96 protein-coding genes and 2 pseudogenes (1 of these 98 running past the window's edge) are annotated in these 115,343 nt (G+C 61.2%); 38 read left to right on the forward strand and 60 right to left on the reverse strand.

The features are described from left to right. The 5 genes from EIY71_RS00005 to EIY71_RS00025 form a co-directional block, all read left to right on the forward strand. The coding region (locus EIY71_RS00005; protein WP_166673410.1) for an EamA family transporter at positions 1-394 on the forward strand (394 nt) is incomplete at its 5' end. A gap of 133 nt (positions 395-527) precedes the next feature. Then, the gene (locus tag EIY71_RS00010; RefSeq protein ID WP_134019747.1) at positions 528-2,201 is read left to right on the forward strand and encodes a nitrite/sulfite reductase; all 1,674 of its coding nucleotides are present in this window, start codon (positions 528-530) and stop codon (positions 2,199-2,201) included. Further along, entirely contained in the window at positions 2,198-2,677 is a 480-nt protein-coding gene (locus EIY71_RS00015) for a DUF934 domain-containing protein (RefSeq protein ID WP_085745841.1), read from the forward strand. Before EIY71_RS00010 ends, EIY71_RS00015 begins: the two co-directional genes overlap by 4 nt. 129 nt (positions 2,678-2,806) lie before the next feature. After that, positions 2,807-3,781 (forward strand): hypothetical protein, encoded by a 975-nt coding sequence (locus EIY71_RS00020; RefSeq protein WP_085745840.1) that lies wholly within the window; start codon positions 2,807-2,809, stop codon positions 3,779-3,781. A 156-nt stretch (positions 3,782-3,937) separates the two neighbouring features. After that, positions 3,938-4,609 carry a DUF3313 domain-containing protein gene (locus EIY71_RS00025; RefSeq protein WP_011333935.1) on the forward strand — a complete coding sequence of 224 codons (672 nt, stop codon included), beginning with the start codon at positions 3,938-3,940 and terminating at the stop codon, positions 4,607-4,609. Between the two features lie 49 nt (positions 4,610-4,658). Here the strand turns inward: EIY71_RS00025 and EIY71_RS00030 are convergent, their stop codons facing one another. The 3 genes from EIY71_RS00030 to EIY71_RS00040 all read right to left on the reverse strand — a co-directional run bounded on the left by EIY71_RS00030 (position 4,659) and on the right by EIY71_RS00040 (position 7,872). After that, positions 4,659-5,654, reverse strand: coding sequence for a DUF3829 domain-containing protein (locus EIY71_RS00030; RefSeq protein ID WP_134019750.1), 996 nt, complete (start codon positions 5,652-5,654; stop codon positions 4,659-4,661). Continuing rightward, positions 5,651-7,297 (reverse strand): J domain-containing protein, encoded by a 1,647-nt coding sequence (locus tag EIY71_RS00035; RefSeq protein ID WP_134019753.1) that lies wholly within the window; start codon positions 7,295-7,297, stop codon positions 5,651-5,653. Before EIY71_RS00035 ends, EIY71_RS00030 begins: the two co-directional genes overlap by 4 nt. Positions 7,298-7,446: 149 nt before the next feature. Next, positions 7,447-7,872: a YciI family protein gene (locus EIY71_RS00040; protein WP_129974200.1), complete on the reverse strand. Its 426-nt coding sequence runs from the start codon at positions 7,870-7,872 to the stop codon at positions 7,447-7,449. Between the two features lie 270 nt (positions 7,873-8,142). On the opposite strand from EIY71_RS00040, the gene tpx reads away from it, so the two are divergent. From tpx to EIY71_RS00075, 7 genes are all read left to right on the forward strand, one after another. Further along, on the forward strand, positions 8,143-8,643 hold the full coding sequence (gene tpx, locus EIY71_RS00045) for a thiol peroxidase (RefSeq protein ID WP_011333939.1): 501 nt from the start codon (positions 8,143-8,145) through the stop codon (positions 8,641-8,643). 175 nt (positions 8,644-8,818) lie between these two features. Beyond that, entirely contained in the window at positions 8,819-10,126 is a 1,308-nt protein-coding gene (locus tag EIY71_RS00050) for an MdtA/MuxA family multidrug efflux RND transporter periplasmic adaptor subunit (protein WP_085745836.1), read from the forward strand. Continuing rightward, positions 10,123-13,215 carry an MdtB/MuxB family multidrug efflux RND transporter permease subunit gene (locus tag EIY71_RS00055; protein WP_134019757.1) on the forward strand — a complete coding sequence of 1,031 codons (3,093 nt, stop codon included), beginning with the start codon at positions 10,123-10,125 and terminating at the stop codon, positions 13,213-13,215. The genes EIY71_RS00050 and EIY71_RS00055 overlap by 4 nt, the downstream gene beginning before the upstream one ends. Before the next feature lie 112 nt (positions 13,216-13,327). Next, entirely contained in the window at positions 13,328-16,435 is a 3,108-nt protein-coding gene (locus EIY71_RS00060) for an efflux RND transporter permease subunit (RefSeq protein ID WP_129974201.1), read from the forward strand. Continuing rightward, the gene (locus EIY71_RS00065) at positions 16,432-17,901 is read left to right on the forward strand and encodes an efflux transporter outer membrane subunit (protein WP_134019760.1); all 1,470 of its coding nucleotides are present in this window, start codon (positions 16,432-16,434) and stop codon (positions 17,899-17,901) included. Before EIY71_RS00060 ends, EIY71_RS00065 begins: the two co-directional genes overlap by 4 nt. Before the next feature lie 189 nt (positions 17,902-18,090). Next, entirely contained in the window at positions 18,091-20,172 is a 2,082-nt protein-coding gene (locus tag EIY71_RS00070) for a bifunctional diguanylate cyclase/phosphodiesterase (protein ID WP_102718045.1), read from the forward strand. 85 nt (positions 20,173-20,257) lie between these two features. Then, entirely contained in the window at positions 20,258-21,004 is a 747-nt protein-coding gene (locus EIY71_RS00075; protein ID WP_007955033.1) for an SDR family oxidoreductase, read from the forward strand. Between the two features lie 174 nt (positions 21,005-21,178). Here EIY71_RS00075 and mapR read toward each other — a convergent pair whose 3' ends face one another. From mapR to EIY71_RS00095, 3 genes are all read right to left on the reverse strand, one after another. Further along, positions 21,179-22,588: a GntR family transcriptional regulator MpaR gene (gene mapR / locus EIY71_RS00085; RefSeq protein ID WP_039772397.1), complete on the reverse strand. Its 1,410-nt coding sequence runs from the start codon at positions 22,586-22,588 to the stop codon at positions 21,179-21,181. A 281-nt stretch (positions 22,589-22,869) separates the two neighbouring features. Then, complete coding sequence (ccoG, locus tag EIY71_RS00090) at positions 22,870-24,300, reverse strand: cytochrome c oxidase accessory protein CcoG (protein ID WP_134019766.1); 1,431 nt, start codon at positions 24,298-24,300, stop codon at positions 22,870-22,872. Between the two features lie 195 nt (positions 24,301-24,495). After that, positions 24,496-24,744: a DUF3203 family protein gene (locus tag EIY71_RS00095; RefSeq protein WP_007952135.1), complete on the reverse strand. Its 249-nt coding sequence runs from the start codon at positions 24,742-24,744 to the stop codon at positions 24,496-24,498. A 123-nt stretch (positions 24,745-24,867) separates the two neighbouring features. On the opposite strand from EIY71_RS00095, the gene EIY71_RS00100 reads away from it, so the two are divergent. Continuing rightward, positions 24,868-25,404: an MgtC/SapB family protein gene (locus tag EIY71_RS00100; protein WP_085745831.1), complete on the forward strand. Its 537-nt coding sequence runs from the start codon at positions 24,868-24,870 to the stop codon at positions 25,402-25,404. Here EIY71_RS00100 and EIY71_RS28495 read toward each other — a convergent pair whose 3' ends face one another. Then, complete coding sequence (locus EIY71_RS28495) at positions 25,405-25,563, reverse strand: hypothetical protein (protein WP_165369575.1); 159 nt, start codon at positions 25,561-25,563, stop codon at positions 25,405-25,407. A 218-nt stretch (positions 25,564-25,781) separates the two neighbouring features. Between EIY71_RS28495 and EIY71_RS00105 the strand changes: the two genes are divergently transcribed. From EIY71_RS00105 to glgB, 3 genes are all read left to right on the forward strand, one after another. Then, the gene (locus tag EIY71_RS00105) at positions 25,782-27,776 is read left to right on the forward strand and encodes an alpha-1,4-glucan--maltose-1-phosphate maltosyltransferase (protein ID WP_134019768.1); all 1,995 of its coding nucleotides are present in this window, start codon (positions 25,782-25,784) and stop codon (positions 27,774-27,776) included. 191 nt (positions 27,777-27,967) lie between these two features. Continuing rightward, positions 27,968-31,309 (forward strand): maltose alpha-D-glucosyltransferase, encoded by a 3,342-nt coding sequence (gene treS / locus EIY71_RS00110; RefSeq protein WP_134019770.1) that lies wholly within the window; start codon positions 27,968-27,970, stop codon positions 31,307-31,309. 2 nt (positions 31,310-31,311) lie between these two features. Then, on the forward strand, positions 31,312-33,543 hold the full coding sequence (gene glgB / locus EIY71_RS00115) for a 1,4-alpha-glucan branching protein GlgB (RefSeq protein WP_134019772.1): 2,232 nt from the start codon (positions 31,312-31,314) through the stop codon (positions 33,541-33,543). Positions 33,544-33,597: 54 nt separating this feature from the next. Here glgB and EIY71_RS00120 read toward each other — a convergent pair whose 3' ends face one another. From EIY71_RS00120 to EIY71_RS28875, 19 genes and pseudogenes are all read right to left on the reverse strand, one after another. Beyond that, positions 33,598-34,668 (reverse strand): autotransporter outer membrane beta-barrel domain-containing protein, encoded by a 1,071-nt coding sequence (locus tag EIY71_RS00120; RefSeq protein WP_134019774.1) that lies wholly within the window; start codon positions 34,666-34,668, stop codon positions 33,598-33,600. Between the two features lie 390 nt (positions 34,669-35,058). After that, on the reverse strand, positions 35,059-35,856 hold the full coding sequence (locus EIY71_RS00125; RefSeq protein ID WP_134019777.1) for an endonuclease/exonuclease/phosphatase family protein: 798 nt from the start codon (positions 35,854-35,856) through the stop codon (positions 35,059-35,061). Positions 35,857-35,947: 91 nt separating this feature from the next. Beyond that, a complete protein-coding gene (locus EIY71_RS00130; protein WP_085745826.1) occupies positions 35,948-36,709 on the reverse strand; it encodes a PIG-L deacetylase family protein in 762 nt (253 codons plus the stop codon). Between the two features lie 177 nt (positions 36,710-36,886). Then, the gene (locus tag EIY71_RS00135) at positions 36,887-37,546 is read right to left on the reverse strand and encodes a glycosyltransferase family 2 protein (protein ID WP_085745825.1); all 660 of its coding nucleotides are present in this window, start codon (positions 37,544-37,546) and stop codon (positions 36,887-36,889) included. Then, positions 37,543-38,142, reverse strand: a complete 600-nt coding sequence (locus tag EIY71_RS00140; protein ID WP_085745824.1) for an SAM-dependent methyltransferase — start codon at positions 38,140-38,142, stop codon at positions 37,543-37,545. The genes EIY71_RS00135 and EIY71_RS00140 overlap by 4 nt, the downstream gene beginning before the upstream one ends. Then, on the reverse strand, positions 38,139-38,897 hold the full coding sequence (locus EIY71_RS00145; protein ID WP_102686267.1) for a PIG-L deacetylase family protein: 759 nt from the start codon (positions 38,895-38,897) through the stop codon (positions 38,139-38,141). The genes EIY71_RS00140 and EIY71_RS00145 overlap by 4 nt, the downstream gene beginning before the upstream one ends. Beyond that, positions 38,894-39,892 (reverse strand): acyl-CoA dehydrogenase, encoded by a 999-nt coding sequence (locus EIY71_RS00150; RefSeq protein WP_085745822.1) that lies wholly within the window; start codon positions 39,890-39,892, stop codon positions 38,894-38,896. Before EIY71_RS00150 ends, EIY71_RS00145 begins: the two co-directional genes overlap by 4 nt. A 1-nt stretch (position 39,893) precedes the next feature. Then, complete coding sequence (gene glgX / locus EIY71_RS00155; protein ID WP_134019780.1) at positions 39,894-42,053, reverse strand: glycogen debranching protein GlgX; 2,160 nt, start codon at positions 42,051-42,053, stop codon at positions 39,894-39,896. A gap of 108 nt (positions 42,054-42,161) precedes the next feature. After that, the gene (locus EIY71_RS00160) at positions 42,162-42,494 is read right to left on the reverse strand and encodes a DUF2934 domain-containing protein (RefSeq protein WP_103386153.1); all 333 of its coding nucleotides are present in this window, start codon (positions 42,492-42,494) and stop codon (positions 42,162-42,164) included. 29 nt (positions 42,495-42,523) lie between these two features. Then, positions 42,524-45,301, reverse strand: a complete 2,778-nt coding sequence (locus tag EIY71_RS00165; protein WP_134019783.1) for a malto-oligosyltrehalose synthase — start codon at positions 45,299-45,301, stop codon at positions 42,524-42,526. Next, complete coding sequence (gene malQ / locus EIY71_RS00170) at positions 45,298-47,376, reverse strand: 4-alpha-glucanotransferase (protein WP_134019786.1); 2,079 nt, start codon at positions 47,374-47,376, stop codon at positions 45,298-45,300. The genes EIY71_RS00165 and malQ overlap by 4 nt, the downstream gene beginning before the upstream one ends. Beyond that, a complete protein-coding gene (gene treZ / locus EIY71_RS00175; protein WP_134019788.1) occupies positions 47,373-49,175 on the reverse strand; it encodes a malto-oligosyltrehalose trehalohydrolase in 1,803 nt (600 codons plus the stop codon). The genes malQ and treZ overlap by 4 nt, the downstream gene beginning before the upstream one ends. An 18-nt stretch (positions 49,176-49,193) precedes the next feature. Then, positions 49,194-50,780, reverse strand: a complete 1,587-nt coding sequence (glgA, locus tag EIY71_RS00180) for a glycogen synthase GlgA (protein WP_085745816.1) — start codon at positions 50,778-50,780, stop codon at positions 49,194-49,196. Positions 50,781-51,309: 529 nt separating this feature from the next. After that, entirely contained in the window at positions 51,310-52,263 is a 954-nt protein-coding gene (locus EIY71_RS00185) for a D-2-hydroxyacid dehydrogenase family protein (protein WP_085745815.1), read from the reverse strand. A gap of 13 nt (positions 52,264-52,276) precedes the next feature. Beyond that, positions 52,277-53,302, reverse strand: coding sequence for an alpha/beta fold hydrolase (locus EIY71_RS00190; protein ID WP_085745814.1), 1,026 nt, complete (start codon positions 53,300-53,302; stop codon positions 52,277-52,279). An 85-nt stretch (positions 53,303-53,387) separates the two neighbouring features. Then, entirely contained in the window at positions 53,388-53,822 is a 435-nt protein-coding gene (locus EIY71_RS00195; protein ID WP_011333971.1) for a YqaA family protein, read from the reverse strand. Then, positions 53,822-54,268 carry a DUF411 domain-containing protein gene (locus tag EIY71_RS00200; RefSeq protein ID WP_007957572.1) on the reverse strand — a complete coding sequence of 149 codons (447 nt, stop codon included), beginning with the start codon at positions 54,266-54,268 and terminating at the stop codon, positions 53,822-53,824. The genes EIY71_RS00195 and EIY71_RS00200 overlap by 1 nt, the downstream gene beginning before the upstream one ends. 164 nt (positions 54,269-54,432) lie before the next feature. Continuing rightward, positions 54,433-54,960, reverse strand: a pseudogene (locus tag EIY71_RS28870) (methyl-accepting chemotaxis protein); the annotation flags it as partial. A 333-nt stretch (positions 54,961-55,293) separates the two neighbouring features. After that, positions 55,294-56,424 (reverse strand): annotated as a pseudogene (locus EIY71_RS28875) (cache and HAMP domain-containing protein); the annotation flags it as partial. Between the two features lie 382 nt (positions 56,425-56,806). Between EIY71_RS28875 and EIY71_RS00210 the strand changes: the two are divergent. Then, on the forward strand, positions 56,807-57,340 hold the full coding sequence (locus EIY71_RS00210) for a hypothetical protein (protein WP_085745811.1): 534 nt from the start codon (positions 56,807-56,809) through the stop codon (positions 57,338-57,340). 40 nt (positions 57,341-57,380) lie between these two features. On the opposite strand, the gene EIY71_RS00215 is transcribed toward EIY71_RS00210, so the two are convergent. The 6 genes from EIY71_RS00215 to EIY71_RS28500 form a co-directional block, all read right to left on the reverse strand. Next, complete coding sequence (locus EIY71_RS00215) at positions 57,381-58,325, reverse strand: GNAT family N-acetyltransferase (protein ID WP_129972786.1); 945 nt, start codon at positions 58,323-58,325, stop codon at positions 57,381-57,383. After that, positions 58,325-59,614: a phenylacetate--CoA ligase family protein gene (locus EIY71_RS00220; protein WP_134019790.1), complete on the reverse strand. Its 1,290-nt coding sequence runs from the start codon at positions 59,612-59,614 to the stop codon at positions 58,325-58,327. The genes EIY71_RS00215 and EIY71_RS00220 overlap by 1 nt, the downstream gene beginning before the upstream one ends. After that, positions 59,598-62,048 carry an aldehyde dehydrogenase family protein gene (locus tag EIY71_RS00225; RefSeq protein ID WP_134019792.1) on the reverse strand — a complete coding sequence of 817 codons (2,451 nt, stop codon included), beginning with the start codon at positions 62,046-62,048 and terminating at the stop codon, positions 59,598-59,600. The genes EIY71_RS00220 and EIY71_RS00225 overlap by 17 nt, the downstream gene beginning before the upstream one ends. Position 62,049: 1 nt before the next feature. Beyond that, positions 62,050-63,180 (reverse strand): acyl-protein synthase, encoded by a 1,131-nt coding sequence (locus EIY71_RS00230; RefSeq protein ID WP_134019794.1) that lies wholly within the window; start codon positions 63,178-63,180, stop codon positions 62,050-62,052. Positions 63,181-63,195: 15 nt separating this feature from the next. Then, the gene (locus EIY71_RS00235) at positions 63,196-64,443 is read right to left on the reverse strand and encodes an MFS transporter (RefSeq protein ID WP_134019796.1); all 1,248 of its coding nucleotides are present in this window, start codon (positions 64,441-64,443) and stop codon (positions 63,196-63,198) included. 261 nt (positions 64,444-64,704) lie between these two features. Further along, positions 64,705-64,842, reverse strand: a complete 138-nt coding sequence (locus tag EIY71_RS28500) for a hypothetical protein (RefSeq protein ID WP_007957554.1) — start codon at positions 64,840-64,842, stop codon at positions 64,705-64,707. A gap of 157 nt (positions 64,843-64,999) precedes the next feature. Here EIY71_RS28500 and EIY71_RS00240 point away from each other — a divergent pair, with 157 nt between their 5' ends. Beyond that, positions 65,000-65,188: a hypothetical protein gene (locus EIY71_RS00240; RefSeq protein ID WP_007957552.1), complete on the forward strand. Its 189-nt coding sequence runs from the start codon at positions 65,000-65,002 to the stop codon at positions 65,186-65,188. A gap of 18 nt (positions 65,189-65,206) precedes the next feature. Here the strand turns inward: EIY71_RS00240 and EIY71_RS00245 are convergent, their stop codons facing one another. Next, positions 65,207-65,584, reverse strand: coding sequence for a fe2+ zn2+ uptake regulation protein (locus tag EIY71_RS00245; protein WP_085745805.1), 378 nt, complete (start codon positions 65,582-65,584; stop codon positions 65,207-65,209). 294 nt (positions 65,585-65,878) lie between these two features. On the opposite strand from EIY71_RS00245, the gene EIY71_RS00250 reads away from it, so the two are divergent. Beyond that, positions 65,879-68,215: an acylase gene (locus EIY71_RS00250; RefSeq protein WP_134019798.1), complete on the forward strand. Its 2,337-nt coding sequence runs from the start codon at positions 65,879-65,881 to the stop codon at positions 68,213-68,215. A 62-nt stretch (positions 68,216-68,277) separates the two neighbouring features. Here EIY71_RS00250 and EIY71_RS00255 read toward each other — a convergent pair whose 3' ends face one another. Continuing rightward, on the reverse strand, positions 68,278-69,279 hold the full coding sequence (locus EIY71_RS00255) for a FecR family protein (protein ID WP_134019800.1): 1,002 nt from the start codon (positions 69,277-69,279) through the stop codon (positions 68,278-68,280). 154 nt (positions 69,280-69,433) lie between these two features. Between EIY71_RS00255 and EIY71_RS00260 the strand changes: the two genes are divergently transcribed. Next, complete coding sequence (locus EIY71_RS00260; RefSeq protein ID WP_134019801.1) at positions 69,434-69,703, forward strand: PepSY domain-containing protein; 270 nt, start codon at positions 69,434-69,436, stop codon at positions 69,701-69,703. A gap of 55 nt (positions 69,704-69,758) precedes the next feature. Here the strand turns inward: EIY71_RS00260 and EIY71_RS00265 are convergent, their stop codons facing one another. Further along, positions 69,759-74,579 (reverse strand): dermonecrotic toxin domain-containing protein, encoded by a 4,821-nt coding sequence (locus EIY71_RS00265; RefSeq protein WP_134019804.1) that lies wholly within the window; start codon positions 74,577-74,579, stop codon positions 69,759-69,761. Positions 74,580-74,770: 191 nt separating this feature from the next. On the opposite strand from EIY71_RS00265, the gene EIY71_RS00270 reads away from it, so the two are divergent. Beyond that, positions 74,771-75,802, forward strand: coding sequence for an Ldh family oxidoreductase (locus tag EIY71_RS00270; protein WP_134019807.1), 1,032 nt, complete (start codon positions 74,771-74,773; stop codon positions 75,800-75,802). Between the two features lie 55 nt (positions 75,803-75,857). Here the strand turns inward: EIY71_RS00270 and EIY71_RS00275 are convergent, their stop codons facing one another. Next, positions 75,858-76,175 carry a YqjD family protein gene (locus EIY71_RS00275; RefSeq protein WP_016982860.1) on the reverse strand — a complete coding sequence of 106 codons (318 nt, stop codon included), beginning with the start codon at positions 76,173-76,175 and terminating at the stop codon, positions 75,858-75,860. Between the two features lie 153 nt (positions 76,176-76,328). On the opposite strand from EIY71_RS00275, the gene EIY71_RS00280 reads away from it, so the two are divergent. Then, positions 76,329-76,583: a hypothetical protein gene (locus EIY71_RS00280; RefSeq protein ID WP_007957535.1), complete on the forward strand. Its 255-nt coding sequence runs from the start codon at positions 76,329-76,331 to the stop codon at positions 76,581-76,583. Here the strand turns inward: EIY71_RS00280 and EIY71_RS00285 are convergent, their stop codons facing one another. Beyond that, the gene (locus tag EIY71_RS00285; RefSeq protein WP_134019810.1) at positions 76,584-77,498 is read right to left on the reverse strand and encodes a LysR family transcriptional regulator; all 915 of its coding nucleotides are present in this window, start codon (positions 77,496-77,498) and stop codon (positions 76,584-76,586) included. It lies immediately after the preceding gene. Between the two features lie 84 nt (positions 77,499-77,582). On the opposite strand from EIY71_RS00285, the gene EIY71_RS00290 reads away from it, so the two are divergent. Continuing rightward, a complete protein-coding gene (locus EIY71_RS00290; RefSeq protein WP_134019813.1) occupies positions 77,583-78,506 on the forward strand; it encodes a carbon-nitrogen hydrolase family protein in 924 nt (307 codons plus the stop codon). Here the strand turns inward: EIY71_RS00290 and EIY71_RS00295 are convergent. The 4 genes from EIY71_RS00295 to EIY71_RS00310 form a co-directional block, all read right to left on the reverse strand. Further along, positions 78,496-79,053, reverse strand: a complete 558-nt coding sequence (locus EIY71_RS00295; RefSeq protein ID WP_129972776.1) for a GNAT family N-acetyltransferase — start codon at positions 79,051-79,053, stop codon at positions 78,496-78,498. The genes EIY71_RS00290 and EIY71_RS00295 overlap by 11 nt on opposite strands. Before the next feature lie 52 nt (positions 79,054-79,105). Next, positions 79,106-79,579, reverse strand: coding sequence for an LEA type 2 family protein (locus tag EIY71_RS00300; protein ID WP_134019815.1), 474 nt, complete (start codon positions 79,577-79,579; stop codon positions 79,106-79,108). 70 nt (positions 79,580-79,649) lie between these two features. Then, positions 79,650-81,116 carry a nucleobase:cation symporter-2 family protein gene (locus EIY71_RS00305; protein WP_085745797.1) on the reverse strand — a complete coding sequence of 489 codons (1,467 nt, stop codon included), beginning with the start codon at positions 81,114-81,116 and terminating at the stop codon, positions 79,650-79,652. Between the two features lie 142 nt (positions 81,117-81,258). Next, positions 81,259-82,158, reverse strand: a complete 900-nt coding sequence (locus tag EIY71_RS00310) for a LysR family transcriptional regulator (RefSeq protein WP_134019818.1) — start codon at positions 82,156-82,158, stop codon at positions 81,259-81,261. A gap of 99 nt (positions 82,159-82,257) precedes the next feature. On the opposite strand from EIY71_RS00310, the gene EIY71_RS00315 reads away from it, so the two are divergent. The 7 genes from EIY71_RS00315 (at position 82,258) to EIY71_RS00345 (ending at position 87,869) form a co-directional block, all read left to right on the forward strand. Next, complete coding sequence (locus EIY71_RS00315) at positions 82,258-83,349, forward strand: polyamine ABC transporter substrate-binding protein (RefSeq protein WP_102686288.1); 1,092 nt, start codon at positions 82,258-82,260, stop codon at positions 83,347-83,349. Positions 83,350-83,375: 26 nt separating this feature from the next. After that, on the forward strand, positions 83,376-84,335 hold the full coding sequence (speB, locus tag EIY71_RS00320) for an agmatinase (RefSeq protein WP_064381781.1): 960 nt from the start codon (positions 83,376-83,378) through the stop codon (positions 84,333-84,335). A gap of 88 nt (positions 84,336-84,423) precedes the next feature. Next, on the forward strand, positions 84,424-85,140 hold the full coding sequence (locus tag EIY71_RS00325) for a YafY family protein (RefSeq protein WP_102718022.1): 717 nt from the start codon (positions 84,424-84,426) through the stop codon (positions 85,138-85,140). Between the two features lie 51 nt (positions 85,141-85,191). Continuing rightward, positions 85,192-85,533, forward strand: coding sequence for a nuclear transport factor 2 family protein (locus tag EIY71_RS00330; protein ID WP_134019821.1), 342 nt, complete (start codon positions 85,192-85,194; stop codon positions 85,531-85,533). Positions 85,534-85,555: 22 nt separating this feature from the next. Continuing rightward, positions 85,556-86,674 carry a cell division protein ZapE gene (gene zapE / locus EIY71_RS00335; RefSeq protein WP_102718021.1) on the forward strand — a complete coding sequence of 373 codons (1,119 nt, stop codon included), beginning with the start codon at positions 85,556-85,558 and terminating at the stop codon, positions 86,672-86,674. 17 nt (positions 86,675-86,691) lie between these two features. Continuing rightward, complete coding sequence (locus EIY71_RS00340; RefSeq protein ID WP_129972770.1) at positions 86,692-87,273, forward strand: DinB family protein; 582 nt, start codon at positions 86,692-86,694, stop codon at positions 87,271-87,273. Positions 87,274-87,371: 98 nt separating this feature from the next. Beyond that, complete coding sequence (locus tag EIY71_RS00345) at positions 87,372-87,869, forward strand: GNAT family N-acetyltransferase (RefSeq protein ID WP_085745791.1); 498 nt, start codon at positions 87,372-87,374, stop codon at positions 87,867-87,869. A gap of 83 nt (positions 87,870-87,952) precedes the next feature. On the opposite strand, the gene EIY71_RS00350 is transcribed toward EIY71_RS00345, so the two are convergent. The 3 genes from EIY71_RS00350 to EIY71_RS00360 all read right to left on the reverse strand — a co-directional run bounded on the left by EIY71_RS00350 (position 87,953) and on the right by EIY71_RS00360 (position 90,538). After that, positions 87,953-88,159: a hypothetical protein gene (locus EIY71_RS00350; RefSeq protein WP_085603949.1), complete on the reverse strand. Its 207-nt coding sequence runs from the start codon at positions 88,157-88,159 to the stop codon at positions 87,953-87,955. A gap of 233 nt (positions 88,160-88,392) precedes the next feature. After that, on the reverse strand, positions 88,393-90,144 hold the full coding sequence (locus tag EIY71_RS00355) for a phosphoethanolamine transferase CptA (RefSeq protein WP_102686240.1): 1,752 nt from the start codon (positions 90,142-90,144) through the stop codon (positions 88,393-88,395). 211 nt (positions 90,145-90,355) lie between these two features. Next, the gene (locus EIY71_RS00360) at positions 90,356-90,538 is read right to left on the reverse strand and encodes a DUF6026 family protein (RefSeq protein WP_007957508.1); all 183 of its coding nucleotides are present in this window, start codon (positions 90,536-90,538) and stop codon (positions 90,356-90,358) included. A gap of 272 nt (positions 90,539-90,810) precedes the next feature. Here EIY71_RS00360 and gnd point away from each other — a divergent pair, with 272 nt between their 5' ends. The 3 genes from gnd to EIY71_RS00375 are packed head-to-tail and all read left to right on the forward strand — an operon-like array spanning position 90,811 to position 94,117. Then, positions 90,811-91,791 (forward strand): phosphogluconate dehydrogenase (NAD(+)-dependent, decarboxylating), encoded by a 981-nt coding sequence (gene gnd / locus EIY71_RS00365; protein WP_085745788.1) that lies wholly within the window; start codon positions 90,811-90,813, stop codon positions 91,789-91,791. Beyond that, on the forward strand, positions 91,788-93,311 hold the full coding sequence (zwf, locus tag EIY71_RS00370; RefSeq protein WP_102686239.1) for a glucose-6-phosphate dehydrogenase: 1,524 nt from the start codon (positions 91,788-91,790) through the stop codon (positions 93,309-93,311). Before gnd ends, zwf begins: the two co-directional genes overlap by 4 nt. Beyond that, positions 93,308-94,117: a Cof-type HAD-IIB family hydrolase gene (locus EIY71_RS00375; RefSeq protein ID WP_085745786.1), complete on the forward strand. Its 810-nt coding sequence runs from the start codon at positions 93,308-93,310 to the stop codon at positions 94,115-94,117. The genes zwf and EIY71_RS00375 overlap by 4 nt, the downstream gene beginning before the upstream one ends. A 45-nt stretch (positions 94,118-94,162) precedes the next feature. On the opposite strand, the gene nhaB is transcribed toward EIY71_RS00375, so the two are convergent. From nhaB to EIY71_RS00390, 3 genes are all read right to left on the reverse strand, one after another. Next, positions 94,163-95,665: a sodium/proton antiporter NhaB gene (gene nhaB / locus EIY71_RS00380; protein ID WP_102686237.1), complete on the reverse strand. Its 1,503-nt coding sequence runs from the start codon at positions 95,663-95,665 to the stop codon at positions 94,163-94,165. Between the two features lie 74 nt (positions 95,666-95,739). Next, complete coding sequence (locus EIY71_RS00385) at positions 95,740-97,029, reverse strand: hypothetical protein (RefSeq protein WP_129972768.1); 1,290 nt, start codon at positions 97,027-97,029, stop codon at positions 95,740-95,742. A 285-nt stretch (positions 97,030-97,314) separates the two neighbouring features. Then, the gene (locus tag EIY71_RS00390) at positions 97,315-97,581 is read right to left on the reverse strand and encodes a hypothetical protein (protein ID WP_085683766.1); all 267 of its coding nucleotides are present in this window, start codon (positions 97,579-97,581) and stop codon (positions 97,315-97,317) included. A 345-nt stretch (positions 97,582-97,926) separates the two neighbouring features. Here EIY71_RS00390 and EIY71_RS00395 point away from each other — a divergent pair, with 345 nt between their 5' ends. Beyond that, on the forward strand, positions 97,927-99,252 hold the full coding sequence (locus EIY71_RS00395; protein WP_007957480.1) for a sigma-54 dependent transcriptional regulator: 1,326 nt from the start codon (positions 97,927-97,929) through the stop codon (positions 99,250-99,252). 82 nt (positions 99,253-99,334) lie between these two features. Here EIY71_RS00395 and EIY71_RS00400 read toward each other — a convergent pair whose 3' ends face one another. The 9 genes from EIY71_RS00400 to EIY71_RS00440 form a co-directional block, all read right to left on the reverse strand. Further along, positions 99,335-100,639 (reverse strand): transporter, encoded by a 1,305-nt coding sequence (locus EIY71_RS00400; RefSeq protein WP_085745782.1) that lies wholly within the window; start codon positions 100,637-100,639, stop codon positions 99,335-99,337. A gap of 45 nt (positions 100,640-100,684) precedes the next feature. Beyond that, on the reverse strand, positions 100,685-101,431 hold the full coding sequence (locus EIY71_RS00405) for a hypothetical protein (RefSeq protein WP_085745781.1): 747 nt from the start codon (positions 101,429-101,431) through the stop codon (positions 100,685-100,687). 43 nt (positions 101,432-101,474) lie between these two features. Then, positions 101,475-102,155 carry a C39 family peptidase gene (locus EIY71_RS00410; protein ID WP_007957477.1) on the reverse strand — a complete coding sequence of 227 codons (681 nt, stop codon included), beginning with the start codon at positions 102,153-102,155 and terminating at the stop codon, positions 101,475-101,477. A gap of 62 nt (positions 102,156-102,217) precedes the next feature. Then, positions 102,218-103,207, reverse strand: coding sequence for a heme utilization protein (locus tag EIY71_RS00415; RefSeq protein WP_102718818.1), 990 nt, complete (start codon positions 103,205-103,207; stop codon positions 102,218-102,220). Between the two features lie 73 nt (positions 103,208-103,280). Continuing rightward, positions 103,281-103,853 (reverse strand): adhesin, encoded by a 573-nt coding sequence (locus tag EIY71_RS00420; protein WP_134019824.1) that lies wholly within the window; start codon positions 103,851-103,853, stop codon positions 103,281-103,283. Next, a complete protein-coding gene (locus EIY71_RS00425; RefSeq protein WP_085745779.1) occupies positions 103,854-104,303 on the reverse strand; it encodes a hypothetical protein in 450 nt (149 codons plus the stop codon). Between the two features lie 356 nt (positions 104,304-104,659). Continuing rightward, positions 104,660-105,184, reverse strand: coding sequence for an AAA family ATPase (locus tag EIY71_RS00430; RefSeq protein WP_085745778.1), 525 nt, complete (start codon positions 105,182-105,184; stop codon positions 104,660-104,662). Next, positions 105,181-105,744 carry a nicotinamide riboside transporter PnuC gene (pnuC, locus tag EIY71_RS00435; RefSeq protein ID WP_085745777.1) on the reverse strand — a complete coding sequence of 188 codons (564 nt, stop codon included), beginning with the start codon at positions 105,742-105,744 and terminating at the stop codon, positions 105,181-105,183. Before pnuC ends, EIY71_RS00430 begins: the two co-directional genes overlap by 4 nt. 83 nt (positions 105,745-105,827) lie before the next feature. Beyond that, the gene (locus tag EIY71_RS00440; protein ID WP_129972764.1) at positions 105,828-107,462 is read right to left on the reverse strand and encodes a methyl-accepting chemotaxis protein; all 1,635 of its coding nucleotides are present in this window, start codon (positions 107,460-107,462) and stop codon (positions 105,828-105,830) included. A gap of 303 nt (positions 107,463-107,765) precedes the next feature. On the opposite strand from EIY71_RS00440, the gene EIY71_RS00445 reads away from it, so the two are divergent. After that, positions 107,766-108,596 (forward strand): undecaprenyl-diphosphate phosphatase, encoded by an 831-nt coding sequence (locus EIY71_RS00445; protein ID WP_085745775.1) that lies wholly within the window; start codon positions 107,766-107,768, stop codon positions 108,594-108,596. Further along, positions 108,593-109,021, forward strand: coding sequence for a DUF1294 domain-containing protein (locus EIY71_RS00450; protein WP_085745774.1), 429 nt, complete (start codon positions 108,593-108,595; stop codon positions 109,019-109,021). Before EIY71_RS00445 ends, EIY71_RS00450 begins: the two co-directional genes overlap by 4 nt. Here the strand turns inward: EIY71_RS00450 and EIY71_RS00455 are convergent. Both EIY71_RS00455 and EIY71_RS00460 read right to left on the reverse strand, forming a co-directional pair. Continuing rightward, the gene (locus tag EIY71_RS00455) at positions 109,018-109,377 is read right to left on the reverse strand and encodes an MmcQ/YjbR family DNA-binding protein (RefSeq protein WP_064381756.1); all 360 of its coding nucleotides are present in this window, start codon (positions 109,375-109,377) and stop codon (positions 109,018-109,020) included. The two genes, EIY71_RS00450 and EIY71_RS00455, sit on opposite strands and share 4 nt — an antisense overlap. Then, positions 109,374-110,282, reverse strand: a complete 909-nt coding sequence (locus EIY71_RS00460; protein ID WP_102686231.1) for a LysR substrate-binding domain-containing protein — start codon at positions 110,280-110,282, stop codon at positions 109,374-109,376. Before EIY71_RS00460 ends, EIY71_RS00455 begins: the two co-directional genes overlap by 4 nt. 127 nt (positions 110,283-110,409) lie before the next feature. Here EIY71_RS00460 and EIY71_RS00465 point away from each other — a divergent pair, with 127 nt between their 5' ends. Both EIY71_RS00465 and EIY71_RS00470 read left to right on the forward strand, forming a co-directional pair. Beyond that, positions 110,410-111,021, forward strand: a complete 612-nt coding sequence (locus EIY71_RS00465) for an FMN-dependent NADH-azoreductase (RefSeq protein ID WP_085745771.1) — start codon at positions 110,410-110,412, stop codon at positions 111,019-111,021. A gap of 226 nt (positions 111,022-111,247) precedes the next feature. Further along, a complete protein-coding gene (locus EIY71_RS00470; protein ID WP_085745770.1) occupies positions 111,248-112,285 on the forward strand; it encodes a dienelactone hydrolase in 1,038 nt (345 codons plus the stop codon). A 4-nt stretch (positions 112,286-112,289) separates the two neighbouring features. Here the strand turns inward: EIY71_RS00470 and EIY71_RS00475 are convergent, their stop codons facing one another. Both EIY71_RS00475 and EIY71_RS00480 read right to left on the reverse strand, forming a co-directional pair. Beyond that, positions 112,290-113,477, reverse strand: coding sequence for an MFS transporter (locus EIY71_RS00475; protein WP_085745769.1), 1,188 nt, complete (start codon positions 113,475-113,477; stop codon positions 112,290-112,292). Positions 113,478-113,766: 289 nt separating this feature from the next. Further along, positions 113,767-115,343, reverse strand: the 3' portion of a protein-coding gene (locus EIY71_RS00480; RefSeq protein ID WP_045121838.1) for an ABC-F family ATPase. 10 nt of this gene lie beyond the right edge of the window; 1,577 of the gene's 1,587 nt are visible here — the last part of the coding sequence; its start codon lies beyond the right edge, outside the window; its stop codon occupies positions 113,767-113,769.

Genomic DNA, 115,343 nt, shown 5'->3' on the forward strand with positions numbered 1-115,343 from the left:
ACATCTGGTGGCAAAACACCCGAGTGATCTGCCGCACTACCGACGTTTCGGCTTCTTCTACCTCGGCGCACTGGCAGTGGTGTTGCCGGCGTTTCTGCTGTTCGGCAAAACCAACTTTCTGCCGGAAGCACCGCTGCAATGGGGCGTGTTGCTGTTCCTCGGATTGGTCTCGACGGCGTTGGGCATGTACTGGTGGAACAAGGGCGCGTGCATGGTCAACGGCGGCACGCTGGCGGTGATGAACAACCTGCATGTGCCGGTGGGGCTGCTGCTGAATCTGCTGATCTGGAATCAGCATGAGGAACTGGGACGGTTGTTGCTGGGCGGCAGCGTCATCCTCGCGGCCGTATGGATCAGCCGACTGGGCATCCGCAATTCCCAAGCCACCGCATAACCCCTGTGGGAGCGGGCTTGCTCGCGAAAGCGGTGTGTCATTCAACGATTATGTTGACTGACCTGACGCCTTCGCGAGCAAGCCCGCTCCCACAGTTTTGATCTGGGATCAAACCTGATGGGGTAGCCGCTGCATGTATCAGTACGATGATTACGACCGGGCGCTGGTGTTCGAGCGCGTTGCGCAGTTTCGCGATCAGGTCGAGCGCTTCATGGCCGGGGAGTTGAGCGAAGAGGAATTCCTGCCGCTGCGCCTGCAGAACGGCCTGTACATGCAAAAACACGCTTACATGCTGCGGGTGGCCATTCCTTACGGCACGCTGAGTGCCGAACAGATGCGCACCCTGGCGAGCATCGCCCGGGATTACGACCGTGGCTACGGCCACTTCACCACCCGGCAGAACATGCAGTTCAACTGGATCGAGCTGCACGAGGTGCCGGACATTCTCGAACGTCTGGCGCAGGTCAACATGCATGCGATCCAGACCTCGGGCAATTGCGTGCGCAACATCACCACCGAAGCCTTCGCCGGGGTCGCGGCCGACGAACTGATCGACCCGCGCCCGCTGGCCGAGATCCTGCGGCAATGGTCGACGATCAACCCGGAATTCCTGTTCCTTCCGCGCAAGTTCAAGATCGCCATCTGCTCGGCGAAGCAGGATCGCGCGGCGATCATGATGCATGACATCGGCCTCTATCTTTACCCCGGTCGTAACGGCCAGATGCTGCTGCGAGTGATCGTCGGCGGCGGTCTGGGACGCACGCCAATTCTCGGTCTGCAGATTCGCGACGATCTACCGTGGCAGCACTTGCTGTCCTACGTCGAGGCGGTGCTGCGGGTCTACAACCGCCACGGTCGGCGCGACAACAAGTACAAGGCGCGGATCAAGATTCTGGTCAAGGCGCTGGGCATCGAGGCGTTCGCCAAGGAAGTCGAAGAGGAATGGCAACACCTCAAGGACGGACCGGCGCAATTGACCGAGGATGAATTCCAGCGGGTCGCCAGTGCCTTTGTGCCGCCGAGCTACCGCACGCTGGCGGGCACCGATCTGGATTTCGGCACGCACCTGGCCGACAACCCGGCGTTCGCCCGTTGGGTCGCGCGCAACGTGCAACCGCACAAAGTGCCGGGGTATACCAGCGTGGTGCTGTCGACCAAACCGGGTCTGGCCTCGCCGCCGGGGGACGTCACCGATGCGCAGATGTTGGCCGTGGCTGACTGGTCCGAGCGTTTCGGTTTCGGCGAAATCCGCATCGCCCACGAGCAGAACATCGTCCTGCCGGATGTGCCCAAGTCGCAGCTGTATGCGCTGTGGGAGCAGGCGAAAGAGCAGGGGCTGGGCGCCGCCAACGTCGGCCTGCTGACCGATATCATTGCCTGCCCCGGGGGCGATTTCTGTGCGCTGGCCAACGCCAAATCGATTCCGATTGCCCAAGCGATTCAGGCGCGTTTCGACAACCTCGATTACCTGCATGATCTGGGCGACATCAGCCTCAACATCTCCGGCTGCATGAACGCCTGCGGCCATCACCACATCGGCAATATCGGGATTCTCGGCGTCGATAAAAACGGCAGCGAGTGGTATCAGATCACCCTTGGCGGCGCCCAAGGCAAGAACAGCGCACTGGGCAAGGTCATCGGCCCCTCGTTCAGCGCCGCCGAAGTGCCGCAGGTGATCGAGCGGATCATCGGCACCTTCGTCCGTTATCGCGAGGCTGAAGAACTGTTCGTCGATACCGTGGCGCGCATCGGACTGGAGCCGTTCAAGGAGCGGGTTTATCCGAAAGCGCAGGAGGTGTCGGCATGAACAATTTGTTGCGCATGGAGGAGAGCGGGGCGCGCATCGTGCTGGATGATCCGTGGACGCTGATCCGCTCGCCTGAAACGTCTGACAGCACTGAAATGCTGATTCTGCCGCTGGCCCACTGGCTCGAATCGCCCTCGACCCATGCGGTCTGGCTCGGCCCCGACGACGGCGTCGAAAGCCTGTTGCCATGGTTGACCTCGCTGCCGCTGATCGCCCTCGACTTCCCGAGCTTTCGCGACGGCCGCGCCTACAGTCAGGCCTATCTGCTGCGCAGACGTTTCGGCTGGAAAGGCGAGTTGCGCGCCATCGGCGATGTGCTGCGCGATCAACTGAGCCACATGCGCCAGTGCGGTTTCGACAGCTTCGCGGTGCGCGAGGACAAATCCGCCGAGGATGCGCTCAAGGGCCTGGCCGGGATGAGCGTGTTGTACGGGCGCTCGGTGATCGAGCCGCGACCGTTGTTCCGGCGCAGGTGATGCAGGGGAAACCCTTAGAACCCTGATGAATCGGGGATTTTTCCTTGGGTCGATGGTGGCCTTTTGGTAGAGTCCCCGTCGCCAGCGGGTTTTCGGCTGGACGACGGAACGAAGAAGGGAGTCTGATCAGTGAGTCCGGGCAAAAAAATTCTGGGCATCACCGCGTTGCTGCTGATGGTGACGCTGTGGGCCGGTTACATCTATGTGTTCAACGAAAACCGTGGCGGTCAGCTCGGCGGCGTCGGCGAAAGCACCGCCTGGTGCGGCACGCCGCCGAACACCGAAGCGGCGCTGCTGGGCAAGGATCAGCTGACCCTGCGCATCACCAACAACCTGCGCGGCGAGTTCATGCTCAGCGGCGCGCTGGTGGTCTCCGAACGCACCTTCAACCGCTATGACCTGGGCCGCAACGAACTGCGTCTGCGCCTGGAACCGTTGCAGTGGTCGTTTGGCGTCACGCCGATCTTCCTCGAACAGGTGAAGGTCCTGCCCCTGAGCCGCAACCTCGCCTCGACCGACAAGAGCGCTTTCGCCGAACTCGAATCGCGCCCGATCAGCGTTCAGGGCCGGGTCACCGAATTTCCCTTCGACACCTATCGCTACGGCTACAAACCGGTGCTGTATTACCTCAAGGGCAGCGAGCGCATCGACCTGCGCTTCAAGAACATCACCACGCTGATGGAGATGTCCAACACCTTCACGCCGATCCAGAAGTACAACCGCGCCGACTACATCAACGAGAAAAACTCGATGATCCGCGACGAGGACTACAAGGCCTACGGCCCCCACGAATGCGCGTTCAGCGTCGAGCGCAAAGGCTCGTTCAAGGTTGTGGTGCTGTTGATGCTGCTGGTGCTGTGCCTGCCGTTGCTGCTGGTGTTCTACCGCGATGAGCCGGGAATCGACTTCCTTGCCACGCTGGTGGGGATCGGCGTGGTGCGCACGGTGCTGGTGGGGCCGGTGCAGGATTTCCAGCTGTACAACATTGATTTTCTGTTCGGTGCGGCGATTTTGCTGGTGGGGACCGTGTCGCTGATCAAGGCGATGCGGGCCAACAGCCGGCGGGAGATGGCGTTGAGGAGTGGGGAGACTTCGAGCTGGTAGAAGAAAGCCTTGAGCACCTGTGATGGTCCGGACCTTTCAAAGGTCCGGACCCGACGTTGTGCAATGTTGGGGTTTCTGATCGCAAACGGCGCGAATTTAGCTATACCTGTAACTCCCCCGACGCAATAAATTCGGCCTTCCGACAGGAGTTACAGCATGAAGCTAGCCGTAATGATGAGCACCCTGTGCATTGCCACGCTGGGCGTGGTGGGCTGCTCCAGCAAAACCGTCGCACCCGACGAGTACTCAGGCTTCCTCAAGGACTACAGCCAGCTGAGGGAGGCCAAATCCCCGTCGGGGGCCGAAGTGATGCGCTGGATCGACCCGAAAGTCGACATCGGCAAATTCACCAGCTTCTACGTCGAACCGACCCAGCTCTATCCCAAACCGCAACCCACGGTGAAGATTCCGCAGCAGACCCTCAACGGCATCACCAGCTACTACGATCAGGCGCTCAAGCGTGAACTGGGCAAATCCCTGCCGCTGGCCTCGGGCCCCGGGCCGGGCGTGATTGTGGTGCGCGCGGCCATCACCGCCGTCAGCAGCAAGACCGAAGGCCTGCATGCCTATGAAGTGATTCCGGTGGCGTTGGTGGCGGCAGCGGTCAGCACCGCCAGCGGTATTCGCGATCAGGAAACCACGCTGGCGACCGAGGCGGTGTTCCTCGATGGCGGCACCAACAAGGTGGCGGCGCAGGTGGTGCGCAAGGGCACTGGCAAACCGCTGGAAAACGATTCGCAGGTGATGAAGGCCGATGACGTGAAAAGCGTGATCGATGGCTGGGCGTCGGACCTGCATCAGTCCTACCTCAAGCTCAAGGCCAAGTAAGACCGGCACGCCGGGTCGTCCCTGAGGGCGATCCGGCGTGCGCACGGCGTCAGAAACTGGCGCGCGCCAGTCGGTTGTAATGGCTGAGCAAACCGTCGTAACGGCGGGTCACGGCGTAGTAGTCCTCGCTCAAACGTTCGGGCTTAGCGTGGTTGTGCCAGTCTGCTTGCAGGGTGTTCAACGCCTCGAGATAGCTTTGCCCCGGCTCGCCGATGCGCAGCCACAGATCCCGTGCGGCATCGGTCTTGTTCTGGAATCCACCCGTGCGCGGTGCGAGCCAGGGTTCGCGACGGTTCCACGCCTGTTGCAACTTCGCGGTGGTGTCGGCCAGCAATTTTGGGGTCAGAGTGCGGTTTTTCATCGCTTCGTCGAGCACGTCGACAGTCTCCCGCGCCTGAATCATGTACGCCAGCAAGTCCCAGTGAATGTCCCTGCCCAGACGCGCCTCGATCAGCTTGAGCTGTTCAGGACGTTGCGCGGCGTCGAGCGGCAGCAGGCTTTGCCGCAGAGCCGTCGAGGCGCCGATGTATTCCTGTGAAACGCGCTCGATCGCCGCCAGTTCTCCAGGGGAGGGCTGTTGCGACCCCGAAGTGAAGCTCGCTTCTCGGTAAAACCGCGTGGGTGCAATGGTGGTCGTGACGTGACTCAGCGCCCGGACGTACTCGTTGGCCTGTCGCGCCAGTTCAGGCTGCCATTCCAGCAGTTCGAGTTTTTCCGTGAGGCCCTGACCGCAGACATCGCGCTGAATGTCGCGCACATTGAACGCGTCACTGTCGTCGAAATCATTGAGGCTCTTCAACCAGCGTTGGTCGCGGGGCAAGGGCGGTTGAGGGTTCTTGTAGCGGTCATAGGCCACTCGCCATTGCACGTCGATCCGGTTGACGCAGGCGATCACCGGGCTCAGGGCATTGGCCTGGGCGGTGATCGGTGCATCGCGCCCGTCCAGCCAGAGATCGAGCTGGAGGAAAGGGCGGGTCGCACTCGTCAGCGCCATCACCACCAGCGCGAAGAAGATACCGACGCAAAACATCACTCTCGTGGTCATGGGCGCGCCTCCTTGCCGTACCACTGTTCAACGGTGGCCGGTGCGCTGCATTCGGCGGTGGTGGCCGGCAAGCGGCTGCACAGGCGTTCGGTCCAGGGTTGCAGACCCTGATTGCGATTGACCGTGCCTTGGCTGGCGACCACTTTGAATACGCCGAGCACGAGGGACAGCACCACAATCCCGAGGATCGTCACGCCGACTTTCACGGCTGTTCGGCTCTCTTCCCAGGATACCTGTGGCCTGGACTGCCAGCGGCGAACCAGTCCGAAGGTCGTCAGGGTCGCGGCGTACACCCCGCCGGCAATCGGGCCGAAAAACCAGCCGAGCCCGGCCACCATCAACGCGCCGGGCACCAGGTCACGCAGCACGCCGAACGGCGGCGAGTCTTTGAAAACTCCGGGGCAAAGAGCAGCGCTGAGCCGGTCATCCAGCCGCCATACGCGATGGGCGAGGTTGTGCACCAGCCAATTGAGCCCGGCCACGATCACGCCGAACACCACAGTCGAAATCATGACGATGTTGATCAACCCGCTGAGCCGCACGCCCAGCGGAATGTAATGGGTGAACGCGCCGATCAGGCAGGCCAATACCACGCCCACGTAGGTCGGCCAGTCATTGAAGCTCAGCTCCCAGTCACGCCAGAAAAAAGCCGTACCGCCGGGCATCTGTGTGCAGACCTTGGGGTGATTGGCGTACAGCTCGGAACTCAACTTGCGGCACTGCGCCCAGTCGTCCTCGTGCAGGCGTCGGGCCAGTGCGCGGCGGGCGCTGAACGAGCCGGTGCCCAGCAGCAGGCGGGCGGCGCGGTGTTCGGGGGTGACGGCGGGCTCCGTGGCCAGTTGTTGCTGGTGAGCCAGGAAAAGCGGCGCATTCTGGCGAGCCAGCAGGCGTTGCCATTCGCCGTCAGGGCAGGGATTCCCAGTGCAGCCGTGCCAGCCCTGACCGGCGCGCACCCGTTCGAAAATCTCGGGAGACCAGACCGGCGCATCCAGCAGCAAATGGCTCAGGGCACGGTTGAACCATTCCTGATGTTGCTGAATCGCCAACCAGTTGAAATCCGCGCAGCGGGCATAGGCCTGGAGAAATCCGTCGACGTCTTCCCGTTCGAGCGCATCACGCATCGGTTGCGCAATGCGCGCGCGTTGTTGATCCAGCAACAGGTCAATCGATATTTCGTCCAGCTCCAGGCGTTGCCAGGCGCTGAACCAGAAGAAGGTCGGGATGGCCCAGTCCACCAACGTCTGCGAAGTCTCAGGGTGTTCAATGCAATGATGCAGCACCGTGTCTTCGAAGAAATGTGCGCAACCCTGTTCGAGGGTGACGGCATGGCGATGATTCAGCTCTTCAACGCTGAGCCCGTCCAGCGAGCGGGTCGCCAGTTGCAGGGCATCGACCTCGACCACGGTGAGGCCGGTCAGGTCCCAGGATTCTTCAATACCCTGTTCCTGCTCTTCGTCCTGATTCTGCTCGTGATACTGCTGCCATTCCTTGTAGGCCAGCGCCTGCTCATAGGCATCGCGCAGCCGCTGGAAGCCCTCGGGGTCGTCGTCGGGGCGGGTCTGTTTGAGCAGGACGGCATATTGGCGTTTGATAGTGCGCACATCGGCGTCGGCCGACAGGCCAAGGACGGTCCAGCAACTCATTGCGATGACAACTCCATGAAAACCGTGACGCGATCCAGTGGTGGCATTGTGATGTTGCGCACCCTACCTGTTTCGCGTCGAAAAGTCCTCGTGTCTCGCTCAGTCGTCATCGACCATGCAGAAAATGCTCACGCTCCCGATTCGGGGCCTCAGTGTTTTTTGGCTTGTTCGCGGATGCGTTCTTCCTGCTCGCGCAGTTCCGGGGTGAACTCGGCGCCGAAATCTTCCGGGCTGAAGACCTGGCGAATCTCGATCTCCGACTCAGTGCCCGGCATGGGATTCGGGCAACGCTTGACCCATTCGATGGCTTCCTCTTTGGATTTCACGTCCCAGATCCAGTAACCGGCGATCAGCTCTTTGGTCTCGGCAAACGGGCCGTCGATCACGCTGCGGGTTTCACCACTGAAACGTACGCGGGCGCCTTTGCTGCTAGGATGCAGGCCGTCGGCAGAAACCAGGATACCGGCCTTGGCCAGTTGTTCGTTGTAGTTGCCCATGTCGGTCAGCAATTGCTCGCTGGGCATCACGCCGGCTTCGGAGTCGTGGCTGGCTTTGACAATGATCATGAAGCGCATGGTGTTTCTCCGCAGATAGGTGAGGGATTCATGGCTTAGTCGAACGGCCGGGGTCTGAATCGACAGGTCGTTAAAGAAAAGACGCAGACTTGCGTTTTAACAAGCATCACCCTCTTTGAGGACGGGGATGTGGGGCTACTGGAGAATGTGTATCCAGTTTTGCGTGCCAGCACATGACAATTTCAGTCCAGGCATAGGTCGTCGGACAATTTCGTGGTTAACTTCTGCCTCTTGCATGCTTTCCCAACAACGTTAAGAAGGACTCCGTTCATGGCTCAAGTCACGCTCAAAGGCAACCCGGTTCAAGTCAACGGCCAACTGCCACAAGCCGGTTCCAAGGCGCCAGCCTTTTCCCTGGTAGCCGGCAATCTGTCCGACGTCACCCTGAAAGACTTCGCCGGCAAGCGCAAAGTGCTGAACATCTTCCCAAGCGTCGACACCCCGACCTGCGCCACCTCCGTGCGCAAGTTCAACGCTCAGGCCAACGACATCAGCAACACCGTAGTGCTGTGCATCTCGGCTGACCTGCCGTTCGCCCAGGCTCGCTTCTGCGGCGCCGAAGGCCTGGAAAACGTACAAAACCTGTCGACCCTGCGCGGCACCGAGTTCCTCGAGAACTACGGCGTGGCCATCGCTGACGGCCCGCTGAAAGGCCTGACCGCCCGTGCGGTGGTTGTTCTGGACGAAAACGACAACGTCCTGCACAGCGAACTGGTCAAGGAAATTGCAGAAGAGCCTAACTACGAAGCGGCGCTGTCCGTTCTCAAGTAAGCGCTTTTACAATTGTTAACGGCCTGGCCCTGTCCAGGCCGTTTTCATTTGTGTATCAGTGTTTTGCCTCACACCTTGAAACGTAAGTGGAAGGTAAATTGCCGGTAAAGCTGCTTTGCTAAATCCCGGCCAGTGCTTATCGTTCAGCCTCCCGTAAAAGAAGCCCACGCGCCCAATGGTTAATCACTCCATGCAATCGTCTTCCCGAAACTCCCGTCGCTGGCTGTTGAGCCTGCTTGTCCTGCTGGTCATTGCCGGTCTGTGCTGGAAATTCTGGCCCGCCGGTTCGACCCACAAGGAGGGCGGCGAGAAGGCGCAGGCCGGCCATACCGGTCGTTCGGGGATGATGCGTCCGGGCTTCGGCGGGGCGGCCGGGCCGATTCCGGTGCGCGTGGCGCCGGCAGTCACCGGGGACTTTCCGCTGTACTACAAGGCCCTCGGTACGGTGACGGCGCTCAACACCATCAATGTGCGCAGCCGGGTCGGCGGCGAGCTGGTGAAGATCTATTTCGAGGAAGGGCAAATGGTCAAGGCCGGCGACCTGCTGGCGGAGATCGACCCGCGCCCGTACCAGAACGCCTTGCTCCAGGCTGAAGGCACCTTGCTGCAGAATCAGGCGCAGTTGAAGAACGCCCAGGTCGATGTCGAACGCTATCGCGGTCTTTACAAGGAAGACAGCATCGCCAAGCAGACACTGGACACCGCTGAAGCGCTGGTCGGCCAGTATCTCGGCACCGTAAAAACCAATCAGGCGGCGGTCAACGACGCCAAGCTCAATCTCGAATTCACCAAGATCCGCGCACCGATTGCCGGTCGCGTCGGCCTGCGTCAGCTCGACGTCGGCAACCTCGTGGCGGCCAACGACACCACGTTCCTGGCGGTCATCACCCAGACCCAACCAATCAGCGTGGCCTTCACCCTGCCGGAAAACAGCCTGGAAACCGTACTCGCCCGCTACCGCAGCGGCGCCAAACTGCCGGCCGAGGCCTGGGATCGTGGCGACACGAAACTGCAAGCCACCGGTGTACTGCAAAGTCTCGACAACCAGATCGACGTGACCACCGGCACCCTGAAATTCAAGGCGCGCTACGAGAACCGCGATCAGTCGCTGTTCCCCAACCAGTTCGTCAACGTTCACCTGCTGGCTGACACCTTGAAAGGTGTGGTGCTGGCTCCATCGGCTGCCATCCAGTTCGGTACCAACGGCACCTTCGTCTACGCGCTGGACGGCGACAAGAAAGTCACCATCCGCCAATTGAAGATCGGCGCCAGCGATGGTGAAAACACCGTGATCACCGAAGGCCTGGCCGCCGGCGACCGGGTGGTGCTGGAAGGCACCGACCGCCTGAAGGAAGGCAGTGAAGTGGAAGTGGTCAACGACAGCAAGGATGTGCCGACCACTCCGACCGAACACCTGCAAGGCAAGTCCGCCGCCACCGCGCCTGACGCCGCCGTCACCGACAAGGCCAAGAAGGGCGCATGAACATTTCGCGTCTGTTCATCCTCCGCCCGGTCGCCACCACGCTGAGCATGCTGGCCATCGTGCTGGCCGGTCTGATCGCCTATCGCCTGCTGCCGGTTTCGGCCTTGCCGCAGGTCGATTACCCGACCATCCGGGTCATGACCCTGTATCCGGGCGCCAGTCCGGACGTGATGACCAGCGCCGTCACCGCGCCGCTTGAGCGCCAGTTCGGGCAAATGCCGGGCCTGACGCAAATGGCCTCGACCAGTTCCGGCGGCGCGTCGGTGCTGACCCTGCGTTTCAGCCTCGACATCAACATGGACGTCGCCGAACAGCAAGTGCAGGCCGCGATCAACGCCGCGACCAACCTGTTGCCGACCGACTTGCCGGCGCCGCCGGTGTACAACAAGGTCAACCCGGCGGACACCCCGGTACTGACCCTGGCCATCACCTCGAAAACCATGTTGCTGCCCAAACTCAATGATCTGGTCGATACGCGCATGGCGCAGAAGATCGCCCAGATCAGCGGCGTCGGCATGGTCAGCATTGCCGGCGGCCAGCGTCAGGCGGTGCGGATCAAGGTCAACCCGGAAGCTCTCGCGGCCAACGGCCTGAACCTGTCTGACGTGCGCACGCTGATCAGCGCGTCCAACGTCAACCAGCCCAAGGGCAACTTCGACGGCCCGACCCGGGTGTCGATGCTCGACGCCAACGACCAGCTGACGTCGCCCAAGGATTACGCCAACCTGATCCTGGCCTACGCCAACGGCGCGCCGCTGCGGCTCAAGGACGTCGCGCAGATCGTCGACGGCGCCGAGAACGAGCGTCTGGCAGCGTGGGCCAACCAGAATCAGGCTGTTCTGCTGAACATCCAGCGTCAGCCGGGCGCCAACGTGATCGAAGTGGTCGACCGGATCAAGGCGCTGCTGCCAAGCATCACCGACAACCTGCCGGCCGGTCTCGACGTGGTCGTACTGACCGACCGCACCCAGACCATCCGCGCTTCCGTCACCGATGTGCAACATGAACTGCTGATCGCCATCGCGCTGGTGGTGATGGTGACGTTCCTGTTCCTGCGCCGCGCCAGTGCGACGATCATTCCGTCGGTGGCCGTGCCGCTGTCGCTGATCGGTACGTTCGGCGTGATGTACCTCGCTGGCTTCTCGGTCAACAACCTGACCTTGATGGCGCTGACCATCGCCACCGGTTTTGTGGTCGATGACGCGATCGTGATGCTGGAAAACATCGCGCGTTTCATCGAAGAGGGCGACAGTCCGATGCAGGCTGCGCTCAAGGGCGCGAAGCAGATCGGTTTCACCCTGATTTCCCTGACTCTGTCGCTGATCGCGGTACTGATTCCGCTGCTGTTCATGGCCGACGTCGTGGGGCGGTTGTTCCGCGAATTCGCCATCACCCTGGCGGTGGCGATCCTGATTTCCCTGGTGGTCTCGCTGACCCTGACGCCGATGATGTGCGCGCGTCTGCTCAAGCGTGAGCCTGAGCCACATGAACAGGGCCGTTTCTACCGCGCCAGTGGCGCGTTCATCGACTGGATGATCGCCGCTTACGGCCGCAAGTTGCAGTGGGTGCTCAAGCACCAGCCGCTGACCCTGCTGGTAGCCATCGGCACGCTGGCCCTGACCGTGTTCCTTTATATGGTGGTGCCCAAGGGCTTCTTCCCGGTGCAGGACACCGGGGTGATCCAGGGCATTTCCGAAGCGCCGCAGTCGATTTCCTTTGCCGCCATGGGCGAGCGTCAGCAGGCGCTGGCCAAGGTGATTCTCGAAGATCCGGCGGTGGAAAGCCTGTCGTCCTACATCGGTGTCGACGGTGACAACGCCACGCTCAACAGCGGCCGGCTGCTGATCAACCTCAAACCCCATGGCCAGCGTGATCTGACGGCGACCGAAGTGATTGCCCGCCTGCAACCGCAGTTGGACAAGCTTGTCGGCATCCGTCTGTTCATGCAGCCGGTGCAGGACCTGACCATCGAAGACCGTGTCAGCCGTACCCAATACCAGTTCAGCATGTCGTCGCCGGATTCCGAATTGCTCAGCCTGTGGAGCGGCCGTCTGGTCGAGGCCCTGGCCCAGCGCCCGGAATTGACCGACGTTGCCAGTGACTTGCAAGACAAGGGCCTTCAGGTGTTCCTGGTGATCGACCGCGATGCCGCTTCACGGCTGGGTGTGTCGGTGTCGAACATCACCGATGCGCTGTACGACGCGTTCGGCCAACGGCAGATTTCGACCATTTACACCCAGGCCAGCCAGTACCGCGTGGTGCTGCAGGCGCAGGCCGGGGAGAAGATCGGCCCTCAGGCGCTGGATCAGATTCACGTCAAGACCACCGATGGTGGGCAGGTGCGGTTGTCGAGTCTGGCCCACGTCGAGGAACGGCAGGCACAACTGGCGATCACCCACATCGGCCAGTTCCCGGCGGTGATGATGTCGTTCAACCTCGCGCCCGGCGTGGCGCTGGGGCATGCGGTGGACATCATCGAGCAGGTGCAGAAGGACATCGGCATGCCGATCGGCGTGCAGACCCAGTTCCAGGGCGCGGCCGAAGCGTTCCAGGCGTCGCTGTCGAGCACCTTGCTGCTGATTCTGGCGGCGGTGGTGACCATGTACATCGTGCTCGGCGTGCTTTACGAGAGCTACATTCACCCGATCACCATTCTGTCGACCTTGCCGTCGGCGGCGGTGGGGGCCTTGTTGGCGTTGCTGCTCAGTGGCAATGACCTGGGGATGATCGCGATCATCGGCATCATCCTGCTGATCGGTATCGTGAAGAAGAACGCGATCATGATGATCGACTTCGCCCTCGACGCCGAACGCACTCAGGGCATGGCGCCGGAGCAGGCGATTTATCAGGCGGCGCTGTTGCGTTTCCGGCCGATTCTGATGACCACGCTGGCTGCGCTGTTCGGTGCGGTGCCGCTGATGCTGGCCACCGGTTCCGGCGCTGAATTGCGTCAACCGCTGGGTCTGGTGATGGTCGGCGGGTTGCTGGTGAGTCAGGTGCTGACCTTATTCACGACGCCCGTGATTTACCTGGCTTTTGATCGGTTGGGACGGCGTTGGGCGAAGTCCGGCACAGGAGAGGTTGCGTGAAGGGCGACGTGAATACAGCTGCAAGCGTCAAGCTTCGAGCTGCAAGAGAAAAGCGGACTCGGAACAGGTTTTTAGCTTGCGGCTTGCAGCTTGTCGCTAGTGGTTGCCACCTATGAATCTTTCGGGTCCTTTCATCAAACGCCCCGTGGCAACCATGCTGCTTTCATTGGCGATCATGCTACTGGGCGGTGTGAGCTTCGGTCTGCTGCCGGTGTCGCCGCTGCCGCAAATGGACTTCCCGGTGATCGTGGTGCAGGCCAGCCTGCCCGGCGCCAGCCCGGAAGTCATGGCGTCCACTGTGGCCACGCCGCTGGAGCGTTCGTTCGGCGCCATTGCCGGCGTCAATACCATGAGCAGCCGCTCCAGCCAGGGCTCGACCCGGGTGATTCTGCAATTCGACCTCGACCGCGACATCAACGGCGCGGCGCGGGAAGTGCAGGCGGCGATCAACGCCTCGCGCAACCTGCTGCCGAGCGGGATGCGCAGCATGCCGACCTACAAGAAGGTCAACCCGTCGCAGGCACCGATCATGGTGTTGTCGTTGACCTCGGACGTGCTGGAAAAAGGCCAGCTCTATGACCTGGCCTCGACCATCCTGTCCCAGAGCCTGTCCCAGGTGCAGGGCGTCGGCGAAGTGCAGATCGGCGGCAGTTCCCTGCCGGCGGTGCGCATCGAACTCGAACCCCAGGCGCTGAACCAGTACGGCGTGGCGCTGGACGATGTGCGCAAGACCATCGCCGAAGCCAACGTGCGCCGGCCCAAGGGTTCGGTCGAGGACGAGCAGCGCCTGTGGCAGATCCAGGCCAACGACCAGTTGGAGAAAGCCAAGGACTACGAATCGCTGATCATCCACTACAACGGTGGCGCGGCCCTGCGTCTGAAAGACGTGGCCAAGGTCAGCGACGGCGTGGAAGACCGCTACAACAGCGGTTTCTTCAATGATGACGCGGCGGTGCTGTTGGTGATCAACCGCCAGGCCGGCGCCAACATCATCGAGACGGTGAACGAGATCAAGGCCCAGTTGCCGGCGTTGCAGGCGGTGCTGCCGGCCAGCGTCAAACTGAACCTGGCGATGGATCGTTCGCCGGTGATCAAGGCCACCCTGCACGAAGCGGAAATGACCCTGCTGATCGCCGTGGCACTGGTGATTCTGGTGGTGTTCCTGTTTCTCGGTAACTTCCGCGCGTCCCTGATTCCGACGTTGGCGGTGCCGGTGTCGCTGGTCGGCACCTTTGCGGTGATGTACCTCTACGGATTCTCGCTGAACAACCTGTCGCTGATGGCGCTGATTCTCGCCACCGGGCTGGTGGTGGACGACGCCATCGTGGTGCTGGAAAACATTTCCCGGCACATCGACGAAGGCGTCAAACCGATGAAGGCCGCGTACCTCGGGGCCAAGGAAGTCGGTTTTACTTTGCTGTCGATGAACGTCTCGCTGGTGGCGGTGTTCCTGTCGATCCTGTTCATGGGCGGGATCATCGAAAGCCTGTTCCGCGAATTCTCCATCACCCTGGCCGCCGCCATCGTGGTGTCGCTGGTGGTTTCCCTGACGCTGACCCCGATGCTCTGCGCCCGCTGGCTCAAACCCCATACGCCGGGTGAGGAAAACCGCCTGCAACGCTGGAGCCGCCGGACCAACGACTGGATGGTCGGCAAATACGCCACCAGCCTCGACTGGGTGTTGCGCCACCGTCGCCTGACTCTGCTGAGCCTGATCATCACGGTCGGGGTGAACGTCGCCCTCTATGTAGTTGTGCCGAAGACCTTCATGCCGCAACAGGACACCGGCCAGTTGATCGGTTTTGTGCGCGGTGACGACGGTCTGTCGTTCAGCGTGATGCAGCCGAAAATGGAAGTGTTCCGCCGCGCCGTGCTCAAGGACGCAGCGGTCGAGAGTGTGGCCGGGTTCATTGGTGGCACCAACGGCACCAACAACGCGTTCATGCTGGTGCGCCTGAAACCGATCAAGGAGCGCAATATCTCTGCGCAGAAGGTCATCGAGCGCCTGCGCAAGGAAATGCCCAAGGTGGCCGGTGCGCAGTTGATGCTGATGGCTGACCAGGACCTGCAATTCGGCGGCGGTCGCGAGCAGACCACTTCGCAGTACAGCTACATCCTGCAAAGTGGTGATCTGGGCGCCTTGCGCGAGTGGTACCCGAAAGTGGTCACCGCATTGCGCGCCTTGCCGGAACTGACTGCCATCGACGCCCGTGAAGGACGCGGTGCGCAGCAGGTGACGCTGATCGTCGACCGCGATCAGGCCAAGCGCCTGGGCGTGGATATGAACATGGTCACGGCCGTGCTCAACAACGCCTACAGTCAGCGGCAGATTTCCACGATCTACGACAGCCTCAACCAGTATCAGGTGGTGATGGAGGTCAATCCGAAATACGCCCAGGATCCGGTGACACTCAAGCAGGTTCAGGTAATCACCGCCGACGGTGCGCGGATTCCGCTGTCGACCTTCGCCCATTATGAAAACAGCCTGGAAGACGACCGGGTCAGCCACGAAGGCCAGTTCGCCTCCGAGAGCATTTCCTTCGACATGGCCGAAGGCGTGACAGTGGAGCAGGGCAGTGCGGCCATCGAGCGGGCGATTGCCAAGGTTGGCTTGCCCGAAGACGTGATCGCAAAAATGGCCGGTACAGCCGACGCTTTCGCCGCCACTCAGAAGAGCCAGCCGTTCATGATCCTCGGTGCGCTGCTGGCGGTGTATCTGGTGCTGGGTGTGCTGTATGAAAGCTACATTCATCCGTTGACGATTCTGTCGACATTGCCGTCGGCCGGGGTCGGTGCGTTGCTGTCGATCTATGTACTGGGCGGCGAATTCAGCCTGATCTCGCTGCTCGGGCTGTTCCTGCTGATCGGTGTGGTGAAGAAGAACGCGATCCTGATGATCGACCTGGCGCTGCAACTGGAGCGTCATCAAGGCATGGCGCCGCTGGAATCGATCCGCAGCGCCTGTCTGCAACGCTTGCGGCCGATCCTGATGACCACGCTGGCGGCGATCCTCGGCGCCTTGCCGTTGCTGCTGAGCCGGGCCGAAGGCGCGGAAATGCGCCAGCCGCTGGGCCTGACCATCATCGGCGGGCTGGTTTTCAGCCAGGTGCTGACCCTTTACACCACGCCTGTGGTTTACCTCTATCTCGACAAGCTGCGCCATCGTTTCAACAAATGGCGTGGCGTGCGCACCGATGCCGCTCTGGAAACTCCGCTATGACTGACCGTTCGCTTATCAATCTGGCTACCGTTCGCGGCTCGCGTCTGCTGAGCCTGTCGCTGTGCGTGGCGATGCTCAGTGCCTGCGCCGTCGGCCCGGACTACCGGCGCCCGCAGACCGCCGAAATCGCCCAGTACAAGGAAGCCGAAGGCTGGCGTCAGGCCAACCCGAGCGATTCCCTGGCACGCGGTGCCTGGTGGGAGCTGTATGGCGACCGTCAGCTCAACGAGCTGATCGAGAAACTCAACAGCTCGAACCAGACCGTCGCCCAGTCCGAAGCCCAGTACCGTCAGGCCCAGGCCTTGGTGCGCAGCGCGCGCGGAGCGTTTTACCCGAGTGTCGATCTGAGCGCCGGCAAGACCCGTTCCAGCCAGGGCACTGGCAGCAGCAGTTCGAGCCTGAGCAGTTCCTCCAGCGGTATCCGTGACACTTACAACGCGCAACTGGGCGTGAGTTGGGAAGCGGATGTCTGGGGCAAGTTGCGTCGTGGCCTTGAAGCCAATGAAGCCAGCGCCCAGGCGAGCTACGCCGATCTGGCGGCGATGCGCTTGAGCCAGCAATCGGAACTGGTGCAGAACTACCTGCAATTGCGGGTGATCGATCAGCAGAAACGTTTGCTCGAATCGACAGTGGCCGCTTACGAGCGCTCGCTGAAAATGACCATGAACCAGTACAACGCCGGAGTTTCCGGGAGGGACGCTGTGGCGCAGGCGCAGACCCAGCTGAAAACCACCCAGGGCGATCTGGTGGACCTGATCTGGCAACGGGCGCAGTTCGAAAACGCCATCGCGGTACTGACCGGCCAGCCGCCCGCCGAATTCAACATTGCCGAAACCCAGAACGTTCCCAAGCTGCCTCAGATTCCCCTGAGCCTGCCGTCGCAGTTGCTCGAGCGCCGCCCGGACATCGCTTCGGCCGAGCGCTCGGTGATTGCGGCCAACGCCAACATCGGCGTGGCCAAGGCCGCGTACTACCCGGACTTCAGCCTGAGCCTGAGCGGCGGCTACAGCAGCAGTACCTCGCAGAACCTGATCAGCCTGCCGAACCGCTTCTGGTCGGTGGGGCCGAAAATGACCCTGCCGCTGTTCGACGGCGGCATCCGCTCGGCCGAAGTCGACCGCACCGAAGCGGTGTACGACCAGACCGTGGCCAAATACCGCCAGACCGTGCTCGACGGTTTCCGCGAAGTGGAAAACTATCTGGTGCAATTGAAGGTGTACGAGGACGAAGCGGCGGTGCGCCAGGAAGCGCTCGATGCGGCACGGGATTCGTTGCGTCTGACCGAGAACCAGTACAAGGCCGGGGTGATTGCTTATCTCGACGTGGTGACGGTGCAGGCGACGGCGTTGAGCAATGAGCGCACTGTCCTGAATATCCTGCAGAGCCGTTTGATTGCCAGCGTGCAGTTGATTGCGGCGCTGGGCGGTGGTTGGGACGGGGAGCTGGAAACCACTGATAACCGCTGAAACCGAGCTGGTAACGATCTGCTCAAGACCCTGAATTAGAGCCCTGTCAGACGATCAAACAAGCGTTTCATCGGGTTGATGGCCATTTGATTACTTTGTCAGTGCGTTCTTCCGTGCAATCAGTACAATCGGCGCATTTGGCCCCGCTGAGAACGGACGCAGTACGGCGGGGTGGTCACGAGAATTCTCATGCTCATCGGTAGCTATTCCTTCACGCTGGTTTTCATTTCGCTGTGTGTGGCGATCCTCGCTTCCTACACCGCGCTCGATCTCACCGGGCGCATTGCCACTGCCAAGGGCCGCGCCGTGCATTTATGGACGGCCGGCGGGGCGTTTGCCATGGGCATCGGCGTCTGGTCGATGCACTTCATTGGCATGCTGGCGTTCAAGCTGCCGATCAGCCTCGGTTACGACATTTCGATCACGGCGCTCTCATTGTTGATCGCCGTGCTGTCCTGCGGTTTTGCGCTGTGGCTGGTCAGCCAGCCGAAACTGCCAGCCTGGCAACTGGCCTTTGGCGCGTTGATCATGGGCGCCGGCATCAGCGCCATGCACTACACCGGTATGGCCGCGATGCGCATGCAGCCAGGCATCGACTACGATCCGACACTGTTCGGCGCCTCGTTGTTGATCGCTGTCGGCGCGTCCGCGGCAGCGCTGTGGATCGCTTTCCGACTGCGTCAACACTCGCCTTACGTGCGGTTGTTCCGTGCCGGGGCGGCGATTGTCATGGGCGTGGCGATTGTCGGCATGCACTACACCGGCATGGCGGCAGCGCGGTTTCCCGACGGCAGTTTCTGCGGCGCGGCACTCAGCGGTCTGAACGGCAACGGCCTCGACAATCTGGTGCTGATCACCACGCTCGCGGTACTGGCCATCGCGCTGCTGACTTCGATTCTCGACGCGCGCCTCGAAGCCCGCACGGCTGATCTGGCCCATTCGTTGACCGTGGCCAACCGCGAACTCACCCAACTGGCCTTGCACGACACCCTGACCGGCCTGCCGAACCGCATGCTGCTGGACGACCGGATCAATCAGGCGATGAAAAAGGTCAACGAACAGGGCGGCTGTTTTGCGCTGATGTTCATCGATCTGGACGGCTTCAAACCGGTCAACGACGCTTTCGGTCACCACATGGGCGACCAGTTGCTGCGCGAAGTGGCGGTGCGACTGCGTGAGGACTTGCGCAGCCTCGACACGCTGGCGCGGATCGGCGGCGATGAATTTGTCTTGCTGGTGCGCCTGACCGAGCCCAACGATGCACTGGGCCTGGCGGCCCGTCAGGTCGGCTTGATCGCGCAGTCGTTCCGGGTCGCCGAACATGAGCTGCAGATTTCCGCCAGCGTCGGCATCGCCCTGTATCCGGGTAATGGCCAGAACGCCCAGGAACTGCTGATGAACGCCGACGCCGCGATGTATCACGCCAAGGGCGGCGGCAAGAACGGCTACAGCTTCTTCGACGCCTCGATGAACAGCAACGCCCGCAAGCAGCTGCAACTGCTGCAGGACTTGCGGGCGGCGCTTGAGCACGGCGAGTTCAGCCTGCATTACCAACCCAAATTCCATGCGGCCGATGGTCGTCCGGTCGGTGCCGAGGCGCTGGTGCGCTGGGAACATCCGACCCAAGGCATGCTGATGCCGGACAAGTTCATCGATCTGGCGGAGAAGACCGGACTGATCATTCCGATTGGCGAATGGGTGCTCAACGAAGCCTGCAGGCAGATGCGCGAATGGTACGTGCTGGGTTACACCGACTGGCGGATTGCGGTGAACCTGTCGGCATTGCAGTTCTGCCACTCAGGACTGGTGCGCAGCGTGGCCAAGGCCCTGGCCACCCACCATTTGCCGGCCAACAGCCTGACCCTGGAAATCACCGAAACCACCGCCATGAGCGACGCCGATGCGAGCATGACGGTGTTGCAGGAGCTGGCCGACATGGGCGTCGATCTGTCCATCGACGATTTTGGCACCGGCTATTCGAGCCTGATGTATCTCAAGCGTCTGCCGGCCAACGAGCTGAAAATCGACCGCGGTTTTGTCCGCGATCTGGAACACGACAGCGATGACGCGGCTATCGTCTCGGCGATCGTCGCCCTCGGTCAGGCACTGGGGCTGCGCATCGTGGCTGAAGGTGTGGAGACCGACTCGCAGCAGGATTTCCTGACGCAACTGGGTTGCGATTCACTGCAGGGTTATCTGCTCGGTCACCCGATGCCGGCGGATCGCTTTCTGCAGGACATCGCGCGCGGCAAACCATTGGCGGTGAGCTGAGCCGCTAATCGCAGGTCATGCAAAACCCTGCAATGACGGTTATTCTTGCCCCGACTGTCACGTGTGCATCGGGGGAAAGGCCAGCATGGATAAAGTCATTGTGATCACCGGCGGCGGTCGAGGAATCGGCGCCGCCACTGCATTGTTGGCTGCCGAGCAAGGCTACCGGATCTGCATCAATTACCAGACGGACGAACAGGCCGCTCACCACGTGCTCGATCAGGTGCGTGAGCGCGGCGCCACGGCCATCGCTGTGCGCGCCGATGTCAGTATCGAAGACGAAGTGATCGCGCTGTTCAACCGGGTCGACAGCGAACTGGGCCGCGTCACCGCCCTGGTGAACAACGCCGGCACCGTGGGGCAAAAATCCCGGGTCGACGAAATGTCCGAATTCCGCATCCTCAAAATCATGAAAACCAACGTCTTGGCGCCGATTCTCTGCGCCAAGCACGCGATCCTGCGCATGTCGCCCAAACACGGCGGGCAGGGTGGGAGCATCGTCAACGTTTCCTCGGTCGCCGCGCGGCTGGGATCGCCCAACGAATACGTCGATTACGCAGCGTCCAAAGGCGCGCTGGATACGTTCACCATCGGCCTGTCCAAGGAAGTGGCGGGCGAGGGGATTCGCGTGAATGCGGTGCGTCCGGGCTACATCTATACCGATTTCCACGCGTTGAGCGGCGACCCGGATCGGGTCAGCAAGCTGGAGTCGGCGATTCCGATGGCTCGGGGCGGGCGGCCGGATGAAGTTGCCGAGGCGATTGTGTGGTTGCTGTCGGACAAGGCTTCTTATGCCACCGGGACTTTTGTCGATCTCGGCGGCGGCCGTTAATGATCGTTCCCACGCTCCGCGTGGGAATGCAGCCCGGGACGCTCCGCGTCCCTTCCAGAGCTGGAACGCGGAGCGTCCCTTGAGGCATTCCCACGCGGACGGTTCGACGCCTCGACGTGGGAACGATCATCGTCTAGGCGTTGAACTGGTTGCGTGGGAACGATCAGCGGTCTTTCAGAACGACCGCACAATCCGCCCCAACGTCTCCATTGCCTTCTCCGCATCCTCGGTCCACGGGCTGCCGTAGTTCAATCGAATGCAATTCCTGAAGCGCTGGGTCGGCGAAAAAATCGGCCCCGGCGCAATGCTGATGCCTTGCGCCAACGCCATCTGAAACAACTTCAACGAATCCATCTGCGGTGGCAGTTCCAGCCACAGGAAGTAGCCGCCGGCCGGTTGGCTCACGCGCGTCTGCGCCGGGAAGTAGCGGGCGATGGCTGCGAGCATCGCGCTTTGCTGTTCTTCCAGGGCGTAGCGCAGTTTGCGCAGGTGACGGTCGTAGCCGCCGTGTTGCAGGTAGTCGGCGATGGCGGCTTGCGCGGGCATCGAGGCGCACAGCGAGGTCATCAGTTTCAGCCGTTCGATCTTTTGCGCATAGCGGCCGGCGGCGACCCAGCCGATGCGGTAGCCGGGGGCGAGGCTTTTGGCGAACGAGCCGCAGTGCATCACCAGACCTTCGGTGTCGAAGGCTTTGGCCGGTTTCGGTGCCTGCTGGCCGTAATAAAGTTCGGCGTAGACGTCGTCTTCGATCAACGGCACTTGATGCTGTTTCAGCAGTTCCACCAACTCCTGTTTCTTGGCCTCGGGCATGGTCGCGCCCATCGGGTTCTGGAAACTGGTCATGCACCAGCAGGCCTTGATCGGGTGCCGCTCAAGCGTCTGGGCGAGCACGCCGAGGTCGATGCCGTCGCGCGGGTGCACGGGGATTTCCACGGCTTTGAGCTTCAGGCGTTCCAGTACTTGCAGGCTGGCGTAAAACGCCGGGGCTTCTATGGCCACCAGATCGCCGGGTTCGGTCACCGCTTGCAGGCACAGGTTCAGCGCTTCGAGGGCGCCGTTGGTGATCAGCAATTCTTCCATCGGCAGCATCAGGCCGCCGACCATGTAGCGCAGGGCGATCTGCCGACGCAGTTGCGGGTTGCCCGGCGACATGTCGGTGACCACCATGCGCGGGTCCATCTCCCGGGCGGCACTGGCCAGCGAGCGGGACAGACGCTGCAGGGGGAACAGGGTCGGGCTGGGGAATGCCGAGCCGAATGGCACGGTGCTCGGATCCTTGATTGATTCGAGTACCGAGAACACCAGTTCGCTGACGTCGACCTTGGTGGACTCGTTGACCTGGCTGCTGATCACCGGCTCCGAGAACGGGCTCGGCGCGTGGGTGTTGACGAAATAGCCGGAGCGCGGGCGGGCACGGATCAGGCCGCGACGCTCCAGCAGGTAGTAGGCCTGGAACACCGTGGACGGGCTGACGCCGTAAGTCTGGCTTGCGTAGCGCACCGACGGCACCCGCTGACCGGGGCCGAGGACGCCGGAGCGGATCAGTTCAGCGATGTCGTCGGCGAATTTTTCGTAGCGTTTCATCGGGGGCCTTGGTACGTGGTGTTTGGTGTTTTTGTGGTGGGTCAGTGGCATCAGCCCTCACCCTAGCCCTCTCCCGGAGGGAGAGGGGACTGATCGTGGGATGCTGCAGAGTTACGCCGACCTGATCGTGCAGCAGTGAATCCATAATCGACTCGGTTTTTCAGGTCGATGTATAACGCCAGACATTGCGGTCGGTTCCCTCTCCCTCTGGGAGAGGGCTAGGGTGAGGGGCAGTTGTACTGACACACCACACCCCCCGAAACCGCCGCCATCTTAAAGCCTCACCGATTCATCGGCGCAACAAACCGGCTCTTCGCCACGCTATAAACCTCAGGCTCATCACTGTCGGCAATCTTGAAACTCAAGGTCTGCGAGCTGCTGGCCGCGCGTTCCGTGGTCATCGCCACGGACACCGGCACATCGACAATTTCGCCCGGCGCCAGGCTCAGCTCAGTCTTGCCTTGCAGCTGGAAGCCGTCGCCATCCACCAGGCTCAGGTTGTAGTCCTGACGCTGCTGGGTTTTGTTGATGACCTTGAGGGTGTAGATGTTCTCAATCTGGCCCAGACCGTTCTCACGGAACAGACCACGATCCTTGGTCACGTCCAACGACACCATCGGCCGTTCCACCAACGCCAGGGCGAGGGCGCCGATCATCACCACCAGCACCGCGACGTAGCCGATCAATCTCGGGCGCAACAAGTGCGTCTTGCCGCCCTGCAACTCACGCTCGGAGGTATAGCGAATCAGGCCACGGGGGTAATTCATCTTGTCCATGATCGAATCGCAGGCGTCGATGCACGCCGCGCAGCCGATGCATTCCATTTGCAGGCCGTCGCGGATGTCGATGCCGGTCGGGCAGACCTGCACGCACAACTGGCAGTCGATGCAATCGCCGAGTCCGGCTTCGGCCGGTTTCACCTCGCGTTTGCGCGGACCACGGTTTTCGCCACGGGCCACGTCGTAGGAAATCGCCAGCGTGTCCTTGTCGAACATCACGCTCTGGAACCGTGCATAGGGGCACATGTGCATGCACACCGCCTCACGCAGCCAGCCGGCATTGATGTAGGTGGCGGCGGTGAAGAACAGCACCCAGAACAGGCTGACACCGCCGATCTGCAAGGTCAGCAACTCTTCGGCCAATGGCCGGATCGGGGTGAAGTAGCCGACGAAAGTCAGGCCGGTCAGTACGCTGATCGCCAGCCACAGCGTGTGCTTGGCCGCACGCCGGGCCAGTTTGTTCAGGCTCCACGGTGCAGCCTGCAGCTTGATCCGCTGGTTGCGTTCACCTTCGGTGATCTTCTCGCACCACATGAAGATCCACGTCCACGAACTCTGCGGGCAGGTGTAGCCACACCACACCCGGCCGGCGAACACGGTAATCGCGAACAGGCCGAACGCGGCGATGATCAGCAGCGCCGAGAGCAGAATGAAATCCTGCGGCCAGAAGGTCGCGCCAAAGATGTGGAATTTGCTTTCGGAAAGGTCCCAGAGCACCGCCTGACGACCGCCCCAGTTCAGCCACACCGTGCCGAAAAACAACAGGAACAGAAACCCCGCGCCGCTCATGCGCAGGGTGCGGAAAAGGCCGGTGAAGCTGCGGGTGAAGATCTGGTTGTCGCTGGTGGCGTGTTTCGCCTTCATTGGGCGCGCCGGTACTTTTTTTATCTGGGGAGATGCTTCTACGGTTCGGACGGGGATTCGTTCGCTCATGGTCGTTCGCTCATCAGCCTCCATCAGGCCAGGGAACTATGAGCGCCGATCTGTTTGCATAACAGACTCAGGTATTTCAATAAAAAGCGTATCAGATGGGTTTCGCACAAACGCCTGCGACAACTTGAAGCAGCCCGTGGGCCGAGGCGCAGACGCCTATCCCAGACGCCTGCGCCGCTTGTTGATCGAGGTCAGTCAAATCACCGAATCACTGTCGTCGGCCTTCAGGTGTTTGCGTCCATCCCGGGCGCCGGCGACGGTCAATGCATCAGCTTCGGCCTCGGTGACGTAGATGCGCCGTCCTTCCACTTCGACGAACGACATGGCTTTTTCGCTATCTGTCCTGACTTCCAGCGTGTCGCAGATCCGGATTTCCTCACCGTTTTCAACGGTGAAAAAACAGACTTTCGATTCCGGATTGCTTTCATCGATACGAAGGGGCATGGGGTTGTCCTTTTTTCACGGGAGTCTGAATCATTTGGGTGCGCGGTTCTGCAGATCGTTCTACGCAACCGATTAATGGTCGGCGCTGTCCATCCTTTATCAACTCATAACAAGGACTGGCCGATGAACGCTTGGTGGCATGAAGTGTGGGAAACCCTGCAAGCGGAATTTGCCGACATCGGCGATGCGTCGCAACTGACCCGGATCACCGTGCGCCTGTTGATGGCGGCCATATTGGGCGGGATTCTCGGGTTTGAGCGCGAGCACAAGGGCAAGGCTGCCGGGGTGCGAACGCACATGCTGGTAGCCCTTGGCGCGGCGTTGTTCGTGCTGGTACCGCAATTGTCCGGTTCCCAGGCCGACGCGATGAGCCGGGTGGTGCAGGGGGTGATTGCCGGGATCGGCTTTCTCGGGGCCGGCACCATCCTGAAAAATCATGAAGGCGACGAAGGCCACGTCAAGGGCCTGACCACCGCCGCCGGTTTGTGGATGACTGCCGCCATCGGCGTCGCGGCCGGTCTGGGCCGCGAGGCGACGGCGGTGCTCAGTACGTTGCTCGCGTTGGGAATATTCAGTGTCATGCCGCGGATCGTCAGGGTCTTCGAAAAGGATCACATCGAGAAGGACCGCATCGAGAAAGACCACAGCGACCTACGCTGATCAGACGATTACCGGCGGCATGGTCGTGGGTGGTTCTTCCTTCGGTGGTGGCGTGGTGCCAGGCGGTTCCTGTTCGGGAATCGGCTGCGGCTCGGTCTCGGGCAGGGTCGGTTTATCGATGTTCGGATCGGGTGTTTCAGCGGGAATCGGAATAGTCATCGGGTGAACCTCCGTGTGGCACTTGGCGTGGGACGTGCTTAAGTGGATTGACCACTTCACTGCGAAATCGATCCGATTTTGTAGCGCGGCAAATCCCTGTGAACTTTTCCCGGCGACGGCCGCTCGGAACCTGAGAGAGTTCATCATCGGGCGAAGGCCCGGCCGTGACCGCCAAACAGGCAAACGAGCGTCCTTGGGGCGTTAAGGAGAGATGCTCAATGACTGCTGAAAAACCCTCGGAACAGAGCTACAACCCGCATATACCGCTGTCGCAGGCCTTGCTGTTGCCGCGCATCGTCATAGAAAACACCGCGCCGACCCTCGACGGCGGACAGTTTGCTGTCAAGGCGATCGCGGGCCGCGAGATCGTGGTCACCAGCAAGGTGTTCGCCGACGGTCACGACAAACTGGCGGTGCGCATCCGCTGGCGCGAAGAGGGCGATGAGTCGTGGCAGACCGAGGTCATGTCCGATCAGGGCAATAACGGCTGGAAAGGCGTTTTCCAGCCACAGCGCGTGGGCCGTTATCTGTTTCTGATCGAAGCCTGGATCGACCAGTTCGCCAGTTTTCAGTACGAACTGGAGAAAAAGCACACCGCCGCCGTCCCGGTCAGCCTCGAGCTGCAAGAGGGGCGCACCATGGTGCAACAGGCCGCCGAGCGCAGTGAAGGTCAGCTGAGCGAACAACTGGCCGGCCTGCACCACGAATTGTCCGGCCTGCTCGAAACCGAGCAGGTCGCGTTGTTTCTGCACTCGCGCAGTGCGCAACTGATGGCCGAGGCCGATCACCGCGCCTATCTGAGTCTCAGCCCGGAATTCCCGGTGGACGTGGAGCGCGAACTGGCGGAATTCGCCAGCTGGTACGAACTGTTTCCCCGCTCGATCACCGACGATCCCGCCCGCCACGGCACCTTCAATGACGTGCACGCGCGCCTGCCGATGATTCAGGACATGGGCTTCGACGTGTTGTACTTCACGCCGATCCACCCGATTGGCCGCAGCCATCGCAAGGGCCGCAACAATTCCCTGACCGCCGGCCCGGACGATCCTGGCAGCCCGTATGCGATCGGCAGCGAGGAGGGCGGCCACGAAGCGATTCACTCGCAGCTCGGCACCCGCGAGGACTTCCGCCGGCTGGTGGCCGCAGCCGCTGACCATGGTCTGGAAATCGCCCTCGATTTCGCCATTCAGTGTTCCCAGGATCACCCGTGGCTCAAGCAGCATCCGGGGTGGTTCAACTGGCGGCCGGACGGCACGATCAAATACGCCGAGAACCCGCCGAAAAAATACCAGGACATCGTCAACGTCGACTTCTATGCGCCGGAAGCGATTCCGAGCCTGTGGGTCGAATTGCGCGACATCGTGGTCGGCTGGGTGCAGGAGGGCGTGAAGATCTTTCGGGTCGACAACCCGCACACCAAGCCGCTGCCGTTCTGGCAATGGTTGATCGCCGATGTCCGTACGTTGTACCCGGAAGTGATCTTCCTCGCTGAAGCCTTCACTACGCCGGCGATGATGGCGCGGCTGGGCAAGGTCGGTTACACCCAGAGCTACACCTATTTCACCTGGCGCAACACCAAGGCCGAACTGGCGACCTATTTCAGCGAACTCAATGAATCGCCGTGGCGCGAGTGCTACCGGCCGAATTTCTTCGTCAACACCCCGGACATCAACCCGGCGTTCCTGCATGAATCGGGACGTCCCGGATTTCTCATCCGCGCGGCGCTGGCGACCATGGGCTCGGGCTTGTGGGGTATGTATTCCGGGTTCGAACTGTGCGAATCGGCGCCGGTGCCGGGCAAGGAGGAGTACCTCGATTCCGAGAAGTACGAGATCCGCGTCCGCGACTTCAACCAGCCCGGCAACATCATTGCCGAGATCGCCCAGCTCAACCGCATCCGCCGGCAGAATCCGGCGCTGCACAGCCATCTGGGCCTGAAGATCTACAACGCCTGGAATGACAACATTCTGTATTTCGGCAAGCGCAGCGCGGACGGCAGCAACTTCATTCTGGTGGCCGTCAGCCTCGATCCGCATCACGTGCAGGAGGCGAATTTCGAGCTCCCGCTGTGGGAAATGGGCCTGCCGGACGATGCCACCACCCACGGCGAAGACCTGATGAATGGCCATCGCTGGGACTGGCACGGCAAGTACCAGTTCATGCGGATCGACCCGGCTTACCAGCCGTTCGGAATCTGGCGGATCACTGCCTGAACACAGATCCCCTGCCTGATCGTTCCCACGCTCTGCGTGGGAATGCCGCCATGGACGCTCTGCGTCCGCTTGGGGACGCGGAGCGTCCCGGTATGCATTCCCACGCGGACGGTTCGACGCCTCGACGTGGGAACGATCAGCGATCCGCGATCTGCGCAGGGCGCCCTTATTGAATTCAACAGGAGTTTCACATGGCGAAGAAACCCAAGGCTGCCACCTTCATCAAAGACCCGCTCTGGTACAAGGACGCGGTCATCTATCAAGTTCACGTCAAATCCTTTTTCGATTCCAACAACGACGGGATCGGCGACTTTCCCGGCCTGATCGCCAAACTCGATTACATCGCCGAACTCGGCGTCAACACCATCTGGCTGTTGCCGTTCTACCCCTCGCCACGCCGCGACGACGGTTACGACATTGCCGAATACCGTGGCGTGCACAGCGATTACGGGACGATGGCCGACGCCAAGCGGTTCATTGCCGAAGCGCACAAGCGTGGGTTGCGGGTGATCACCGAGCTGGTCATCAACCACACCTCCGATCAGCACCCGTGGTTCCAGCGGGCGCGCAAGGCCAAGCCCGGTTCGGCGGCGCGGGATTTCTATGTGTGGTCGGATGACGACCAGAAATACGACGGCACCCGGATCATTTTCCTCGACACCGAAAAGTCCAACTGGACTTGGGATCCGGTAGCCGGCCAGTACTTCTGGCACCGCTTCTATTCGCACCAGCCGGACCTGAATTTCGACAACCCGCAAGTCATGAAAGCGGTGCTGTCGGTGATGCGCTACTGGCTGGACATGGGCATCGACGGCCTGCGCCTGGATGCGATTCCGTACCTGATCGAGCGCGACGGTACCAACAACGAAAACCTTCCGGAAACCCACGACGTCCTCAAGCAGATCCGCGCCGAGATCGACGCTAATTACCCGGATCGCATGCTGCTGGCCGAGGCCAACCAATGGCCGGAAGACACCCAGTTGTATTTCGGCGATACCGACGCCGAGGGCGTGAATGGCGACGAATGCCACATGGCGTTCCACTTCCCGCTGATGCCGCGCATGTACATGGCGTTGGCCCAGGAAGACCGCTTCCCGATCACCGACATCCTGCGTCAGACCCCGGAGATCCCGGCCAATTGCCAATGGGCGATCTTCCTGCGCAACCACGATGAGCTGACGCTGGAGATGGTCACCGACAAAGAACGCGACTACCTCTGGAACTACTACGCCGCCGACCGTCGCGCTCGGATCAATCTCGGGATTCGCCGGCGTTTGGCGCCGCTGATGGAGCGTGATCGCCGCCGCATCGAACTGCTCAACAGTCTGCTGCTGTCGATGCCCGGCACGCCGACCCTGTATTACGGCGATGAAATCGGCATGGGCGACAACATCTATCTGGGCGACCGCGACGGCGTGCGTACACCGATGCAGTGGTCGATCGACCGCAACGGCGGATTCTCTCGCGCCGATCCGGCCAGTCTGGTGCTGCCGCCGATCATGGATCCGCAATACGGCTACCAGTCGGTCAACGTCGAAACTCAGGCCGGCGACCCGCATTCGCTGCTCAACTGGACCCGACGCCTGCTGACCGTGCGCAAGCAGTCCAAGGCGTTCGGTCGCGGCACGCTGAAAATGCTCTCGCCGGCCAATCGTCGCGTGCTGGCCTACACCCGTGAATACACCGGGCCGGACGGCAAGCACGAAATCATTCTGTGCGTGGCCAACGTATCCCGCAGTGCGCAAGCCGTTGAGCTCGACCTGTCGGCCTACGTCGGCATGGTGCCGGTGGAGATGCTCGGCGGGAACGCGTTCCCGCCCATCGGCCAGTTGAGTTTCCTTCTGACCCTGCCGCCTTACGGTTTCTACTGGTTCGGCCTGGCGGCGGAAAACCAGATGCCGAGCTGGCACGTCGAGCCGGCGCAGAGCCTGCCGGACTTCACCACTCTGGTGCTGAAAAAGCGCATGGAAGAACTGCTCGAAGCGCCGTCCCGCGCCACCCTCGAACAGGCGATCCTGCCGAGCTGGCTGCAAAACCGCCGCTGGTTCGCCGGCAAGGACGCTGCGATTGACCAGGTGAAACTGGCCTACGGCGTGCGCTTCGGCGACGCGCAGCATCCGGTGCTGCTCAGTGAAATCGAAGTGCAGAGCGGCGGGCAGACCAGCCGTTATCAATTGCCGTTCGGCTTCATTGCCGAAGATCAGGTCGGGCCGGCGTTGCCGCAACAACTGGCTTTGGCCCGAGTGCGTCGGGTGCGTCAGGTCGGGTTGATCACCGATGCGTTCAGTCTCGAAGCGTTTATTCGCGCGGTGCTCGAAGGCATGCAGAGCGGAACGGTGCTGGAATCCAGTGAGGGCGAGATCCGTTTCGAGGCAACGTCGCAACTGGAAAAACTCGGCCTCGGTGCGGAATCCGAAGTGCGCTATCTGTCCGCCGAGCAGTCCAACAGTTCGGTGGTGATCGGCAACAGTCTGGTGCTCAAGCTGATCCGCAAAGTCGCTTCCGGCGTACACCCGGAACTGGAGATGAGCGCTTACCTGACGGCGGCCGGATTTGCCAATATCTCTCCGCTGCTCGGCTCGGTGATTCGCCGGGACGGGAAGGGCGAAGACAACCTGCTGATGATCGCCCAAGGCTACCTGAGCAATCAGGGCGATGCCTGGGAATGGACGCAGAACAACCTTGAACGGGCGCTGCGCGATGAATTGGCGGACGCCGTGTCCGAGCAGGCGCAACACTACAACGCCCTGGGTGAACTGAAGGATTTTGCCGGCATGCTCGGCCAGCGTCTTGGGGAAATGCATCAGGTGCTGGCAGCGCCAAGCGACAACCAGGACTTCGCGCCGCAAGTCAGTTCGGCCAAGGATGCGCAGGCGACCGGCAAGGATGTCGCGGCGCAGGTCGAGCATGCGTTGAAGTTGCTCAAGCAGCATCAGGGCGAACTCGACGCGGCGGATCAGAAGCTGGTCGGTCGGTTGCTCGACAACAAGAAAACCATCCTTGCCCACGTGCAGGAGTTGGCCAAACAGTCCGCTGGCGGCTTGCGGATCCGCGTGCACGGCGACCTGCATTTGGGGCAGGTGCTGGTGATCAAGGGCGACGCCTACCTGATCGACTTCGAGGGCGAACCGGCGCGGCCACTGGCCGAACGCCGGGGCAAGCACAGCCCGTACAAGGACGTCAGTGGTGTGCTGCGTTCCTTCGATTACGCCGCGGCCATGGCCCTGAATGTGCACAACGTCGACAACAGCCCCGAGGCCGAAGCCGCGCGTCGGCGGGTCACGGAGCGTTACCTGCGTGAAGCCCGGGAAGCATTTCTCCAGGCATATCGCCAAGCGGCAGCTAGTCTTGATCATGCTTGGCAAGATCCTGAAGGTGCCGACGCCGCACTGGCGTTGTTCGGTCTGGAGAAAGCGGCCTACGAAGTGGCCTATGAAGCCGAAAATCGCCCCACCTGGCTGCCCGTGCCGCTGCACGGTCTGTACGGGTTATTGACGGGGCTCAAACCCTTTTCCGATCTTGGTGGAGAGTAGTCATGAGTTTCTCGAACAGGGAACAGGGTCACGCTAAAGAAAGATTGCTGCCCACTGCAAAAGACATTGATGCTTTGGTGCGCGCAGAACATCACGACCCATTTTCCATTCTTGGCCCCCACGGCGATGGTGCCGGCGGGCAATTTATCCGGGCGTATCTGCCCGGCGCGTTGAGCGTTTCTGTCGTCGATAAAAACAGTGGCGAAGAGCTCGGTCCGCTGGAGGCCACCGAAACACCGGGGCTGTTTGTCGGCCATTTCGAGGGCGCACGGCCGTACCTGTTGCGCACTCGCTGGGCCGGTGGTGAACAGGTCGCGGAAGATCCTTACAGCTTTGGTCAGTTGCTCGGTGAAATGGATTTGTATCTGTTCGCCGAAGGCAATCACCGCGACCTCAGCAGTTGCCTCGGCGCGCAGCTGAAAACCGTCGATGGCGTCGACGGTGTGCGCTTTGCCGTGTGGGCACCGAATGCCCGGCGGGTGTCGGTGGTGGGAGACTTCAACGTCTGGGACGGGCGGCGGCATCCGATGCGTCTGCGGCACCCGTCCGGGGTCTGGGAGCTGTTCATTCCACGGTTGCAGGCGGGCGAGCTGTACAAGTACGAAATCCTCGGCGCCCACGGCATTCTGCCGCTGAAGGCCGACCCGATGGCGCTGGCCACCAGCCTGCCGCCGGACACCGCCTCGAAAGTCGCCTCGCCGTTGCAGATCGACTGGCAGGATCAGGACTGGATGAGCAGCCGTCGCGAGCGCCAGCAGCACAATGCGCCACTCTCGATCTACGAGTTGCATGCCGGTTCCTGGCAATGCGAACTCGACGATCTCGGTGAAGTGGCGCGCCAGTACACCTGGCCGGAGCTGGCCGAACGTTTGATCCCGTATGTGAAGGAGCTGGGTTTCACTCATATCGAACTGATGCCGATCATGGAGCACCCGTTCGGCGGTTCCTGGGGTTATCAGTTGCTGTCGCAATTCGCCCCGAGCGCGCGTTACGGCACGCCCGAGCAATTCGGCGATTTCGTCAATGCCTGTCACCAGGCCGGCATCGGTGTGATTCTCGACTGGGTGCCAGCGCATTTTCCCACCGACACCCATGGCCTCGCCCAATTCGACGGCACGGCACTGTACGAATACGGCAACCCGCTGGAAGGCTTCCATCAGGACTGGGACACGCTGATCTACAACCTGGGCCGCACTGAAGTGCATGGCTACATGCTGGCGTCGGCGCTGCACTGGTTGAAGCATTTCCACATTGACGGTCTGCGGGTCGATGCGGTGGCGTCGATGCTGTATCGCGACTATTCGCGCAAGGCCGGCGAGTGGGTGCCGAACCGTCATGGCGGTCGCGAGAACCTCGAAGCCATCGACTTCCTGCGGCATTTGAACGATGTGGTAGCGCTGGAGGCACCGGGTGCGCTGGTGATCGCCGAGGAATCCACGGCGTGGCCTGGCGTCAGCCAGAGCACCCAACAAGGCGGCCTCGGTTTTGCCTACAAATGGAACATGGGCTGGATGCACGATTCGCTGCATTACATCCAGCAGGATCCGGTGTACCGCGCCCACCACCACAACGAGTTGAGTTTCGGCCTGGTGTACGCCTGGTCCGAGCGTTTCATCCTGCCGATTTCCCACGACGAAGTGGTGCACGGCAAGCATTCGCTGATCGACAAGATGCCCGGCGACCGTTGGCAGAAATTCGCCAACCTGCGCGCCTATCTGAGTTTCATGTGGACCCATCCGGGCAAGAAGCTGCTGTTCATGGGCTGCGAGTTCGGCCAGTGGCGCGAGTGGAATCACGACCAGCAGCTCGACTGGTATCTGCTGCAGTACTCGGAACACAAAGGCGTGCAGAAACTGGTCGCTGATCTCAACCGGCTCTACCGCGAAGAACCGGCGCTGCACGAGCAGGATGATGCGCCGGAAGGCTTCCAGTGGTTGATCGGTGACGATGCGATCAACAGCGTTTACGCATGGCTGCGCTGGAGCAAGGACGGCACGCCGGTGCTGGTGGTGGCCAACTTCACCCCGGTGCCGCGTCAGTCGTATCGCGTCGGTGTGCCGTTTGCCGGGCGCTGGAAGGAGTTGCTCAACAGTGATGCCGACACTTATGCCGGTTCCAATTATGGCAATGGCGGCGGGGCGTTCACCGAAGAGGTGGCTAGTCATGGGCAGGCGTTGTCGCTGGAGCTGAACCTGCCGCCGCTGGCGGTGTTGATCCTCAAGCCTGAGGGCTGACCTCACGCGAGATCGTTCCCACGCAGAGCGTGGGGACGATCGTGCATATCGTCTTTACCAACGCATCCGGACCCCCAGGCTGCCAATCAACCCGTTCAGATCGTTGTCATCCACGTCGCTGCTGTAATCGGCGCTGACATACACACTCACCGTCGGCGTCATTCTCGCCACCAACCCCAGTCCGACCTCCACGGTCGAGGATTTGCGGCTGCTGCTGATCTTGTCCACCTGATCCAGCGTCACCGTGTCGCCGGTGTACACCGTGTGCCACAGGTTCGTGCGCACGTAGGGCTCAACGGGCAACCCGTTCAGATCGTAGCTGCCTTTCAAGCGCGCACCGACCCGGCCGCTCCACGATGTAATGTCACTGGAAGAGGCGTTGCCCGAGCCTGCGTACGGCGTATCCAGAGTGATGCGCTGGTTGATCAATTGCGCTTGCGGTTCAACCACCCAGTTTTCACCCAGACCGATCGGGAATCCGCCTTCTACCGACAGCGTCATCGCGCTGCCTTCGGTGGCCAGGCGTGCACCTTGCTCGTTACGACTGAAACCGCTGACCCGACCGCCACTGGCCGACAAGTCAACGTGCCAGCCCTGTGGGCCACTCAAGCTGTAGTAGGCGCCCAGGCTCTGACCTTGCAGGTTGAGGGTGTCGGTGTTCGGATCGGCGAGGGCGCGGCTGGTGATCAGTCCGCTGCCATTGGCCTTGATCTGATTGACCCCGCCGATCAGGCCGACCTGCTGGGTGTGGCCGCTGCTGCTTTTCAGGGTCAGCACGGCGGGACCTTTGAAGTCGCCAGTGCCGGGCGTGGCGAAGCCCGGGCTGAGGACGTCGGTTTGCGCCTGGCGGGACGTCTGTCCGTAGATTTGATCCCAGGCCGAGGGCGCGAGGTCTTCGGTGATCAGGTTTGTGCCGCGCAGATCCGGCTGTGAGCTCAGCCGTTGCGGCCCCGGGGTCACGACCGTGGCGGGGAGGGTCATGACGGGAATGTCCTGGCGATACCAGGGCGTCGCCTCGTCCGCCACAGGACCCGCCTGCGCCTCCATGGACGAGCACAGCAAGATAGAACTTGAAACGGTGCAGAACGTGACTTTGATCTCTTGTGAGGTGAGTGAGGTTTTCATGGAGTTCTACCTTGCTAGCGCATGTGATATCTCGCCTTGGCGTCTCTCCTACCCCGAACGAGGGGCGACCGAATGGAGCGTGGCGAGCCCGAGGCCGCCCGTTTTGACGAGTGGCCTGAGGTTCGCCCCGAGTAGTATTTCCGGGGGTAGTAAGGTAGAGCTAAGAAGACCGGAGCCCTTGCGTCAAGAAATTGGACGATGAGTGGTCGGGTCAAAACGGGTGATGCAAGCTTATGTTTTTGCGCATTTATCTAAGTGCTTGTTTGTAGAGCCAATGGCTGTGAAAGCCGCGAGGCAGAGGCGTTTTATAGCCGACAGCCGGTCTGCGAAACCGAATGCGGCAACCGGTTTCGCGTGGCTTTTTGGGTGAAGACAGCTGTCAGTATCGCGCTACAAATGCACTTCAACGGCCAGCGGCAAATGATCCGAGAGATGCGTCCACGGCTTGTTGCCGAGGATCCGCGGGTCGTGGCTGCTGGCATTGCGCAGGTAGACCCGGTCCAGTCGCAGCAACGGGAAACGCGCGGGGTAGGTCTTCGCCGGGCGGCCGTGATGGCGTTCGAAGGCTTCGTGCAGGTAGTCGCGGCGGGCGAGGGCGACGTTGCCTTGCAACTGCCAGTCATTGAAGTCACCGGCGATGATCACCGGCGCATCGTCGGGCAGCGATTCGAGCAACTGGCAGAGCAGCTGCAACTGCAATTGCCGATGGCTTTCGAGCAGGCTCAGGTGCACGCAGATGGCATGCACTTCGGCATGCCCCGGCACATCCAGGACGCAGTGCAAGAACCCGCGCCGTTCAGGGCCGGTAATGGAGACGTCGAGGTTGCGGTATTCGCGGATCGGGTATTTCGACAACAGGGCGTTGCCATGATGGCCGTCGGGATAGACCGCATTGCGGCCGTAGGCAAAATCGCTCCACATGCTGTCGGCGAGGAATTCGTACTGCGAAGTTTGCGGCCATTCGTTGTAGCGGCTGGAATGTCGCTCGTGCTCGCCCACTACTTCCTGCAGAAACACCAGATCGGCCGAGGTACTGCGCACCGCTTCGCGCAGTTCCGGAAGGATGAAACGTCGATTGAGCGCGGTGAAACCCTTGTGCGTATTGACCGTCAGCACCCGCAGGCGATGGATGGCGGACGGGGTCGAGGTCTGTGCGTCGACGGCATGACGCTTGGGATCGCTGGACACGTTCACTCCTCTGAATCATGACTGCCTGTTCATGCGACTGATCCGGGCGCGGGCAGTTCACTTTGAGTGGCTGCCCGCGCCCGACGGACCGTCAATCGACGAAGACGATCTCGTAGGGCAGGCGCATGCGCTCCAGAATCGACTTGGGCAGCAGCGGCGCGATCCCGATCGCCGGTTCGCCATTGAGCTGGCTGGCGTAGGCATGGGTGGCGTGGCTCTTGCGCGCAACGGTCCAGGTATCGAGGCGCAGCTTGCGTGCGCGGTGCCAAGGAATCTGCGCCTGATCCCGTTCCGGCCAGTGCCAGGCCCAGACCGGCACATCGTGGTAGGTGGCGCCGACCTGTTGTGCGGCTTTGGCGCTGGCCCGGCCCACCACTTCATGATCGGCGGTGCCGTCGTTGCACCAGGTGCTGAAAACCACATCACCAGGACGCAGGTAGCGGGCGATGAATTCGGTCAGTTGAGATTCCTGATCGTGCAGGGCGTTGTCGGTGAAACCGCCGCGCACCCATTTCAGGCTGTGCATTGGCAATCCCAGACGGCGCAGGGCTTCGACACTCTCCTGCGGGCGAAACACGCTCAGGCGTTTCTCCGACCACTGGCGCGAGCCCGGATGACTGGCGCTGCCATCGGTGATCGACAGCAGTTGCAAGGGATGGCCGAGGCTGGAAAGCAGTTGCAGCAGGCCGCCGCAGGTCACCACTTCATCGCCGGGGTGCGGGGCGATGACCACGGCGCGGGCACCGGGTGGAACCAATGTGTGGGTGTTGATGACGGGAATGTTGTCGAGCTGCGCGGCACTGTTCCAGATCTGCGCCGGCAGGCCGCTCTCGCTGAGGGATAACGGTTTCATGAGTGATACATCCTTGTTGTGTCTCGCCCTCAGTCGTGCGCGCCATGAGAGGCGTGTACGACCCGTGAAGGCTGGTGGATAGCCCTGCAGCGCTCCGAACCCTGGATTGCTGCGCTGCAGAGTATTGCTCAAGAAGGACAGTTCGTCGCGTCACAGATCAACCTGATCCGCTTTTTTTTATTCAGTCTGTGCCAACTGTCGCAGATAGTCGCCAAAACCGCCGCGTGCGCGACTGTCCAGACGGGCGCTGGTGATGACTTGCGGGCGATGGCTCCAGGCGATGCTGGCCCCGCAAAGCTCCAGTTGGCGCACCAGCTGCACATCTTCGTCACAGGACAACGGTTCGAAGCCGCCGGCGCGCACGTAGGCTTGCGCGCTGACACCCAGATTGGCGCCATGGATGTGCCGGTGACCTTCACAGGCCTGGTAATGACCGTGATAGCGAATCTGCGCGGCTTCATCGAACGTTTCATGCCAGCGCTCGACCGTCACCGTGCCGCATACCGCATCGGTGCCCAATCCCAGTTGTTCCACCAGCCAGTCTTCGGCGACGCGGCTGTCGGCGTCGGAGCAGGAAATCCAGCGAGCACCCCGATCAAGCAGTTGTTGCGCGCCGATGGCCCGGGCCTGGCCGACATTGCGGGCATCAATGCTCAGCGCCTGCACCGGATACTGGCTGACGATGTGCGCCGAACGGTCGGTACAACTGTCGAGTACCACCAGGACCTCCACCGGCTCACCGGCCAGCATCGGATGCCCGGCGGCGCGTAAGGCGGCGTGCAGGCAGTCATCGAGCCACTCTTCTTCGTTGTGTGCCGGGATCAGGATGCCAATCATCGCAACCCCTCCAGCGCGGCCACCGAACGAGGTTCGCGACTCCAGACTTCCAGCAGAAAATCCGCTTCCTGATGCAGGACCACTCGCGGCAGGTGCAACTGTTCGTGAATCAGGTCGTGAACCTGTCGGGCATTAAGCGGGCAGCCTTCGATAACCGGGCGCCAGTGACAGGCCAGTAATTGCCCGTCTGCCGTCAATGAATCACTGATGCGATGGATGACCTCCGTCAGATCCTGCCGGTCGAGGTAGTAGCCGATTTCGCTGAATACGATCAGGTCGAATTTTTCCGCCGGCCAGTCGCCAGGCAACCGACATTGACGGACTTCGGCGTGGTCGAACAGGCTCAGCCGGGTGCGCGCCAGATTGACCGCGGCGGCGCTTGTGTCGCAGCACAACAGCCGATCACAGCGTTCGGCCAGCGCGGCGCTCAGTTCGCCGTTGGCGCAACCGGGTTCGAAAATCGTCCGGTAATGCGGGCGGGGCAGGGCCGCCAGGGTCACGAGGCGTTTGCGCTGCTCGTACCAGCGCTGGCGAAATCCCCAGGGGTCGTTATTGCCGGCGAACAGGCCTTCGAAGTAGCGATCCTCGACACTCATAGAAAGACCACCTCGAACGGTTGCAGCAGTCGATCGATGACATAGGGTTTGAGCACCGGGGCCAGGCCTGCGTCGGGATCACCCTCCAGCTGGCTGGCGAAGGCGTGCACCGCATGGCGTTTGCGTGCGACCTGTTCGGGGCTGAGCAGGATTTTGCGCGCCCGTTCCCAAGGCACGATGGCGTCTTCGGGCGTTGCCCAGTGCCAGGTCCAGACCGGCAGCTCGTGGCAAATTGCACCCACCCGGCGCGCAGCCTCGACGCTGGCACGGCCGACGGCTTCGTGGTCGCTGTGGCCGTCTTCGCGCCAGGTGGTGAAGATCACGTCGTCGGGTTGCAGGTAGCGGGTCAGGTATTCACACAGCATCGATTCGCGCGCGGCGACCTGGGTGTCGGGGAAGCCGCCACGCAGCCATTGCACCTGATGCATGGGCAGGCCAAGACGACGCAGGGCTTCGGCGGATTCCTGCGGGCGCACCACGCTCAAGCGCTCCACCGGCCAGCGCTCCGAGCCAGGATGGCTGGCGCTGCCGTCGGTGACCGAAATCAGTTGCAGCGTGCGACCCGCGGCGGCGAGCTGTTGCAACAGCCCGCCGCAACCGAGCACCTCATCGTCGGGGTGCGGCGCAATCACCACCGCTCGCGATCCCGGCGGTACCAGATCAAGAGTGTCGATACTGTCTACCGCTGCCAGATGACGTGAGCTCTGCCATTCCTGCAGGGAGGTGCCTTCACCGACAATCGGATTGCGCTTCATAGGGCCCAACCCTCCCGTGGGTGCTGCGCAATCAATCGGCCCAGTGCTGCCAGATCGCGTTCAGCGTGGCTCTGGCGCAGGTAAACCGGCAAGTCGGCCGCCAGGCGGGCAAAGTGCGGATCCTTGCAGAACGGCCCGGCACCGAGCGCCCGACCTGTCTCGCGAATGACCTGTTCGGCGGCATCTTCGACCACGGCGCGTACACGGCGGGCCAGCAACTCGGCGTTGGCGTGGGGATTGCTGTCGATGTCCAGCGCACTGACGCGCAGCGCTTGAGCTGCGGCGTGCAAGGCGCTGTCGACGGCGCCGAGACTGGCCAGCGAATGGGGTTCTTCACGTCGGGCACATTGCTGGCGCAGCTGTTCACCGATTTCCCTCGCGGCGCCGTACCAGCACGCGGCAATCCCGATCCCGCCGTGCCAGAACCCCGGACGTTGCAGGTAGTCGCCAGGATCGCCGATCGCCTGCGCCTCGACTTCGTCGAACAGCACCTCGACGCTGCCGGTGGCCGCCATGCCGACCGCTTGCCAGCCTTGATCGGTGACGGTCACGCCCGGTTGGTCGAGGGCCACGGCCACCAGTTGCTGGCGATCGTCCTCATCCCACGCCGTCAGCAGGGCATGACTGAGCACCGCCGCCCCGGAGCACCAGGCCTTGCGTCCGTTCAGCCGCACCAGTTGCCCCGAGCGGCCGACCCGCACCCGCGCCTGCGGTGGTTCGGCCGCCCACATGCCCCACGTGCTGCCGGGCGTCGGCGAGCCACCGAGTTGTTCGATGATTGCCAGCGCATCGGTATGACCTTCGTAAAGTTTGCACAGCCCCAGATCATGCCCACCGACCTCGGACAGCCGTTGCCAGCGCTCCAGCGTACGACCGCTGCCGGGTAACGGCAGGCGATCGAGGCCGGCCTCGACCAGTTGCCGCAGACACAGGCCGAGGGCGGCAGTATCGCGATAGTCCGGCGCGTGCCGAGAGAGATAGACGGGCAAGTCCATGTCAGTCCTCTTCTTCGCGCTGCAGTTCAAACAGCAACAGCGAGCGTCCGGTGACCGAGTACTCATGACCGAATTCAAAACGCTCCTGGCCACGGATCGATGGCTGGTTGGTATCGATCATGCACGTCCAGAAACTGCCTTCAGGCACTTCCGGCAAGGTGAAGTTGACGATGTCGTGATGGGCGTTGACCACCAGCAGCAACGTGGCGTCGGCACCCTTGCGGCGGATCCCGGTTTCCTGGGCACGACCGTCAAGCAGCATGCCCATGCAGCGGTTCTGCGCGTCATGCCAGTGTTCGGTGGTCATCTCCGTGGCGTCCGGTGCAAGCCAGGTCACGTCCTTGACGCCGATATCCTCGTTGTATTCGCCGACCAGGAAACGCCCGCGTCGCAGGATCGGGTAGGCCAGACGCAACTTGATCAGGCGCTTGACGAATTTGAGCAGCGCCTTGCCGTCCTCGCTCAGGTCCCAGTTGACCCAGCCGATCTCGCTGTCCTGGCAATAGGCGTTGTTGTTGCCGTCCTGGGTGCGGGCGAATTCGTCACCGGCCACCAGCATCGGCGTACCTTGGGACAGCAGCAGGGTGGCGAAGAAATTGCGCATCTGCCGGTGGCGCAGCGCGTTGATTTCCGGGTCATCGGTAGGGCCTTCGACGCCGTGGTTCCAGGACAGGTTGTTGTTGCTGCCGTCCTGATTGTTTTCGTCGTTGGCCTCGTTGTGCTTGTCGTTGTACGACACCAGATCGTTAAGGGTGAAACCGTCGTGAGCAGTGACGAAGTTGACCGACGAATAAGGCCGGCGGCCACGCTGGTTGAACATTTCCCCGGAGGCCGTCATGCGGCTGGCGAAGTCGGCGAGCTGGCCGTCGTCGCCTTTCCAGAACGCTCGCACGGTGTCGCGGAACTTGTCGTTCCACTCGACCCAGCCCGGCGGGAAGTTGCCGACCTGATAACCGCCGGGACCACAATCCCAAGGCTCGGCGATCATTTTCACCTGACGCAGCACCGGATCCTGGCGGCAAGCAACAAGGAAACTGTGACGTTCATCGAAACCGTCGTGATAGCGACCGAGAATGGTCGCCAGATCGAAACGGAAGCCGTCGACGTGCATTTCGCTGGCCCAGTAGCGCAGCGAGTCGGTGACCATTTGCAGCACGCACGGATGGCTCAGATCGAGGGTGTTACCGGTACCGGAATCGTTGATGTAAAAGCGCTTGTCGTCCGGCATCAGGCGATAGTACGAGGCGTTATCGATCCCGCGCATCGACAGGGTCGGGCCTTGCTCGTTGCCTTCGGCGGTGTGGTTGTAGACCACGTCGAGAATCACTTCGAGATTGGCATCGTGCAGGTGCGCGACCATCTCCTTGAACTCGGCGATCTTGCCGCTGGCCAGATAACGAGGGTCCGGGGCGAAGAACGCGATGCTGTTGTAGCCCCAGTAATTGGTCATGCCTTTGTGCAGCAGGTGCTGATCGTTGACGAAGGCATGGATCGGCAACAGTTCGACGGTCGACACCCCGAGTTTGCGGATGTGCTCCAGCACATCGTCGACCATCAGCCCGGCAAACGTACCGCGCACGTTCTCGGGCACTGAAGGGTGGCGCATGCTGATGCCGCGCACGTGGGTCTCGTAAATGATGGTCTTGTCCCACGGCACGCTGACGCGGTGGTCGTGGCCCCAGGTGTGCGCCGGGTCGATGACCTTGCACTTGGGAACGAAAGGCGCGCTGTCGCGCTCGTCGAAGCTGAGATCGGCGTCCGGGTGGCCGATGGTGTAACCGAACAGCGCCTCGGACCATTTCAACTCGCCCACCAGTTGTTTGGCGTACGGGTCGATCAGCAATTTGTTGTGGTTGAAGCGGTGGCCGTTGGCCGGGTCGTACGGGCCGTAGACCCGGTAGCCGTAAATCAGGCCCGGATGTGCATCGGGCAGATAGCCATGGTAGATCTCATCGGTGTATTCCGGCAGCTCGATGCGCTCGAGTTCGACTTCGCCGGCATCGTCGAAAATGCACAGTTCAACGCGGGTGGCGTTGGCGGAAAACAGCGCGAAGTTCACCCCCAGACCATCCCAGGTCGCGCCGAGCGGGAAGGGCAGGCCTTCACGGATGCGCGAGGGTTCGGCGTGCGCGGCGGGCTCGGCTTTCTTTGGACGGGTCATAGGTGCTCCTGCAATAAAATCGGGGATGGGCATTTTTCGAGGACGAGTGCGCCCTCGGTGGCGGGCGAACCCGCCACACGGTTATTCAAATCAATGGTTCGGGGAGCGTCAGACCGCAGGCGGCTTGCGCGGCGCGCGGGGCTTTTTCTCGGTGGCTTTTTCGCCCGGGGGAATCACTTTCGCGGCACTGGCAGGCTTGGCCTTGGCCGTCGTGGCCTTGGGTTTGGCAGCGGGTGCCTTGCCATCGACTGCTTTGCTGGTGGCGGTCTTGCCGGCGGTTTTACTGCCGGCAGCCTTGGGCGATTTTTTTGGTGCCAGCGCCTCGGCTTCGGCCAGTTTGCGCGCCATCTCCCAGTGGCGCGCTTCCTGGCCTTCGGGTTTACCTTCGGATTCCCAGATCTGATAGGCGAATTCGCGGATGCGTTTATCGTCGGTACTCATCGCAATGCTCCTGAACTGAACTCATGCTGCTAGACGTGTTGGATAAGCAGATTGACCGGGAAATCCCCCAGCGCGGCGCTGACGTGCAGCTCCCTGTTTTTTGTGACTGCGGTGCTCGAAAAAAGTCCCTTCAGATTTTCGTCAGAGGCGTCGAACGGTAAAACCACCCGTGTATCGCCCCAGCGCAGCGCATCGACCATGGGTAGGGCACTGTTTTCCAGCAGTGTTGCGCAACGGATCGGTACGATCACGATGACCCGTTGCTCCCCATGCTCGCGGGCAAACGCGAGCACGTTGTGCGCCTGGCTGCCCAGCACCTCGAGGGCCTGGTACGAACCCTGGCGAAACAACTCGGTGTGGTCGGCGCGCAGGCGCAGCACCTCGGCGATCAAAGCTTGCTTGATTCGCCCGTCGCGCCAGTTCGCCAACAGTTCCTGAACCGGCCCGGGTGCCTCCAGCGCCTGCTGCCTGGCGGCGTAGTCCACTGGCCGGCGGTTGTCCGGGTCGACCATGCTGAAGTCCCAGAACTCGTTGCCTTGATACAAGTCCGGCACTCCCGGCACCGTCATGCGCAGCAAGGTTTGCGCCAGACCGTTGAGGGCGCCGGCGGCGGCGATGCTGTTGACGGTCTTGGCCAGCGCTCCGCGCAGCAGTTCGCCTTCAGGAGCCAGCAGCAGTTGTTCGGTGAACGCCTGGGCTGCGTTTTCGTAAGCCTCGTTCGGCGCGCTCCAGCTGCTTTGCAGCTTGGCTTCGCGCAGGGCTTTCTGCTGCCACTGCCAGACACGTTTGGCGTAGTCGGCGAAACCGGCCTGATCGTCGTCGCGCAGGTCCAGCGGCCAGCTGCCGAGCAGCGCCTGATAGAGGATCAACTCGTCCGCCGACGACGGCAGTTCATCGTCATCGCGCAGCGGCCGAGCGAGCGCGCGCCACAGCTCGATCTGTTCGGCGTACCAATGGCTGCGTTCGCTGAGCACGGCCAGCCGCGCGCGAGTGTCTTCGCCGCGTTTGTGGTCGTGGGTGGCGGTGGCCAGCAGGTTATCGGGGAAGCTCGCCAGACGTTGCTGGTTCACCGCGTGAAAGTCGCTGACCGGCGCGCTGAACTGCTCGGTGTTGTAACCGACGTCATTGCGCGACAGCAGCACTGCCGAGCGATACAGCGCGGTGTCTTCCACGGCTTTGGCCGCGGCCGGCGAAGTGAGCTGCTGAAAACGCACGCAGGCATGCTTCAGAATCTTGCGCGAACGGCCACGGGGTTTGCGCCTCCACGGCTGGCCGCCAAGCCAACCGGCTACGGAGTCCAGCACCGGCCAATCGGCTTCGCTCAATGTCTGCCGCGCACCGTCCATGGCCTGCTGGAAAAACACCTCGTCCCGCGCCGAGCGGCCCATCGGGGTGATGTAGGTGCGATAGACCGGGAAGTGCACGATCAACGCCTGCAACACCCGACGAATCGAGCCGAGCGTGAGGTCGCGGGTCATCAGGTCATCGCGCGCCACTTGCAGCAGGGCTTGGGCGACGCTTTCGCAATCGCTGGCCAGCGAGCCGTTGAGGATCTGTTGGCGCGCCAGTTGCGCTTCTTCGATAAACGCGGCGGGACGCTCGGTGCGGCGCTTCCACAAATCGCCCAGCACATGTTCGCCGTCCGGATCGTGTTGCAGCAGCGACAGCTGATTCATGAATTCGTAGCCGGTGCTGCCGTCCACGGACCAGTCGGTGGGCAGGGTTTCGCCGTCGCCGAGGATCTTCTCGACATAGATCGGCAAGTGCCGGCCCGGCGCCAGATGGTCGAGCCGACGGCGCAGTTTGCGGCAGTAGCCGCGCGGGTCGGCTAGACCGTCGATGTGGTCGATGCGCAGCCCATCGATCAATCCCTCGCCGATCAACTGGAAAATCTTTTGGTGAGTCGCTTCGAACACCGCCGGACGCTCGACGCGCAAACCGCCGAGTTCGTTGATGTCGAAGAAGCGCCGCCAGTTGATGTCGTCCGCCGCCGTGCGCCAACTCGCGAGGCGATAGCTTTGCCGCTCCAGCAATTGGTGCAGGCGCTGAAAACCTTCTTCGGTCTTCGAGTCGTAATGCGTCAGGTTGCGCTGAATGGCCTGGAGGATGTACGGGTCGCTGGCCAGTTGCTGAAGTTCTTCCTTGAGCGGTATGGCCAGTGAGCGGGCGTCAGTCTGATAACTGAGCGCGCTGAAGCGGTCGGCGAGGGCCTTGAGCGCTTCGTTCGGGGCGTCATCGGATTTGAGCAGTTCGCCGTAATCGCCGGGGCAGATCGGGAAGTGATGCTCGTAATGCTCGACGTGGAACGTGCCGCTCTCGGCGTTGAAAACCAGCGGCAGGGTCGCGTCCTGGAGCGCGACGCCGTAATCGCTGCCGAGAAACGGCAGCAGCAACTGGCCTTCCATCAGCGGGTCAGGGGAGTGCCACTGAATGTCGAAGAACTCACCGTAGGGGCTGAGCCGTCCCCATTCCAGCAGGTCGAGCCACCACGGGTTGTCGCCGCCACCGACCGCCATGTGATTGGAGACGATGTCGAGGATCAGCCCCATGCCGTGTTCGCGCAGGCTGGCGACCAGACGGCGCAGGGCCGGCTCGCCGCCAAGTTCCGGATTCACCCGGGTCGGGTCGACCACATCGTAGCCATGCATCGAGCCCGCGCGGGCGGCGAGCAGCGGTGAGGCATAAATGTGGCTGATGCCGAGTCGGGCGAAGTACGGCACCAGCGGCACCGCCTGATCGAGGGTGAAACCGCGATGAAATTGCAGGCGGACCGTGGCGCGCAATATCTGGATAGGCAATGCACTCATTGGTCACGCTCGGCTGCCTGAAGGCGGGCACACGCCAATAGTTCCAGACGTCTTGCTGCGTCGACACCGTCGAGCAGCGTCCCACTGGTGGCCGGCAAGCGGCGCGACCAGTTCGGGTGGGTGTCGATGGTGCCGGGCAGGTTGGCCTGCTCGTCGAGGCCCAGCGCGTCTTCCAGCGGCAACAGCACCAGCGGCGCGCGGGTGTGACCGAGGAAGCGGACAGCGGCATCGACCACTTGATCAGCCTCGTGGGATTCCTCGCGAAAGTTTTGCGGGTCCTGGCTCAGGGCGTTGCGCAGGCCTTCACGCTCCCGTTCGCGGTAACGGCGCCAGTCGATTTCGCCGTTGGCGTCGATCAGTCCCAGTCGCGCATTCCAGTCGATGTCGCGGCCGTGCCACCAGCCGTTGAGCGTTGGCAGATCGTGGGTGCTGGTGGTGGCCAGGGCGTTGTCCGGCCAGTCGAGGATCGGTTTGAAATAGGTGTTGTCCTGCTCGAACAACAGCACGCGCATGCCGAGCATGGCCCGGGCGATGAGTTTTTCCCGCAGGCCATCGGGTACGGTGCCGAGGTCTTCGCCGAGCACGATCGCTTGATGGCGATGGGATTCGAGGGTCAGCAAGCGCAGCAGGTCGTCCACCGGGTAATACAGGTAGGCGCCGTCCGCCGGGAGTGCGCCGTTGGGGATTACCCATAGCCGTTGCAGGCCCATGACATGGTCGATGCGCAGCCCGCCGGCATGGGCGAAGTTGGCGCGCAGCATGTCGATGAATGCGCGAAAGCCGTTACGCACAAGACCTTCCGGGGAAAACGCGGAAATGCCCCAGCCCTGGCCTGAGCGATTGAGTATGTCCGGTGGTGCGCCGACGGTCAGCGAAGCCAGCAGTTCGTCCTGAAAGCTCCAGGCCTGACTGCCGGCGCCGTCGGCACCCACCGCCAGGTCGGCGATCAGGCCGATGCCCATGCCGGCGCTGCGAGCGGCGGTCTGGGCGCGTTCCAGGCAGCGGTGGATCAACCACTGGCAGAACGCGAAGTAGCTGATGCGCTCGGCGTATTCTTCGGCAAACGCGCCGAGGGCGGCGCCGCGCGGGTCGTGCCAGTGTTCCGGCCATTGGCGCCAGTCGAGGTTTTCGCCACGGGCGGCGCGCATTTCCTGGATGGCTTCGAAGCGGCAGTGGTTTTCCAGCGCTTCGCCGCCGGCATCACGAAAGCTGGAGAAGTCGGCGTGCAACGGGTGTTCGCCGCTGATGAAGCCGTCGTACAAGGCTTGCAGCAGTTTCAGTTTGGCCTCGGCGGCTTTCGGCCAGTCGATCAGTTTCAGGTTTTCCAGTTGTTCGAACTGATCGTTCAGGCCAGCTGCGTCAATCGCATCGCGCAGCGCGCGCTCGCCGAGGATCGCGCCCGGTGCGGCGTACAGCGGATTGAGAAACAGCCGACTGGACGGCGAGTAAGGGCTGTAGCGCCCGGTGTCGGCGCTGAACATCGCGTGCAGCGGGCTGATCGCCAAGGCATCGGCGCCGCGCTCGCCGGCCACCCGGGCCAGTTCTTCCAGGGCCTGAGTGTCGCCGAAACCGCCATCGCCGGGACGGCGCAAGCCATAAAGCTGCACGCTCAGGCCCCACGCGCGCGGGATCGGGCTGTCCACCGCGTCACCCACGCTGAAGCAGCGTTCCGGTGCCACGGCCAGGGTGAATTGTTGATCGGCGATATGCACTTGCTGGTAGCCGACCGGAATTTCGCCGGGCAGCACGGCCTCGGCATCCAGTTTGAGGCTCAGGCGCGAGCCGTCTTCAAGGTGAATCTCGCAAGGGGTTTCGGGTTCGAAATAACGGGCCAGGTCCACGCCCACGCCAACATCGGCAGTGAGCAGTGGCGGCAGATGGCGATTTTCCTGTACCTGTTGCAGTTCAAGCAGGCTGGCGTCGATTTCCTGGGCCGTTCCGGCCGGGTGACCGAGGCCGGTCAGCACATTGCGCAGCACCGCCGGGGCGACTTTTTGCGCTCGCCCGTTGGCGTCGATCCAGTCGACGGCAAGGCCGGCTCGGCTGGCGAGAATTTCCAGTTGCGCATCGCTCATAGGCGCTCTCCATCCAAGGGTGGCAAAGGGGTTGCGGCCGTGAGGCTGACGAGCGCGCAATACGGGGGCAGTTGCCCCTCATCCGACAGGCCTGTGTCGGGTGGCTGGCGAAACAGCCACACCGAATCAGTCTGTGGAAGGTTGACCACTGGCGTATCGCTGAGGTTCAGGTCGATTCGCAGCTCGCTGCCATCGCCCAGCCGCCAGCGCGCGCTGACCGCCCCGGGCCCCAGCACCTGGGCGCCGAGTGCCTGCGTTCCGGACAGGTTGGGAATGATGTATTGATGGCGCAATTGCAGCAGTTGGCGGTACAGCGCCAACGTCTCCCGTTGCCGAGCTGTGCCGCTGCCGACCAGCCGCGGTTGTGAGGCGAGAAAGGTTTGCTCGGCGTTCGGATCGGGAATCTGCTCGCGCTTGTGTGGATCGGAGAAAGCACTGAACGCCGCAAACTCGTTACGCCGACCTTCACGTACCAGTTTCGCCAGTTCGCCATGGTGGCTGGTGAAAAACAGGAACGGTTGTTCGGCGGCGTATTCGTCGCCCATGAACATCAGGGGAATCATCGGCGACAGTAACAGCAGCGCTGTCGCAGCATCCACTGCGCGCGGGTCGGACAATTGATGCAAGCGTTCGCCGAAGGCACGGTTGCCGATCTGGTCGTGATTCTGCAGGAACAGCACGAACGCCGTGGAGGGCAGATGCTCGCTTGGCTCGCCGCGCGGTTCACCGTGGCGGGTGATGTGACCCTGAAACACGAAACCCTGGCTCAGGCAGCGGGCCAGTTGTTCGGTGGGTTGCAGTGCATAGTCCGCGTAATAGGCGTCGGTTTCACCGGTCAGCAACACGTGCAGGGCGTTATGGCCGTCGTCGTTCCACTGCGCGTCGTAGTTCTCCTCCAACAGGCTCGACTGGTTGAGTTCGTTCTCGATGGTCAGCCAAACGTAGCGGGCAGGGTCGATCTGCTGACGGATACGATGTGCCAGTTCAGGCAGAAAATCGGGGCTTTGTATGGCGTGCACCGCGTCCAGTCGCAGGCCGTCGAAGCGGTATTCCAGCAGCCACATCAAGGCGTTTTCGACGAAGAAGTCCCGCACTTCGCGACGACGAAAGTCGATGGCCGCGCCCCACGGTGTGTGTTTGTCTTCGCGGAAAAAGCCCTTGGCGTAACGATGCAGGTAATTGCCATCGGGGCCGAAGTGGTTGTAGACCACGTCCAGAATCACTGCCAGGCCATAACCGTGGGCACTGTCGATCAAATGTTTGAGTTGTTCCGGCGTGCCGTAACTGGCCTGCGGCGCGTAGTGCAGCACGCCGTCGTAGCCCCAGTTGCGATCGCCGGGAAACTGCGCGATCGGCATCAACTCGATGGCGGTGATGCCGAGCTCCGCGAGGCGTGAGAGATGCTGCTCGACTTCGGCAAATCCGCCGAGCGCGCCGACATGCAGTTCATAAATGACCGCTTCATTCCAGGGGCGCCCTTGCCACGTGGTGTTGCGCCAGGAATAACGGTGCGGATCGACCACCACGCTGTGGCGGTCGAGATCACCGTCCTGCGCCCTGGAGGCCGGGTCGGGCACCTCCAGTTCGCCATCGATATTGAAACGATAGCGGCTGCCGGCAGGGCAGCGGGTCTTGATGACAAACCAGCCCTCGCCCTGGGGCAGCATTGGCAGGGACTGGCCGTTGTCCAGCTCGACGCTGACGTAAAATGCATCCGGCGCCCACAGCGCGAATTGGGTGTGCTCGGCATCCAGCATGATCGCGCCGTGGGGCCAGCTTTCAGGTGTCCGTGACGGCATCGTTGAAAACCTCCCTGGTTATTTGTGGTGCGTTTTACCCAGCGCCTTGGCCACCAGTTGTTCGTAGAGTTCGGCGTAGGGTTCGACAGCCTTGCACCAGTTGAACGGCGCAGCCATCGCCCGGCAACGCATGGCGTGCAGCAGGTCGGGGAAAGCAAACACCTTGAACGCGCGGCTCAGGGCTTCGCGGTAGCTGTCCGCGGTCGATTCGTTGAACAGGAAACCGGTAACACCGTTTTCAATGGTGTCGGCCAGCCCGCCGGTGTTGCGTGCTACCGGCAGCGAGCCGAAGCGCTGGGCGTACATCTGGCTCAGGCCGCACGGTTCATAGCGCGATGGCATCAGCAGGAAATCGCTGCCGGCGAACATGCGGCGGGCGTCGGTTTCATTGAAGCCGATGCGCACGCCGATCTGGCCGGGGAAGCGCAGCGCCAGTTCACGCATGGCCTGTTCTTCTTCCGGTTCGCCACGGCCGATGATCGCGATCTGGCCACCGTTCTGGACGATGTATTCCGATACCGCTTCGGTCAGGTCCAGGCCTTTTTGATAGACCAGACGCGAGACCACGGCAAATAGCGGGCCTTCGGAATCTTGCAGACCGAATAGTTCGCGCACATGGGCGGCGTTCACCGCTTTGCCTTCCCAGTCGCCGATTGCAAACGGTGCAAACAGATGTGGATCGGTGGCGGCATCCCAGCTTTCATCGATGCCGTTGGGAATGCCGCTGAGCAAACCTTGCTGGGTCTTGGCGGCGAGAAAACCGTCCAGACCGCAGCCGAAATCCGGAGTGGTGATTTCCTGCGCGTAGGTGGCACTGACCGTGGTGATGTGGCTCGAATAGGCCATGCCAGCCTTGAGGAACGACATCTTGCCGTAGAACTCCATGCCTTCCTGTTGCAGGGCATGGGCGGGAATCCCGAGTTCCGGGCACGAGCCCAGGCTGGTCACGCCTTGATACGCGAGGTTGTGAATGGTGAACAGGGTCGGCGTGCGTTGCCCGCGCCAGTGCATATAGGCAGGCGCCAGCCCGGCCGGCCAGTCGTGGGCATGCACCAGATCCGGGCACCAGTGGATTTGCGCGAGGTTGGCGGCGATATCGGCGGCGGCCAGACCCAGACGGGCGAAGCGGATGTGGTTGTCCGGCCAGTCGCGACCGTTGTTGGCGCCATACGGGCCGCCGTCACGGGCATAGAGTTCAGGGCAGATCAACACATAAATCACCAGACCGTCGGGCATGTCCATGCGCCCGATCTTGCAGGGCGGCAGCGCGGCGTGCCCACCCAGTTCGCCGATGATGTGGATCGGATTCTCGCTGTTCATCACTTGCGGGTAACCGGGGATCAACACCCGGACGTCATGCAGGTGCGCCATGGCGCGGGGCAGGGCGGCAGAGACGTCTCCCAGACCGCCGGTCTTCACCAGATCGGCGATTTCCGAGGTCACGAACAACACTTTCTTCTTGTTCGGGTTCTGACTGGCCACTGGCGTCAGCGTCTTGGTGCCCGGGACGCTGATCGATCGGCTGCCGGGAACGCTTACGGTGCTCGAGTCACCCATCGGCTGATGAGCCCGTTCTCCCTGAATATCCAATGCCGCACTGATCATATGAATCTCCCGTCTTTTTTGATCTGATTCTTGTCTTGAACAAGCGATGTCCATGGCCAGGTCCTGTGGCCGGGCGCAAACGCGCCACGCATCGGTGAGCAAACGCTACCCAACACGTGCAAGCAGAATGGGTGAGGGGGCCATTGCAAGACTTGAACCAGTCGCTTTGGCCCTGCCTATCAGATGACCCGCCGCGATCTGCAAAAGTTTCGACGAATTTTTGACTTTATGACCGGCCGGTTTTACCCCGCGAAAACCAGTCTAGGCCAGATCCTAGAGCGGGCCAGGGCAATCGGATGAATTGTTCGACAATCTGTTGCGGGCTCACGAAATCCGTGGCTTTGGGAAGGCGGGCGCCCCGACGAAGTGCATGTTTGGCAGGGTTGATGATGCAAAATGGTGACCGGCCGGTCACGATTTTGGGCGCGGGTAACGTGCGAGCGCACTGTTGCGGTGCGCACAATTGTGTTGGCGGGCGGACAGCGGATGCTGCTTCACGGGCAGGAATTGCCCGCGAAGGCGAGGAGGCTCAGTTGAGCAGGCGGATCGGTTCTCCAGCTGACCAGGCTTGAATGTTGTCGATCATCTGCGAAAAGAACAGCTCATAGTTCTGGCGGCTGACGTAGCCGACATGGGGCGTGGCCAGCACGTTATCGAGGGTGCGAAACGGGTGCAGGGTCGGCAACGGCTCCTGATCGAACACGTCGAGGGCTGCACCGCCGAGGCGCTGTTTCTGCAAGGCCTTGATCAGCGCCGCCTCGTCGACAATCGGTCCGCGCGCGGTGTTGACCAGCAGCGCGGTCGGCTTCATCCAGTCCAGCGCCTGGGCATCGACCAGCCCCCGGCTGCGATCACTGAGCACCAGGTGCACCGACAGCACGTCAGACTGTTCGAACAATTGCTGCTTGCTGACATAAGTGACGCCGGCCTGCTCGGCGCGCTCGGCGGTGAGGTTTTCGCTCCAGGCGATCACGCGCATGCCGAACACCTGACCGAACTGCGCCACCCGTTGACCGATGCTGCCGAGCCCGAGAATGCCGAGGGTCTTGCCGTGCAGGTCGCCACCGAGGCCTTGCTGCCACTGGCCGGCGCGCAAGGCATTGGCTTCGTTCAGCAGATTGCGGGTGGCGGCCATGATCAGCGCCCAGGTCAGTTCCGGCGCCGCGTGTTTATAGCTGTCGGTGCCGCAGACCTTGATCCCGAGGCGAGCAGCGGCCGGCATGTCCAGCGCCGCGTTGCGCATGCCACCGGTGACCAGCAGCTTCAGATTCGGCAGGCGTTTGAGCAGGTCTTCATCGAAGCGTGTGCGTTCGCGCATCACGCAGATCACTTCGAACTGGCCCAGACGTTCGGCCAGCGTGGCGTTGTCCGCCGGGTACTCATGGACGAAGGTGACTTCGCCGAGACTGTCGAGCACCGACCAGTCAACTACGCCCCGCGCGACGTCCTGCCAGTCATCGATCACCGCAATCTGCACCGCCATCAGCGTTACCTCTTCAACGAACGGGATTGGTTTTGTCCAGCCAGCCGAGCAGTGCCTCGTGGAATTTCGCCGGCTCTTCCATCTGCGGCGCGTGGCCCATGCCGGGGAATTCCACCAGCGTGGACTGAGGAATCAGTTTTGCCACCTGCTTGCCCAGCACCTCGTAGTGGCCGATTTTGGCTTTCACTTCGGGCGGCGCAATGTCCTTGCCGATGGCGGTGGTGTCGGAAGTGCCGATCAGCATCAGGGTCGGCATCTTCAGGTCCTTGAACTCGTAGTACACCGGCTGGGTGAAGATCATGTCGTAGATAAGCGCCGAGTTCCATGCGACCTGAGTCTTGCCCGGGCCGTTGCTCAGGCCCGCGAGCATGTCGACCCAACGGTCGAATTCGGGTTTCCAGCGGCCGTCGTAATAGGTCGTGCGTTCATAGTCGCGAATGCCCTGGGCGGTGACTTTCAATTCGCGCTGATACCACTGATCGACGCTGCGATACGGCACGCCGAGGGCTTTCCAGTCTTCCAGGCCGATCGGATTGACCAGCGCCAGTTGCTCGACCTGATCCGGGTATTGCAGCGCGTAACGGGTGGCGAGCATGCCGCCGGTGGAGTGGCCGAGCAGGGTGGCTTTCTGGATGCCCAGCGCCTTGAGCAGTTTCTGGGTGTTGGCCGCCAGTTGCTGGAAGGTGTACTGGTAGTGATCGGGTTTGCTGGAGGTGCAGAAACCGATCTGGTCCGGGGCGACCACCCGGTAGCCGGCCTCGCTCAGGGCCTTGATCGAACTGTCCCAGGTCGCGCCGCAAAAATTCTTGCCGTGCATCAGCACCACGGTGCGTCCGTTGGCCTTGCCATCAGCGGCGACGTCCATGTAACCCATCTGCAGCGACTTGCCCTGGGACTGAAAGGCAAAGTGCTTGAGGGTGTAGGGATAATCGAAACCTTGCAGCTCCGGCCCGTATTGCGGGCCTTCGGCGTGAGCAAGCAGGGGCAGGGCGGCGGTCAACACCAGGCCGGGCAGCCAGCGGGTCAGCGACACAGACATAGGACAACTCCACAAGAAATCGGCCGATGCTGGAACGGCCGGATTAGGGCGACGTTAAACACAGGCAATCCCCGGGCCGGATCGTTCAACCGAGCCAGCCAAGGGTGAGCATCGCCAGCACCCCGTAGCGGGCGCCTTTGGCGAGAGTGACGATCAGCAGGAATCGCCCAAGAGGTTCGCGCATGACCCCGGCGATCAACGTCAGCGGATCGCCGATCACCGGCAGCCAACTGAGCAGCAGGGACCAGTGACCGTAACGCTGATAGTGAACGCGGGCGCGCGCCATGTGCTTCGGGCTGACCGGAAACCAGCGCCGGTCCTGAAACCGTTCCAGCCCGCGCCCCAGCCACCAGTTCACCAGCGAACCGAGGACATTGCCCAGCGTCGCCACGGCCAGCAGCCCCCACAACCAATAACGGTCGCTGACCAGCAGCCCGACCAGCACGGCCTCCGATTGCAGTGGCAATAACGTCGCCGCACCGAATGCGGCCAGGAACAGCCCGAGATAACCCGCCGTCATCAATGGGCCGGGTAATCCGCCACCACCACATCGGCACCGTCTTTCTTCAGGCCGATCACTTGATACGCATCGCTCATGCCGTCCATTTCCATGCCCGGCGAGCCCATCGGCATGCCCGGTGCGGCAACGCCCAGCAGGTCGTCACGCTTGCTCAGGGCCAGCACCTGTTCCGCCGGGACATGGCCTTCGACGAATTTGCCATTGATGATGGCGGTGTGGCAGGACGCCAGACGTGGCGGAACGCCGTGTTGCTGCTTGAAGCTGCTCATGTCGGATTCGACGTGGTCTTCGACCTTGAAGCCATTGGCTTCCAGGTGGCTGATCCACTTTTTGCAGCAGCCGCAGTTGGCGTCGCGGTGGACTTCGATCGGGATAAGGTCGGCGGCTTGCGCCAGGGAGGAGATGAACAGGGCGCTCAGGGCGGCCAGACGCAGGTGGTTTCGCATGGAGGGCTCTCGGATCAAAGGAGGAACGATCAAAAAAGGAAGGCATTTTGACCTGTTTTTCCTGCCGGGCATCAACGGAGTGTTTCCAAGTGATACGGGGCAGGCCTGCCAACATGATCGTAGATCAAAGCTGACAGGCCACTGAGCGCAAGATGACAAAACCGTCAGCGAACCTTGAAGCGCCCCATGATCGCGCTCACCCGGCTGTTGGCTTCCAGCAGCTGACGGGTGTTGAGTTCGCTGGCCTGGCCGCTTTCCACCAGCTCGTCAACCATGTGGCGGATCTGCACCATGCTGCGGTTGATCTCTTCGGTGACCGCGCTTTGCTGCTCGGCGGCGGTGGCGATCTGGGTGCTGAGGCTGTTGATGTGGCTGACCGAACCGGCCATCTCGTCGAGGCCACTGTTGACTCGCGCAGTGGCGTCCGCGGCTGACTGACAACTGGCCTGGGTGTTTTCCATGGCGCTGACCGACGAACTGACGCCCTGGGTCAGGCGGCTCAACATTTCGTTGATTTCCGAGGTGCTGGCCTGGGTACGGGCGGCGAGGGCACGCACTTCGTCTGCCACCACCGCAAAACCACGGCCCTGTTCTCCGGCACGCGCTGCTTCAATTGCCGCGTTGAGCGCCAGCAGGTTGGTCTGGCCGGCGATGGCGCCGATCACGCCGAGGATTTCGGTGATGCGCTGGGCGTCCTGCTGCATGCTTTCGACCTTGTGGGTGGCGCTGGCCACTTCGTCGATCAGTGCGACCACGCTGCTTGACGCTTCGCCAACCACCACTCGCGAACGGTCGGCGTTTTCGTTGGCGCGCTGGGTGAAGGCTGCGGTTTCAGCGGCATTCTGGGCGACGCTTTCAGCGGTCGAACTCATCTCGTTGATGGCGGTGACGGTCTGGTCGGTTTCCGAAGCGTGGCGCAGCAGAATCTGGCTGGTGTGCGCCGAGGTACGCTGCAGGTTGTCGAGGCTCGAAGCCATTGCACCAGTGGCCTGGGTGACTTCGCCGATCATGTTCTGCAGATAGGCGATAAAGGTGTTGACCGAATGCCCGATGGCGCCGAGCTCATCTTCAGCGCGGATGGTGATGCGCCGGGTCAGGTCGGCATCACCGCTGGACAGCGAATCGATGTTGGCTTTCAGCGCTTTCATGCGCGAAACCAGTTGGCGAATCGCGTAGACCTGCAACAGCACCAGCAGGATCACCAGCGGAATCTGCAGCAGGCTCAGGCTGCTGAGCACGTCGTCACGCTGGGCGGTGAGCATTTTGGTCGGCAGTGCGGTGGCGAGGAACCACGGGGTGCCTTCGATCGGGCGCATGAAGAAGGTGCTGGCTTCACCGTGGTTGTCGAATTCGACGCGCTGCGCCTGCTCGCGATTTTGCAGTCCGGCCTTGACCTGGCTGGCGAAGGTCGAGCCGCCGGCCAGTTCGCTGATGTTCTTCAGCACGATCGGCCCGCTGATGCGCGAGCTGTTGCTGATGATCTTGCCGTCGGCCTCGACGATCAGCATTTCGGCGTTGAGGTCTTTTTCCTTGCGCGCCACCAGCTCGTTGAAGAAGCCCAATGTCACGTCGATGGTCGAGACGCCCCAGGCGCTTCCGTTTTTCTGGATGGCCATGGCGCAGTTGGTGCGCGGTTCGGCGCTGGCGTCATCTTTATAGGCAGCGGCCCAGGCGCATTGGCCGCGCGGGGTCTGCATGCCGCCCTTGTACCAGCTCTGGTCGTAATAGTTGGGGGCCGCGTCGCTGTTCCAGAAGGTGTTCACCGCCAGTTTGCCGGAGGCATCGCGGTGCCAGAACGTACTGAACTTGTTGCGTCCGGCCTCACGCTGACCGGGCAGCGGCCAGATGCCGCCGCCGAAGACTTTCAGTTCGCCGTATTGATCCACCAGCCCCGGCAACACGGTGTCGATGGCCGCGCTGTCGAGCAGCGGGATGGTCTGGGTAATGCTGCGCTGTTGCGCCTGGACCTTGTTCAATTCGCCCTGGATTTGCTCGGCCACTTCAGCAATGCGGTTGAGCACCACTTGCTCTTCGGTGTGGCGCAACTTGGGCGCGACCAATTGGCTGATGCCAACCACGGTGAGCACCGACAACAACAGAATGAACAGAACCAGAAACAGCGTGTAACGAGCCTGAATGGTGCGGAATGCGGGCATGGAAACCGGTCCTTGAGCAGGGATTCTTATTGTGGGCAGGGAAAAAACAGCGCGGGTTTCCTAACGTATCGTCGGGTCCTCGGGAAGCTTTAGGTACTTTCGTCCTAAAAGAGGCGATCCCGACCAAAGGAACGTATCCGACCTGATACACGAGAACTAACCGTCCCGAACATTAGAGCAACAAACCCACTTTCATCACATTGTCATGAACGCTCTAGTCCCGTATTTCCGGGGCTGTTGCCGGTTTGTATCGTGAATGTACAAAAATTGTAAAAAAGTGCAGAAAGGAGTTGGTGCCATTAGTTTGCCGGCCGATACTCCGGGCAACTCAAAAGTGGTTCAACAAGGAATTTTTCATGTTTTCCTCGCAAGGAGCTTGCTCATGACTATCGGCTATACCGGTGCCTGGCAACCCAAGGCGGGTTTGCTGGTTCGAGATACAGGAAGCTCGAGCAAACCGGTTTCTCAAAGTGTGAAGGTCAAGCAGATGCTGGCCCTGGTCGGCAACGACCCCACCGCAATCAGTACCGCAGAGATGGACAAGCAGGGTCTGCACAAGAACATCAAGGGTTTCGATCCCACCAATGTTTCAGCCAAGCAATTGGGCAGCCTCAGTGCAATGTTGCGTAGCCGGGGCCTGATTTCCGAGATCACGTCCATGACCTTGCTCAATGCCGGCGACAAGTTCGATCGCTTCGGCATCCAGAAGGATCCGGATGCCAAGTTCAATGCGCTGGAATATTTCGCGACACAACTGGATACCATCCAGAACAACAATCTCAAGGGCAACAAGTACGCGAATACGTTGATCCCCGAGTACAAGAAAGCCATTTACGTACTGCAGAACCTGCAGACTTACGGTCAGGGCGGGGAGCGCAAGCCTCCTACCGATCAAGGTGTCAAAGCCAAGGCATGATAGACAGGGCCCGCCCCGGTAACGGGGCGGGCCCTTTCGTTTATGGGCGATTGCCGCAAGCGTGGAGTTTTGGGCGCAAGGCGACCTGCCGCTGCATCCCGTCATGCAACCGCTGCATCTGCGGGCAATGCAGCGTCAAGGATTTTGGCTGGAAACCGCGATGAAAAAGCGCCAGCCATCCTGCACTTCTGTCATCGGGCGCCAGCCCGCTGAACACGAACCCCATCGTCGATAACCGGCGCCAGGCATTGTCAAACCCTTGTGCCAGCCTGAGCCTGATCGAAATCAGCCAATGTCCGGGCAGTTGTTGCAGCTGCTTGATCAAACTGTCGTCCACTTCACTGAAAATCCCGTCATATCGCCCCCATCGCTGTTCCAGCTGCGCCGGTGCGCCGACCCAGGGCGACACGTTCGACCGCGTTCCGAACACGTCGCACATCTGCTGCATGAACTCACGGCATTCGTCCGGCCAGGTCAAGGCCGGCAGCGGGCGCTGATAACCATCGACCGGGGCGTAACCCATTACCAGCGATTCCGTCACCGCGCCGCCAAAGGGCGACGGTGCATGGTCGGGCAACAAGCCGGTGTTGTGAAAACCAAGGCCGGCAGCCATTTTCTGGGTGTAGGGATGATGGGTCATTTGCTTGATCGTGACCCCCTGATATCCCAGCGCCTGCGCATGGATCAGCAACTGTCGACTCAGTTGCGTGGCGACGTTTTGCCCACGGATCTGCGGATCTACCACGCTCAGTGCCAGTTCGGCGAGGGACGATTCTTTGTCGAGAATCAATGTGGAATGCCCAGCCACTTGACCGTTCGCCACCGCCACCAACGAGTGCCAGCGGCCGTCGGCATGGTTCTGGCTGATCATCCGGGGCAGATACACATGCGGCTGGGCGTAATGGTCGCCGTAGATCTTTCTGAACAGGCGACTGACCGCCGGAGCGTCACTGGTGCGGTAGCCTCGCAGGGTGATCGCTTCCATCAGCAAGGCTCCTGGCCAGTGCCGTTGTAGACGCGCCGATCGAGCACACGTTGACGCTTCCCGGAGCGTGGATGGCGTGCCAGTTCCTGAACCTTGCAGCAGCGAATCCGCAATACCAGCAGGTGATCGGCGCTCAGTTGCTTGATCAACGGATAGTCTTCGATCAAGGCACTGTGCAGCGTCTGGTCGGCCTCAGCGTTCACAGGTGTCAGGGCGTCCGGCGCCCAGTGCAGGCTCAGGATATCCATGGCGCCGTCCTGCTCGATCACCAGTTGCCAATCATCGCTGCCGGTGACGCGCCATACGGTGTCGCCGATCGATTGCGGCAGCAGGTTCAGAATGCCCACCCGCACGCGCTGGCTGTCGGCGCAGCGGCCCATCAACGCGAACTTGCGCCGGGGCGTTCCCGACGGCTCTCGCCAGCAAGCACGATCGCCCACCGGGTAGCGGATCAGCGGCATCAAACGGCGCGTGAGATTGGTCATCACCAGGCGCCCGACCCGGTCGCATTCATCAATCACTTCACCGGTGTGCTCGTCGAGAATTTCCAGCACACCGTGACTTTCGGGGATCCGATGCTCGCCCAGGGCACAGTCACGATGGCTGGCGCCAATGAATCCGGCATCGACACTGGCGTAGCCGATGGAGGCCACCCGGGCCTGGGGAAACACTCGCGCCAGCCGCTGCAACTGAGCATCAAACAGGCTTTCACCGGCGTAGAGCAGAGTGGTGACTTCCTTCAGAACCCGGCCGTGTTGTTCGAGCCATGCTGCGAAAGTCAACAGGTGGGCAGGCACGCCGGCCAGGACATTGATCCGGTGTCGGGCAATCGCATCGGCCAGGACACTTGGGTCGATATGGCCGGTGAAGGGAAACTCGATAACCTCCGCTTGCACATGCGCCAGCGCATCGTGGGTGAAGATGAAACTGGCATACAGGTCGCCGACGAAAAACAGGTTGGCGACGCGGTCGCCGGGGCTCAACTGCGAGCCGAGACTGCGACCGAAGTCCGCCACCAGCGTCTGCCATTCCTCGCGCCGGAACAGTGAAAACTTGCCGTCACTGGTAGTTCCTCCCGTTTTGAGGATCAGCGCGTCATTCAAAGGCGCCGTCATGACGGGCCAGTGGTCGAGGTCATGACTGCCTTTCCAGTAAGCAACGGGGTCAATCACCGGCAATTGTTCCAGCGATGTGACGGGCAGGGAAACGTCGGCGAAGTGGTTCGCATAAAAGCCCGAATGCTCTCGTGCAAACGTGACCAGTTCTTGCAGTTCAAACCCTGTGTTCATGAGCGGCTCCTTGCCTGTTTGCGCGGGGACCGACACCCCGATTGTCGATCAGCAGCGGTGTCTTGCCGCTGTGTTTGTTACGGGTAAATCCGTCGCTGCAGCAGACCTCCACGTCCACGGTCAGAAGGCCCGTCTGGATGAGCGTGGCCAGCGTCGGATACTCCAGCAGGCGACGCTGAACATCATCGGGTTGCCGTGGACTGCGAAAGCGCATGCGCTCGAGTCCGTCGGGGGCATGTTCGAGGATCAGCTGGAACTCGGTCTGCAGGTGCTCCGCCAGTAGCGCCAGGCAGATGAAGTCCGTGCCGATGCGCGTCAACCTGCCGTGACGTTGCAGCAGTTCGAAACGCGGCGTGGGCAGCCCGCAGTCACACAGACCCGGAATCCAGCGACCGCTGTCTCCGACGTCGTAGCGCTGCACGTCCTGCCCTTCACGTTCGATGGAGGTGAACACCAGACGCCCGGTTTCACCGCCGATCACCGGCCGATCGGCCTCGAATTCGACGATTTCCAGGTGCTGGATATCGCTCATCAGATGAAACACGCCATCGCCGGTGGCCGGGCAGGCATGGCCGAGCGGCCCGGCGTCGACACTGCCGTAAACGGCCGATCGGATCAGCCCGACGCCACAGTCGCGCATCAGCGCGAGGCTTTGTTCACCGGGGTGTTCGCCGCCGAGGAAGACCTTTTCGATCCCGCCATATTCGCGCAGCCGTGCCTGCTCATTGAGGAACAGACGGTTCAGGGTGCTGGGCATGCCGACCAGCACGGTGACGCGTCGGTCGATGATTATCTGCGCGATCTCGCGGTAATCGTCATCGGCCGGCGCGCCCATCGGCAGGTGCGTGGTCCCCAACATTTCCAGCACTTTGGAAAAACTGAAGAAACCGCCATACAGCCCGCCACTGAAGAACAGGTTCATCACCCGGTCGCGGCTCGGGTCGAGACCCGCCGCGAACAAACCGTCGGCGGTGGCGCGCATCTGTCGCTCAAAATCGCGGTAGCTGTAGCCGGCCAACGCCGGGGTGCCGCTGCTGCCGCCGGAGCGGAAGTACAAGCGGGCCGCCGGATGGATCGGGCGGGTGACAAAGGTGTCTTTGCTCATGATCGGCAAATCGGCCAGGCAGGGTGGTGTCGGCAGCGGATCAAGCGTGGCGCGGGTTATCAGCGCCGTGGCCGGCAGGCTGACCGACACGCGCCGGCTCAAGCGTTGCAAGGCATACACACCGTCGTGGGGTTCTCCTTCGTAGCCGTCGTGAATCAATTGCACCGGGGTAACCCGTGTAACGCCCGCAGCGATCAGCGTTTGAGCCAGTTCGGCCATTTCGTGTTCGGCACACATCAGCGCGGCGCTTTGCAGCACGTTTCGCCAAGGCAAGAGCACCTCGCAGGCTTGCGCGCGCGGCAGGGGTTTAAGCAACAGGCTGCGAAACAGCGGCGAGGGGCCGAGTGTCTGGTCGTGGCTCCAGATGACGCGCCAGTCCGGTGTTTGCCAGACCTGACCGCTGACACCGGCAAAGCTGTGAGCCAGTCGCGCCATCGCCGTGCGGGTGGTGATTTCCGAGGCCTCCTGAATCGACGGCAACAGGGCTGGCCAGTGTCGGGCGCGGCGTTCGAACGCCTCGGCAAGGCCCTCGCCGATTGAACGCAAAGTGTTTTCATCGTCACTGTCCACCAGCAGCCATTGCGGGCTGGAGCAGGCCTGCTGATCGAGGCGGCAGACTTCATCGGCCGCGGCGTCCAGGGCTTGCGGCGTGACCGCTGCCGGTGTCAGGTAGATGAAGCTGATGCGGTGGCCCCAGTCGATCCAGCGACAGCCGGGCGCCAGTTGCTGGCGGATGGCTTGCAGTGCTGATTCACCGCCCCACGCTGAAACGCCGTTGGCCTGTTGGCACAGTTGACCGATCTGGGCCGTGCTGGCCGGAACGACGGCGACATGCGCGGCGATCTGGCCGGTCGCATCGCACTGCGCCAATTCATGAAGTAATTGCGCCGTCACACCCTGATCGCTGCTGCTGGGGCGCAACCAGTTGACGTTGCCGGCCAGCAGGCCTTCGATCACCGCACTGAAAGCCAGCAGCGGCGCATTGCCGGGGGTGATGTGGACCACCAGGCCCAGCGGGCTCCAGCGTTCAAAGCGTGACTGGCGATAGTCGAAGCGACGCAGGCTGCCCGGTTGCTCGCCGAGCTCGCGCTCAAGCTTGCACCGAAGGCCAGCGGGTTGGCAGAACTCGATCAGTGACTGACGTTGCTCGGGATCGATGGGCAATGCCCTGTGCGGGTCTTGCAGACGTTCGGCAAAAGTGGCTGCTGCGCCAAGCACAGTCGACGTGTCGAGCGCCGTGGCCAACCGTTGTGGCAAATCCGGATAAAGTTGTTCCAGCGCGAATTCCAGAGTGCAGTCGTTGTGAAGCTTTCCGTTGATCAGGTACATATCAATGCTTCCCAAGCAGTTCAGAGGCGGCCAGGGCGCAGCTTCGACCGGCCGTGGTGGCGGCGCGGCCATGCAGTTCGAACCAGTCGCCGGTCAGCCCGCAGCCGCAACTGGCGCCTGGATGCAGAGTGGCAAGATCGCTCATGACCACCGCGTGCGCGGGGCTTGATGAGATGTAAGGCGAGACAAAGCTCAGCAAGCCCTGACGACCGTAAGGCTGAACCGTAAAGTCAGCGGGATGGCGCACGAAAACCTTCGAGTAGACGGGTACATGGAAACGGTGCTGAGCACACTCTAGATAAGGCACCGCATGCTCGACTGCGCCGTAGCCGTCACGGCAGCGGGACATCTCGATGCCCAATTGGCGGTGAATGCGCTCGTACAGTTGCTGGCGGGGAATCTCTTGCGCCGCGTGGGTTTTCCAGCCGCCGCCAAACAGCGTCAACGAGCCTTGCGCCAGTTGCAGATCAGCCATCCCGGTCGCCTGCATGCGTTGCAGGGTCTGCCAGAGAAACGCCGGGAAGCCGAAGATCCGTACCGGCAAACCTTCTTCGGCGAAGGACTGCAAGGCAGCGATCACGCCAAAGCCGTCGAATTCATGACCACCGCCCGTACGGCGCAGTGCGTAGGCCACACGATTGACGGGGGCGAAGCGGCATAGAAACTGATCGGTAAATGACGTTCCCAGGCTGATGCTGCCCTCGGGTTCATAGCTCAGCAGCAGGTAGTTGCACGGAGTGTGCGGGGTGTCCCAGTCATAGTGCTGGAAAATCCGCTCGACCATGTTCTGGGCCGCCCCCAGGCTGCGTTCGTCGTAACGCATGCGGCTTTTCTCGCCACTGGTGCCGGAGGAGGTGAGTTCCAGCGCGTCCATCCCGGTGGGGCTGAGCAGGACCTGGCGCTTGAAATAACTGGCGAAGATCGGCGGAAGGCGTGACCAGTCATCCAGATGGTCCAGGTCACCTGCGTTCAGGCCGTTGGCATTCAACCAGTGTTCGTATCCCGGAGTGTGCTGGCTGTGAAACCGGCTGATTTCGGCCATGGCCTGGTTAAACAGTCCGTCCGGCACGGAATCCGGGCAATAGGGTTGTGTCAACGCGCAGAGCGCGTCGCTGTGGGGGAAGTGAATCATCAGGCGTCCTTGTCGTTATGTTGAAGAGGCGGAATCTGCCGGGACGTGTGGCAGAAACCGGTACAGCAGGGGCAGGCTGAGTAGACCGCCCAGTGCCGCCCAGAGGGCGAAGGATTCGACACGGCTACCGCCGCCGATGGCAGCGATCAGCGAACCACCTATCCCCATCACGGCAATCGAGATCATGCCGATCGCGGCAGACACCAGGCCTTTACTGTCATCGCTGGAAAACAGTGCGAGCCGGTACAGCGCGGCGTTGCTCATGCCCAGCCCCACGGCGTACAACGCAAGGCCGGTCATCAAGCCTGCAAGGGACAGGCTGGTCAGTGCAGTGACGATCAGGGTCAGCAAACCCAGGCAGAACGGCCAGAGCGCCAGACGAATCAGTTGCGGCAGATCCCGCAAGGCCAGCAGTCGATCAAGGATCAGATTGCCGACAATGACTGCCGAGAACACCGGAATCTGCCACAGCGCATATTCGCGCGTGGTCAGTCCCAGTAACTGGACGAGCAGCAGCGGCGCCAGTCCGATCCAGGCAATCAGCGGCAGGCTCATCAAACCCAGCGCCAGGCAGATGCCGACAAACCGGTGATTGCGCAGCAGTGCAAGGTAGCGACTGCTGATCTGGCGAAATGAGAAAGGAATCGGTGCTTGTTGACTACCATCGTGGCGCAAAACGCCGATCGTCTCTGGCATGCAGACATGCAGTCCGATCCAGGTCAGTGCCGCGATCAGGCCCAGACCGAGAAACAACTCGCGCCAGCTCAGCCACTCCAGCAGCAGACTGCCGAGCAGCGGGCCGAGCAGGGGCGAAAGCAGGGCGACATTGCCCAGCAGCGCCATCAGGCGGACCGCATCGGCCTCGCAGAAGACTTCCTGAAGCGCGGGGTAACTGACCGCCACGACAAACCCCAAACCCATGCCTTGCAACAGTCGCAGGGCGTTGAACACTTCGATGCCGGGCGTGGCGACAGCCGCCGCACAGGTCACGCCGAACAGCGCACAACCGCCCAGCAGCAGCGGGCGCCGGCCGAACCGGTCGGACAGCGGCCCGATCAGCCATTGCAGGCAGACACCGCCGATCAGGTAAAGATTGAACGCGTTGGGGATGTGAGCGGCATCGGCTTCGAGATCCCGGGTGACGGTCAGCATGGCCGGCATGACCATGTCACTCGCCATGTAGGTCAGCCATTCGAACAGCGTGATGGCCAGACAGAAGCCGAGCGCCCGGCGCGGCGGGAGGTTGATGAGAGTTCTTTGCATGCGCTTCCTGGACAGTTGAGAGGGAGCGCAAAGGGTAGGGAGGGGAAGTCATTGTTCCTACGTCGTTGGTGTGACGGTCTGTGACTTCGTTATGCGTGATGTTGCAGAGGGACACTTTCTTGCTTGCACAGGTGAAGCGCCCTACAGCATTGATCGCCGATCGATAAAAAAAGCCCACATTCCTGTGGGCATTTTTCCTGACGCTAAAATCCGTTGTTGCATTTGAACGGACGGACGCTGGCATCCTTTCCGTGAGATGACTTAACGATGGTAGTAATAGCCCGGGCCAGGCCCATAGTGGCGATGATCGCCATGCCAGCCGCCGTGGGGAAAGATAATGCAGCCGCTCAGGGTGAGCAGTGCAAGGACAGGAATCAGCCAGGTGATTCGACGCAGCATTTCAAGGATCCTCATGGTTAACGCCGTTTGAAGCCAAAGCTCTTCATCGGCTGTAACATGAGACCCCGTTTACCGCGGCGCATCCCCGTCAAACGGTATGCGCATGGCATCAATGCCGATACAAACCCGATACATTCCAACGGTTCAGGAACCTGTAATGACCCATAAGCAACGCTTGATATATTCGATTCTGATCGCCGTCGCCGTACTGCTGATCATGCTCGGCCTGTCCTGGCTGCAAAACGCCGGCAAGCTCAGCGAGCAAACGTTCCAGTACATCGCCATCGGTGTGGCGGTGGTGGTCGTTGTGATCAACGGCGTGATGCGCCGCAAGGTCAAGCCCTGACGGCGTCTGCCGGGTGCTTCAATCGTTGTTGAGCACCGCGGCAGCCTGAGGATGGAGGCTGTAGCTCTTGTCGTCGTTGAACGTGATCACGCCTTCGGCACACAGACGCTTGAGCACTTCACGAACGCTGAGGAAGGACAACGGAATGTCCAGATCCAGCAGTTGGCTATGCACGCCACGCACACCCAGACGCCGGTCATCCTCGGCGGCGACCAGCAGGGTGTCGATGACTTTGAGGCGAATCAGACTGGTGCGCAGGCCGAAGCTTTTGAGCAGCAAACGGATGCGCTCATTGCCGTGACGCTCGACCCGTTGCCCGAATACGTCGACGTGCGAACCCATGGGCGCTCCTTGTGGGGTCTGGCTACCTTCCGATGGTAGGGGTGGGTTGTACATGCGATTACTCCTTTCAGAGCCTGATCAGGAAAGGTTTTTTGTGCTCTCTCTAAACAAGACGTTTCAGCTCGACAAATCATGAAGCGAAAAATGTAGAAAATTTGTCGTCGTTTCGTCTTTTCCCCGTGATTACGGTTCGAGACGGATGTGTGGCCGACTAAATTTTTTTTCCGCGGCTTCGTTTTCTGGACAGGCTCATTGCGCGTGACGCGTGGGTGATTTCAGAGCGAGCCGGGCCCGACGTGTTCACGGTGGCGGGCGGTTCGCTCTTCGGCATTTCGATCAGGAGCGAGCGTGACTATTTCCAGGCAATTCACCGGACTGACCCTTGCCGGCCTGTTTCTCGGGCTGAGTCTGTCGGCGCAGGCATTCAGCCCTTCCGGCCAGACCGGCGCCGATATCCGTCGCACAGGTTTTGGCGTACCGCACATCCGCGCGGAAAACGAACGTGGTCTCGGGTTCGGCATCGGTTATGCCTATGCGCAGGACAACCTGTGCCTGCTGGCCAACGAGATCGTGACAGTCAACGGCGAGCGGTCGCGGTACTTCGGGCCGGAGCAACTGACCGTCGAAGAGCGCGAGAACCGCGTCAGCGACGTGTTCTTCCAGTGGCTCAACACGCCGCAGGCCGTGAATGCCTTCTGGCAGGCGCAACCGGTGGAAGTGCGTGATCTGGTGGAAGGTTATGCCGCCGGCTACAACCGTTATCTGGCCGAGCGCCGTCAGCAGGGACTGCCCCAGCAGTGCCAGGGCGAATGGGTGCGCGACATTGCTGCCGAAGACCTGGTGAAACTGACCCGTCGCCTGCTGGTCGAGGGCGGTGTCGGCCAGTTCGCCGAAGCTTTGGCGGGCGCTACACCGCCAGTGGCCGCTGCGCAGATTGAAAACGATGCGCGTGCTTACCAATTGGCGGACACGCGTCTGCAACGCTTCGCGCTCGACCGTGGCAGCAATGCGGTGGCGGTCGGCAGCGAGCGTTCGTTCAATGGCCGCGGGATGCTGCTGGCCAACCCGCATTTTCCGTGGGTCGGCGGCATGCGCTTCTATCAGATGCACCTGACCATTCCTGGCAAACTGGATGTGATGGGCGCGGCGCTGCCGGGCCTGCCGATGATCAACATCGGTTTCAACCAGCACCTGGCCTGGACCCACACCGTCGACTCGTCCAAGCATTTCACGCTTTATCGCCTGCAACTCGATCCGAAGGATCCGACCCGTTACCTGCTCGACGGCCAGTCCCTGCCGATGAACAAGCAGACGGTCACGGTGCAGGTCAAACAGGCGGACGGGCAGGTCGTGCCAGTACAGCGGGATGTCTACAGTTCGCAGTTCGGCCCGATCGTGCAGTGGCCCGGCAAGCTCGACTGGAACAATCAGTACGCCTATAGCCTGCGCGATGCCAACCTCGACAACGACCGGGTGCTGAAACAGTGGTACGCCATGAACCGCGCCGGCAATCTCAAGGATTTGCAGGATTCGGTGCATACCATCCAGGGCATCCCGTGGGTCAACACCCTGGCTGTGGATGACAAGGGCCAGACGCTGTACATGAACCTGTCGGTGGTGCCGAATGTAAGTGCCGACAAACTGGCCAGGTGCAGCGACCCGCGTATGGGCCTGCAAATGATCGTGCTCGACGGCTCCAGCAGCGCCTGCGCCTGGGACATCGACCCGCAAGCCGCACAGAAGGGCATTTACGCGTCCAGCCAACTGCCGCAGCTGTTGCGCAAGGACTTCGTCCAGCACTCCAACGACTCGGCGTGGCTGGCCAACCCGGCGCAACCGCTGACCGGCTTCTCGCCGCTGATCAGTCAGGACGGCCAGCCTCTGGGCCTGCGCTCGCGCTTTGCGCTGGATCGTCTGGCGACCCTGAGCAAGAAAGGCCCGGTGTCGGTGCAGGACCTGCAACACATGGTGATGGACGATCAGGTGTTCCTGGCGACTCAGGTGGTGCCGGATCTGTTGAAGTTCTGTGCTTCCCAGCCTGAGGCAGCGCTGAAATCGGTGTGCAGCAGTCTGAAAGCGTGGGATGGCCGGGCGAGTCTGGAGTCGGGCATCGGGCTGGTGCATTTCCAGACCATCATGCAAGCGATGCAGGAGTCGCCGCAGGCCTGGCGTGTGGCGTTCGATCCTAAGGATGCGCAACACACCCCGCGCGGACTGGCCATTGAAAAGCCCGAAGTGGCCAAGGCACTGCGCGAGGCCATGCTGGCGTCGGCCGAGTCCGCCACCAAAATGGGCCTGACCGAGAAAACCCGTTGGGGCGATGTGCAGGTGGTCAGCAGTGGAGGACAGCAAACGCCGATTCACGGTGGCCCGGGCACGCTGGGCATCTACAACGCGATCCAGAGCGTGCCCCGTGAAGACGGCAAGCTGGAGGTGGTCAGTGGCACCAGTTACCTGCAAGTCGTGACGTTCGACGACAAGGGGCCGCATGCCCAGGGTTTGCTGGCGTTCTCGCTGTCCAGTGATCCGGCGTCGAAGTATTCCCGCGACCAGACCGAGGCGTTCTCGAAGAAACAGTGGAGCGTGTTGCCATTCACAGAGCAGCAGATCAAGGCAGATCCGCAGTATCAGGTGCAGACCGTGCGTGATGATCTGGAAAAGGCGGGGAAAGTCGCGGCGCAGTAATCAGCTGTTCAACCCGTCGATAACCGCAAAAGCAGAAGGCCGCTCCCTCACGGGACCGGCCTTCAGTTTTTTGGCGGTTGCTGCGGCATCGGGTTGATCACCGGGTTGCCGTCCTTGTTGCGGGTCAGGAACACCGGCAGCACCATGGGCATCGAGCCGGCGAAGCTGTTCAGCTCCTTGATGTTGTAAATGCCGCCGACCCGGATCGATCCGGTCGCGCTATCGGCAAGCATCAGAGGTTTGTCCAGGTAACGGTTGATCAACGGCAGCGCGTCGTTCAGCGCCAGGTTGTCGAGTACCAGTTTGCCGTTGCGCCAGGCCAGCGAGTTGTCGCTGGCATAGGTCTGGCTTATTTGCGGCATGAAGTCGCCGTGTCGGTAGCGAGCCTGCATCGAAGGGCCGAGGCGCAAGCCATCGCCTGGCAGCTGAGCGTTGCTGGTGACCAGTACCGAACCTTCGATCAAGTTGACCTTCACCTGATCCTCATACATCCAGACGTTGAAACGGGTGCCAGTGACGCGAATCCTGCCTTCTGCAGCCCTGACGACGAAAGGGTGGCTCAGGTCATGGCTGACTTCAAAGAAGGCCTCACCCTTTTTCAGGGTGACGCGACGCTCGTCCTTGTAATTGCTGTAGGTCAGTTCGGTGTTGAGGTTCAGCTCGACCTGACTGCCGTCGCCCAAAGTGACGTGGCGCACATTGTCGGTGGCGGCGAAGTGCTGATAGCTGTTGGGCAGCCACCCCAGATTCCACCCGGTCCAGGCCGCCAGCGGGAGCGCCAGCGCGCAAACGGAGGCGGCCACCGCGTATTGGCGCCACGTCCGGGCCGGCGGAGTGATCGGTATGACTACCGCAGGTTCCGGGCGTGGCAAATGTTCGGCGACATCCCAGATCTCCAGCATCGCCTCATATTCGAACGCGTGAAGCGGGTGCGCATCGCGCCACTGGTCGAACGCCTGCCGCTCTTCAGCGGTGCAATCGACGGCGTGCAGACGCATGCACCAATGCGCGGCGGCATCGGTGATCGCATCGTATTCGGCTTCCGAGAGGGTGTTCTGGGTCATTGACTCATCCTGATTTCCCGCATTCTAACCTCGGGGGGGAGGTGCCGAGAACAACCGTCATGGCAATTACCCATCAAACGTGGAACTTTTTTTCGCTCAGACGCCCCAAAAACCAGGACGTTTCGTGAACATTAACCATAAATGGAGTGAAAAAATGATCAAAAGAACCTTGGCCGCTTTCGTCGCCACCGCCAGTCTTCTGAGTGCAGGCGCGGCACTGGCTGACCGTCCTGGCGCAGGATGGATCACCATCGAGAAGGCCATCGAGGTCGTCAAGACCAAGGCCGGTTATGTCGAGGTCTACGAGATCGAGGCCGACAATGACGGCTATTGGAAAGGGGAAGGGCGCAAGGCTGACGGTGTGGTGTACGAATTCCGCATCGACGGCGCTTCGGGCAACGTCCTGCGTGACCAGAAGGACTGAGTCTCACGGTTGTCGAGCAATGCGCAGGTGTCGAACCTGCGCATTTTTTTGCGGATCAGACGGTCGGGACAGGATCTAGCTGGCGGCCGACTTCGCAGATCAGCAGCGCGATCGAGTCGGCGTTGTGCAGGATGACGCCGACCCGGGCATCCGATGACTGCTGATCCATGAACGCATTGCGCGCCTCGTTCATTGTCGTACTGTTCGTTTGCTTGAAAATTTCCGCAGCCGTGGTCTCTTTTTCGGGAATTCTGTCAAAGTCGATCCAGATCGCGCGATCCGGATTCCATTCCGCAAACAGTTGTGCCCGGGGTGTGGCCAGTGACAGCGCCATTCTCCGTTCGTCCTGCAACGACCGGAGCAACTTCGCACCGTCGGGTGTCACCGCCGATATCAGGTCACAGAAAGGCTCACGCCCGCGTACGGTTGCGATATCCCAGGCGTTGCTCAGTTGATGGGCGAGTTCGTGGATCAGGGTTTCGGCTTGCGCATGGCCGTCAATATCAAACCCTTGAGCAACGACGGGGACGTAGTCACCCAGGTCCTGGTCAAAAAAGTGCTGGGTGAAATGGACCTTGTTCTGCAGATCGCCATCGAGGACAAACGCAATCACGTCGTGGAACCAGTTGGTCGAACCGACGATGAACCGGTCGGTGTTGAGCAAATCATCAGCGGGATCTACCAGGGCGTTACAGATCGGCAAGATCGCGGTTTTTATCCTGGCCAGGATCTGCGTTGTGAGACGCGGGACATCAAAAAACTCCATGAGAAACCGGTTGACCCGTCCACCGGGCACAGCGGTTATGTCCAGAATCGCCAGGTTGTGCAGGCAGTTGAACGCATAATCCCGGGCCAGCCCCACTGCGTGCCCGAGTACCCGCGCTTTTTCAGGGTAGCGTCGAGTGATTTCTTCCATGCCGTGCGCTTCGATGTTGAGCATCGTGCGGCGCAGGCGCGTGTATTTGTTGTGCTCCAGCATTCTGGAGAAGGCTTTGCCGAAATGAACGGTCTGGCCGTGCGCGATCTGTACCATCCGCGAACCGCTTTTCAACAGCAACGGGCCGCGTTCCTCAGCTTTGGCCAATTGCCAGGCCGAACCCTGCTTGACGACCCGGTAGACCTTGCCATCAACGGCCGCATAGCTGCGGTTGTTCGCGGCGTTCTGATAGACGCCCTGAGCCGCGCTGTACGTGAGGTTCTTGAGCGCGACATCCGTCGCCTCGAAAGGCTGCAGGCGTGTGCGTTGTGGCGAGGTGGTTTCGATCTCGGCCAAGGTCGGTGCAATCGGGTTTTCGACTTTTCCAGTGCCGGTTGCGAGCGTCTGTTCGCCGACCTCGGCGCTCGTGCGTTCAGCCGACATTTCCGGCAAAAGGCCGACAAGCACCATCTGCTCCGCGCCGTCGATAAAAGATTTCAGTGCTCTTTTCCAATGATGATTCTGCAGGGCTTCGGCCGAGTCCTTGAATTCGTCGTAGGCTTGCCAGAGAAAGCGCCCATAGGCGAGTTTGCCTTGCAACATGTCCGTGACCTGTTTGATCTCGTCACTGAACAGGACTTTGGCGTTGTCCCAGTCGGATTGCCCGTCGCTGTCTTTCTGCGACCCGAGCATTTGTTTCAACACATCGAGGTTGTCCTGAAACAGCCGCTCCAGCAGGTTGCCCCCGATCGGGCGGTAATCGAGTGTTACTTCACTGGTCTGGCCGAGGGTGTCGGCGAACAGGCTGCGAAATGTTGCGCGTTGTGTGGGTGGCAGACGACGGAACAACAGGTTCTGCAGCAGCCCCGGAATATTAAGGGCGGCGATCAGACCCTGTTCATCGGGGAATTCGTGAAAGGCCTGCTCCGCATACGGGGTATAAAGCACTAACGGGCCTTTGTGCCCGGTACCGGGAGCCAGCACATACAGTCCACATGCTTCGACGGCGTTGGCCTTTTCCGTCTTGATCAATGACAGCGGACACACGATCGCGTGTGTCCCGGCGACGGCGTCGCGGGCGATGGCATCCGGCATGTCCAGTACCTGGCGGATGTAACTGAAGGCTTTCTCGGACAAATGCTGCTGAAGTTTCAGTGCATGAGCGTGTTGCAGCAATTGCCAGGGCACCTGGCGGAAAAAAAACTGCTGCCGGGCCATACCCGCCACTGATGTCGTCGATAGCGCCTCACGGACCTTGTCGCTGTAGGTGGTCGGTATCGCCAGGGACAGCAGCAGTTGTGTCACGGCGCTTTGGTTCAGCCCGTCCGGAAGGACCTGGGTGGTTCTCGAGGTGACCTTGAAACCGGTGCCCTGGGCGATGTTGATGTGATTGAGGGCAAACTCGACCAGGTTTCTGGCGGGCCCGGCCAGCGCCAGATTGGGCGTTATCTGAATGTGCCGGGGATTGAGCCCGCTCTTGGGGAATCGACTGTCGAGCAGTGATTTCAAGGTCTGCTCGACATGGCTGACCAGCGTCGGCACGCCTGTCAGGTAGTCCTTGTCGTCGACGACACTCTGGCGCCACTGCTCCATGAGTTCTACGTGCAGTTTCTGTTCCGCGTTCGCTGCCATGCCCAGCCACGCCGGGTAGGTCTGTTGTGTGGCAATGGCCCGGGCATGGGCCGTCGCCAGTTTGAGGTTGGTGTGAAAAGCCTGATTGCGCAGTTTCGTCAGAGCATTGTTGCGCCTGACGGGATCTTTCACGCGGGTGCGCACCTGCTCGCAGCGCCCGAGAAAATGCTCGATGGCCGATTGCACGCGATTGTGCAGCACGTTGTGTTCGATGATTTGAAATGCCCCAAGGGTGTAGCGCTGGTGGGGCTGAAACTGCGCGGGCAGCAGGTTTTCCAGTAACGACAGACGTTGCACGCTGTGCAGCAGCCGCTGATCGAGCATGCGCCGTGCAGCGGCGACAGTGTCGAACACTTCAATGCCCAGCGCGGGCGTCCAGATCACTGCCCGCCCTGAGTGACTGGCGTCCAGGCCGCCGCGCTCGGTCATCAGCAGGCAGTGGGCGAGCGGCAGTAGATCCTGCTGACCGGAAGACTCAAGGCTGAGTGTATAGGCATCGGGGCGAAAGCCCTCGAGGGAGTGCCGCAACGCACGGGTCGGCTGATCAGCGTTGATCACGGTGTTGACAATTGCCTGTACGGAGGCCGACAGGCTGTCGCCCAGCACCCGCAACCGGGCTTCGCCGGTGACACCGATAAACCATGCATGAGCAAGCATTGACTTCAGGCTTTCGAGAAACGGCCGTTGGGCCTCCTGATGCGCCATGGGTTGTGTTTCGAGCATCGCGACAAGCGGGCCCTCGACGCTGCTGAATGTCTTGATTGACGCGCGCGCCTTGTCTGCCAGTACCTGAGAGGGTTGCTGGTTGCCTGCCAGCACCGGATGCGTGCTCCATCGACCTGCACTGTCCAGCGCCACCAAACGCTCATGAATCATCGAGCGGATGTCCAGGCTCTTGTCGAACAGGGCCTGCAGATTCACCGCGCCATCGCTGTGGCGAAACACTTGCAAGGCGTATTCGATGTTTTGCCGCTGCTTGGTGATGATCAATTCGAAGAGGATCTTGAAGATTTCTCCGATGATCCGGTCTCCCGACACCTGCGGCTGGTCGAAACCCAGAAACCGGTTGCGCTCGTCAAGGCTGAGCAGGCCGTAGAGTTCGTCTTCGTGGCCCTTGGCAATGAACTTGCTCTGCAACGTCTGTTTCAGGTCTTTGTAGTCGGTGAGAACTTGCAGGCCCTGCACCGGCGTGTAAAGAAATGCCTGGCTTGCGCTGATCATCAGCGACCCCGCCAGTTCGACGTAGTTGGCTTCGTGCTCCCAGAGCCGCACGGTTTCGGTGAGAGGGCGTTGCGGGCCTTGCGCGTCGTGCGTTATCAGCTGATGCAGTGCGTTGAACTGTGTTGCATCGAGAATGCCGATTTCGCGTTTGACCATCCATTCGCTGCGTGCCTGGTCTTGCAGCACGTCGGCGAAGAACGTGCGGCGCGGCGCGCCGTCTGCAGATGCCGCATTCCAATAGTGTTCCAGTTGCCGGAAAAGCAGCGCTGGCAACATGCCGGACGCGCTTTTGACAGCCTCTTCCCATTGCGCTTGATCGCCTTTGGTGACCGATCTGCCTGGGTTGCTGAACTCCCGCAGTGCGGCGGTCGGCCACTGTTGATGCCGGTAATGCAACAGCACCGCATCGCTCAGGCTCATGGAGTCGAGCCAGTGTCTGGTCGGCGTCGCGGCATCGGCGCCGGTGGCATCGTCCAGGGTGTAGAAACCGACACGAGTACGGTTTTGCTGCAGGCTGCCGAAATGCGACTTGAGCAATTCATCCAGAATGCTTTCCAGCAGGTGATTGAGCGTCGGCAACTGCTCCAGCTCCGCACGCATGGCCTGCGCATTCAGAACTTGCCCCTGTTGGATGGCCGCGGTGTTTTCATCGAATACATCACCTTCGATGAGGCTGAACGACACCGTTATGTTTTCGGCATCGAACAGCCGCTTGCGTTGCGGCAACGACAGGAACGCAAACAGATTGGCCTGGTCGTCAGGATTGTTCAGTCGTCGCTCCAACTGTTGTTTCAAGTCGGCGCGGTCAGGGTACTTCTTGAGGCCGTCATACACGGTGTACAGGATCTGGGCTTTATTGACGGGCGTCTCGCCGAGAACGAACGCACCCGGCAACGGCAGCGGCATTCCCTTGCCAACATTGAGCAGGATGTGCTCGGCGCGCATGGCCGGGGTCTGCTGGCTGCGCAAGGCATGGGTGGACAGCTTTGCATGGGCGAGCCATCTGAATTCGTGTTCGGACAGACCGTGGGTCTTGCCCAGCTCGGTCCAGAGACCGGGGGAGTCAAGGACTTCGGGGAACAACAAGGGTTTGATGGGGGCAGACATGATCGAGTCTCGATGAGGGGCGCATGCTGGCAGGCGCCGATGGGTCGAGACGCAAGGCTAGGGCGGGTGACGGAGGCGAGGGTGGTAGATAAATACTGCGGGGTTGACAGGCAACCGGCCGGCCATGGTTAATCCTCTGGCGGGTTGTTCGTTCGCTGTTGTTCCCTCCAATAATTACTCTGGAGCTTCAGATGTCTGCGCCACACGATCATGCGGTCTCGTCCACGGTATCTCTGGACGAGCTGACTCAATTGCTGGAAAGGATTTTCACCCGTCACGGCACCTCCGCCGAAGTCGCCAGAACGCTGGCCGCCAATTGCGCGAATGCCGAGCGGGACGGTGCGCACAGTCACGGCGTATTCCGGATCCCCGGTTATGTCTCGACGCTCAACAGCGGCTGGGTCAACGGCAAGGCCGTGCCGAAAGTCGAGAATGTGGCTTCAGGATTCGTCAGCGTCGATGCCGGCAACGGTTTTGCCCAGCCTGCGCTGGCGGCGGCACGTGCGCTGCTGGTGGAAAAGGCCCGCAGTGCCGGGATCGCGGTGTTGGCGATCCGCAATTCCCATCACTTTGCCGCGCTGTGGCCGGACGTCGAGCCTTTCGCCGATGAAGGCCTGGTAGCGTTGAGCGTCGTCAACAGCATGACCTGCGTGGTGCCCCACGGTGCCGACCGGCCATTGTTCGGCACCAACCCGATCGCCTTCGCCGCGCCCCGGGCCGACGGTGCGCCGATCGTGTTCGACCTGGCCACCAGCGCCATCGCCCATGGCGACGTGCAGATCGCCGCGCGCAAGGGCGAGAAGCTGCCGGCGGGCATGGGTGTCGACAGCCTCGGCCAGCCGACCTGCGACCCGAAAGCGATTCTGGAAGGCGGCGCATTGCTGCCGTTTGGCGGGCACAAAGGCTCGGCGCTGTCGATGATGGTCGAGCTGCTGGCCGCCGCGCTGACCGGCGGCAACTTTTCGTTCGAGTTCGACTGGAAGAACCATCCGGGGGCCAAGACCCCGTGGACCGGTCAGTTGCTGATCGTGATCGACCCAAGCAAGACTGCCGGGCAAAGCTTTGCCGAACGCAGTCAGGAACTTGTGCGGCAGATGCACGGGGTCGGGCTCAAGCGTTTGCCGGGGGATCGGCGGCATTTGCAGCGGGCCAAGTCACTGGCCAAAGGAATCGAACTGGATCAACAGACCCTGTCGCAGTTGCGTGAACTGGCCGGCGAATGAGTGTGTGCCGGGCATGAAAAAGGCGAGCCCGAGGGCTCGCCTTTTTTGTTCGCGCTCAGCGGCGACCGAGCAGCAATCCGACCACCAGACCGAACCCGGCGGAAATCGCCACGGTCTGCCACGGGTGGCCGCCGATGTAGCTCTCGGTAGCGTCGACCGCCGGTTTGGTGCGGTCACGCACACTGGATACCGAATCCAGTGCCTGCTGCAATTTCAGGGCGATTTGTCCGCGCAGGGTTTCCGCTTCCTCGCCGACCAGTGAAGCACTGCTCTTGAGCAGTTTGTCCGACTCTTCGATCAGAGCCTGAAGTTCGCTGAACGCTTGATCCTTGATTTGGTCTTCAGCGGCTTGAACGGCGCTTTTGCGGGCCATTGGGTGACTCCTTGCAGGTGAATGGACAGTGAACAATGGAGTGTGGCGCGACTTGAAAAGTTGCAGCGATTTTCCATCCGGAGCAAAAACCAGCGTCAGAGGTTTCCGTCCAGCGTGTAAGATGTCGCCATTTGATGCAGCAGGTAATTCCCGATGAGTTTCAATCTGGCCGACAAATCCCTCGCAGAGCGCGCCGCGCTGGAAGATGAAAAATCCCGACTGTTCGAACTCTGGCAGAACAATCTGGGCAAAGCCAAGGGCGAAGCTGCGCGGTTGTTCGGCGAGCGCTCCAAACGCAAGGGCAAATGGGCCGAGTTCGTTCGCGCTGAACTGGACGGCATGTCGCCTCCGGAATTCGCCAACATGGTGCGCAGTGAAGTCAATCGCCTGATGGCGGCCAACAAGTAATCACTCGGCCCTGAAACTGGAGCCAATCGCTTCGCGCACCGTCAGCACCACCGGATCGATCTGGGTGCTGGTGCGCCAGCCCAGTTCGATCGGGTAACGCGGCAGCGCCAGCGGGCAGGGCAGCAGCGCCAGCCCGCTCATTGAAGCAATGGCCTGCGCGGCGTGGGTCGGAATGGTCGCCACCGCATCGCTGCCCTTGAGCAGATGGGGCAACGCCGCAAAATGCGTGGTCGAGGCGCAGACCCGGCGACTGCGGCCCAGCGCCGCCAGCCCTTCATCGGTGATCCCGATAAAACCGCCCGACGACACCAGAAGGTGCTCGCGGGTGACGAATTCCTCCAGATCGATCTGCTGCTGGCCCGGCGCAAGGCTCGCCGGATCCACCAGACACGCGTAACCCCCTTCACCCAACACCTGACGGCTGAGCAGCCGCTCGGCGAACCCGCCGGCGGTAATTGCCAAGTCGATGCTGCGTTCCATCAGTGCCCGGGCGACGATCTGGCTGTGGGTCTGGCGGAAAATCAGCCGCAGTTTTGGCGCACGACGGGCGATTTCCTCGATCAGTCGCCGGCCGTAAGCGATCTCGAAATCGTCCGATAGGCCCACGGTGACCGAGCGTCCTTCGTAGTGATTGGCCGTCGGGTCGACCATGGCCAGGCTTTGCCGACATTTATTCAGCGCATCGCTGACCACTGGTTTCAACTGGTTGGCCTTGAGCGTCGGCGCCAGTCCCCGGCCGGTGCGCACGAACAATTGATCGCCATACACCTCGCGCAACCGCCGTAAGGCCGCGCTGACCGCTGACTGGGTTACGCCCAGACGCAACGCCGCGCGGCTGGCACTGGATTCTTCATGCAGGGCTTCAAAGACTTTCAGCAGGTTGAGGTCGACGGTTGCGATATTCATCTGGCTCATATCATTCAGCAGTGGATTGGTCTTTATTCATGATCCCGTGGCGCCGGAGAATGAGCAACACCTGAACTTCACGGAGTGACCGCCATGCCCAAATCAATCGTTGCCGCCCTGCAGATCGGCGCCTTGCCCGGTGGCAAGGCTGAGACCCTGGAACAGATCCTGAGCTGGGAAACCGCGATCATCGAATCCGGCGCCGCGTTGGTGGTGATGCCCGAAGCGTTGCTCGGCGGTTACCCGAAGGGCGAGGGCTTCGGCACGCAATTGGGTTACCGCTTGCCGGAAGGCCGCGAGGCCTACGCCCGTTACTTCGCCAACGCTATCGATGTGCCCGGTGCGGAAACCGAAGCGCTGGCCGGTCTGTCGGCACGCACCGGGGCCAATCTGGTGATAGGCGTGATCGAACGGGCCGGCAGCACCTTGCACTGCACCGCGCTGTATTTCGACCCGCAGGCAGGACTCGTGGCCAAACACCGCAAGCTGATGCCTACCGGCACCGAACGGCTCATCTGGGGCAAGGGCGACGGTTCGACACTGCCGGTGCTCGACACTCAGGTCGGCAAACTCGGCGCCGTGATCTGCTGGGAAAACATGATGCCGCTGATGCGCACGGCGATGTACGCAAAAGGCATCGAGGTCTGGTGTGCCCCGACCGTGGACGAGCGCGAGATGTGGCAGGTGAGCATGCGCCACATCGCCCACGAAGGGCGCTGCTTTGTGGTCAGCGCCTGTCAGGTGCAGGCCTCACCGAATGAACTGGGCGTAGAGATCGCCAATTGGCCGGCGGACCGGCCGCTGATTGCCGGTGGCAGCGTGATTGTCGGGCCGATGGGCGACGTGCTGGCCGGGCCGTTGCGCGGCGAGGCCGGGTTGCTCACCGCCGAAATCGACACCGAAGAACTGGTGCGCGCCCGCTACGACTACGACGTGGTCGGCCACTATGCGCGGCCGGATGTGTTCGAGTTGAGCGTCGACGAGCGGGCCAAGCCAGGCGTGCGTTTCACGGTTTGACGGATTGTCGGCGCCGCCATTCTTCGCGGGTGATTTCCCAGATTTCCCGTGGGAAGCGGCCGCCGACGAAGTCGTCCTCATCGGTGCGAATCAAGCGCATGCCAGCGCGTTCCGAGAGCTTTCGCGAACCAAGGTTCGGTGCGGCTTTCGGCACGCGCATCAACGGTTGATCGAGGGTTTCGAACCAGTACCGGGTCACGGCTTCGCTGGCTTCGGTCATGAAGCCCTGACCCTGCCAGGCCGGGGCGAGCCAGAACCCACGGTGGTTGTCCGGCTCGTCCATCAGGCTGATGTTGCCGATCAATTGCTCTGGCGCCGATTTTAGGCGAATCGTCCAGTGCCACTCTTTGCCTGCCGCAATGGCAGGCAGCGCAATGTCACGCAGGTAGGTGAGGGCGCCGTCGTCCGGATAAGGCCAGGGCACGAAGACGTTCAGATAACGCACCACTTCCCAGTGGGGGAATTGCTGCTGGATGGCCTCGGCGTCCGCCAGTTCAAGTGGACGCAAGATCAGTCGTTCGGTGTACAGCGTGGGGATGTCTTCCATAAACCTGCGGCTTCCATGTTTCTGATAGTAAACGCTGCAGGCTACCGCATCTTTACCAGGTTGCGGCACTGGCTCTCGGCAGACTCAGCTTGCCGGTGTCGACAAAACGCATCGTGCCAAACAACCCGCCCGCGAGTTTGCCGCGCAGCACATAGGGCAGGTTGTCGAGGGTTTGCGTCTGGCTCAGGCCCAAGGTCTGGCGCAGCACCGAGAACGCGGAAATGCTCACCGGGACGCTGACGATGGTTTCGGAGAACCGTGGAATCGAGCCAGTCTGATCGCTCACACCCGACGCAAGCGAGTGGCCGTTGACCTCCAGATCCAGCGCGATGCCGTTGTAGTCGATGGGCGTTTCGTTGGGGTTCTGCACCCGCAGCTTGATCGCGAAGCGCACTTCCAGATCCTGGCTCGGCAGCGGTTCGAGGCCGACCACGTTGATGTTCACCGGGTCGCGGTTGGGAAACAGCGCACAGGCGCTGAGCGAGAGCAGAAGCAGGGACAGGATGACGGCTTGGAAACGGCGCATTGATGCTCTCTCATTGAAAAAGGGCTGAACCGTCGCCGGTATCAGCCCTTTTTTCATCGAGCGGACAGGATCAACGGTTCAACTGTGCGACAGCGGCCGTTGATGCGGGTTCAGCTTTGGCCGGCAGGTCGGGGTTTTCCATGACCTGAAGGATAGAGGCTTCCGGGTCGAAGTCATCTTCTTCCAGCTCGATGAATTCTTCCGGCAGGAAGATATTCAGCACGATGGCACACAGCGCGCCGACGGTGATTGGCGACTCGAAAATATTGCGCAGCGCCTGCGGCAGTTCGCGCAGTACTTCCGGCACGGCGGCGATGCCCAGGCCCATGCCGACTGAAATCGCCACGATCAGCATGTTGCGCCGATGCAGGCCGGCCTCGGCGAGGATCTTGATCCCGGCCACGGCTACGGTGCCGAACATCACCAGCTCTGCGCCGCCGAGCACCGGTTTCGGCATCAGTTGCAGCACCGCACCGATCATCGGGAACAGTCCCAGCAACACCAGCAGGCCGGCGATGAAGAACGCGACGTAACGGCTGGCGACGCCGGTGAGCTGGATCACCCCGTTGTTCTGGGCGAAAGTCACCATCGGCATGCTGTTGAAAACCGCCGCCATGGCCGAGTTGAGGCCATCGGCGAGCAGCCCGGACTTGATTCGGCGGATGTACAGCGGGCCTTTGACCGGCTGACGGGAAATCATCGAGTTGGCGGTCAGGTCACCGGCCGCTTCCAGCGGCGACACCAGGAAAATCACCGCCACCGGCACGAACGCCACCCAGTCGAAGTTGAAACCGTATTTGAACGGCACCGGCACGCTGACCACCGGCACTTGCGGCAGATTGGCGAAATCCACGGTGCCCATCAGCCACGCCACCACGTAGCCGAGGGTCAGGCCGATGACAATCGCCCCCAGGCGCAGGAACGGCACATCAACCCGGTTCAACACCACGATGGTGCCCAGCACCAGCGCTGCCAGGAATACATGGCTGGCCGCGCCCAGGTCCGCCGCGCCGAAGCCGCCGGCAATGTCGGTCATCGCCACTTTGATCAGCGACAGGCCCATCAGGGTGATGATGGTGCCGGTAACCACCGGGGTGATCAGCATGCGCAACTTGCCGATAAACTGGCTCAGCACCACTTCGATGAAGGCGGCGAAGAAGCACACGCCGAAGATCGTCGAGAGGATTTCATCGGTGCCGCCGCCCCGGGCCTTGACCATGAAACCGGCGCTGAGAATCACGCTGATAAAGGAAAAACTGGTGCCTTGCAGGCACAGCAGCCCCGAACCGACCGGGCCGAAGCGCTTGGCCTGAACGAAGGTGCCGAGGCCCGAGACGAACAGCGCCATGCTGATCAGGTACGGGATTTCACTTTGCAGGCCGAGGGCACCGCCCATGATCAGGGTCGGGGTGATGATGCCGACGAAGCTGGCCAACACGTGTTGCAGGGCGGCAAACACCGTTGCGGTGAAGTGCGGACGGTCGTTGAGGCCGTAGATCAGATCGTTGTTGCGCGGGGCTTTTTCAGAGACGGTCATGGTGGTTTGCGTGCCGCAATGCGGGGCCGGGTCGGAAAATGGGTGCGCAGGATGCCGTAAGCGGGAGGCGAGGGCAACGCATGATCGTTCCCACGCTCTGCGTGGGAATGCAGCCGGGGACGCTCCGCGTTCCAAAAAATGCTCAGGTTCGACCAAAGGCTGACAGCAGATCTTCTTCAAAAGCCTTCTGTGCATCGCCGGGCACCTGCGCCCGATGGCGTGCCAAGTGGAACGCCACGTCAAAGCTCAACTCGCCTTCGCGCACCGGGCGCAACAGACCCTTTTCCTGCCATTGGCGGGCGTAATGGTTGGGCAGATAACCGACGTGCTTGCCGGACAGAATGAAGGCGAGGGTGCCTTCGACCTGTTCCGAGCGGGCCGAGCAGACCTTGCCCTGGAACGGCTCGTCACTGCGCAGGAACCGGTAGGGGTGATCGACCCGGTCGCAGGCCTGCAACGCGGCGTCATCGGGAGCATCGTCGGTAAACAGCGGATGACCGGGGGCGCAATACAGATGCTGGGTTTCGCTGAACAGCTCGCGATAGTCGAACGCGCTCTGCACCTGGGAGAAATAACCGATGGCCAGGTCCAGCCGCTGTTGCAGCAACAGACGCTCCATTTCGCCGGGCATGGCGCTGATCAGTTCGATGCGCACTGATTCGTCCCGCTCGCGAAACCGCCGGATCGCATCCGCCACCCGTTGCAGCACCGACTGATCGACCGCTTCCGACAGACCCAGCCGCACTTCACCGATCAATCGTCCGGCGACGCCGTTGGATTGATGGCGGAAGGTTTCGATCGAATCGAACAGCGCCCGGGCGGCAATCAACAGCTGTTCGCCCTTGGGCGTCAGGCTGAAACCGGCCTTGCCACGGTTGCACACCCGATAGCCGAGACGGGTTTCAAGCTTGGCCATTTGCTGGCTGATGCTCGACTGGCTCAGGCCCAGTTCGCCTTGAGCAGCACTGAAACCATTGGATTCGACCACGCCGAGAAACAGCCGCAGAAGCTGAAGATCGACATCGTGGAGCTGACCGAGCATCACATTACTCCGGGATAAAGTCAGGTTAACAAACTTGATATTTCTCGAATGTATCCGACGGCGCATCCTGCCACCACTTCCTTCGGTCAGGTGTTCGTCATGGCTCCCGTCTTCAAGCTGTGTTTGCCCGCTTTGTTGCTTACCGTCTCCATCGCCGCCCAGGCCGAAGAGAAAACCCTCAATCTCTACAGCTGGGCCGATTACGTGGCGCCTGAAACCTTGCAGCGCTTCGAAAAGGAAACCGGCATCCACGTGCGCTACGACACTTTTGATACCTCCGAGGTGCTGGAAACCAAGCTGCTTACGGGCGGCAGTGGCTATGACGTGGTGGTGCCATCGTCCAGCGTGTTGGCCCGTGGTTTGGCCGCCGGCGCGCTGAAGGAAATCCCTCACGAAGGGCTCAAGGGCTACGCCAATCTCGATCCGGATCTGCTGGGAAAACTGACGGCGGTCGATCCCGGCAACCGCTACGGCGTGCCTTACACCTGGGGCACCCTCGGCCTGGGCATGAACGTCGAGGCAGTCCAAAAGCGGCTGCCGGACGTGCCGCTCAACAGCCTCGATCTGCTGTTCAAGCCGGAATATGCCAGCAAACTCAAGGATTGCGGGATTGCGATTCTCGACTCGCCTCAGGAAGTGATCGGCCTGGCGCTGCACTATCTCGGTAAAGATCCCTACAGCACCGACAAGACCGATCTGGCCGCCGCCGAAGCCTTGTTGCAGAAGTTGCAGCCCTCGGTGCTGTACGTCGCCACCGGCCGGCAGATCAGCGATCTGGCCAACGGCAGCGTCTGCCTGGCGCTGACCTATAACGGTGACGCGAGCATGGCTGCCGATCAGGCGCGCAAGGCCAACAAGCCGTTTGAGGTCGCTTACCGGATTCCCAAGGAAGGCACGCTGGTGTGGCAGGACAACCTCGCCATCCCCAAAGACGCGCCGCACCCCGAAGCCGCACGCACCTTCATCGAATTCATGTTGCGCCCCGAATCCGTGGCGGCGCTGACCAATACGCTGTTCTTCGCCACCGCCAATCAGGCCGCCACGCCGCTGGTGGATGAGGCGGTGCGCAACGATCCGGACATTTTCCCGAAACCCGAAGTGCGCGAGCGGCTGTACGCCGACCACAGCATGAGCCTCAAGGACATGCGCCAGCGCACACGCCTGTGGACCACCTTCCGTAGCCGCCAATAGCCCTTCATCACAACAGGAACACACCGATGGACGTGCCCATGCAAAACGATCAGGCCCTGACCCGTGACAGCCTTTACGGCACTGCTGCCGAAAGCACCTACGCCGGGATCACCAGTTTCATGCGCCGGCGCTACAGCCGCGACCTGCGCGGAGTGGACGTGGCGGTCAGCGGTGTGCCGTTCGACACCGCCACAAGCAACCGTCCCGGCGCGCGTTTCGGGCCGCGCGGAATTCGTGCGGCGTCCACCGGGATTGCCTGGGAACGGCACTGGCCGTGGGCGTTCGACCCGTTCGATCATCTGGCGGTGATCGATTACGGCGATTGCGACTTCGATTACGGCTCGCCGCACACCATTCCGGAAAGCATCGAGGCCCACGCCGAGCACATCCTCAGCTCCGGCAGCGCCATGCTCACCTTTGGTGGCGACCACTTCATCAGTTACCCGCTGCTCAAGGCCCATGCGCGCAAGCACGGCACGCTGTCGCTGATCCACTTCGATGCACACAGCGACACCTGGCCGGACGAGGGTGGCAAGCGGGTCGATCACGGCACCATGTTCTGGCACGCCGCGCGGGAAGGGCTGGTGGATCCGGCGCGTTCGGTGCAGATCGGTTTGCGCACCACCAACGACGATCATCAGGGTTTTCAGGTGCTGGACGCGCGGCAGGTGCATCGCCGTGGTTGTGAGGCGATCGTCGAGGCCATTCGTGCGCGAGTCGGGGATAACCCGGTGTACCTGACGTTCGACATCGATTGCCTCGATCCGGCCTTTGCACCGGGCACCGGTACGCCGGTTTGCGGCGGCCTGAGCACGGTGCAGGCGCTGGAGATCCTTGGCGGCCTGCGCGGGATCAATCTGGTCGGCATGGACGTGGTGGAAGTGGCCCCGGCCTATGACCACGCGGACGTGACGTCGCTGGCGGCGGCAACCCTGGCCATGGAGATGCTTTGCCTGTATGCGGCCCGGCACAAAGTCGACGCGTGATCCCCTCCGAGTCTGGTGAAAGCTCCTGACAATTTCTGACACCAGGCTCTGCTAAGCTCCGGCAAACTTTTGTCCGGAGCCTCTTACCGTGTCGCGAACCACTCGCCTGTTGACCCTGCTGCAAGTGCTGCGTGGCAAGAAACGCCCGGTGACCGCGGCAACGCTGGCCTGCGAGCTGGAAATCTCCGAGCGCACGCTCTATCGCGACATCGCCGAATTGACCGCACTCGGCGCGCCGATCCATGGCGAGGCGGGCATCGGTTATGTGTTGCGCAGCGGCCTGTTTCTACCCCCGCTGATGCTCAACGCCGACGAGACCGAAGCCATCGTGCTGGGCCTGCGTTATGTCGATCAGCGTGGCGACGAGGTGCTGAGCAAGGCTGCGGCGGATGCGCTGGCGAAAATCGCTGCGGTGCTGGACCCGCAGGCCCAGGAAGCGCTGCGCAACCCGACCGTCATGCCCGGGCCGCCGGGTTACGGTTTTCCGCAAAACGCGGTGCCGTTGAACGTTTTCCGTCACGCGATCCGCGATCAGTCCAAGCTGCACATCGATTACGCCGATGCGCAGCAGGTGCAGAGCCAGCGCTTGATCTGGCCACTGGCGCTGGGTTTTCTCAATGAGGTGCGGATCATCGTGGCGTGGTGTGAATTGCGCGGCGCCTATCGCACCTTTCGCACCGACCGGATTGCCGCGGCGAGCCTGCAGGGCGAGCGCTATCCGGGGCGGCGCAGCGACCTGTTGCGCACCTGGCAGCGGCAGATGCAACTGGACGAAAATGGCCGTTTCACTCCTGACAGGAATTGACGCAGGGCTGTTCTAGGATGGCGACAGAACCCGAAAAAAGGAGCTGTAATCATGTTCCACCCCACCTCGATCCTCGCCCCGGCCATCGTTGAATACATCAACGCCGCCAATGCTCGCGATACGTCCCGGGTCGGCAGTTTTTTTGCCGAGGATGCCCATGTGTTCGATGAAGGCCATCATCAGGTCGGCCCGCAGGCCATCGCCAACTGGATGCAAGACACCGCTAAGCGCTATCAGCCGCGGGTCGAAGTGCTGGGCGTTCAGCAGCGCACCGGAAAGGTGCTGGTGCAAGGGCTGATCTCCGGAACGTTCCCCGGCAGCCCGTTGGAGCTGCGCTACACGTTCCGGCTCAACGAACAGGGCAAAATCGCTCGGCTGGATATTTCCCTGTAGCCATCGTGGCATACTGCCGCGCATGACTTTCGACTCCCCCCTGAGCGCCTGGCAATACGCCGTCGACCACAAGGGCTTCATCCAGGATGAAGCCCAGGAACACGCGGTCTGGGCCTTGCAAAAATGCCATGAAGCCCTGCACGCCGGTGCCCGTTCGGTCACCGGCGTTTACCTGTGGGGCCCGGTCGGACGCGGCAAGACCTGGCTGATGGACCAGTTTCATCAGAGCTTGCGGGTGCCGGCGCGGCGGCAGCACTTTCATCACTTCATGGGCTGGGTGCACCAGCGTTCCTTTCAACTGACCGGGATCGCCGATCCATTGAGGGCCCTGGCTCGTGAGTTGGCGGTCGAGGTGCGGGTGCTGTGTTTCGATGAACTGTTCGTCAATGACATCGGTGACGCGATCATTCTCGGACGACTGTTTCAGGTGATGTTCGATGAAGGTGTGGTGGTGGTCTGCACCTCTAACCTGCCGCCGGATCAGCTGTATGCCGACGGCTTCAACCGCGATCGCTTCCTGCCGGCAATCACCGCGATCAAGCAGCACATGCAAGTGGTCGCGGTGAATGGCGCCGACGATCACCGCTTGCATCCCGGCGCTGTCGAACAACGCTATTGGGTCGCCTCTGCAGGGCAGGGTAGCGAGCTAAGTCAGGTGTTCGACGCATTGGCCGCCGGGCAGACCGTCAGTGCCGAACCGGTGCCGGTCGGTTACCGTGCTTTGAACGTGGTACAGGCCGGCGATTCGGTGCTGTGGTGTCGTTACAGCGACCTGTGCGAGCAACCGTTCGCCGCCATGGACTTCATCGCGCTGTGCGACACCTACCGGGCTATCCTGTTGAGCGAGGTGCCGAACCTCAGCGCGAAAAAGCGCGAAGGGCGGATTGCCCGTGGCACCGAGGACGGCGCGGAACGGGTAGTGGCCGGCGATCGCGAATTGCCGCAGTTGTCGGTGCACGACGACGGCGTGCGCCGGTTCATCGCGCTGGTCGACGAGTGCTACGACCGCAAGGTGCCGCTGTACATTGAGGCCGAAGTGCCGATGGACGCGCTGTACACCGAGGGCTACCTGGAATTCCCGTTCCGCCGGACCCTCAGCCGCTTGCAGGAGATGCAGCTGCAACGCTTCGCCGAAACCTGAAACACGGAGGGCGCGACATGACTCAGCCACTGTCCCACCATTTGCTGACCATGGCTTATCAGAACGCCTGGGCCAACCATCGACTGGCCAAGGCCTGGAGCCAGCTCGACGACACGGAGCTGGCGGCGCCACGGGTCAGTTTCTTCCCGAGCATCCGCCTGACCCTCAATCACATCCTGACCTGCGACTGGTTCTACGTCGATGCGCTGGAGCGCGAGTTGCGCGGTGACGAACCGCATCCCGATTGCTACGTGTTCTTCAACGCTGACGAACCCTTCACCGATGCGCAGGCCTTGCGGCATGAGCAGGCGCATGTCGACCGCCGACTGATCGCCTACTGCGAGCAACTGCGCGATGCCGATCTCGGGCGTATCGTCACCATCGCCCGCGACACGCCGCAGCACGACAGTCGGCTGCGGATGATTTCCCACCTTTTCGAGCATCAGATCCATCATCGCGGCCAGGTTCACGCGATGCTCAGCGGCACCTCGGTGAAACCGCCGCAGCTGGACGAGTTTTTCTGTGCCGGCGAGTCCGGTCTGCGAGCCGAGGATTTCGCCGAGCTGGGCTGGACTGAAGAACTCATCTGGGGCCACTGAATACGTCGGGTTGTGGCCGGGGCCTGCCTCGCGCTAAGGTCGCCGAGCCTATCAGTGCGTATCAAACGCGCCGGGGCCCCGTGCGATCGAGGAAGGAAATGGATTCCGCAGAAATTCTTGTGCTTCAAGCCAGTTACACCAACCCGGTGCATGCCGAGGCCATCGGTGTGGTGCTCAATCATTACGCCGAAGACCCGATGGGCGGCGGCCATCCCATTGCCCCCGAACTGTTGCAGCAACTGCCCGCCGAACTGGCCAAGCGGCCCCACGCGTTCAGCGTCCTGGCCTTTGTCGGTGGCGAGCCGGCGGGGCTGGTGAACTGCTTTGAAGGGTTTTCCACGTTTGCCTGCAAGCCGCTGGTCAACGTGCATGACGTGTCGGTGGTGACCAAGTTTCGCGGTCTGGGGTTGAGCCAGAAAATGCTGCGCAAGGTCGAGGAAATAGCCCGTCAGCGCGGTTGCTGCAAGATCACTCTGGAAGTACTTGAAGGCAATGCCGTGGCGCAAAACTCCTACGCCAAGTTCGGCTTCGCGCCGGGCATGTTCGACCCCAGTCACGGGCGCATGCTGTTCTGGATCAAGGATCTGCAGGCATAAAAAAAGGCGCCCGGAGAGGGCGCCCAACTGTCATCTGCGGGGCCAGAGCGGAGCCATCGCAGGTCCATCGGTAAAGCGTTCGCTCAAGGGCGATAGGACTCGGTGACCTGGGCGGTCTGGTCGTCCGGAACCTTGAGTTCGTTGGTCTTCGCCTCAGCCTGCTGGCTCTGTGCGGAATGAACCGGGAAATTGGCCCAGTAATGTCTCATGCGCTCGGCGCCGCCTTCGGCGAATGCGCTGGCGGATGCGAGGGTAAGCAGGCCTGCAAGAATTGCAGTCGTGGTTTTCATGGTGCCTCCTACGAAAAATGTCGGAGCTGTTCGTCCATGAATCAGGGCCTCGGGGCGCAGTGTCCGTCGAGGGCATTAACAAGAGGTTAACGCTCGTTCAGTGTAGGTTTTACAGGGTGTTTCCACGGCGTATCGGACGAACGCTGCACGCGTGAATGACGCGTGCTGGTCGTAAGGAAGGAGGGGGCAGTGCGGCTGTAAATGTCAAAAAGGGCCGTTTCCGGCCCTTTTCGTTACTGTTGCAGAACCACTTCCGTGGTCGCAGTGGCGGGTTTCTTCGGCTTCATCAGGCTGAAGTCGATCAGAGCCCGCTGTTCGCGTTCGTAAGGGTTGCCGATCAACAGCGGACGCGGCTTGAAGCTGTCGCTGACCACGCTCTTGGTGCGATCCAGTTCATCGAAACTCAAACCGGCCAGGTCCGCCCAGGTGTGGATCAGGTGCGAGCTGCTGTAAGGGCGGCTCAGATCCCCGGCGAAACTCCAGTCGTGGTTTTCACGCCACTTCGGCGACGCCCAGGCCATGAACGGAATGGTGTACATCGGTGCGGTCGGCTTGTTTTCGTTGCGACCCAAGGTGCTGTGGCCGACCGAGTCGAACACGTCTTCACCATGGTCGGAGAGGTACAGCAAAAAGCCGTTAGGATCGGATTTGGCGTAGTCCTTGATCAGGCTCGAGACCACGAAATCGTTGTACAGCACGGCATTGTCGTAGCTGTTGTAGGTCGGCACCTGATCGTCACGCACACCGGCCGGAACGCCGTTGCGATCCTGGAACTTGTCGAAGCTCGGCGGATAACGGTACTGGTAGCTCATGTGCGTACCGAGCAGGTGCACGACGATCAACTTGCGCGGCGCCGCGTCGGCCAGGGCCTTGTTGAACGGCTCGATCACGTCGCCGTCGTACTGGGCGGCGTTCTGGTTGCGGTTGTTGTTCAGGTACACCTGCTCGTCGGCCTGTTCGGAGAAGGTCGTGAGCATGGTGTTGCGTTTGGTCATGGTCTGCTGGTTGGTGATCCAGAACGTCTTGTAGCCGGCCTGTTTCATCATGCTGACCAGCGACGGCGTGGACAGGTACAGGTCCGGGTTTTCTTCGTCGGCGAAGGTCAGCACCTGTTGCAGCGCTTCAATCGTGTAAGGGCGCGGGGTGATGACGTTGTCGAAGATCGACAGCTGATCCTTGAGCTTGTCCAGCTCCGGCGTGGTTTTACGCGGGTAGCCGTAGAGGCTCATGCGCTGGCGGTTGGTGGATTCGCCGATCACCAGCACCAGGGTTGCCGGCTGGTTGGCGCCCGAGTCCTTGAGGTTTTTCAGCGGCGGGATCTTGCTCGCGCTGTGCAGCATGCCCTGCATGTCGGCCAGGGTGTCCTGATAGCGGTGGTACGCCACGGCCATCTGCCACGGCACGGCCGGCTCGATGCGGGTCTCGAATTTCTCGAAACCGCCAGCAAGGCTGCCCGTGCGCATTGTCTGCTTGACCAGCGGGTAGCCGATCACGGCCACCAGAATCGCCATGGCGGCGACGAGTGCCCGGCCACGGGGCAAGTACACCGGACGCAGGCGGGTCCACAGAAAGTACGCGAACGCAGTGTGTGCGAGGAACGCCGGAACCATCCACCAGGCAAAGTACTGGGTCATGTACTCGCCGGCTTCGGACACGTTCGATTCGAACATGATGAAGATGACGCTCTGGGAGAATTCCTGCTGATAGATGAAGAAATACCCCAGGCTGGCCATCGAGCAGGCCCACAGCACCACGCCGATCAGCGCGGCGAGCAAACGGGTGCGTTTGGGGAACAACAACATCGGCGCGAGCCACACGGCGCTCATCACGAAGGCCTGGCGAAAGCCCGTGAACCCTGAAGTGCCCGTCAACTGGATCAGCAGTTGGGTGATACCGGAGAAGTACCAGAAAAACACGAACAGCCAGATAAAACCGGCCCAGTCGAAACCTGTCGCAGTCGTATTGCTGCGTTTGAACACCGCCATTCAGCACTCCAGCTCAGTCGTCACATCCACCGCCGGGCGCTTCATGTAACCGCGTATGAACCCGACGAACGGAGGCCATGCGCAGACACGCACGGCCAGAATGCGCCGGAGTATCAACAAGCCAATGTGAAAACTTTGTTAGTTGCCGAAACAGGCAGGAGGTGCAGCATGTCGGGAACGGCAATGGCCGCTCCCGAAGCGGGCGGGGAGATCAGGCGTGGGGCGAGCGCTGTACGCGCGGCAAGGGCTGTGGCTCGGCGCCTTGGGTCAGCAGGCGCAATTGCGCGAGTTCCTGCTTGAGCTGATCGCGTTCATCTTTCAACTGTCGCAATTCATCGCGACGGATGGTGACGTACAGGGTTTGTGGCGGCATTGCTGTGTGTACTGTGCCCATTGCTCACCTCGCAAATGGCGTGTCTCAACTGCAGATCAGCCCCGGTTTCGGGCCTTGACCTGCTATCGGCGCCGATTTTGATTTCTTTTGCTCGTGAATGGAACTTTTTTATTTTTCATGGTCGTTGTGTCTTCCGCACGTTTCCCGACGTTATCAGTCTGGATCGGGCACAATGCACGGAAACTTCAACCCGACGCTCTGGACTAACCTCCATTAGTCGCGTTGGGCTATACCTTTGACACACTTTTATTTGTAGTAAGGAGCATCAGCACATGCAACTCGGGATTATTGGACTGGGCCGCATGGGCGGCAATATTGCGCGACGTCTGATGCTCAACGGTCACACCACCGTTGTTTACGACCGCAATACCGCCTTTGTCGACACCCTGGCCGCCGAGGGCTCTACCGGCGTCGCCGATCTGCCTGCACTGGTCGCAGGCCTGGCCAAGCCGCGTGCGGTGTGGGTCATGCTGCCGGCCGGCGCACCGACTGAAGACACCATCGAAGCCCTGAGCAATCTGCTCGAGGCGGGCGACACCATCATCGATGGCGGCAACACCAACTACAAGGATGACATCCGCCGCGCCAAGACCCTGGCCGAGAAAGGCCTGCACTACATCGACGTCGGCACCTCCGGCGGCGTCTGGGGCCTGGAGCGCGGCTACTGCATGATGATCGGTGGCGATGCCGAGACCGTTAAGCGTCTTGACCCGCTGTTCGCCGCGCTGGCGCCGGGCATGGGTGACATCCCGCGCACCAAGGACCGCAAGTCCGATGACCACCGTGCCGAGCACGGCTACATCCACGCAGGTCCCGCCGGTGCCGGTCACTTCGTCAAGATGATCCACAACGGGATCGAGTACGGGATGATGGCGGCGTTCGCCGAAGGCTTCGACATCCTCAAGACCAAGTCCAGCGAGCTTCTGCCGCAAGACCAGCGTTTCGACCTGAACGTGGCTGACATTGCCGAAGTCTGGCGTCGTGGCAGCGTGGTGTCGTCCTGGCTGCTCGACCTGACCGCCGACGCCCTGGCGGTCGACCCGAAACTCGACGGTTTCTCCGGCTCCGTAGCCGACAGCGGCGAAGGTCAATGGACCATCGAAGCGGCCATGGAACAAAAGGTGCCGGTACCGGTGCTGTCCAACTCGCTGTTCTCGCGCTACCGCTCGCGCGGCCAGGGCACTTTCGGCGACAAGATTCTTTCGGCCCAGCGCTTCGGCTTCGGCGGCCATGTGGAGACACCGAAGAAATGACCCATACGATCCGCAGGAAATCCAAGGCAGAACCCGCGCCACCGACCACGCTGTTTTTGTTCGGCGCCCACGGTGATCTGGTCAAGCGCCTGCTGATGCCGGCGCTGTACAACCTGAGTCGCGACGGCCTGCTGGATGAGGGTCTGCGGATCGTCGGCGTTGATCACAACGCCATCACCGATGAAGCCTTCGCGCAAAAGCTCGAAGACTTCATCCGCACCGAAGTGGCAGCGAAGGTCGGCAAGGGCGATCAGATGCTTGATCCGGCCTTGTGGGCCAAGCTCGCCAAAGGCATCAGCTACGTCCAGGGCGATTTCCTGGACGACAGCACCTATTCAGCCCTGGCGGCGAAAATCGCCGACAGCGGTACTGGCAATGCGGTGTTCTACCTGGCCACCGCGCCACGTTTCTTCAGCGAAGTGGTGCGCCGTCTCGGCAGCGCCGGATTGCTCGAAGAAACCCCGGAAGCCTTCAGAAGGGTGGTGATCGAAAAACCGTTCGGCTCCGACCTGCAAACCGCCGAGGCGTTGAACGCCTGCCTGCTCAAGGTCATGTCGGAAAAGCAGATCTACCGGATCGATCACTATCTGGGCAAGGAAACCGTGCAGAACATTCTGGTCAGCCGGTTCTCCAACAGCCTGTTCGAAGCGTTCTGGAACAACCATTACATCGACCACGTGCAGATCACCGCCGCCGAAACCGTCGGCGTCGAAACCCGTGGCAGTTTTTACGAACACACCGGCGCCCTGCGGGACATGGTGCCCAATCACCTGTTCCAGTTGCTGGCCATGGTCGCCATGGAACCGCCGGCGGCGTTCGGCGCCGATGCGGTGCGCGGCGAGAAGGCCAAGGTCGTCGGTGCGATCCGCCCTTGGACCACCGAGGAAGCACGGGAAAACTCGGTGCGCGGTCAATACAGCGCCGGTGAAGTCGCTGGCAAACCGGTATCCGGTTACCGCGACGAGAACAACGTCTCGCCCGACAGCACCACGGAAACCTACGTGGCGCTCAAAGTGATGATCGACAACTGGCGCTGGGTCGGCGTGCCGTTCTACCTGCGCACCGGCAAACGCATGAGCGTGCGCGACACCGAGATCGTCATCTGCTTCAAACCGGCGCCGTATGCGCAGTTCCGCGATACCGAGGTCGACGAATTGCAGCCGACCTACCTGCGTATCCAGATCCAGCCCAACGAAGGCATGTGGTTCGACCTGCTGGCCAAGCGGCCGGGGCCGGCGCTGAACATGGCCAATATCGAGCTGGGTTTCGCCTACAAGGACTTCTTCGAAATGCAGCCGTCCACCGGCTACGAAACCCTGATCTACGACTGCCTGACCGGTGACCAGACGCTGTTCCAGCGCGCTGACAACATCGAGAACGGCTGGCGCGCGGTGCAGCCGTTCCTCGACGCCTGGCAGCAAGACGCGAGCGTACAGAGTTATGCCGCCGGTGAAGACGGGCCGAAAGCCGCCGATGACCTGCTGACTCGCGATGGTCGCGTCTGGCATGGTCTCGGATGAGCGAGCCGATCCGTTTTCTGTTGAGTGACATGGACGGCACGCTGTTGCTGCCCGATCACAGTCTGAGCCAGCGCACCATCGATGCCGTTCGTGCGCTGCGCGAGGCGGGCGTGCTGTTCAGCCTGGCCACCGGGCGTCCGCCCAAAGCCATGCTGCAGCAGATCGAAGCGCTGGGCGTCGACCTGCCGACCGCGGCGTTCAATGGCGGCACGATCGTCAATCCGGATGGCAGCATTCTGGTTGCGCATTACCTGCCGGCCACAGCAGCGTTGACTGCACTGGCGTTGTTCGCCGATCAGCCGGATGTCGAAATCTGGGTGTTCAGCGGTGGCGACTGGCTGCTCAAGGATCCGCACGGGCCGATGGTGCCGCGCGAGCAGCACGGGCTCGGTTATCCGCCGGTGGTGGTGGAGAGCTTCGAGCCGTATCTGGAACGTATCGACAAGATTGTGGCGACCAGCAACAACACTGAACTGCTGATCGAACTGGAGGCGCAGTTGCTGCCGAAGGTCGAAGGGTTGGCACAGGTGTCGCGCTCGCAACCGGTGTACCTTGACGTGACGGCGCTGGACGCCAACAAGGGCGCTGCGCTGGCAACCTTGGCCGCGCATTTGGGCGTGCCGCTGGCGCAGACCGCTGCAATTGGCGATGGCGGCAATGATCCGGCGATGTTCCATGTTGCCGGGTTGTCGATTGCCATGGGGCAGGCCGAGGACGCGGTGAAGCGTCAGGCCGACGTGGTGACGGGGTCGAACACAGAGGATGGCGTAGCGCAGGCCATCGAAAAGTACCTCTTGCCGCGCTGATCGAAGCATAAAAAAACGGGAGCCCCAGGGCTCCCGTTGTTGTTTCTACAGCCAGTAACTCACGGCGTACCAGCCGAGCAATCCCATCACCACGGTGTAGGGCAACGCCATCCACACCATCCGCCCGTAGGACAAGCGCACCAGCGGTGCAATCGCCGACGTCAGCAGAAACAGAAATGCTGCCTGACCATTGGGCGTCGCCACGCTCGGCAGGTTGGTGCCGGTGTTGATCGCAATCGCCAGCGTCTCGAAGTGTTCGCGGCTCATGTGGCCGGACAGGAACGCCTGTTTCACTTCAGTGATGTAGATTGTTGCAACGAACACGTTGTCACTGATCGCCGACAGCAGACCGTTGGCGATGAACAGCATCCCCGGCTGCTGATCGGCCGGAAGTGCCAGCACCCACTGGATCAGCGGCGCAAACAGTTGCTGGTCGTGAATCACCGCCACCACGGCGAAGAACACCACCAAGAGCGCGGTGAACGGCATGGCGTCCTTGAAGGCGCTGCCCAGTCGGTGCTCGTCGGTGATGCCGGTGAAAGCCGTGATCAGCACGATCACCATCAGGCCGATCAAGCCGACTTCAGCGATATGGAACGCCAGCCCGGCAATCAGGATCAGCGCAGCGCAGCCTTGCACCAGCAGGGCGGCGCGTTGGCGCGGGGTGCGCTCTGCGTTGTCTTCAGCGGCGTAGTTAGCCAGCACGACGCGTACGTTGTCCGGCAGCAGCGTGCCGTAGCCGAACCAGCGCAGTTTCTCCAGCAGCAGGCAGGTCACCAGTCCCGCGACCAGCACTGGTAGCGACACCGGCGCGACTTTTTGGAAGAATTCGGCGAAGTGCCAACCCATCTCATGGCCGATCAGCAGGTTCTGCGGTTCGCCAACCAGGGTGCAGACCCCGCCCAATGCAGTACCGACGGCGCCGTGCATCAACAGGCTGCGCAGGAAGGCGCGAAACTGTTCCAGATCCTCATGATGCAGCTGGGGCAGATGCTGGTCATCGCTGAATTCGCTGTCCTGGCGCGGATCGTTGCCGGAGGCCACCCGGTGATAAACCGAATAGAAGCCCACGGCGGCGCTGATGATCACTGCGGTCACGGTCAGCGCATCGAGAAATGCCGACAGAAACGCCGACAAAAAGCAGAACATCAGGGCCAGCAGCGCCTTCGAACGCACGCCCAGCAACAGACGCGAGAACAGGAACAGCAGCAGGTCTTTCATGAAGTAGATGCCGGCGACCATGAACATCAGCAGCAGAATCACCGGGAAATTGTGCTGCAGCTCTTCGTACAGCGCCTGCGGCGTGGTCATTTTCAGCAGCAGTGCTTCGATCAGCAGCAAGCCGCCAGGCATCAGCGGGTAGCACTTGAGCGCCATGGCCAGGGTGAAAATGAACTCGATCACCAGCAACCATCCGGCGGCGACGGGACCTGCGGCCCACAGCACAAGCGCATTGAGTAGCAGAAACCCGACGATGCACGCCTTGTACCAGCGGGGTGAATGCCCGAGAAAGTTGTGCGCGAACGCTTGGGCCATCGAACCGGACATTGGTTGCTCCTTGTATTAAGAAGCGCGCAAGTTGCCGTAAGCGATGGGCAAGATCAAGTGTGGGAAGGTTCGCATCAGTGATTCAGATAACGTGCGACCACTGCACGGTGGTTGCCATCCAGCGTATAACCGCCCACCAGAATTTCGCCATTCGTTTGAATCGCCACTGAAGTGGCGGTATCGAGGCTGCGCCCCAGCCGCGTACGCAACCAGCCATTACCGGAACCGAAGCTTCGATCAAGGCTGCCGTTGGCCAGATAGCGGGCGACGATAAAGTCAGCTTCAACCCCGCCGATCGTCGCGCCGACCGCGATGATGCGCTCGTCCGGCATCACTTGTGCCGCGCTCCACTGACATCCGCTTGGGCCGACTTCCAGCAGGTGTGGCTGACCACCGTTGCAGTGCAGGTCGGGGCGACCGTTGCCGTGAACAGACTGCGCCATGCATCGGATCGGATCGCGACTGCTGCCAAAACAATGCAGATGCTCTGCCGATTCGATGACCTGATTGACCAGCGCACTGCGCCCGTGGACTTTGAAGGCCAGAAAACCGTCTACTGCGAAGCGTTCGTCGAGTTGCCCGTCCGGCAGATAGCGGGCGAGCAGGCCTTCCTGTGGGAAATCGATGGAGCCGGCCACCACGATTCTTCCGTCTTCTTGCAACAGCAGGCCGCCGAGCCAGGTATTGAGCAGCAAGTGGCGAACCATGACGAATCCGCGACCGTTGAAGGAGGGATCCAGGCGGCCGTCGGGTTTGAGGCGAATCAGTATGCCGACGTGATCGGCCAGTTCGAAGTGATGGTTGGCGATCAGCAGGATATGCCCGTTGGGCTGCACCGCGAAATCACAGGCTTCGGCGCCCGGAACGCCCGGCGGGAGCCAGGCATCTCGGGTGCCCATGGACAGGTCGCCGGGTAGGCGGACAATTTTCCGGCCGTTGTCACCAAAATCCGGGTCAGGGCGGCCCTGGGCATCGAACAGAGCCAAGGCGGGCAGGGAGCGATGTTCCGATTCGTAGTGCAGACCCGCCAGCAGAATCCGCCCGTCTGGCAAGACCTGCACCTTGCTGCCGGTGGCTTCGAAACCGGCAGCGAACCGGCCGATCACGCTGCCTTGAAAACCGAACTCCAGATCCGCCGAGCCGTCTTCGAGCAGGCGGGCCAGACCGAAACGGCTGCCTTGAGCGGTGCCCACCTTGGCGGCGACCAGAATCCGACCTTGCCCATCGAGCGCCACGCTCTGAGTCAGGCTGGACGTACTGCCGGAGAAGTAGACCTGCGCCACACCGTTGCTGGAAAAGGCCTTGTCGAGTTGTCCGGCGTTATTCGCAAGCGTCGGCAGCGCTATGGCGATCTGGGATGACATGCATGCTTCTCCTTGCGAGTCGACCGATTTCCGGGAGGCGGAACGGGTAACTGCATGAGCGGAACATTCAATCCCTGAATACGCGCAAGTACAACTGACAGAACTAACAGGTGGAGGGTCGCACTGTGCCAGAACAGTGTCTTTTTGAACCAGTCGCAAGCCTGCCAAGCATTCAGGCGCGAAAGTATTGAGGAAAGTTGTACAAAGAGACTGAAGTTGGAAAAAGATTCGCAACTTACAGAAGAGGGCGGATGACTTGATCGTCATCCGCATTGCCCGCAAATATCAGTGTGGCATCGACCACGATTGCAGCGCGTAACCTTCTTCGCTCAGTTCGGCGCGGGCTTGTTGCAGCAGGTGTTCAAGTTGCGCCGGATCGGAGTAGGCGCTGCTTGGAATCTGAGTACGACCGATGTGAGAGTTGGTGCGGTCGATGACGGTCAGGCTCAGTTCGCCATTGCCGTCTTGTGGTGCCCAGGCGACGCATTGAAAAGGTTTAAATGCGCGGTTGGCAATCAAAAGAGCTTCGTTGATACGGAGCGGGGCGGTCATGGGGTCTTCTCTCTATTAGTGCCCAATCAAGTGATGTGCCGTCGGTTGGGCTTACCGTTCGGCGAGTTACTTGTACTGATGCACGCAACCCGCTGGCGGGTCACACAGAATCTGAAGAAATTTCGACTTTCTTTCATACACTCAATATTCAGACAGGTTTTGAAAGCCTGGCGAAAGAATCAAGTCGATAGCTAACTAATAAACCGGCTTCTTATAACTGCTTCACTTGTACATCTATAAGCAATCGATACAAGACGCCGTCAAATTCTTGCTAATGTAACAGTCAGGTTTGCCAAATGACTGTTTTTACGATTATTTCCTAAAATTTGGCGCCAAGGAACAGTCATGAGCGAAGCGCCTGCATTAAGACGTTTATTGGTCGTCGACCCGTGCGACGACTGTCACCGATTGCTCCCTGGTTTACGTGCCGTGGGTTGGGACGTCGACAGTTGTAGCCTGGAAAATGCCGCCGATCGAAGCTGCGATGTCGGCCTGTTGCGGTTACAGCCTTTTCACCTGGAACGCCCCGAAGCCGTCAAAGAGCTGATCAGCCGCAGCGGCACCGAATGGATCGCCGTGCTGAATCAGGAAGTGCTGCGCTTGCAGAACGTCGGCGATTTCGTCTGCGAATGGTTTTTCGATTTCCATACCTTGCCGTTCGACGTGTCACGGGTGCAGGTCACCCTTGGCCGCGCGTTCGGCATGGCGCGCCTGCGCGGTCAGGGCACGATTCACGTGGATCAGCCGGAACATGAGCTGCTCGGCGACAGCAAACCGATCCGTGAGCTACGCAAGTTGCTGAGCAAACTGGCGCCCACCGAGTCACCAGTGCTTATTCGTGGCGAAAGCGGGACGGGTAAAGAATTGGTCGCCCGCACCCTGCACCGACAGTCGCAACGCCACAGCAAACCGTTTGTGGCGATCAACTGCGGAGCGATTCCCGAACACTTGATCCAGTCCGAGCTGTTCGGCCACGAGAAAGGCGCGTTCACCGGTGCGCATCAACGCAAGGTCGGGCGTATTGAAGCAGCCAATGGCGGCACCTTGTTTCTCGATGAAATCGGCGATCTGCCGCTGGAACTGCAAGCCAATCTGTTGCGCTTTCTGCAGGAAAAACACATTGAACGGGTGGGCGGCAGTCAGCCGATACCGGTGGATGTGCGGGTGCTGGCGGCGACTCACGTCGATCTCGAAGCTGCCATCGAGAAGAAACGCTTTCGTGAAGACTTGTACTACCGGCTCAATGTGCTGCAAGTAGTCACCGCGCCGTTACGCGAACGCCACGGCGACCTGTCGATGCTGGCCAACCATTTTTCCCATTTCTACAGTCACGAAACCGGCCGTCGTCCGCGCAGCTTCAGTGAAGATGCGCTGATTGCCATGGGCAAGCACGACTGGCCGGGCAATGTCCGCGAGCTGGCCAACCGCGTACGCCGCGGTCTGGTACTGGCCGAAGGACGGCAGATCGAGGCCCGAGACCTGGGGCTGATCAGCCAACAGTCGATCGCTGCACCGATGGGCACGCTTGAAGACTACAAGACCCGCGCCGAACGCCAGGCGTTGTGCGACGTATTGAACCGGCACAGTGACAATCTCAGTGTGGCGGCCAAAGTGCTGGGGGTTTCCCGGCCGACCTTCTACCGTTTGCTGCACAAGCACCAGATCCGCTAGGGCGCGGTGCTTCCTGAAGACAGGAAGCTGAAAAGGCCCGCTGCGATGCAAGTCGCAGCGGGCCTTTTCATGATGTTGCTGTTTAAAAGTAGTACGGGAATTTCAGGCTGAAGGAGAAGTCCGGGGCATCGTCCGTCATGCCGATGGACAGGTTGGGCACGATGGTCAGGTTGTCGGTGGCCGCAATGGTCATGCCGACGTTGAAGTAACCGGCGTTGGCGTCGCTGGACACCACCGATTCCCAATCCCCGCCATCCTGTTTCAGCTTGCTCTTGCGTTGCACCAGGTCAGAGACGGAGAACGACATACTCATCTTCTCGTTCAGAGCGAAGGCAACACCCGCGCCAATCTGGAAGCTGTCGCCGATGCGTACCTTGCCCGGGTTTTTCTGGTTGACGGTCGAGCTGATGTCGTCGAACGATTCCTCGAAGTTATGGGTGTAGGACAGGCTGCCAAACAGCACGGCCGGGTCAAACGTCTTGACCAGCGAGATGCCCGGGGTGATCGACCAGACGCCGTTGCCGGTGGGCAGGGTGTCAGGCACGAACAGGTTCGAGTTGGCATCGGTCTGGCGCAGCTTGATCCCGAACGGGTCCTTGCCCGTAGGCGCCTTGACCCGCAAGGAAACCACGGCGTCCGGGGTATTGACCGACTCGTCCAGGAACTTGTACGCAATGCCGAAGTTGACGTCGCCGATAGTCGGATCGCGGCTTACGTCCTGTTCGGTGGTGACGTTTGAGGCCCCTCCGTTGCCGCCGCCGGACTGATAGGTCGATTCACGGTAGACCACCGGCACGTTCAGGTCGAACTGCCAGCGGTTGTCAAAGTTGTAGCGTCCCGTCAGGTCGAGGGTCCAGGTGTCGGCCTTGATCCGGTCGAGGTTGATGTTGCCGAGGAAAATCGAGTCCAGGGCGAGGAAACCGTTGAGAATCAGCTGGCGGGTGTCGTAGCGTGAATAGGTCACGCCGGTTTCAAAGCTGAACTTGCCGCCGCCAAAAAAGCCGCTGGCTTCGTCGTACAGGTTGGACACACTCTGTGCCGGTTGCGAATCGTCGGCCAGCGACTGGCCATAGGACGCGCCACTGCCCCCGGCGGCGCCCCCCGACGCTGCTGCAGCCCCGGTCCCTGCGGCCACCCGGTTGCCTTTCATGTCCGAAGGCGATTTGGCCAGGCGTTTAGGAGGTGGGGAGGCGGGTTGTTCTTCGACCTGGCGGACCCGTTGTTCGAGTACCGCCAGGGCTTTTTGTTGTACTTCGTATCGTTGTTTCAGCTCCAGAAGTTCCTGTTTCAGGGCTTCTACATCTGCGTCGGGTGCCGCTTGCAACATCGCCGCGGGTAGAAGAGTACTCAAACATACAGCGGCACGCAGTGATACTGATCGATACATGAATAAGCCGTCCCTTTAAGCCCAATGATCGAGACTCAGCGTAGTTCAATATCCGATGTTGCGTAGTGCCCTGAGTTGAGTCAGGTTGCAGTCCAGTGCGCCGGCACTCATGCCGTTATTGTTAAGGACAACGTTGAGTTGTGTCAGGTTGTTGACTACGTTCGCGTTACCCAGCAAACGGGTGTTTTGCAGCAGTCCGCCCTGGGCGACCTGTTGCAAGGCTGTACCCTGATTGCCGGAGGCCTGAATGGCCATTTGCACTCCGCCATTTGTGGCTGAAACCGCGACGCTGCCAGCGCCGTTGCTGCCGGAAATGGTCTGGCCGGCCATCAAGGCCTGGCCCTGGGCAGGCATCAGTGCAGGTGCCTGACTGGCTTCTTTGACGTTGATCGCAACGTTGTTGTAGGCGGCGTTGCCGTCGCCAGCGGCGCGCACACTCTGCGTCACGCCCTGGCTGGAGTTGAGTCCCGCGCCACCCACGACCGAGCCAGTCCCCAGTTCCGGGGTACTGCCATTGCCGTGTTCCTTGATGGTCGAGACGTAGAATTCGGGTTTTACCGAAGCTGCCTGCAATTGCATCGTGGCCGAGGCCCCGATCAGATCTCCACTGGCGTTGCGCCAGGTACTGCTCATGACGACACCGAAGCTGATGATCCGGCCCGGCATGACATAGCGACCGCGTAGCTCAGCGAGCTCCTGGTCCTTGATTTCGATGGGTTTGAATCCTGCATTGGCATAGCCTGACGCGCTCGCTGCCAGGCAGGCGGCGGCCAGCCAGTATGAGGTTTTCATCTGCTGCTCCCGGGACATCCAGCCCCACTCTTGTAATCGGCGATTAAAAGAAGTCGCTCTGTATGAACCCGAAGTCCATCAATTCAGCATCTTTGACCGGGTTGAAGGCATCCAGCTTGTTTTTGGCCGTCACCGGTACCGGAGGGCTGCGCAAGGCATTGGCCTTGTCATATCCGGGGCCGACGATGGCAAAGACAATGCCGTTCCAACCTTTGACAAAGTCATCATGGGAGTAGCGTTTGTGTCCTAAAACCGGGTCTCCGATGTAAACCCAATCCTTGTCCGCCCGCTGCATCACCACGAAATGCTTGTAGCCGCGAATTTCCATCAGTACCACCACCGGGATCGTGACTGCGTCGAGTTTTTCCGGCGGAATCTTGTAGCCCCTGGCGCGCATGCCGATGCTTTCTATGTAGCGTTTCATGTCCAGCATGGAAAAACCCTGAGTACGAACAAGGTCCTGGTCAGCGTTGACCAGCATGCCTTTGATGATGTGCTCCTCATCGACGTCGAGCCAATAAGCCTGGCGCAATACCGTGGCCAGTGCGGCGGCGCCGCAGCTGAAGTCGGTTTTCTGTTCGACGATGTCGGCAAACTTGCGCTCACGAATGCTTTGCACGTTCTTGTAGACGAGTGTGCCGCCAGGCAGGGCGGCAACGGGCATCTGGGCAGCCTGGGTCAGGCCGCAGAAGCAAAGCAGAGCGAGGAGGGCAGTCTTACGCATGATCGATACGCCTTTGGGACTGAGGAAAAGCCCCGTTTCCGGGGCTTTCGTTTCGATCGCGATTACATGCAGGCTTTGCAACCTGCGGCGATGGACAGCGAGTTGCTTTGTTGGTTGCCAACACCAGCGGCGTTGTTGTAACCAGCGTTACCCGAGAAGTTGTTACCAACATTGGAGATGGAAGCGTTGTTGGTCACAGGGTTTTTCCAGCCATCAGGGGTCATCACTTGTTGAGTGGTCACACCTGCCAGGCCAAAGACGCCCACTGCTTCGAATTTGGCTTTTTGATCTTTGTCGCCACCATGGCCTCTGTCGTTATTGCCATATCCGCCATGACCGTGATCGTCGTCTTCGATTTTTGCAGTGCCCTTCGCGTAGAACGCGCCAGCCCCGGCGAAAGTACCGGTGAGGGTATCTTTTTTGTAGGTTTGAGTGCCGTTGTTGGCTACGGTCAGGCCAGTGGAGGTTTGGTTCGCAGCAGCAGCGGCGTTAGCTACACGACCACCCGATACAGCAATTGCCAGGTTGTTTTTCTGTTGGTTGAAGTTGCCGGCACTGTTGTTCACGCCAATGTTGCCGGAACCGCCGTTACCCACGTTGTTGAGGTTGGCGTTGTTTGTGGTGGAGTAGTTCGCAACGGCGTTGTTGGTGTTGACTTGAGTTGCGCTGGAGACCGACACCGCAGAGCCGAAGATGAAACTTTCATCGGCAGTGGCCAGAGCGGCGGCATTGTCTTGCTGGTTGCCATCGCCGGCGGTGTTGTTCATGCCAACGTTGCCGTTGGTGCCATTGGCCGAGTCGCGGACGGAGGCATCATTTTTGGTGCCTTGGTTGCCGACCAGGTTGCCAGAGCTGCTTTGCGTGTCGAGCACTGCCGCCCCGGCGCCAGCGCCGATTTGCAGCAGTTGTTCCAGGGTTGGGCCTTTTGGTTCATGGTTGCCATGCCCGTTACCATGACCGTGATTATCATCACGACCGCCTGCCTGTGCTGCGATTGCCATCACTGCTGCGAGTGCGAAAACCAGTGGTTTGAGGGCCATTGTAGGTTTCATGGTGTTTCTCCGTCGTGCTTATTAGTTGGTTAAGTGTTGGTACTTTCTAATTGCACTGCTTTTGTTGTTTGGGTCAGTCAGCGACCCGGATGCTCAGGGTGTTAGCCATTCGGTTCCCCACCCCGGCACTCTGGTTCACCTGGATTACCCCTCGGCTGCCGGTGAAGGCCTGATCACTTGTCGTGACCTGGCGACTGCCGGGTGAGGTGCCAGTTGCTCCTGAGCTCGGTAACAACGCCACGTTCTGTTGGGAAAGGGCGCTATCGTCAACGCTCTGCGGGGCAGCACTGATGCTGACGCGCGTAACGTTGGCCATCTGGTTGTTGGCCCCGGCGCCCTGATTCACGCCCAGGATTCCGTTGCCATTGCTGAAAGAGTTGCCGCCAATGGTGGCGCTGGCATTGCCAGTGCGCTCGGCGGGTGTGTTGATGTGCTGGATGACACTGGTGGTCGCACTGGCATTGGTGCCAATGGCGATTGCTTTGGTATTGGTCTGTTGCATCTGGTCGCCTGCCGCCTGGTTGACGTTGTAGTTGCCGCGATACTGGATGCCGGTGTCTTGAATGTTCGCGTTGTTCACAGAGCTTGGGTCGGCCATGACGCTGGTGCAGCCGAGGAGGGCGAACAGGAGCAGAGAGCGATTCATTTATTGGCCTCCAGCCATACGGGTCAGCGGAGCAAGACCGGAGCTCATGGCACGGTTGACGGTATTGGAGATCGAGCCGCCGGCGCCGCCGCCGTGACCACCTCCCATGCCTGGCAAACCATTGGGGTTGGTTACAGTGTTCATGCCGGGGATGTTCGAAGTCGGGGTGGTGATGCTGCCGCGAATCGAGGAGCCGCTGGCTACACTGGCAAATTCACCGTCGTTGAGTTCGGTGCTGGTCATTGCTTGACCGATGCGGCCCGAAGGATTGGCATTGACGGTGGTGGGGTACGGGTCTTTGCCGCCGCTGCGGCCGATCGGGATCGGCTGGACGTCACGATTGAGCACGATCACGCCATTGCCTTCTGCCTGAACGTTGAAACTGAGAAACGGGCTGGCGGCTGATCCGATCAGCAGAAGGCAGGTAAAGGCTTTTTTGATATTTCCCACGGTGGCAATTCCTTCTTCAGTGGGCTGGCCTGGTCAGCGTTGTGAAGGTGAGAGCGAAAGCTGTGCCGCTTTTGAAATATCTTTGAATTTCAGTGCCTTGGGTTGGATTAGCGCAGGGCTGATACAAAAACTGTTTCAACGCTGAAACAGGCCAGGACCTTCCCCGCCCCCCATAGCCATTGCAAAGCTCTGGAACAAGGGTTTGCAGGGCAGTGTTTCAACCGCGTAACAAGTCGGATGACAAAGGCATGAAGGGCGCTGAGACGGGCACTTTGCACCCGAAAGAGTGTTTCAGGAACGGACACTTTGGCCCCAAAACAGGGGGCTGCGGCGGGGCAAACGCCCCGAAAACCGGGTCAGTCCGCGAGCAGGGCGCGGACCGCGTCGAAGGCTTGCTGCTGGCGTTCGAGCCAGTTGCCCTGAATGATCTGCAAGGGTTGGTGATGGATTTCCAGCCAGGTCCGGGTGGCCTGATAGAACGCGAGCCGTTCACTGAAATCGGGCTGGCAGCGCTGACCATCGTCCGTCCACTCGATCTGCTCGGGGGAGAGCAGCAGGTGCAAGTCGTAATGACGGGCCAGCAATTCGGTTTCCAGCCAGGGCGGGCAGTCGCCGAACAGGGTCTGGCTCCACAGAATGTTGCTCAACAGATGGGTATCGAGAATCAGCAATTGCGGCTGCTGCGTGCGTGCCGCGTCTTCCCATTGCAACTGGCCGCGCGCGATCTCGGGGATATCGGCCAGGCAAGTATCCCGCTGGTTCTGCTCGATGAACCAGCGCACATACTCGTCCACCCGCAAACCGCCGAACTGCTGTTGGATTCCAGCCGCCAGCCAGCTCTTGCCCGTGGATTCGGGGCCGGTCAGAACGATTACTTTCATCGTTGCAACGCCGGATCGGCACGCCATTCGCGCCAGCCTTGCACCGCGATCAGGGTGAACAGGGCATACAGCGCCGCCGTGAGGTACAGCCCTTTATAGAGGAACAGCCCGACGAAGATCACATCCAGCACGAACCACAGCGCCCAGCATTGCAGGCGCTTGTGGGCCATCCAGAATTGCGCGACCAGGCTGAAACCGGTCAGCGCCGCGTCGAGCCACGGTTGCGCAGCGTCAGTCCAGTGGGCCATGGCCGCGCCCAGCAACAGACTGCCCACTGCCCCGATCACCAGCCCCTGCACAATCGAGCGATTGTCGAGCCGGCTGACTTCGCGCCCGTCATGCATCGTTCCGGCCCGCGTCCACTGCCACCAGCCATAGATTTGCAGCCCGGCATAAACCACCTGAAGCAGCATGTCCGAATACAGCTTCACCTCGAAGAACACCCAAGTGTAGAGCGACACCATGACCAGCCCGATCGGCCAGCACCACGGGTTCTGTTTGACCGTGAGCCACACGGCGATCACGCCGAGGGCGGCCGCAAACAGTTCAAGCCCGGACATGCAGGATCCTTGGGGGGAAATAAAAGAGGGAGCGGATTGTACCGAAAAACAGGTGGGAAACGAGTTCCCACCTGTTGCACGGATCAGACGCGGAACTGGCGCAGCAGCCCGTTCAGTTGTTCGCTGAGCTGGCCGAGTTTCACACTCGCCACGCTCGACTGCTCGGCCGCCAGCGCGGTGCTGTGGGACAAGCCCGCTGCCTGGGTAACGTTCTGATTGATGTCTTCGACCACGTGCGCCTGTTGCAGCGTTGCGCTGGCAATCGAGGCGTTCAGGCCATTGAGGTTGCGCAGGGCCTGGCCGATGGCATTCAGGCTCGCACTGGCCAGGCCGGCCTGTTCTATAGTCAGTTGCGAAGCCTTGCTGCTGTCGCCGATCACCTTCACGGCGGCTTCGGAGTGGTTTTGCAGGCGTTCGATCATCGTCTGGATTTCCGCCGTGGACTTCTGCGTGCGTTGCGCCAGCAAACGCACTTCGTCGGCCACCACCGCAAAACCGCGACCCTGTTCGCCGGCGCGAGCCGCTTCAATCGCGGCGTTGAGGGCCAGCAGGTTGGTCTGCTCGGCGATCGAGCGGATCACCTCCAGCACGCTGCCGATCTGCGTGCTTTCGGTCGCCAGCGTACGAATGACTTCGACGGCCTGATCGATGGTGCCGGAGAGCTTGTCGATCTGTTGCAGGCTGCCGTCGATGTTGATCTGGCCCTGCTGGGCCTGGGCTTCGGCGTCACGCATTTCGCTGGCGGCGTGTTCGGCGTTCTTCGCTACGTCCTGCACGCCGTAGGTCACTTCGTTGACGGCGGTGGCCACCAGCTCCATTTGCTGCGACTGCTGATGGCTGCGTTGCTGGGCCTGCGCCGCGTCGTTGCCCAGATCGCTGGATGACTGGCCCAGTGCGCTGGCGGACACCTGCAAGTCACCGATCACCCGGCGCAGCTTGGCGGTGAAGGCATTGAAGTGATGGGCCAGTTGAGTGACTTCGTCCTGGCCGTGGGTGTCGAGGCTGCGAGTCAGATCGCTTTCGCCGCTGGCAATGTTGGCCATGGCGTTCACGGTTTCCTGCAACGGGCGGACGATGCTGCGCGCGATCAGGATCACCAGCAGCGCCATGATCACCGCGATGACCAGCCCGACCACCGACGCCTTGATCACCTGCCCCTGAAACTCGGCCTGCACGTCGTCGACGTACACGCCCGAACCGATGACCCAGCCCCACGGCTCGAACAGTTTCACGTAGGAGGTCTTGGCCACCGGTTCACTGGCGCCGGGTTTGGGCCAGCGATAATCGACCATGCCGGCGCCCTTGGCCTTGGCGATGGCGACCATTTCGTTGAACACCGCAAAACCGTCCGGATCCCGTATCGCCGAGAGGTTCTGGCCTTCAAGCTTTGGGTTGGTCGGGTGCATGACCATCACGGGCGTGAGGTCGTTGATCCAGAAGTAGTCGTTCTGGTCATAACGCAGGCCGCGGATCGCGGTCAGCGCCTGTTTCTGCGCCACGTCGCGGGTCAGGGTGCCTGCCGCTTCGAGGCCTTGGTAGTAGGTCAGCAAACCGCTGGCGGTCTGCACCACATGCTGGGTTTTCTGGGCCTTGGCGTGATACAGGTCATCGTGGATCTGCTTGAGCATCAACACGCCCAACGTCAGGAGCATGACCACCGCCACAATCAAGATGAGCCACAAGCGTCGGCTGATCGACACACTGCGCAAGCTGTTCATAACGCTGTCACTCCGGATTCTTTTTCTTGTAATAAACCACCGCCAGCATCCAACCACGTTTCGGTGACCGGGCATACGCGACCCAAGTCGTAGAACGCGGCAGCGCGATTACGACTTGTCTGTTAGGATTTCGGCCCCGCGCGTGAAAACCTGAATCCAAATTGATTTTTCACGGAATTTTGACTGTTTCGTGTGGATCCTGCGCGTGCGGAATCGGTACAGCTACAACCAGCTACGCTGAACGAAGTGAACGTAAAAAATACTATCGGAGCATGCCGCTGCGCATCGCTCTCTGGGGGATTGATGGATCTTTGGACGGCCTTGCAGGCACTAATTCTTGGAGTTGTAGAGGGGCTGACGGAGTTTTTGCCCATTTCCAGTACCGGACACCAGATCATTGTTGCCGACTTGCTCGATTTCGGAGGCGAGCGGGCCATGGCGTTCAACATCATCATTCAGCTCGGCGCGATTCTCGCGGTGGTCTGGGAGTTTCGACGCAAGATTCTCGACGTGGTCATCGGCTTGCCGACCCAGCCGAGTGCGCGGCGCTTCACGGTCAACCTGCTGATCGCTTTCATGCCCGCCGTGGTGTTGGGGGTGATCTTCGCCGACTTGATTCATCACTACCTGTTCAACCCGATCACCGTTGCCGCCGCGCTGGTGGTGGGCGGGATCGTGATGCTGTGGGCCGAACAGCGTCAGCATGAAGTCCATGCCGAAACGGTCGACGAGATTCGCTGGACGGATGCACTGAAGATTGGCTTCGCCCAGTGCCTGGCAATGATCCCCGGCACCTCGCGCTCTGGCTCGACCATCATCGGCGGCCTGCTGTTCGGCCTGTCGCGCAAAACCGCCACCGAGTTTTCGTTCTTCCTGGCGATGCCCACCATGGTCGGTGCGGCGGTGTACTCGGGCTACAAGTATCGCGACCTGTTCGTACCGGCAGATTTTCCGGTGTTCGCCATCGGTTTTGTCACGGCCTTCATCTTCGCCATGATCGCCGTGCGCGGTTTGCTCAAGTTTATTGGCAGCCACAGCTACGCGGCGTTCGCCTGGTATCGGATCGTCTTCGGTCTGGTGATTCTGGCGACCTGGCAGTTCGGCTGGGTCGACTGGACGGCCGCCCAGCCATGAGTGATTCCCGCGCACGTCGCCCGGAACGCGGACCTTCCGGTGGCAATGTTCAGCATCTGAAATTGAAGCTGGTGGTGCTGCTGATCGTCTGCGCCTTGCCGTTGTCCGGCTCGCTGTCGATGTGGCTGCGCGGGATTTCCCTGGTACCGCTGACGGCTTACGGGCTGGTCAGCGTGCTGGCGTTTTTCCTGTACTGGGCGGACAAGCGCAAGGCCCGCGCCGACGCCTGGCGTACGCCGGAGAACATCCTGCACGCCGTGGAACTGGCCGGCGGCTGGCCTGGCGCGTTGATCGCCCAGCAGGTCTTCCGGCACAAGACGCGCAAGGTGTCGTTTCAGGTGCTGTTCTGGATGATCGTGGCGTTGCACCAGATGTTCTGGATCGATCAGTTGTTCCTCGGTTCCAACCTGCTGGCGCTGTTCTAGAGCAACAGCCCGACCTGCACGCGCTTGGGCAGCTTGCTCACCACCAGTTGATGAGAACGCTGCAGCAACCCTTGCAGTTCCTCGGCGCCCAGCGGGTAGGGCGGGTGCATGATGATCCATTGCGCCCGGGCCAGATACGGCGCCGGGTGAATGCCCGGCCGGTCGCAATGACCGAGAAACAGGTCCTTGTCGACCTTGAATGCCAGCGAATCACCGCGCAATCCCTGCAAGGCGAACATCTTGTTGCCGGCAATCGAAAACACCCGCACGCCACCCCATTTGTAGTCTTCCCGGGCGCCGGGCAGGGCCAGGCAGAACTCTGCGACGTCCTTCTCGCTCATCTTTCCTTGTTTCATAACAGCCGTTCTCCACAGGCATTGAACGATTCGACCAGATGATCGATCCACGCGCGCACCGCCGGCATCACCCCGCGCCGATGCGGATACACCGCTTGCAGCCAGCCGCCAGGCAGTGACCAGTCCGGCAACAATTGCACCAGCGTGCCGTTATTCAACTCGGCTTCGCAATACATCATCGGCAACAGGGTGAAACCCTGGCCGGCCAGCACACACGCCTTGCGCACGATGAAATCGTCGATCCCCAGTCGTGCCTCCAGCGCCAGATCGCAACTCTTGCCATGCTGATCGAGCAGGCGCACATGCACCATGCGGTCGGCCTCCAAAGCGCCTAACACCGGCAAGTTCTTCAAGTCTTGCGGATGATTGATTTCCACGCCTTGTATAAAGGAAGGGCTAGCCACCACCACCATTTGCGCTTGCCGCAGGCGGCGGGTCACCAGCATCGGTTCTTCATCGCCGTGTTCGCGCACGCGCAGGGCCACGTCGATGCCTTCGGTAATCAGGTCGACCCGGCGATTGATCAGGGTGACTTCCAGCTGCACCTGAGGGTATTTGCCAAGGAAATTGCTGATCACCACTGGCAGCATTTCATGGGCCAGCCCGGTAGGGCTTGAAACGCGCAGGCGTCCGCGAGGCTCGCTGGACATGCTGGCGACCGTCTCGTCGGCCATTTCCGCTTCCAGCAGCATTGCCTGACAGTGACGCAGATAGCGTTCGCCGACCGCCGTCAGCTTCAATTGGCGAGTGGTGCGTTGCAGCAAGCGTGCGCCGAGGCGTTCTTCCAGCTCGGCGATGCGCCGTGAAAGGCGTGACTTGGGAATGCCCAGCAAGCGGCCGGCGGCGGCGAATCCGCCAGCCTCGACCACTTTGGCGAAATAGTAGAGATCGTTGAGGTCTTGCATGGGGAAATCCGACTGTTCTATCAGTGGGACAAACTATCGCATTGTTGCCGTCTAATCAGCTATTGGTTTCGTCGGTAGGATTGTCTCCATTCCGTCGCCACCGGCGATTCATTCCAGGAGATTCCACATGAAACTGCTGCACATCGATTCGAGCATTCTGGGCGACAACTCCGCTTCCCGTCAGCTGAGCAGTCAAGTGACTCAAGCCTGGCAAGCCGCCGAGCCAAGCGCTGTCGTGACCTACCGCGACCTGGCCGCCGACGCCATCAGCCACTTCTCGTCGACCACTCTGGTTGCCGCCGGCACCACCGCTGAACTGCGCAACGCCGCACAACAGCACGAAGCCGAACTGAGCGCCACCACCCTGGCCGAATTCATCGCCGCCGATGCCATCGTCGTCGCTGCACCGATGTACAACTTCACCGTGCCGACCCAGCTCAAAGCCTGGATCGACCGCATTGCCGTTGCCGGCCAGACCTTCCGCTACACTGAAGCCGGCCCTGAAGGCCTGTGCGGTGGCAAGAAAGTGGTGATCGTGTCCACCGCTGGCGGCATCCACGCTGGTCAAGCTTCGGGCGTGGCGCACGAAGACTACCTGAAACTGGTCTTTGGCTTCCTCGGCATCACCGACATCGAAGTCGTGCGTGCCGAAGGCCTGGCCTACGGCGAAGAAGTGCGCAACAACGCCATGAGCGCCGCGCAAGCGAAGATCAGCGAGCAGCTGTTCGCCGCCGCGTAAGGCTTGCGTAAAGAACAGCTCCTGTTCAGGCAAATTCCAAAAAACTCTGTATTCTGGTTCCGCAAGGGCCAGATACGGAGTTTTTTGTTTCTGACTGTTACATAATCTGGCCCGGGTTATGCAGTCTGATGATCAACGTCTGAGTGCACGCCGCGCCGGATTACCGAATTTCGGGCGTCGAACACAACGGATCTTTCGATTGAGTAACAACAGGGTGGGGCATCCCATGATGCGTCTTTGTGCAGCGTTACTGATTTGCCTGCTCGGCAGCCTGAATTCAGTGCACGCTGCGCCCGGGCAGCACCCACGCTGGAGCGTCGGCTATCACGAGATGACGTTCCTCGACCCGCTCGACCTGCAACCGATGCGTGCCATCGCGTTCTATCCCTCCAGCGATCGCGAACACATGAGCCTGCTCGAAGGCTATTCGGTCGAGGCCGGCGAAGACACCAAAGTCGCCATCGGCCGCTTCCCGATGCTGATGCTGTCCCACGGCAACACCGGCACGCCCTTGGCGCTGCACGACCTGGCCACGTCACTGGCACGCAAGGGCTTTGTGGTGGTGGCGGTGATTCACCCCGGCGACAACTCCAAGGATCACAGCCGCCTCGGTACGCTGAGCAACCTTTACGGCCGGCCGATCCAGATTTCCGAAGCCATTACCGCCACGTTGGGCGACCGCATGCTCGCGCCGTACGTGAATGCTGATCAGGTTGGCGTCATTGGTTATTCGGCAGGCGGCGAGACCGCGTTGATTCTGTCCGGCGCACAGCCTGATCTGGATCGTCTGCGCCGTTACTGCCAGGAACGCCCGGACGACCGCGACGCCTGCAACACCCAGGGTGAGTTGATTGTCGATCGCGACGATCTGCAACCGGTGGCCGATCCGCGCGTGCATGCGCTGCTGTTGATGGCACCGCTGAGCCTCAAGTTTGGTCGTCACACCCTCGCCGATGTTCACGTGCCGGTGCTGCTCTACAGCGGTGACGGCGACAAACTGGTGGCCTTCGACAAAAACGCCGCCGCCCTGGCGCGCAAGCTGCCGACCGCGCCCGACTTCAAATTGCTGGCCGGGGCAGGGCACTTTGTGTTCATGGCGCCGTGCACCGAAGAGCAGATCCTCGCCATGCCGGCGCTGTGCACCGATGCCGATGGCGTGGATCGCGAAGACATCCATCGCAACCTGATTTCCGAGGCCGGGCGGTTCTTCTCCCACGCTCTGGGCAGGCCGACCCGCGCGGGGATGCAGACGGCGGATCAGTAAAGGCTCAGGCCATTGCCCGACGCTTGAGCCATAACGTCAGCGCCAGTCCGGTGACGGACAGCAGTGCAGCGATCAGGAAAATCCACGAATACCCCAGATTCAACGCCACCGCGCCCATCAACGGGCCGGCAATCGCCAGTGCGAGATCGAAAAACACCGCATAGGCACTCAGCCCGGCACCACGGCTGGAGTTGGGAACCTGCTTGATCGCTTCAACGCCCAGCGCTGGATACACCAGCGACAGACCGAATCCGGCCAGGCCTGCGCCGATCAAGGCGTACGCGGTCGAGGGTGCGAGCCACAGCAGCAACAGTCCGACGGTCTCGATGGCCATGCAGGCGATGGCGGACGCAAAACCGCCAAAACGTGCGATGGCTGAAATGAACAGCAGTCGCGACAGGATGAAGCACACACCGAATACCGTCAGGCAGTACGCCGCGCCGGTCCAGCCGCGATTGAGGTAATACAGGGTGATGAAGGTGGTCAGGGTGCCGTAACCGATGGAAGCCAGGCTCAGACTGGCGCCGAACGGTGCAATGCGTCCGAATACATTCCAGAACGGCAGGCGTTCGCCGCGCACCACCGGCACCGAAGGCTTGTTGCGGATCAGCAACAGGGCGCCAGCGGCCAATACCGAGAGCGCGATCCCGAGGCTGGTAAAGCCGTAGTCGGCCACCATCAGCACACCCAACGGCGCGCCGATGGCGATGGCGCCATAAGAGGCGATGCCGTTCCAGCCGATGGAACGGGCGGTATGTTCCGCCCCTACCTGACCCATGCACCAACTGATGGTGCCGACGCCGATCAATCCTTGCGCGATACCGAGCAGCAAGCGCCCGGCGATCAGGATGATCAGGCTCGTCAGCGGGAAGTCCTGCAGCAACGTAGAGACAAGCGTCAACAAGCCGCTGAGTACGATCCCCGACAAGCCGTAAACAATCGCCCGTTTGGTCCCGACGGTATCCGACATGCGCCCGGCCATGGGCCGACTGAGCAGAGTGGCCAGGTATTGCGAACCGATCACCAGCCCCGCGATCACGGCACTGAAACCCAGTTGTTCGTGCACGTAACCGGGCAGCACCGCAATCGGCAGGCCGATGCAGAGGAAGGCAATAAAGGTATAGAAAACGATGGAGACGATCTGCAGGGTGATCGCCATGGAGCTTTGCGGTGGCTGTTGCTGCGCAGACATGAGAACTCGTTCGCGGGCGGCGGTGGGAGAGTCCGCATCATGGCGTGGCGCTGAAATAAAAGAAAGCAGGCTAACGATCGATTCCACGCACCACGCACCCACGGCCTCATGTTGATCGTTCCCACGCTCCGCGTGGGAATGCAGCCCGGGACGCTCTGCGTCCCATTCGAGAGCTGGAACACGGAGCCTCCCTTGAGGCATTCCCACGCAGAGCGTGGGAACGATCAGCAATGAGCAAAAAAAAGCCCTGTCACAAGGACAGGGCTTTCTGTTTACCGCTCGATTCGACTCAGAACACTACGCCTTGGCTGCGCAGGTAATCGTCGTAGGTGCCGCTGAAGTCGGTCACGCCGTTCGGGCTCAGCTCGATGATGCGGGTGGCCAGGGACGATACGAACTCACGGTCGTGGCTGACGAAGATCAGCGTGCCCGGGTAGTTTTCCAGCGCCAGGTTCAGCGCCTCGATCGATTCCATGTCCAGGTGGTTGGTCGGTTCGTCCATTACCAGTACGTTCGGCTTTTGCAGGATCAGCTTGCCGAACAGCATGCGACCTTGCTCACCACCGGAAATCACCTTCACCGACTTGAGGATCTCGTCGTTGGAGAACAGCATGCGACCGAGGGTGCCACGGATCACTTGCTCGCCCTGAGTCCACTGACCCATCCAGTCGAACAGGCTGACGTCGTCTTCGAAGTCGTGGGCGTGGTCCTGAGCGTAGTAGCCCAGCTCCGCGCTTTCAGTCCACTTCACCGTGCCTGCGTCCGGGGTCAGTTCGCCCATCAGCGTGCGCAGCAGGGTGGTCTTGCCGATGCCGTTCGGGCCGATGATCGCCACGCGCTCGCCGGCTTCAACGGTGAAGCTGAAGTTCTTGAACAGGGTCTTGCCGTCGAAGCCCTTGGACATCTGCTCGATGGTCACGGCCTGGCGGTGCAGCTTCTTGGTCTGTTCGAAACGGATGAACGGGCTCACGCGGCTCGATGGCTTGACTTCGGCCAGCTGGATCTTGTCGATCTGCTTGGCACGGGAAGTGGCCTGCTTGGCTTTCGAGGCGTTGGCCGAGAAGCGGCTGACGAACGTTTGCAGTTCGGCGATCTGGGCTTTCTTCTTGGCGTTGTCCGACAGCAGTTGCTCGCGGGACTGGGTCGCCGCGGTCATGTACTCGTCGTAGTTGCCCGGGAACAGACGCAGCTCGCCGTAGTCCAGGTCGGCCATGTGGGTGCAGACGCTGTTCAGGAAGTGACGGTCGTGGGAAATGATGATCATGGTGCTGTTACGCGCCGTCAAAATCGTTTCCAGCCAGCGGATGGTGTTGATGTCCAGGTGGTTGGTCGGTTCGTCGAGCAGCAGCACTTCCGGATCGGAGAACAGTGCCTGGGCCAACAGAACACGCAGCTTCCAGCCCGGAGCCACTTCGGTCATCGGGCCGAAATGCTGTTCCAGCGGAATACCCAGACCCAGCAGCAGTTCACCGGCGCGGGATTCGGCGGTGTAGCCGTCCATCTCGGCGAACTCGGTTTCCAGCTCGGCCACGGCCATGCCGTCTTCTTCGCTCATTTCCGGCAGCGAGTAGATGCGGTCACGCTCGGCCTTGACCTTCCACAGCTCCTCGTGACCCATGATCACGGTGTCGATCACGGTGAATTCTTCGTAGGCGAACTGATCCTGGCGCAATTTACCCAGGCGAATGTTCGGCTCCAGCATGACCTGGCCACCGGACGGCTCGAGGTCGCCGCCGAGGATTTTCATGAAGGTCGACTTGCCGCAACCGTTGGCGCCGATCAGGCCGTAGCGGTTGCCGCCGTTGAATTTGACCGAAACGTTTTCAAACAGCGGCTTGGCGCCGAACTGCATGGTGATGTTAGCTG

The sequence above is a fragment of the Pseudomonas sp. CH235 genome, from assembly GCF_004368175.1.
GTDB lineage: Bacteria > Pseudomonadota > Gammaproteobacteria > Pseudomonadales > Pseudomonadaceae > Aquipseudomonas > Aquipseudomonas paraglycinae.

Bases quoted from the DNA above. Each gene is read 5' to 3' on its own strand.
- EIY71_RS00140 (WP_085745824.1), bottom strand. From the start codon at position 38,142: ATGAGTGTCGAGGATCGCTACTTCGAAGGCCTGTTCGCCGGCAATAAC.
- EIY71_RS00270 (WP_134019807.1), top strand. From the start codon at position 74,771: ATGTCTGCGCCACACGATCATGCGGTCTCGTCCACGGTATCTCTGGAC.
- treS (WP_134019770.1), top strand. From the start codon at position 27,968: ATGGCGAAGAAACCCAAGGCTGCCACCTTCATCAAAGACCCGCTCTGG.
- EIY71_RS00275 (WP_016982860.1), bottom strand. From the start codon at position 76,175: ATGGCCCGCAAAAGCGCCGTTCAAGCCGCTGAAGACCAAATCAAGGAT.
- EIY71_RS00450 (WP_085745774.1), top strand. From the start codon at position 108,593: ATGAGTGATTCCCGCGCACGTCGCCCGGAACGCGGACCTTCCGGTGGC.
- EIY71_RS00360 (WP_007957508.1), bottom strand. From the start codon at position 90,538: ATGGGCACAGTACACACAGCAATGCCGCCACAAACCCTGTACGTCACC.
- nhaB (WP_102686237.1), bottom strand. From the start codon at position 95,665: ATGTCCGGTTCGATGGCCCAAGCGTTCGCGCACAACTTTCTCGGGCAT.
- EIY71_RS00240 (WP_007957552.1), top strand. From the start codon at position 65,000: ATGACCCATAAGCAACGCTTGATATATTCGATTCTGATCGCCGTCGCC.
- EIY71_RS00355 (WP_102686240.1), bottom strand. From the start codon at position 90,144: ATGGCGGTGTTCAAACGCAGCAATACGACTGCGACAGGTTTCGACTGG.
- EIY71_RS00345 (WP_085745791.1), top strand. From the start codon at position 87,372: ATGGATTCCGCAGAAATTCTTGTGCTTCAAGCCAGTTACACCAACCCG.
- EIY71_RS00280 (WP_007957535.1), top strand. From the start codon at position 76,329: ATGAGTTTCAATCTGGCCGACAAATCCCTCGCAGAGCGCGCCGCGCTG.
- EIY71_RS00385 (WP_129972768.1), bottom strand. From the start codon at position 97,029: ATGTCATCCCAGATCGCCATAGCGCTGCCGACGCTTGCGAATAACGCC.
- gnd (WP_085745788.1), top strand. From the start codon at position 90,811: ATGCAACTCGGGATTATTGGACTGGGCCGCATGGGCGGCAATATTGCG.
- EIY71_RS00475 (WP_085745769.1), bottom strand. From the start codon at position 113,477: ATGTCTGCGCAGCAACAGCCACCGCAAAGCTCCATGGCGATCACCCTG.
- EIY71_RS00295 (WP_129972776.1), bottom strand. From the start codon at position 79,053: ATGGAAGACATCCCCACGCTGTACACCGAACGACTGATCTTGCGTCCA.
- EIY71_RS00460 (WP_102686231.1), bottom strand. From the start codon at position 110,282: ATGCAAGACCTCAACGATCTCTACTATTTCGCCAAAGTGGTCGAGGCT.
- EIY71_RS00305 (WP_085745797.1), bottom strand. From the start codon at position 81,116: ATGACCGTCTCTGAAAAAGCCCCGCGCAACAACGATCTGATCTACGGC.
- EIY71_RS00440 (WP_129972764.1), bottom strand. From the start codon at position 107,462: ATGAACAGCTTGCGCAGTGTGTCGATCAGCCGACGCTTGTGGCTCATC.
- EIY71_RS00260 (WP_134019801.1), top strand. From the start codon at position 69,434: ATGATCAAAAGAACCTTGGCCGCTTTCGTCGCCACCGCCAGTCTTCTG.
- EIY71_RS00010 (WP_134019747.1), top strand. From the start codon at position 528: ATGTATCAGTACGATGATTACGACCGGGCGCTGGTGTTCGAGCGCGTT.
- EIY71_RS00405 (WP_085745781.1), bottom strand. From the start codon at position 101,431: ATGAAAACCTCATACTGGCTGGCCGCCGCCTGCCTGGCAGCGAGCGCG.
- EIY71_RS00030 (WP_134019750.1), bottom strand. From the start codon at position 5,654: ATGACCACGAGAGTGATGTTTTGCGTCGGTATCTTCTTCGCGCTGGTG.
- EIY71_RS00400 (WP_085745782.1), bottom strand. From the start codon at position 100,639: ATGTATCGATCAGTATCACTGCGTGCCGCTGTATGTTTGAGTACTCTT.
- EIY71_RS00035 (WP_134019753.1), bottom strand. From the start codon at position 7,297: ATGAGTTGCTGGACCGTCCTTGGCCTGTCGGCCGACGCCGATGTGCGC.
- EIY71_RS28500 (WP_007957554.1), bottom strand. From the start codon at position 64,842: ATGCTGCGTCGAATCACCTGGCTGATTCCTGTCCTTGCACTGCTCACC.
- EIY71_RS00430 (WP_085745778.1), bottom strand. From the start codon at position 105,184: ATGAAAGTAATCGTTCTGACCGGCCCCGAATCCACGGGCAAGAGCTGG.
- zapE (WP_102718021.1), top strand. From the start codon at position 85,556: ATGACTTTCGACTCCCCCCTGAGCGCCTGGCAATACGCCGTCGACCAC.
- glgA (WP_085745816.1), bottom strand. From the start codon at position 50,780: ATGATCAGTGCGGCATTGGATATTCAGGGAGAACGGGCTCATCAGCCG.
- ccoG (WP_134019766.1), bottom strand. From the start codon at position 24,300: ATGAGCGAACGAATCCCCGTCCGAACCGTAGAAGCATCTCCCCAGATA.
- pnuC (WP_085745777.1), bottom strand. From the start codon at position 105,744: ATGTCCGGGCTTGAACTGTTTGCGGCCGCCCTCGGCGTGATCGCCGTG.
- EIY71_RS00465 (WP_085745771.1), top strand. From the start codon at position 110,410: ATGAAACTGCTGCACATCGATTCGAGCATTCTGGGCGACAACTCCGCT.
- EIY71_RS00185 (WP_085745815.1), bottom strand. From the start codon at position 52,263: ATGGCGGTGCAGATTGCGGTGATCGATGACTGGCAGGACGTCGCGCGG.
- EIY71_RS00135 (WP_085745825.1), bottom strand. From the start codon at position 37,546: ATGATTGGCATCCTGATCCCGGCACACAACGAAGAAGAGTGGCTCGAT.
- glgX (WP_134019780.1), bottom strand. From the start codon at position 42,053: ATGACCCGTCCAAAGAAAGCCGAGCCCGCCGCGCACGCCGAACCCTCG.
- glgB (WP_134019772.1), top strand. From the start codon at position 31,312: ATGAGTTTCTCGAACAGGGAACAGGGTCACGCTAAAGAAAGATTGCTG.
- tpx (WP_011333939.1), top strand. From the start codon at position 8,143: ATGGCTCAAGTCACGCTCAAAGGCAACCCGGTTCAAGTCAACGGCCAA.
- EIY71_RS00190 (WP_085745814.1), bottom strand. From the start codon at position 53,302: ATGTCTGTGTCGCTGACCCGCTGGCTGCCCGGCCTGGTGTTGACCGCC.
- EIY71_RS00130 (WP_085745826.1), bottom strand. From the start codon at position 36,709: ATGAAACCGTTATCCCTCAGCGAGAGCGGCCTGCCGGCGCAGATCTGG.
- zwf (WP_102686239.1), top strand. From the start codon at position 91,788: ATGACCCATACGATCCGCAGGAAATCCAAGGCAGAACCCGCGCCACCG.
- EIY71_RS00420 (WP_134019824.1), bottom strand. From the start codon at position 103,853: ATGAATCGCTCTCTGCTCCTGTTCGCCCTCCTCGGCTGCACCAGCGTC.
- EIY71_RS00235 (WP_134019796.1), bottom strand. From the start codon at position 64,443: ATGCAAAGAACTCTCATCAACCTCCCGCCGCGCCGGGCGCTCGGCTTC.
- EIY71_RS00105 (WP_134019768.1), top strand. From the start codon at position 25,782: ATGACTGCTGAAAAACCCTCGGAACAGAGCTACAACCCGCATATACCG.
- EIY71_RS00120 (WP_134019774.1), bottom strand. From the start codon at position 34,668: ATGAAAACCTCACTCACCTCACAAGAGATCAAAGTCACGTTCTGCACC.
- EIY71_RS00455 (WP_064381756.1), bottom strand. From the start codon at position 109,377: ATGAAACAAGGAAAGATGAGCGAGAAGGACGTCGCAGAGTTCTGCCTG.
- EIY71_RS00285 (WP_134019810.1), bottom strand. From the start codon at position 77,498: ATGAGCCAGATGAATATCGCAACCGTCGACCTCAACCTGCTGAAAGTC.
- EIY71_RS00245 (WP_085745805.1), bottom strand. From the start codon at position 65,584: ATGTACAACCCACCCCTACCATCGGAAGGTAGCCAGACCCCACAAGGA.
- EIY71_RS00095 (WP_007952135.1), bottom strand. From the start codon at position 24,744: ATGCCCCTTCGTATCGATGAAAGCAATCCGGAATCGAAAGTCTGTTTT.
- EIY71_RS00165 (WP_134019783.1), bottom strand. From the start codon at position 45,301: ATGAGTGCATTGCCTATCCAGATATTGCGCGCCACGGTCCGCCTGCAA.
- treZ (WP_134019788.1), bottom strand. From the start codon at position 49,175: ATGCCGTCACGGACACCTGAAAGCTGGCCCCACGGCGCGATCATGCTG.
- EIY71_RS00195 (WP_011333971.1), bottom strand. From the start codon at position 53,822: ATGACGGCGGGTTATCTCGGGCTGTTCCTGGCCGCATTCGGTGCGGCG.
- EIY71_RS00230 (WP_134019794.1), bottom strand. From the start codon at position 63,180: ATGATTCACTTCCCCCACAGCGACGCGCTCTGCGCGTTGACACAACCC.
- EIY71_RS00040 (WP_129974200.1), bottom strand. From the start codon at position 7,872: ATGCGCTTCATGATCATTGTCAAAGCCAGCCACGACTCCGAAGCCGGC.
- EIY71_RS00100 (WP_085745831.1), top strand. From the start codon at position 24,868: ATGAACGCTTGGTGGCATGAAGTGTGGGAAACCCTGCAAGCGGAATTT.
- EIY71_RS00390 (WP_085683766.1), bottom strand. From the start codon at position 97,581: ATGACCGCCCCGCTCCGTATCAACGAAGCTCTTTTGATTGCCAACCGC.
- EIY71_RS00410 (WP_007957477.1), bottom strand. From the start codon at position 102,155: ATGCGTAAGACTGCCCTCCTCGCTCTGCTTTGCTTCTGCGGCCTGACC.
- EIY71_RS00210 (WP_085745811.1), top strand. From the start codon at position 56,807: ATGACTATCGGCTATACCGGTGCCTGGCAACCCAAGGCGGGTTTGCTG.
- EIY71_RS00055 (WP_134019757.1), top strand. From the start codon at position 10,123: ATGAACATTTCGCGTCTGTTCATCCTCCGCCCGGTCGCCACCACGCTG.
- EIY71_RS00065 (WP_134019760.1), top strand. From the start codon at position 16,432: ATGACTGACCGTTCGCTTATCAATCTGGCTACCGTTCGCGGCTCGCGT.
- EIY71_RS00300 (WP_134019815.1), bottom strand. From the start codon at position 79,579: ATGCGCCGTTTCCAAGCCGTCATCCTGTCCCTGCTTCTGCTCTCGCTC.
- malQ (WP_134019786.1), bottom strand. From the start codon at position 47,376: ATGAGCGATGCGCAACTGGAAATTCTCGCCAGCCGAGCCGGCCTTGCC.
- EIY71_RS00200 (WP_007957572.1), bottom strand. From the start codon at position 54,268: ATGCGAAACCACCTGCGTCTGGCCGCCCTGAGCGCCCTGTTCATCTCC.
- EIY71_RS28495 (WP_165369575.1), bottom strand. From the start codon at position 25,563: ATGACTATTCCGATTCCCGCTGAAACACCCGATCCGAACATCGATAAA.
- speB (WP_064381781.1), top strand. From the start codon at position 83,376: ATGGACGTGCCCATGCAAAACGATCAGGCCCTGACCCGTGACAGCCTT.
- EIY71_RS00470 (WP_085745770.1), top strand. From the start codon at position 111,248: ATGATGCGTCTTTGTGCAGCGTTACTGATTTGCCTGCTCGGCAGCCTG.
- EIY71_RS00015 (WP_085745841.1), top strand. From the start codon at position 2,198: ATGAACAATTTGTTGCGCATGGAGGAGAGCGGGGCGCGCATCGTGCTG.
- EIY71_RS00075 (WP_007955033.1), top strand. From the start codon at position 20,258: ATGGATAAAGTCATTGTGATCACCGGCGGCGGTCGAGGAATCGGCGCC.
- EIY71_RS00330 (WP_134019821.1), top strand. From the start codon at position 85,192: ATGTTCCACCCCACCTCGATCCTCGCCCCGGCCATCGTTGAATACATC.
- mapR (WP_039772397.1), bottom strand. From the start codon at position 22,588: ATGAAACGCTACGAAAAATTCGCCGACGACATCGCTGAACTGATCCGC.
- EIY71_RS00025 (WP_011333935.1), top strand. From the start codon at position 3,938: ATGAAGCTAGCCGTAATGATGAGCACCCTGTGCATTGCCACGCTGGGC.
- EIY71_RS00265 (WP_134019804.1), bottom strand. From the start codon at position 74,579: ATGTCTGCCCCCATCAAACCCTTGTTGTTCCCCGAAGTCCTTGACTCC.
- EIY71_RS00225 (WP_134019792.1), bottom strand. From the start codon at position 62,048: ATGTACCTGATCAACGGAAAGCTTCACAACGACTGCACTCTGGAATTC.
- EIY71_RS00290 (WP_134019813.1), top strand. From the start codon at position 77,583: ATGCCCAAATCAATCGTTGCCGCCCTGCAGATCGGCGCCTTGCCCGGT.
- EIY71_RS00340 (WP_129972770.1), top strand. From the start codon at position 86,692: ATGACTCAGCCACTGTCCCACCATTTGCTGACCATGGCTTATCAGAAC.
- EIY71_RS00145 (WP_102686267.1), bottom strand. From the start codon at position 38,897: ATGAAGCGCAATCCGATTGTCGGTGAAGGCACCTCCCTGCAGGAATGG.
- EIY71_RS00070 (WP_102718045.1), top strand. From the start codon at position 18,091: ATGCTCATCGGTAGCTATTCCTTCACGCTGGTTTTCATTTCGCTGTGT.
- EIY71_RS00350 (WP_085603949.1), bottom strand. From the start codon at position 88,159: ATGAAAACCACGACTGCAATTCTTGCAGGCCTGCTTACCCTCGCATCC.
- EIY71_RS00150 (WP_085745822.1), bottom strand. From the start codon at position 39,892: ATGGACTTGCCCGTCTATCTCTCTCGGCACGCGCCGGACTATCGCGAT.
- EIY71_RS00415 (WP_102718818.1), bottom strand. From the start codon at position 103,207: ATGAAACCTACAATGGCCCTCAAACCACTGGTTTTCGCACTCGCAGCA.
- EIY71_RS00310 (WP_134019818.1), bottom strand. From the start codon at position 82,158: ATGCTCGGTCAGCTCCACGATGTCGATCTTCAGCTTCTGCGGCTGTTT.
- EIY71_RS00255 (WP_134019800.1), bottom strand. From the start codon at position 69,279: ATGACCCAGAACACCCTCTCGGAAGCCGAATACGATGCGATCACCGAT.
- EIY71_RS00050 (WP_085745836.1), top strand. From the start codon at position 8,819: ATGGTTAATCACTCCATGCAATCGTCTTCCCGAAACTCCCGTCGCTGG.
- EIY71_RS00220 (WP_134019790.1), bottom strand. From the start codon at position 59,614: ATGAACACAGGGTTTGAACTGCAAGAACTGGTCACGTTTGCACGAGAG.
- EIY71_RS00160 (WP_103386153.1), bottom strand. From the start codon at position 42,494: ATGAGTACCGACGATAAACGCATCCGCGAATTCGCCTATCAGATCTGG.
- EIY71_RS00445 (WP_085745775.1), top strand. From the start codon at position 107,766: ATGGATCTTTGGACGGCCTTGCAGGCACTAATTCTTGGAGTTGTAGAG.
- EIY71_RS00215 (WP_129972786.1), bottom strand. From the start codon at position 58,325: ATGGAAGCGATCACCCTGCGAGGCTACCGCACCAGTGACGCTCCGGCG.
- EIY71_RS00375 (WP_085745786.1), top strand. From the start codon at position 93,308: ATGAGCGAGCCGATCCGTTTTCTGTTGAGTGACATGGACGGCACGCTG.
- EIY71_RS00315 (WP_102686288.1), top strand. From the start codon at position 82,258: ATGGCTCCCGTCTTCAAGCTGTGTTTGCCCGCTTTGTTGCTTACCGTC.
- EIY71_RS00060 (WP_129974201.1), top strand. From the start codon at position 13,328: ATGAATCTTTCGGGTCCTTTCATCAAACGCCCCGTGGCAACCATGCTG.
- EIY71_RS00395 (WP_007957480.1), top strand. From the start codon at position 97,927: ATGAGCGAAGCGCCTGCATTAAGACGTTTATTGGTCGTCGACCCGTGC.